This is a genomic window from Erwinia phyllosphaerae, from assembly GCF_019132875.1.
Taxonomy (GTDB): domain Bacteria; phylum Pseudomonadota; class Gammaproteobacteria; order Enterobacterales; family Enterobacteriaceae; genus Erwinia; species Erwinia phyllosphaerae.
This window is the reverse complement of the sequence record NZ_JAHSPF010000009.1, coordinates 1-115,343: the sequence shown is the minus strand read 5'-3', so window position 1 is coordinate 115,343 and position 115,343 is coordinate 1. Positions and strand designations below refer to the sequence as shown.

Sequence of the window (115,343 nt, the reverse complement as noted above, 5' to 3'; positions counted from 1 at the left end):
ACTATTCCGCTTTTACGCTCGGCATCGACAGTAGCTATGCGGTGGCGGACGAAGGCGGTGGTCCACGCGATCTGCCTCCCGTGCAGGGCCATGCGGAGCTGTCTCAGCATATCGGTTCCAGCCTGATGGCGGATGAATTTGATATGTCATTCTTTCAGGACAAGCCGCTGGACCACGGGCTATTTTCGCCGCTTTCGGCGCTGTTACCTTACGAAAACGGCTGGCCGATGCAGATTGTCCCATTACAGGTTGGCGTATTGCAGTTCCCTATTCCAAGCGCGGCGCGCTGCTACAAGCTGGGCCAGGCGCTACGTCGCGCTATCGAAAGCTATCCCGAAGATCTTAAGGTTGCGATTGTCGCGACGGGCGGCGTTTCACATCAGGTGCACGGCGAACGCTGCGGTTTTAATAATCCGGACTGGGACGCGCAGTTTGTCGATATGCTGGTTAACGACCCGCAGCGCCTGACCGAAATTACCCTGGCGGAATACGCCACGCTTGGCGGGCTGGAAGGCGCTGAAGTCATTATGTGGTTGATTATGCGCGGCGCGCTGTCGGCACAGGTTGAGAAGCTGCATCAGGCTTACTATCTGCCTTCAATGACCGGCATCGCCACGCTGATTCTGGAAAACCAGTCCAGAGAAGCGCCGGCGGAAGTCCATCAGCGCCAGCGCGACAAAATTAACCTACAGCTTAGCGGCGTTGAGAAACTGCCGGGAACCTGGCCTTTTACACAAGCGCGCAGCCTGAAGGCATTACGTATTAACCGCTTCCTGCACAAAATGATCCAGCCAGCCTGGCGCGAACGTTTTAAAGCTACGCCGCAGGCGCTGTATGACGAAGCGGGGCTGACTAAGGAAGAACAGCAGCTGCTGAACAAGCTCGACTGGCGCGGCATGATCCATTATGGCGTCAGCTTTTTCCTGCTGGAAAAGCTGGGCGCGGTAGTTGGCGTTTCCAATCTGCATATCTACTCGGCGATGCGCGGCCAGTCGCTGGAAGAATTCCAGAAAACGCGCAATCAGCAGGTGCTTTATTCCGTAGCAGGCAAACCAGCCTGATATAAGCGCTTTGCTCAGCAGCAGAAAAACCGGCCTGATGTAGATGCTTTGTTCCGTAGCAGAAAAACCGGCCTGATATAGGTGCTTTATTCCGTAGCAGGCAAACCGGCCTGATGTAGATGCATTGTTCCGCAGCAGGAAAACCAGCCTGATGTAAGCGCTTTGTTCCGCAGCAGGAAAACCGGCCTGATATAGATGCATTGCTCCGTAGCAGGTAAACCGGTCTGATGTAGGTGCTTTATTCCGTAGCAGGAAAACCGGCCTGATGTAGATGCTTTGCTCCGTAGCAGGAAAACCGGCCTGATATAGATGCTTTGTTCCGCAGCAGGAAAACCAGCCTGACAGATTTGCCTGCCGAGGCGATCATCCGATGCGCGTTCGCGACGTATCTTTTACCCAGGCTGGCAAACCTCGCGCAGAAAACCAATCAGCGCTTGTGCCGCAGGTGAATGCAGGCAGCCTGCACGATAGCTCAGGCCGATGGCCCGCCGGGTATCCAGCAGGGCTGTCGGCAGCGCTACCAGTTCTCCCGATGCCAGCTCCACTTCCAGCTGATGCGCCGAAACGGCGGTCAGCATATCGGAATCACGCAGCAGGCCGCGCACTAGCGCCAGATCGCCGCTTTCCACCACCGGATCGGGCGCGGGCATGCCCATCGCATTAAAACAGCTGTCGAGCAGGTGGCGGGCGGGCGTGGCGGAACGCGGCAGCACCCAACGCGCTTCGCGCAGCATCTGAAGGTCAAGCGGCTGCCGGGTTAAAGGATGGTCGCGTCGGGCCACCAGCACCATTTCTTCCGAAAAAAGCGTTTCGCTGCTGATGTCCTTAAGGGTGTTGCTGTCTCGCAACGCGCCAAAAATAAAATCGATATCGCCAGAGCGCATCTCCGCGCTCAGCATTTCCCACGCGCTTTCGCTGGTTACCACTCTGACACCGGGATAGCGGCTGGTCAGCTTTACGATGGCCTGCGGCAGCAGTCGCGTTCTGCCCAGCGGTAGCGCCCCAATCCTGACCGTTCCCTGCAAAATTCCTTTTCTTGCAGCAAGATCGGCAGGGATATGGCGTAGCTCGTTTAGCGCACGACGGATGGAAGGTTCAATTTCCTGTCCGGCCAGCGAAGGGGCCATGCCGCGCGGTGAACGTTCCAGCAGTGCCGTTTGCGCGCCGTTTTCCAATACTTTCAGCGCGGCGCTGACGGCAGGCTGGCTCAGCCCCAGCTTCATTGCCACCGTCTGCATGTGTCGCGTCTGGCAAAGGGTAACGAAAATTTGCAGGCGGCGGACGTTAAACAACCACAGCGGTTCAGATTCGCCTCGCCAGTTTTTTCCGGAAAGCCGGGCCAGCAGTTGCGGGATCAGGTGCAGCTCCGCCAGCGCCCTCTCCGCTCGCGGCAAAATACATTTCCCGGCATCGGTCAGCCGCATTCCGCCCGCATGACGTTCAAACAGCGGCGTGGACAACGTCTCTTCCAGATCGTGAATGGCCCGCGTAATAGCCGACTGGGTACGAAATAATTCATTTGCCGCCTTCGATACGCTGCCGTGCGTCACTACCTGACAAAAAGCTCTGACCTGCATCAGGTTTATCAGTTCCTGCCGGTCGACTTGCTGCACCATTTTTCGCCTCGTCTTTTGCGTGACCCAATCGGCAATATAAATAAAACGCATACCTGCTGCAATCAAATGAATTATCGTCAGCCGGAGCGAAGTGCCAGCATAAAGAAAACGCAAAGGAGCCTGGACATGACTGAAACTTCGATAAAAACCGCGCTGGTGGTCAGCGCCCATTCCGCTGATTTTGTCTGGCGAGCTGGCGGTGCCATTGCGCTGCACCAGCAGCAGGGTTATCAGGTACACGTTGTCTGCCTCTCTTTTGGCGAGCGCGGCGAATCGGCCAAACTCTGGCGCAAAGGCGAAATGACGGAAGAAAAAGTGAAGCAGGCGCGACGCTCAGAAGCCCAGGCTGCCGCTGATATTCTTGGTGCCAGCATCGAATTTTTTGATATGGGCGACTATCCGTTACGCGCCGATAAAGAGGCACTGTTTCGCCTGGCCGACGTCTATCGTCGCATCCAGCCGCATTTCGTGCTGACCCATTCTCTGCACGATCCTTATAACTACGATCACCCTATGGCGACAAACCTGGCGCAGGAAGCCCGTATCATTGCCCAGGCGGAAGGCTATCGCCCCGGCGAAAAAATTATCGCGGCGCCGCCCGTTTACTGCTTTGAACCGCATCAGCCGGAACAGTGCCACTGGAAGCCGGACGTTCTGCTGGATATCACCAGCGTCTGGGATAAAAAGTATGCTGCTATCCAGTGCATGGCCGGTCAGGAACATTTGTGGGAATACTATACCCGCGTGGCGCAGCAGCGAGGCGTGCAGGCTAAACGTAACGTTGGTATCACGGCGGCACGCGATATCATTTACGGCGAAGGCTACCAAAGCATCTTCCCACGCGTAACGGAGGATCTGTCATGAAAGGTCTTACGCAGAAAGGCGTAGTGGTACGTAATATCCAGCGGGCGGATGCGGCGGATATCGCCGCGCTGGCGGTTTCGGGCGTGGCGACGGTACATGAAGCCCAGGGCCGCAAAGGGCTGCTCGATCCCGCTATTCGGCCCATTCAGCAGAACAAAAGCCTGGCCGGTAGCGCGATAACGGTACTGCTGGCACCGGGCGATAACTGGATGTTTCACGTTGCGGTTGAACAGTGTCAGCCCGGCGATATCGTGGTGGCGGTGCCTGGTTCACCTTGTCTGGATGGCTTTTTTGGTGACCTGCTGGCGACCTCGCTACAGGCGCGCGGCGTGGTGGGTCTAATCGCCGACCACGGCGTACGCGATACGCGAACGCTGCGCGAGATGGATTTTGGCGTCTGGTCACGGGCCGTTTACGCTCAGGGCACGGTAAAAGAGACGCTGGGATCGGTTAACGTACCGCTGGTCTGTGCCGGACAGCTGATTATGCCAGGCGATGTCATCGTGGCCGACGACGATGGCGTAGTGGTGGTCGCACGCGCCGATGCCGCGCACGTGGCCGACAAAGCGCGTCAGCGTGAAGAGCTGGAAGAGAGCAAACGTGCCCGGATGGCAAATGGCGAGCTGGGCCTGGATATTTATCAGATGCGCGCGCGGCTGGCGGAAAAAGGGCTGCGCTACGTAGAAACGCTCGACGATCTGGAGGGGTAATCATGCGCCAGCGCCGAATTCCCTGTCTGCTGATGCGCGGCGGCACGTCAAAAGCCGCCTGCTTTCTGGCCGAAGATCTCCCGCAGGATAAAGATCTTCGCGATCGCGTGCTGCTGGCGGTGATGGGATCGCCAGACCGTCGCCAGATCGATGGCCTGGGCGGCGCCGATCCGCTCACCAGCAAGGTGGCGATTATCCGTCGGTCAACGCGCCCTGATGCCGATGTAGATTATCTTTTCGCTCAGGTTAACGTCGATCGGGCCAGCGTGGACTACGGACAAAACTGCGGCAATATCCTGGCTGCGGTTGGCCCGTTTGCCGTGGAGCGTGGGCTGGTGGCCGCCAGCAGGCCCGTTACCGAAGTGCGCATCTTTATGGAAAATACCGGGCAGTTGGCTACGGCGCAACTGGCCACGCCGCACGGCGAAATCGACTACGACGGCGATTTGCAAATTGACGGCGTGCCGGGCACCGCAGCGGAAGTGTTGCTGAATTTTAGCGATATCGCCGGATCGAGCTGCGGCTCGCTGCTGCCGACCGGCAATGTCCGCGACCTTTTTGACGGTGTACAGGTCACCTGTATCGACAACGGTATGCCGGTCGTGCTGCTTCGCGCGGCGGATCTTGGGCGCAGCGGCTACGAAACTCGCGAGCAGCTGGATAACGATGAGCAGCTAAAAGCGCACCTTGAAGCTATTCGCCTGCAGGCAGGCCCGCGCATGAATCTGGGCGACGTTAGCCAGCGCACCGTGCCGAAAATGACATTGCTGGCTGAACCGCGTGCGGGCGGCACAATCAGCAGCCGCACTTTTATTCCGCACCGCTGCCACGCTTCAATCGGGGTGCTGGGCGCGGTCAGCGTGGCCAGCGCCTGCCTGCTGCCGGGTAGCGTGGCGGATGGCCTGGCGAGAATCAGTAATGAACGCGATCAGCGGCTTAGCGTGGAGCATCCGGGCGGAGAATTTAGCGTTTTGCTTCAGCGTGACTCGCAACATCAGCTTACCGGTGCGGGCCTGCTGCGTACGGCAAGGCTAATTTTTTCTGGCGATGTGCAGATCCCAGGTTACATCTGGCCCGAGCAGTATGGAGAAGCGTGATGAACAAGATTACGATTATTGGCTTTGGCGAAGCGGGGGCTATTTTTGCCGCCGGGCTGGCAAAAAATGCGGCTGTCACCATCTGGGATCGCAAACTAACGCAGCCCGCAACCCGTCGGGAAATGGAGAGCAAAGCTGCCGCCTGCAACGTACGCGTCGCCAGTTCGTTAAGCGATGCGCTACGTGATGCCCGGCTGATCTTTTCTGCCGTCACCGCTGCCGAAGCACTAAACGTGGCGCAGGAAGCGGCGGCGGATCTGCGAAGCGGCCAGACTTTTTTCGATCTTAACTCTGTCGCACCGGCCACTAAAAAGGCTGCCGCAAGCGTTGTCGAAGCGGCTGGCGCTGCCTATATCGACGTCGCGGTAATGGCACCCGTGCCGCCAAAGGGTATGCAGACACCCTTGCTGATCGGCGGCCCAACGGCAGAAACAGCCAGTGCCGAATTAACTGCGCTGGGGCTTAACGGCCGCTACCGTAGCCGCGAAGTGGGCGAGGCATCGGCTATTAAAATGTGTCGTAGCATCATGATTAAGGGACTGGAAGCGCTGACTACCGAATGCCTGAGCGCCGCCCGGCAGTACGGCGTGGAGCAGGCGGTACTGGATTCACTGCACGCCAGTTTTCCTTCGCTGGGCTGGAACGACGCGCTGCCGGATTATCTGGTTAGTCGCGTTGCCGAGCATGGACAGCGCCGCGCGGAAGAGATGCGGGAAGTGGTGCAGACGCTGAAAGACGTCAATGTATCTCCGGCAATGAGCGAAGGGATTGCCTGCACCCAGCAAGGTTTGGTTGACGCGCTGGCCAGAAAAGGCGTGCGCTACCAGCAGTTAACGCCTTTCCGCTGGCAGCAGGCGCTGGATCGTATTCGAACCGATTAGCCGGACGCGCGTCACATTTCTGTTCGTGACGCTTTCGGAATTTTTGCGCCGCCGCTACAGTGAACTCATCCGACCACTTTAGCGGCCCCGCCTATGAGCCATTCTCTTTTTTCTCCTTTAAATCTGGGTTTCACGCAGTTGAAAAACCGCGTGCTGATGGGCTCGATGCATACCGGGCTGGAAGAGCATCCTGACGGGCCACGCCGTCTCGCCGCATTTTATGCGGAGCGTGCCGCCGCAGGCGTGGCGCTGATCGTCACCGGCGGCATTTCACCTTCGCCGGAGGGCGTGGTGATGGCCGGCGCTTCCGTACTCAATCATCCCCGGCAGCTGGCGCATCACCGTATCGTCACCGATGCCGTGCATCAGGCTGGCGGAAAAATAGCGCTGCAAATTTTGCACGCCGGCCGCTACAGCTATCAGCCCGCGCTGGTTGCGCCTTCTGCCCTTCAGGCTCCCATCAACCCTTTTATGCCGACAATGCTGACGCACCATGCCATCTTAACGCTTATTGACGATTTTGCCCGCTGCGCACGCCTGGCGCAGGAGGCGGGCTACGACGGCGTGGAAATCATGGGGTCGGAAGGGTATCTGATTAATCAGTTTCTGGTGACCAGAACCAACCAGCGCGACGATGAATGGGGCGGCGATGAGCAAAGGCGCAGCCGTTTTGCGCTGGAAATTGTTCGTGCGGTGCGCCAGGCGGTCGGTGAAAACTTTATTATTATCTATCGCCTGTCGATGCTTGATTTGGTGGAGCAAGGCAGCACGCTACCCCAGACGCTGCGGCTGGCGAAGGCCATTGAGCAGGCTGGCGCGACGCTTATCAATACCGGCATCGGCTGGCATGAAGCACGCGTTCCCACTATCGCGACGTCCGTGCCGCGCGGCGCTTTTGGCTGGGTAACCAGACAGCTGAAGCAGCATCTTACCCTGCCGGTGATTACCACTAACCGCATCAACCATCCTGCGGTGGCACAGGCGCTGCTGGATGAAGGCTGCGCCGATATGGTGTCGATGGCGCGCCCTTTTCTGGCCGATGCGGCGTTCGTCAGCAAAGCGCAGCAGGGGAAAAGCGATGAAATTAATACCTGCATTGGCTGTAACCAGGCCTGCCTCGATCAGATTTTTGCCGGAAAAGTGACTTCCTGCCTGGTTAACCCCCGCGCCTGTCACGAAACCGAGATGGTAAAAATAACGGCGCAGCAGCCGCAAAACCTGGCCGTCGTCGGGGCCGGGCCTGCCGGACTGGCCTTTGCCGTCAATGCCGCCGAGCGCGGCCATCGCGTCACCTTGTTTGATCGGTCGCCCACTATTGGCGGCCAGTTTAACATTGCCCGACAGATCCCCGGCAAAGAGGAGTTCAGCGAAACGCTGCGTTATTTTAACCGCCAGCTGACGCTGAACGGCGTGACCCTGAAGCTTGATCATACGGTCGAAGCCAGCGATCTGCTGACGTTCGATCGGGTTATTCTGGCAACCGGGGTTTCGCCGCGTATCCCGGAAATTGCGGGCATCGATCATCCCTGCGTGCTGAGCTATCTGGATGTGCTACGCGATAAAAAAGCCGTGGGCCGGCGCGTGGCGATTATTGGCGCAGGCGGGATTGGTTTCGATACGGCTGAATTTCTGAGCCAGCATGGCGAAGCCACCAGCCTGAACATTGCGGCTTTTTGCCGTGAATGGGGCATCGACCAGACGCTGCAACAGCCCGGTGGCCTGGTCGCGCCGCAACCGCCAGGCTCCGCGCGGGAAATCTGGCTGCTGCAGCGTAAACCCGGCAAGCCCGGCGCTGGCCTGGGCAAAACCACCGGCTGGATCCACCGCGCCAGCCTGCAAATGCGTGGCGTCGCTATGTGGGGCGACGTGCAGTATCTGAAAATTGACGATGAGGGCCTGCATATTCTGCATCAGGGCAAACCTGTGCTACTGGCGGTAGATAACGTGGTTATCTGTGCGGGCCAGCAGCCAAACCGCGAGCTGGCGGAAGCGCTTCAGGCCAGCGGTATAGCGGTGCATCTTATTGGCGGCGCGGATAAAGCGCTGGAGCTGGACGCGCGTCGCGCTATCGAACAGGGCACGCGGCTGGCTCTTTGTCTCTGACAAGACTATCCCTTCAGGCCGCCGCCAGGCTAAGCTGGCATCGTTTCTGCTCAATGTTGAAAAGGATGCCCGATGCCGCACGCTTACCGCTCCGCCCTGCTTTCTTCCTTCGACTGGCTGGATCACGCCTTTCAGCCTGCCGGTGAACCGCCGCCGCCGGAGAGCGTTCTGAACCAGCAGCGCCACAGCGCAACCGTGCTGCTGGACAGCGAAGCTCTGCCGGTAAAAAGCCATGAGGCGGACGGCCTGATCGGCACAGGATCGCGTCCCGTCGCCGTTTATACCGCTGACTGCCTGCCGGTGCTGATTGCCGACAGCAGGCAACGGCAGGTCGCCGCCGTGCATGCAGGCCTTAACGGCGCGCTGAAAGGCGTACTGATTAATGCGCTTCGTCTGCTTTGCGAACGCGGTGCCACGCCGGAAAGCTTATATATTGCTATCGGGCCAGCGATTGGGCCTTGCTGCTATGAGCTGGGCGAGGATCGTCTGACGGCGATCGGACAGGAAAATCCCAATAACCTGCGACCGCTGCTGGCCTTTTCCACCAGACAATATCTGAACCCGCACGCGGTAAGGGCGCAGGCCGTTGCCACGACGCAGGGCATCTGGTTCGATTTACCGCAGCTGGCTAAACGGATGGCAATGCGGGAAGGCGTGCCGGAAGCGCAGATTGAGCTAAGCCAAATCTGCACCTACTGTATGGCGGAAGAGCAGGCCAGCTATCGCCGCAACGGCCATTTTCAGCATGGCTATCAACAGCGATATTCCTGGATTAAACGGCTAAGCAACTAGCGCAGCTTGACCGAACGCAGGATCACAAACTTCTGGTTGGAAGCGACGGTGGTGCAGTTGCCGAACAGCTTTTTCATTTTGCGATAGTAATCAAGATGACGATTACCCACGATGCGCAGCTCGCCGCCATATTGCAGACAGCGACGCGCGTCGCGGAACATCTGCCAGGCGATATGATCGGTCAGCGTGTTTTGCTGATGGAACGGTGGATTGCACAGCACCGCATGCAGGCGATCGGAAGGAAAACCGGCCAGCGCGTTGTTCACCGCAAAGTGGCTGCGGGCTAAATCCTCTGGCCGGTTAACTTCCACATTCATGCGGCTGCTGGCTACCGCCATCCAGGATTCATCAACAAAATGCACCTCGGCCTGCGGATTCTGTTCCAGCGCAATCAGACCAATCACGCCGTTACCGCAGCCCAGATCGACAATTTCGCCATCGATGTTGTCCGGCAGATGCGCCATAAAGAAGCGCGCACCGACGTCCAGCCCGCTGCGGGCAAAGACGTTGGCATGGTTATGAATATGATAATCGGTGCCGTCCAGCGGCCAGGCGTAGGTTTCAGCCCCGTCGGCCAGCGCAGGCAGATCTGGCGTGCAGTAGATCAGGCGCGCTTTTTTTACCGCCAGCGAAGTGGTGGTTTTGCCCAGCACGCGTTCAAACAGCTGAAGCGTTGAGGTATGAATATCCTTTGCCTTGCCCGCAGCGATAACCTGCGTTTCCGGCGTTACGACCAGCCGCAGCGCGCGCAGCTGCTGCTCCAGCAAAGCCATAGTCTTAGGGATTTTAATCAGCACGCGAGCCGGATTTTCGGGCAGCTTTGCCAGACTGTCCAGAAAATGCACGTCGGCTTCATCCATGCCGTTTTCCATCAGGTTTTGCCTCGTCGCCTGCTGGCTAATCCACGAGTCGCTAATACTGAAAAGCTCTTCGCCCACCAGCGCGCAGGCCAGCGCGCCAAAGGTGTCGTTGAAGATTAACGTCGCGCCGTTAGCGGGCGTTTCGCTTACCTGCTTCAGCAGATATTCATCGGCGGCGTCCCACGCCTGCAGCGGGCTTTCGTCGCGCATCTGGGGGAAACGATGCAGCGTCAGCGTGCGGTGGCTCAGTTCGAGTTGGCTCATGGGATCTCCGGCAGGATAAAAATTCCCGCGAGTTATCCCCTAAAACGGGCCGACAGTAAACTTTTTTCTTAATCAGTGGCGCTTTGGGAGCCTTATCACGCTTTTTTCGCCAGGTACCGCCAGCCGTGATCGACTCTTTTTTTCATATCCTTATCGACTGAAATTTCTGCTTTTTTCCAATAGCGCCTGTAATCCATCGCGCCGCTTCGCTCGCGCCAGGCCTGATTGTTACCTATATATTTGATTATACGTAAATAGCCTGGAGCGCAGCACGGCTGTGTTAACTGTAGTGATTAAGCCGTATCGTTTTGAATCCACCACGCTGTTCGTCTGGCTCCTGGTTGCCGCCGCAGGCGTCACTGATGCGCTGCTCTACCTGCACAGCAAAGAGATGCTGGCGGTCTATATGACCGGCAATAGCTCCAAAATGGCGCGTTTTTTTCAACAGGGCGATCTGGCGAAAGCGCTGCCGCTGTTAACCATCGTACTGACTTTTATCGCCGGAACCACGCTGGCGGCCTGGCTGGGCAACAAAGCGGCCTCGTGGCGCGCGCCGCTGTTACTGCTGCTGGTCGCCGTACTGCTGGCGCTGGCCTGCCCTTTTACCAGCGAGAAGTTTTCTTTAGGCCCTGTGCTGTTAATTAGTGCGGCGATGGGCACGCTGAATCAGGTTCGCCGTAGCGAAGCGGGCGTCACCTTTATGACCGGCACGCTGGTCAGGCTGGGTCGGGCGCTGGCCGCCGGACAATTCCGCAGCGCCGGAAACTACGCGTTACGCTGGCTGATTTGGATTATCGCCGCTTTTTTCGGTGCGCTGCTTGATAGTCACTTCGCCGCATCCGCCCTGCTTGCCGTGCCGCTCTGGTGCCTTGCGCTGGCGGCTGTCGTTACCGCTAACCATTTTGTGTTGACGCATAAGCTGAAACAGCGTGCCGCGCAGCAGCATTCATCTTAATTTCAACGGAGATCCGCATGTCTAAAACTCAGCGTCATTACGCCCCTTCCGGGCCGGGCACGAAAACCGGGCCAGCGCTACCGGCCGCTGGCAAAGCGCTTTCACCCAACGCTATTGATGTCGGCCAGGTCGCCGACCATGCCGTCACCTTTGAGAACTGGAAAGGCGCAGCCGACAGGCCGGAGCCGCAGCCCGCCACGCCGCTGCCGCCGGATGAGCGTTTAGGTATTGCCATCGTTGGCCTCGGACGTCTCTCTTTAAACCAGATCCTGCCCGCGCTGAACGAGAGCCAGTTTGCCCGTCCCGTGGCGCTGGTTTCCGATCGGCCCGAAAAAGCGCAGGCGGTAGCCCGGCAATACGGTATCGATCCCAATGCTATCTACCGTTATGACGAAATGCACAAGATGGCCGATAATCAGAAGATTCAGGCGGTTTATGTCGTGACGCCAAACGGGCTGCACCGCGATCACGTTGTCGCGGCGGCTAAAGCGGGCAAGCACGTTCTTTGCGAAAAGCCGATGGCCAACACGCCGGACGAGGCGCGCGAAATGATTGCCGCCTGCCAGCAGGCGAAAGTGAAGCTGATGATTGCCTATCGCTGCCAGCACGAGCTGTTTAACGTTGAGGCGGCGCGCCTGACGCAAAGCGGCGAGCTGGGCCAGCCGCGCGTAATAGAAGCCATCACCAGTCAGGTTCAGGGGCCGGGCGATCAGTGGCGGATGCGCGCGGCGCTTTCCGGCGGCGGCGTATTGCCCGATATCGGCCTCTACTGCCTGAACGGCGTGCGCACCATGCTGGCGGAAGATCCGATCGAGGTTTACGCGCAGATTATTAATCCCACCGACGACGACCGCTTTAGCGAAGTGGAAGAAACGATAGCCTTTACGCTGCGTTTTCCATCGGGCGCTATCGCCAACTGTTTCAGCAGCTACGGTACGCACGAGGCGAAAGATATGCGTATTCGGCTGGAGAAAGGCTGGATCGCACTGGATAACGCTTTTGCCTATGAGGGCCAGCGTTTGCAGGTTGCGCAGCGCCATGAGCAGTCTGAACAGGTGAACGAGCTGCGGCTGTCGCCAAAGAATCAGTTTACGCTGGAGATTGACCATTTCGCGCATTGCGTGCTGCATGACGCCACGCCGTATTCGCCTGGCGAAGAAGGGCTACAGGATCATATTCTGATGGAGGCGATTTATCGCTCCGCACGCAAGGGCGTGCCGGTGAGGTTTACCCACGATTCGCCGCATCCGCCGCTGAAAATCGCCGAGCGCTCTGCAAGATAATCGGGAGCGGTGACCACTGGTACACAGAGATTAGAGCGCGAGAAGTTTCTGACTTTTATCGCTGAGACAAGGAGCTGCCTGCTGGCCGGGCGATTAGCCTGGGCAGGCAGCACCCGGCACGCATATAGCGCTATCTGCCGTAGTCGCGATAAACCAACAACGTCCCGGCAAAATACCCCGCATGTCTGACGCAACCCGCCATCGCCAGCTCTGGAATCAACACGCGCTTTTCCCGGGTAAACTGGCTGTCGTCATCCCTCTGATTCAGCGCGGTTTTTCTCAATAATTGCCAGAATATCTTCCACGGTTTCTTGCAGCAGCTCGCCTTCGCGATACGCCTGCAGTTCCGCCTCACCGCCATTAACGACTTTTTGCGGTCTTTCTACAAAGGTGCCGATCTGCTCGAACCTGCCGTTAAGCACGACGGTAAAGGGAATCCGCACTTTATCCAGCGCCAGCGCCGGCAGCAGGCTGCGTTCAGCACGGCTTTTACTGATGATTGCCTGCGAAACCGTCGGCTGCAGCTCGCTGATAAACTGCATGGCGGTCACGTTGCGCTGGCAGTCGGGACACCACAGTTCGGCAGCCGTCAGCAGGTAATATTCACCCTGTATCTGCTTCACTCGCTCTTTCAGCTCATCCGTAACCTCAGCCGCCAGCTTTGCCCGCGCGGCTTTGACAGCAGCCACTTCGCCCGCCAGCCCGGTTCTGGCAAACGCCTCGAAACCCGCACCCGCGCTAAATAGCTCTCGGTAATCAATCATGATAACTTCCCCATAATTTCCAGAAATGACAGTATGCGAAAAGCCGTCGATACTGGCAATTGCCGGTGGCGAAAATGGTATCATGGCACTTATTTACGAGTTTCCCGATTTTATGACGCAATTACGTTATCTTGATGGCTATCCCGCCACGATTATCACCCAGGTAGAAACGCTGTTTAAACAAGGCAAGCTGGGCCTGTGGCTGGAAAAGAAATACCCGGATGGCCATGCGATTCAAAGCGATAAGTCGCTGTACCAGTTTGTGGGCGAGCTGAAGCAGCGCTATCTGAAGAATGCGTCCGCCCTGTCAAAGGTGCAGTTCGATAATAAACAGAACCCGATTAAAGGCACGCTCGGCACCAATACGTTTATTTCACGCGTGCAGGGTGGCAAGCTGAAGGCCAACAACGAAATCCGCATTGCCACGCTGTTTCGCGACGGGCCGGAAGATTTCCTGCGGATGATCGTGGTTCACGAGTTGGCCCATCTGAAAGAGAAAGATCATAACAAAGCGTTCTACCAGCTGTGCTGCCATATGGAGCCGGACTATCACCAGCTGGAGTTTGATATGCGCGTCTGGCTGAACTGGCGAGACCAGCGCCAGCAGTAAGCCGTCAGAGAAAATCCTTCGCTTTCTGAATCAGGCTGGTTTTCGTCAATGCGCCGAGAAACCGGCGTTCAACAGGATTGTTCAGCACCGGCAAGCGCTCCAGCGTAATTCGGGCGAACGCTTCCCAGCCTTCAGTAATAGTTTGATTTTCAAAAACGTAAGGAAAGGAAGCGTCGGTGACGCAGCTTACCGGCGAGTTCAGCGTGATCTCTTTATCCAGCACTTTACGTGAGATGTCGTGGATGGAGACCGCGCCCAAAAACTGCCCGGTTTCGTTAATCACATAGACAAAGCGTTCGCGCTTTAATGAACTAACCGCCAGCGCTTTTCCCACCGAATCATCCGGCTGGAGCGCCGCGCCGGAAACGATAAACTGCGAAATAATGCCGTTATCAAAATCGAATTTGGCGTCTGAACGGCTGAAGTGGTTTTTAATAACCGGGTAAGTACTGTTGGATTGCAGCTGATAAACCACCATAAACGCCAGCGCGCAGGCGATCATTGTCGGAAAAAGCAGGCTGCTGTTCAGCGTCATTTCCAGCACCATCAGCATGGCCATTAACGGCGCCTGGCTGACCGAAGCCAGTACCGCGCCCATGCCGACGGCAGCAAAGATTATCGGGTTATCGACCGGAAATCCGGCCAGCGCGGCCAGGCTGGCGACTATCACGCCCAGTACCGCGCCAATCAGCAGGGAAGGCGTAAACAGACCGCCGACCGCATTCGACCCGACGGAAACAGCCGTCGCCAACATTTTTAGCACCAGCAGAATAACCAGCCCTGCCAGCAGGAAGCGGCCGGCCATGATTTCCACAATCACTTCATAACCGTTGCCCAGCACGTTAGTACTGCCGATAGCCAGAATACCAACCAGCAGGCCGCCGGTGCCCAGCCGCAACGGTAAACTTTTTATGCGGCTAAACCGCCTGCGGCTTTGGGCTATCAGCCAGATTAAGGCCCAGCCCGCCAGACCAGCCAGTAAACCGATGACCACCGCCAGCAGCATATTCTGCGGCGTCAGCGCAAACTGCGCATGGGAAAAAGGATAGATAGCGGAACGGTAGCCCAGCGTCGACATGGTTAACACGGCCATGCCTGCGGCGATAATCAGCGGGATCAGTCGCTGTAAGGCAGAGATGCCAAAAGCGATTTCGGCGACAAAAATCGCGGAGGCGAGCGGCGCATGGTAAACCGAAGAAAGCCCAGCGGCGGCGGCCATCGCGACTACGTCGGTATTTTTCAGCGGTAGCTTTTTAAACCAGAAGCGTCCCATCAGGCTGCCGACCAGCGCGGAAAGCTGCACCATCGGCCCCTCTTTACCAATAGAGGCCCCGCTGCTGATGCTGGCGATGGAAGAGAGAGCGCGAAACAGCGAGGTTTTGGTAGGTACCGCATCCAGCCGGGCGTTGATCACTTCCAGGTAGTCGGTGCGCACCGTCTCTTTCTGTTCAATTGCGGTGGCGTAACGCAGGAAAAAACCGGCCAGCAGGCCGCCAGCGCCGACGATCAGGGGCCAGCTGTACCACGGCCAGGCGTGAATAGCCTGCGTGACATCCTGGCGGCTGCCAAAAAACAATAAATTAAGATGTTCAATCAGCAATCGGAAAGCCAGCGTCACCAGCGAAGCCACCAGCCCGACAGGAATGGCGACCAGCAGGCTGGTCCAGTTAAGTGCGTGTTTACTGCCTGAGGACATAGTGTTGTTTTGCCTTTTTACGCTTCTTTATGTTTATCGTGAAAGAGGATACGTTAAAAATCAAACAGGCAGGCAGACGCCGTGTAAATATTTCTAAATATGTCTGAAAAGAATTGACCGCTGTCGTACTCCTCTCTATCTTCAGTACAGCAAAGGGGAGTAACTTCTTCGTCGGATAATCGTCATTACGATGCGCAAGCATCCGGTTACCGGGCAGTCAGCGTTCTGACTGTAAGTGAGACCTTGCCGGAAGGCGAGGTTTGCACACGATCAAAATAGTGTGGCTGGCGTCTTCTGACGTCAGCCATTTTATTTTGTACAGGACAACGTGATGAATACTGTAGGCACGCCGTTACTCTGGGGCAGCTTTGCTGTCATAGTGCTGATTATGCTGGCAGTCGACCTGCTGTTACAGGGACGACGCGGCGCACAAACCATGTCGCTTAAGCAGGCCGCCGTCTGGTCGCTGGTGTGGATTTCTCTTTCGCTGCTGTTTGCGGCCGGGCTGTGGTGGTACTTAAAAGGCGCTGTCGGCCCGCAAATCGCCCATAGCCAGACGCTCGCCTTCCTTACCGGCTACGTGCTGGAGAAAGCGCTGGCGGTAGATAACGTTTTCGTCTGGCTGATGCTGTTCAGCTACTTCTCTGTGCCAGCCGCGTTGCAGCGGCGCGTGCTTATTTACGGCGTGCTTGGCGCGATTGTACTGCGCACCCTGATGATTTTCGCGGGAAGCTGGCTGGTTACTGAATTCAGCTGGATCCTGTATCTGTTTGGTGCCTTTTTGCTGTTCACCGGCGTCAAAATGGCGATGGCGGGCAAAGACGATGAGGGCGCGGTCGGCGATAAACCAATCGTTCGCTGGCTGCGCGGCCATCTGCGCATGACCGACGATCTGCAAGGCGAAAAGTTTTTTGTCCGCCGTAGCGGTCTGCTTTACGCCACGCCGCTGCTGCTGGTGCTGATTATGGTCGAGCTGAGCGACGTTATTTTTGCCGTCGACAGTATTCCCGCGATTTTTGCCGTCACCACCGATCCTTTTATCGTGCTGACCTCTAACCTGTTCGCCATTCTTGGCCTGCGGGCCATGTATTTCCTGCTGGCCAACGTGGCGGAACGTTTCTCGATGCTGAAATATGGCCTGGCTATCGTACTGATCTTTATCGGCGTCAAAATGCTGATTGTCGATTTTTACCATATTCCGGTTGCCGTTTCGCTCGGCACGGTTGGTGGGATCCTGGCCGTCACGCTGTTGGTGAACGTCTGGGTCAATCGCCGTAACGATCGTAAGATGCTGCGAAAATAACGCAGTTACCTGCAGGCCTGGCGGCGATGCTCTGCCGCCAGGCCATTTTTCATTTCCCCTGTCAGCACATTTCCTTATACTGCCTGCGCAAACACAAAGATGCCGCCTTATTCAGCGCATACGACGCTGACGCGCATTCCATCACTTTAACAGCTGGTTTTTATATGAGTATTCAAAAGAATCGTCCCGGCCTGTGGCAACGTTTGATGCAGGCAGGTTTGGTCACCCAGATTATGATTGGTCTGGTGGCTGGCGTTGCGCTGGCCTGGTTTTCGAAAGAGAGCGCCCTGTCCGTTAGCCTGCTCGGCTCACTGTTTGTTAGCGCGCTGAAGGCCGTCGCGCCGCTGCTGGTTATGGTGCTGGTGATCTCTTCTATCGCTAACCACAAGCAAGGCCAGAAAACCAATATCCGTCCTATCGTTATTCTTTATTTGCTGAGCACCTTTTTTGCCGCCGTGGTTGCCGTGGTTTTCAGTCATCTGCTGCCGCAGACGCTGACGCTGACCGCAGCCAACAATGAGATTACGCCGCCTTCCGGTATTCTGGCCGTATTAAACGGTCTGCTGATGAGCATGGTTTCCAATCCCATCGATGCGCTGATCCACGCCAACTATATCGGTATTCTGGTATGGGCTATCGGGCTGGGTTTTGCCTTCCGTCACAGCAGCGACACCACGCGCGCTTTCCTGAACGATGCTTCCGACGCGGTCACGTATCTGGTACGCATTGTGATTCGTTTCGCGCCAGTGGGGATTTTTGGTCTGGTGGCCTCGATTCTGGCCTCAACGGGCTTTTCCGCGCTGTGGCAGTATGCGCATCTTCTGGGGCTGCTGCTGGGCTGCATGCTGCTGATGGCGCTGGTGGTTAACCCGATTCTGGTTTACTGGAAAATCCGTCGCAATCCTTATCCCCTGGTCTTTACCTGCCTGCGTGAGAGCGGCGTAACCGCCTTCTTTACCCGCAGTTCGGCGGCGAATATTCCGGTGAATATGGCGCTGGCGAAAAAACTGAATCTGGATGAAGACACCTACTCCGTCTCGATTCCCATTGGTGCCAATATCAGTATGGCCGGTGCCTCTATCACTATTACCGTATTGACGCTGGCGGCGGTTAACACCCTGGGCATTCATGTTGATACCGGTACGGCTATTCTGCTGAGCCTGGTCGCCTCTGTTTGCGCCTGTGGTGCTTCCGGCGTGGCGGGCGGCTCGCTGCTGTTGATCCCGGTGGCCTGTAACATGTTTGGCATTCCTAACGATGTGGCAATGCAGGTTGTAGCCGTTGGCTTTATTATTGGCGTACTGCAGGATTCTGCAGAAACGGCGCTGAACTCGTCTGCGGATATTCTGTTTACCGCCGCAGCCTGTATGGCCGAAGAACGTCGTATAGAGCAACAGGCTTAACGGGTTGGGCCGCCGCGCTTATGTGCGGCGGCTCGCTTTTACAGAACTTTTTCAAAACGATTTTTTTACTTAACCTCTGTTTTTTACCGCGCTATTTTGCGCGGCGTCAGTCACTTTCCTGTCAAAATACCCTCCAGACATTAAAACCCATGCCAGACGGCAATAAACTCGTTTCTTTATCATGGAAACTGCCCTTTATAGTGAAATAAATTGCAATTGTGTCAGCCTGTGTAAAACTTCTTTGCAGCGGTCTGCTGCGCCTGTACAACATCGCTAACGCTGGCTTTAGACTTTTTTCAGGTTAAACAGGTCGTTTATCCATTTTCAGCTTTAAGGCCGGGGGCGATTCTTTCTTAACGCCTTAAATTGCTCGTGTTAATAAACCGTTCAGCACGCATACTTACTGGCAGTGTGGCCGGGGCCGGGCTAAAAATACGATTCAGGGACACGTTATGGATATCTTAAAAGCGCTGGTCCATGCTCTCTGGCAGCAGGACTATGCAATGCTGGCCGACCCTTCTCTGGTCTGGGCAATCTATCTGGTGCTGTTTATGATCCTGTTTCTGGAAAACGGCCTGCTGCCCGCCGCTTTCCTGCCTGGCGACAGCCTGCTGATTCTGGTTGGCGTGCTGATTGCCAAAGGCACGATGAGTTTTCCGCTGACGCTGCTTATTCTCACTACCGCCGCCAGCCTGGGCTGCTGGCTGGGCTATATTCAGGGACGCTGGCTGGGCAATACGCCTACCGTCCAGCGATGGCTGGCCCACTTGCCGGCTCAGTATCATCAGCGCGCTCATGCCCTTTTTCACCGGCACGGCCTTTCAGCCCTTTTAATTGGCCGTTTTATTGCCTTTGTCAGAACGCTGCTGCCGACCATTGCCGGTATTTCCGGGCTGAGCAATACACGCTTTCAACTGTTTAACTGGCTAAGCGGCCTGCTGTGGGTGCTGATCCTTACCGTGCTTGGCTTCGCGCTGGGTAAAACGCCGGTCTTCCATAAATATGAAGATCAGCTGATGCTCTGCCTGACGCTGCTGCCGCTGGTGCTGCTGGTTATCGGCCTGTTTGGCTCACTCTATGTTTTATGGAAAAAGAAACGCACGATGAATGGGAAAGGAAACTCATGATAAAAAAAGTTTATACGCGTCGGCGTCTTTTCGGCTTGCTGGCGCTGATTTGTCTTACGCTGACCGTAGCCAGCTTTCTGCCAGCCCTGTTTCGCAGCGAAACGGCCATACAGATACGGGCTTTTCAACAGGGCAGCACGCTGCCAGACGGCTTCTACGTTTACCAACGTCTGAACGCTGAAGGCATTCATATCAAAAGCATCACGCCCGATCGCGACACGCTGGTGATCAAATTCGATTCTCAGGAGCAGAGTATTGCCGCAGAGAAGATGTTGCGCCGTCTGCTGCCGGAAGGCTTCTCTATCGCCCAACCGGAGCGGACAGACTCTTCGGCATGGCTAAGCCACCTTCACGCGCATAAGCAAAATATCGGCTAAATATCGCGCCCGAAAGCCCTTTTCGGGTCGCCTATCCCTAAGAATCTTCTCTCTTTTTGAGCTTTCCGTATTTTCTGACTATGCTTAACTGGCCAGAGGTAACCAGCAAGCTTTACAGGATTAACGGGGTTGTACCTGACCCAAACAACGGAAGGTCACTTTATGAGATACCGCACCATTCTTGGCATTAGTCTTTTATCCCTGACCACTTTCGCCCAGGCGGCCGAGTCGCTGTGTCTGCAAAAAGAGCAGGATATTCAGCATGAGATTGAGCTGGCTCGCCAGCACGACAATCAACGCCGCGTGACGGGCCTGGAGCGAGCATTGACGGAAGCTCGCGCCGGCTGCACGGACGACAAGCTGAAGACTCGCCATCAGGAAAAGATTAAAGAGCAACAGCAGAAGGTGGAAGAGCGGCAAAAGGAGCTAAGTCAGGAAAAGGCGGACGGCAATGATAAAGAGAAAATTGCTAAGCGCGAGCGAAAACTGGCAGAAGCACAACGTGAACTGAAGGAAGTCCAGGCGGCGCCCTATTAAGGCCGGGCCGGATTCTCATTACTGACTAAGAAAGGAGTTTATTATGTCAAAAGATATCACTTCCGATAATTTACGTGCGGATTTACGGACCCTGGCCGATACGCTGGAAGAAGTGCTGAGCAGCACTACCGACAAATCCAAAAACGAACTGGATAAGCTGCGCAGCAAAGCGCAGAGCGCGCTGAAAGACACGCGTGCGCGCCTGGGCGATTCCGGCGAACGTATTGCCAAAACGTCACGCGAAGTGGCCGACAATGCGGACGTTTACGTACGTGAAAATCCGTGGACCAGCGTGGGCATCGGTGCCGCCATCGGCGTGGTACTGGGCGTCCTGCTGACGCGTCGATAACGATGGCAGATTCCCGGCAAAGCCAGGGCCCAGGCAAAGGGGTCATCAACATCGGGCAGCGCATTGTCACCACTCTGGTCGGGATTGTCGAAACCCGCGTCAGGCTGGCGGTGGTAGAGCTGGAAGAAGAGAAGGCGAACCTGATTCAGCTGTTGATTATGGTTGGCCTGACCATGCTCTTTACCGCTTTTGGCCTGATGAGCCTGATGGTGCTCATTGTATGGGCTGTGGATGCGCAATATCGTTTAATGGCGATAGGCATTACCACAGCGGTGCTGTTTGCGCTGGCCATTATCTTTGGATTGTGGACGCTGGCGAAATCGCGCCGTTCTACGCTTCTGGGCGTTACCCGTAAAGAACTGAAATCCGACCGTAAACTTCTGGAGAATGATTAATGAGTCGCGAGCGTGACGAGCGAAAAGCCGAACTCCTGCGTCAGATTCAGCAGCAGCGGCTGGATCTTAGCCTTGAAAAGAAATTCTGGCTGGAGAGTACTGCCCGTTACGATCGCGGCTGGTTAACGCTGCTTAGCCTCAAGCGCTATATTGCGGTTGGCAGCGGTCTGGCCGCTATCTGGTCCGTACGCCATCCACGCCGCATTTCGCGCTGGGCTAAACGAGGCCTTGGCCTCTGGAGCACCGTGCGTATGGTGCGCAATTTTATGCCCGGCCGCTAAGCCTCTCTTTTCAGGTTCGGCTATGTCGAACCTGAATAATCAATTTTTCTGAAAGACTTTAACAGTTTATCTCGCTTACAATCTTTCCCCTCCGCGAATATTATCTTCCTCAACAACCGGGAGTTAGCGCTAATCGCCTGCTACAACCGGGTTTAATACGGCCAGGGCCTTTCCTGCTCGCATCAAATTCACTGGGGAATAACATGAAAAAATTAGAAGATATTGGCTTTCTGGCCGCGCGTATTTTAATGCCGATCCTGTTTATTGTGGCAGGCTGGGGAAAAATCACTGGCTATGCGGGTACGCAACAGTACATGGAAGCGATGGGCGTACCGGGCTTTCTGCTGCCGCTGACGATTTTACTGGAGTTTGGCGGCGGCTTAGCCATTCTGTTTGGCCTTCTGACGCGCTTTACGGCTATTTCGACCGCAATTTTTACGCTGATCACCGCGTTTGTGTTTCACAGCAACTTTAGCGTCGACGGTAACTCCATTAACTTTATGAAGAACCTGACTATCACAGGTGGTTATCTGCTGCTGTTTATTACCGGCCCGGGAAAATACAGCATCGACCGCGTACTGAAGAAAAGCTGGTAACGCAATCTAAAAAGCAGGGATTTCAACCCTGCTTTTATTATCTGTTTCCATAAAAATCAATAACAGCGGCCATATTAATTACGCATTTTAGAAAAGGTAATTGCATAGCCGCTTTATTAACAATGCCCTGCATCCGCTCAATCAGGAAGACGCGGGCGTTTTATTAAAAAGCTGCGAAACAGCGCTAATGCCAAAATTAACAATACCTACAATGCCGGTACCGATATTGGAAATAGCATTCACCACATCCAGTTCAAGGATGCTGCCAATACCTGACCCAAGCTTTCCTGCCGGCGTGGCGGCATCGGTAGTCAGGCCACCAGCAGCGGTACCGGCATCAACAATATTACCGATGGCCGTGCCGATACTTTTTCCCAGGTCGGCAAAAAAACCTGCACCTGAAACCGCTTCCACTTCCTGAATATTTAATTCACGCATAACTTACTCCTTGTTAAAAAAGAGGCCGCGTTGATAAAAACGCAAAGCGATTCTAATAACACAAGGCAAATAAAGTCAAATCTTAAATAACATGCCACGATAAAAGACAATAAGAAAATTTACCAGGTCAGGCGGAAGAGAATTTTAATAACAATTACAAACCTGTTTTAGATATTAATAACAGTTTTATTGGCCTGCACTGGAAAATATAAAATATTTACCGAACGGTTGGTTTACACAAATTAAGGCAAGAAAAATACCTGCAAATTAACGAGCTTTTTCCTGACAACAAGTTATATTTTAAACTGTTTTCTAAGATTATGGAGTGAATATGGGACAGCTAATTGATGGCGTATGGCACGATAACTGGTATGACACTAAGTCAACCGGCGGACGTTTCAAGCGTTCTGAATCCGCATGGCGTAACTGGGTTACCGTTGATGGCCAGGCTGGCCCAACGGGAGACGCGGGCTTTTGTGCCGAAGCAGATCGCTATCATCTTTACGTTTCCCTCGCCTGCCCCTGGGCGCACCGAACGCTGCTGATGCGCCAGCTAAAAGGGCTGGAAAAGCTGATCTCCGTTTCCGTTGTTCATCCGCTGATGCTGGAGAACGGCTGGACGTTTGATGAGGATTTTGAAGCCGCGACGGGCGACAGCCTTTATCAAAATGAGTATCTGTACCAGCTTTATCTCCATGCCGATAAGGACTATACGGGGCGCGTTACCGTACCGGTTTTATGGGATAAGCAGCAGCAGACTATTGTCAGCAATGAATCGGCCGATATTTTACGAATGTTCAACAGCGCATTTGACGCGGTTGGCGCGCGCGCGGGCGACTACTATCCGGCAGATCTGCGCAGCAAAATCGATGAAGTGAACGGCTGGGTTTACGATACGGTAAACAATGGCGTCTATAAGGCAGGTTTCGCCACGACGCAGGCGGCCTATGATGAAGCGGTCAACGCGCTGTTTCATTCACTGGCAAGGCTGGAACAGATGCTGGGACAGCACCGCTATCTTACCGGTGACCGCCTGACCGAAGCAGATTTACGCCTGTGGACGACGCTGGTGCGCTTCGATCCGGTTTACGTCACGCATTTTAAATGCGACAGGCACCGCATTAGTGATTATCTGAACCTGAGCGGCTTTTTGCGGGAAATTTACCAGCTGCCCGGCATCGCAGAAACGGTCGATTTGGCCCACATCCGCCATCACTACTATTGCAGTCATAAAACCATTAACCCTTACGGCATTATTTCTACCGGTCCGGCTTTTGACTGGAACGAGCCGCACGGGCGCGACGAGCGATTTCGCTAGCGGGGAAGCGGGCGTCTCGCTATTTCATTACCGCGTGACGCTTTGCCAGCAGCTTAGGAACTTCTCTTAAACACCAGGCTTTGGCCTCGCCCATACTGTCGCGACGCCAGGCCATGATAATATCCACTTCTTTGCTGTATTCGGGGCTGACCACGCGCAGTCGCCCCTCGGCTATATCCTTTTCCACCAAAGGATAAGGCATGGACGCCACGCCAAGGCCAGCCAACAGGGCACGGTGCTTGTCTTCTATAGAACTGACGGTCAGCCGCTGCTGCTTGTCCAGTAACTGTACGGTCAGCACTGGCCGCTCGCGGGCCGTATCGGCAACAGCTATACCACGGTATTTAACGCGGGATACTTCGGAAAGCGGTTCCGGTTCCTGATGGATAGGATGATCGGGACTGGCGACGATAACGCTTCTGATGCTGTAAAGCTTGCGGGTATTGATTTCCGAAGATGCCCGAAAATGCATATCCGGCGCAATAACAATATCAGCTCTTCCCTGCTCCAGCCGCTCCCATGCCCCTGCCAGCACTTCGGTTATCAGCGCGATTTGCGTATTGGCTTTTTCAGCAAGCTTATCGATTAATGGAAAAAGATATTCGCAGGGCACCAGCGCTTCGGTAACGATGGTCAAATGCGTTTCCCAACCTCGCGCCAGCGCTTCTGCATCCGTGGTCAGTTTGTCGGCCGCCTCCAGCAGAACGCGGCCCCGCTCCAGCAACATGCGCCCTACGTTGGTAAATTTTGTGCGGTGTCCGGAGCGGTCAAACAGGACGACGTCCAGCTCTTCTTCCAGTTTCTGCATCGTATAGCTGAGCGCAGAAGGCACGCGACCCAGCTCGTCTGCCGCCGCAGCAAAACTGCCGCGTCGATCGATAGCGTCCATCACTCGTAGCGCTTCCAGCGTAAGAGCGCGATCTTTAGCCATAGCGGGTCTCTGTCAGGAATTTTGAATATGGTAAGCAGATTAACTGGCTAACAATCTGCCGTCCAGCGCCTTACTATAGCGACATAAGAAACGGTCGGTGCGGTATGCCGATCGATAAGGGGGAAAGGTATGATTATTAGTCGTAGCGTGCAGCAGTGTGGTAAAGCTGATTACGGCTGGCTGCAAGCGCGTTATACCTTCTCCTTCGGCCACTATTTTGATCCAAAATTACTGGGCTACGCTTCTTTACGCGTGCTCAACCAGGAAGTGCTGACACCAGGGGCTTCCTTTCAACCCAGAACCTATCCTAAGGTTGACGTTCTTAACCTGATTTTGCAGGGTGAGGCGGAGTACCGCGATAGCGACGGTAACGACGTGGTGGCGCAGGCAGGTGAAGCTTTGCTGCTGGCTACGCAGCCGGGCAACAGCTATAGCGAACACAATATCAGCAAAGAGCAGTCGCTGACGCGTATGCAGCTGTGGCTGGACGCCTGCCCGCAGCGAGAAAATGCGGCGATACAACGCCTGTCCATTCCTCAAAATGCTCGCTGCACGCTGCTGGCTTCGCCAGACGGTGCGCAACAAAGCCTGCAGCTGCGTCAGCAGGCGTGGGTTTATCATTTGCAGCTCCAGCCGGGCGAAGCGCACACGCTACCGCTAAACGGCTCGCGAGCCTACCTTCAATCAATTCACGGTAGTTTGCAGGTGACGGCGCCCTCGCACGAAGAACAGGCACTTGCCTGCGGTGACGGCGCGTTTATCCAGGAGGAAAGCAACGTCACGGTTAAAGCTTTGACGCCTGCTCGCGTGCTGGTAATTGATTTATCAGAGTAGGCTGCCTGGCCTCTGTATAACGGACCTGACTGCTCGCCTTATTCTCCGTTCAGGTTAAAAAGATCGATCGGCACTTCTACCCTGTCGCCGATCGACCAGCCTTTTTTACCCAGAATATGCTGCGGCGTGTTATCAGGCACGTTGAAGTAAAAGGTCGTCTTTTCTTCGTCGACTTTCCCTTCATCCAAATCTTCCGCATCCAGATCCATTTCATCCAGCTCTTCTTCGGTCAGGCCTAACCTGACGGCCAGTATCGATCTTTTCATCGGCTATCTCCTGTTGTTTACGCCTTACAGTTAAGCAAAGATTTTTCCTTAGCGCAGTCTGACGCTACATTTTTCTTATAGCAGGAAACATATGGACGCTCGTTAACCCTGGATTGACGGTGATGGGCGTAGCGTGGTCGCAGGTATATAAGGAGTTTCATCAATGAAAAAGCTGTCTGTCGCGTTTTCCCTTCTTTTGCTGTGTGGGTGTGTTGATATGGGACGAGTGGGTATGCATCCTGAGCTGAAATCTTTTTACCTGGACGGCAGCCCGCATGAAGTTGCCGGTTGTCTTTATTCGGCCGCTTCGCATCAGCATCTTTTCCTGGAGCGGGACGATCCGCTGCCCGGCGGTACGCGCAGGTATAAGTTAAAAGATACCGATAATGAGGATGTGGCGTGGGTTGAGATTTCATCTGCGCCCCATAAGCAGTCTCACGTTAACGTTTATCAGGCCAGAGAGGCCGATGTTCGCACAGCCGTTTCCGCGATGGTGGCCCGGTGCCAGTAAATCCGCTGACGGTGAACAAGCATCTTCCCCCTGCGCCAGAAAGCAAAAAACCCGCCGAAGCGGGTTTTACGTAAGTTCATGAGAATAACTTTTTTGCCCGGGATTATTTTGCAATTATTTAGAAAACCAAAGATTCTGGAATATAAATTGTCTAATTGAATAACTGATATGCAAAGTACGAATTTTTTCAAACCTCGGCGATTGAACCACTTTTACTCTACCTTTCTGCTATTTATACGACCCAAAGTGAAAGCCCACTAGTCTTTCCTGCTGAATCAAACAATACTTTTATTGAATATTTATTATCATTAATTTAAATTTTCACGTAGGTCTTCAAGACTTTTGCTTTTCATAAATGTTTTTCAATTCATCAAGCGTTAACCATGGGCGTTTTCTATGCAGCATTCGATGACAATTTGAACAGACAATTGCAAGATCGCAAAGTGTAGTTTCTTCGCTTTTTTCTCGAAGAGAAAGAGGATTTTTGTGATGGCACTCGGCAAAACCACGGCCTAATTTTCCATATATTTTTTCAAAATCCATTAAGCAAATTTCACACTCAAGTTTGCCAGTTTTAGCGAATACCTGGTCTTTTTTTTGCTTAACAATTTTTGGATCCCGTTCTCGGGCTTGATGTAATTTCATAATAGGCTTGCCTTCATATCCCGATGCTTCAAAAGACAATTCTTCATTAGCTGGTTCATCGACATTATAGGTAATATCTGCCAGCAGCTCTATCGAATTAGCTCCGGTAATAGCACCTTGTGTACAGGCTGAGTAACGTACCGCTTCAACGAAAGCTTCATTGAAAAACTCTGTACCAAAAAAGATGTTCTCACCATAATCCTGTATAATTTCAAAGTCGAAGCGGTATGGATAATCATCATCAGGCCATACTTCGGTCGAAGAGCTATAAAAACCCTTTGTAACGTGGCCAATTATGATTTTTTGTACCAACCCCCGGAAATTATGGATTTGTTCTTTCCCTATCCGAGAAAAGCCTGGAGGTGGTGCCCCTTCAGCTTTTAACCAAGATATGGAATAAACAAAGGCAACCAGATCTCCATTTTTTATACTCTGAACCGTTCCCTTCTTTTTTTCCTTTACTCCCCAGACACCCTGATTCATTCCAATTTTGAAATTAACCTTCGAATGAGGTTTATCAGATATGTAAACAGCCCAAAACATGCTCTAGCCCCATGATGTATGATATTTTTATCATATAATTATAAGGCTTATTAATGCACTTAAAATTATTAGCTATAGTGGTAATTTTTCATGCTGTCGACGCTACATGTTAGGCAGGCGCTACTAAGACTGTCAGACCATCTCTTCACAATACCTGCCAATTTTTTCAGCCAGCACCAGTGAAAAGCATCGTGGACAGTCATCTTTCTCCTGTGCCAGAAAGCAAAAAACCCGCCGAAGCGGGTTTTCTACTGAAAATGTTGAAGCTGACCGGTAAGCCGGGTTCTGTCGTGGACAGTCATTCATCTAGGCCAGCAATCGCTCACTGGCTCAAGCAGCCTACCCGGGTTCAGTACGGGCCGTACCTTGTGAACCCCTATTTGGCCTTGCTCCGGGTGGAGTTTACCGTGCCGCGAACTGTTGCCAGCCGCGCGGTGCGCTCTTACCGCACCCTTTCACCCTTACCTGATCCCACAAGTGGGCCATCGGCGGTTTGCTCTCTGTTGCACTGGTCGTGGGCTTGCGCCCCCCAGGCGTTACCTGGCACCCTGCCCTATGGAGCCCGGACTTTCCTCCCCTCTGTCTGTCTCCCCCGAAGGAGGACGGCAACAAAGCGGCGACTGTCTGGTCAGCTTCGGCGCGGATAATAGGGCATTCCGCGCGGTTTGTCACCCCTCTTGCTGCTCCAGCGCATACTTATATAACGCATTTTTCTTTACGCCGTGGATTTCAGCAGTCAGGCCAGCCGCTTTTTTTAACGGCAGCTCTTTCTGTAACAGCGCCAGCGTGCGCAGTGCTTCCGGCGGTAAAGCGTCTTCCTGCGCATGATAGCCTTCTACAATCAGCACCATTTCGCCCTTGCGACGATTTTCATCCTCTTTTACCCAGGCAAGCAGTTCACCAACCGGTGCACCATAAATGGATTCCCATGTTTTGGTAATCTCACGCGCCAGCACAACGTAACGCTCTGTTCCCCAAACTGTCACCATATCCTGTAAACTCTCCAGCAGGCGATGGGTCGACTCATAAAAAATCATGGTGCGGGACTCCTGCTCAAGCGCACGCAGCGTATCGCAGCGGCCTTTGCTTTTAGCAGGCAGAAACCCTTCGTAACAGAATCGATCGGACGGCAAACCCGCGGCGCTTAATGCTGTAATGGCCGCGCAGGCACCGGGCAACGGCACGACGTTAACGCCTGCCTCGCGGCAAAGACGTACCAGATGGTAACCAGGATCGTTGATCAGCGGCGTGCCGGCATCGGAAACCAACGCTATGCTTTGCCCGTCCCGTAGCTTTGCCAGTAGCGTTTCCGCCTTCTGCTGCTCGTTGTGATCGTGTAATGCGAACAGGCGCGCATTGATGGCGAAATGTTGTAGCAACAGCCCGGTATGACGTGTATCTTCCGCTGCGATCAGGTCGACACCTGACAGCACCGCCAGCGCACGCTGGGTGATATCGCCCAGGTTGCCAATCGGTGTAGGAACGATGTAGAGCGTGCTGGCCGAAATCTCTTCGCGTTGTTTCATTGTTTGATCCGAATTGCCGATTTAATATTGAGCATCTTGAAAAAAACATAACTGGATACAGTATGCTTCCTTCGAAAGTCATTCATAACAAAGCAGGACGCTGCGTGCCTCTGCTGCTGGCGGCCCTGATTTTTGCCGGCTGTTCCGGCCAGGGACCGCAAACCTCCTCGGTCGACGTGCAGGGCGCGGCGACGGGCACTTCCGACTCTTATTTGCAGCAAATGCAGCAAAGTTCAAATGATAACAAGGTTGACTGGCAATTACTCGCAATCAGGGCGCTGTTGAAGGAAGGAAAAATTCCTCAGGCCAGCGATCAGCTTGCCAGCCTGCCGCAACAGCTAAGCGACACGCAGCATCAGGAGTCTCTGCTGCTACAGGCACAGCTAAAGGCGATGCAGCAGGATACAGGCGGTGCCGCCCAGCTTTTACAGCAGGTTAATACCGGCTCACTGTCAAAAGATCAGCTGGCTCGCTACTATCAGTTGCAGATAGCTGCGGGTCAGGGCCGTCCCTCTCTCGATCTGCTGCGTGCCTATATTGCTCAGGAACCTTTGCTAACGTCGCCAGCAGATAAGCAAAAGAATATTGATGCTACCTGGCTGGCGCTGACCCAGCTGACGCCAGCGCAAACCGGCAGTTTAGTGATCAACGCGGATGAGAACACGCTGCAGGGCTGGTTAGATCTGCTCAACGTCTATAAAGCCAACGTCAGCGACCCAACTATGCTGAAAGCGGGCATCAGCGACTGGCAAACCCGCTACCCTGAAAATCCTGCGGCCAAAATGCTGCCAACGGCGCTGAGCCAGGTACAAAATTTCCAGCAGTCCTCTACGGGTAAAATTGCGCTGCTGCTGCCGTTAAATGGCCAGGCGCAAATTTTTGCCAAAGCGATTCAGAAAGGCTTTGACGATGCCAGAAATGGTGCGCTGGCGCAGGCAGCCGTGCCGCCGCAGACTGACGGCAGTAATGCGACAGCTGCTGCCGGAGCCAATCCAGCAGCCAGCCCGGCTTCTGCCACCGGTCAAAACGCAGCAGCCAGCCCTTCTTCTGCCACTGGTCAAAACGCGGCAGCCAGCCCGGCTTCTGCCACCGGTCAAAACACAGCAGCCAGCCCTTCTTCTGCCACCGGTCAAAACGCAGCAGTCAGCCCTGCTTCTGCCGCCGGTCAAAACGCGGCGACTAACTCTTCCGCTGCGCAGCCTGCCGGGAACACGACACAGCCTGCCGCTACTGACGGCGCAGCGCAGCCTGCTGCGTCAGGCGGTAACGTAGCGCAAACCGCGCCGCCATCAAGCTCGGCACAGGTTCAGGTTTACGACACCAGCAGCCAGCCGATAGATCAGGTCCTGGCGCAGGCACAGAAAGACGGCGCCACGCTGGTAGTTGGCCCGCTGCTGAAAAGCAACGTCGATCGCTTAGCCTCTTTACCGACACCGTTAAATATCCTGGCGCTTAACGAGCCGGAAGCGGTGCAGAACCATCCGAATCTTTGCTACTTTGCGCTTTCTCCTGAAGACGAAGCACGTGATGCCGCGCATCATATGTGGGATCAGGGCAAGCGTTCGCCGCTTTTAATGGTACCGCGCAGCTCGCTGGGCGATCGCGTCAGCAAGGCATTTGCGGCTGAATGGCAAAAGCTGGGCGGCGGCACCGTACTGCAGCAGCAGTTTGGTTCTCAAAGCGAGCTGAAGCAGGGTATCAATAGCGGCGCAGGCCTGCGTCTGACCGGTACGCCAATCGTTTCCCAGCAGACACAGCAGCCGCAGGGCGTAACCGTGGCTGGCCTGACCATTCCGGCGCCACAGGCACCTGTATCGAGCGGTGACGGCAGTGTTGATTCGCTGTATATCGTGGCTACCCAGGACGAGATGGCATTGATTAAGCCGATGATCTCTATGCGCGTCAGCAGCCGCAGCATGGCGCAGATTTATGCCAGCTCGCGCAGCTACCAGGCCGGAAGCGGCCCAGACTATCGTCTGGAAATGGAAGGCGTGCAGTTCAGCGACATTCCACTGCTGTCGGGCAGTAATCCGGCGCTGATGCAGCAGGCAGCAAAAAGCTTTAACAATGATTATTCTCAGGTTCGCCTGTATGCGATGGGCGTGGATGCCTGGACGCTGGCCAACCATTTTAACGAGGTACGCCAGCTACCGGGCTTCCAGCTGAAGGGAGAAACCGGTAGCCTGAGCGCCACTCAGGACTGCGTCATCAACAGGAAGTTGGTATGGAGCCAGTATCGTCAGGGACAAATCGTTCCGGCATCCTGAATCGTCAGCAAACGGGGGCGGGCTATGAACAACAGGCCCGCCGCCTGCTGGAAAAAGCAGGATTAATTTTTGTCGCGGCTAACGTTCGCTTTCGCGCCGGTGAAATTGACCTGATTATGCGCGATGGTGCAACGTGGGTTTTCGTGGAAGTGCGCTACCGCCGTAACGATCTGTTTGGCGGTGCCGCAGCCAGCGTAACCCGCAGCAAGCAACGGAAGCTACTGAAAGCCGCAGCCTTATGGCTAAACGGACGCCAGAGCAGCCTTGAGTGCGCCAGCTGCCGTTTTGACGTGGTAGCGGTAACCGGCGTACGGATTAACTGGCTGCCCAATGCCTTTACGGCGGAGTAACTCTTCGCCACTATTTGCCAGGTGAAAAACGTGCTGGAAAGAATAAAAGTTTGTTTTACCGAAAGTATTCAGACGCAGATCGCGGCGGCAGAAGCACTGCCGGACGCCATTTCACGCGCGGCGATGAGCATCGTGCAATCGTTGTTAAACGGCAATAAAGTGCTGAGCTGTGGCAACGGCACGTCGAGCGCCAACGCCCAGCATTTTGCAGCCAACATGATCAACCGCTTTGAAAGCGAACGCCCCAGCCTGCCTGCGGTAGCGCTGAGCGCGGACAACGTGCTGTTGACGGCTATCGGTAACGATCGCCTGCACGACGAAATTTACGCCAAGCAGGTGCGGGCGCTGGGCCACGCTGGCGACATTCTGCTGGCCATTTCAACACGCGGCAACAGCCGCGATATTGTGAAGGCCGTTGAAGCAGCGGTGACGCGCGATATGACGATTATTGCGTTAACCGGTTATGACGGCGGCGAGCTCGCCGGTTTACTGGGTCCACAGGACGTGGAAATTCGTATTCCTTCGCACCGGAGCGCGAGGATTCAGGAAATGCATATGTTAACCGTAAATTGCCTGTGCGATTTAATCGATAACACCTTGTTTCCCCACCAGGACGTTTAAAGGAGTTTACATGAAGCTATTATCTGCAACCGCTGTAATGCTGGCAGCGCTGCTGCTACAGGGCTGCGTCGCTGCGGTCATCGGCAGCGCCGCCGTAGCAACCAAAACGGCAACCGATCCCCGTACCGTGGGAACGCAGGTTGATGACGGCACGCTGGAACTGCGCGTCAGCAATGCGCTGGCGAAAGATGACCAGATTAAAAAAGAAGCCCACATCGTGGCTACGGCCTATCAGGGCAAAGTTCTGTTAACCGGCGAGGCACCGAGCGCGGATGTTGCCAGCAGGGCTAAACAAATTGCCGTAGGCGTTGATGGCGCAACCGAGGTTTATAACGAAATTCGTACGGGCGCAAAAGCCAGTTTCGGTACGGCCTCTTCCGATACCTGGATCACCACCAAGGTTCGCTCAAACCTGCTGTCGAGCGACCAGGTTAAGTCCTCTAACGTAAAAGTAACGACCGAAAACGGCGAGGTCTTTTTGCTGGGTCTGGTGACAAGCGCAGAAGCCAAAGCGGCGGCCGACATTGCCAGCCGGGTCAGCGGCGTGAAGCATGTCACCACCGCGTTTACCATTCTGCAATAGCCGTTTTTTAAAACGCCACCCAGACTGTAAATCCGTATCAGGTACTGATACGGATTTATTTTATTGTTGTTTGAATCAGCTTAATTAATAATTCTTTGTCTCAACATCACGTTTCTTTTCTTCAATAAGGTGTTGTTATCAATAATGGCCTGAATCAATGATTCGCCCGGAAAGTCAGCCATAACAATGCCAATTGTCCTTTCACTTGTAGCCGCGTTTATCATTCCGATGATAGCCGCCGCCCCCGTTTCCGGTTTGTTAAGACGCTTTATATAATCCCGGGAAAGAATATTTGTGCCTTCAAAAGCTATTGAACAGATACCGATGAAACAGCTAACCCTGGGGAAATCAGGATAGGAATTTTTCCATCCCGGCGTAGTTAATCCCGTAAGTAATCGTGGTGCAGAAGTCTCGCTGGAAGAGTGCCCACTTGCTACAAAGTAGGGGAACGTCCCTCCCGAGCCTGAAAGATAATTAATGAAAAACGTGCCAAAGTAGCCTTTTACAGCTTTATCAAAATGCGCTTTGATTTCCAGCCATTTATTATGGAGATCCCAGTTGGTGCCGAGATAATAATCATCCTGCGCTCTGAAATAGCCATAATTTATTCCACCCAGATAATAGTTATCGCTTAATAAAATAAACTTTCCTCTGGCTGACCCAAGCTTAATATTTTCATTTGATGTCTCCAGGTAATGGGCAGATTTATTCAGATATTCTTTCAGCGTATATCTTATATCGCGAGTATTATTGCTGTCCTGCTTATGCTCTTCAGCGATTCTCACCAACACGGTTTCCGTAGGGTTTTCCTGTAAAAACTCATCAATTTGATTAATAACTTCGCCAAACATCAGATGGAGATAGACAGGGCCATGATGGACGGCAAGTTTATTACCAGTATGTCTGACTCTGATATCCAGGACCCTGATACCATATTCAAGCTGTTGTTTAATTGTTAATACCTGAGTGCGAACAATTGGCCGCCCGGACATTTTGTAGGTTCCGCTGTCGTGCGTTCCGGGTAAAGCCATTTCACTTAGCCAGGTTTCATCGCTGATTGAAGCCATCCAGTTCTTTTTATAAGTAAAAGCATTATCAGCACGATGAAAGTACGCATCGTCATAGTGAGAAAACGCAGGGAACGAAAGAAAAGCGAGCAGAAAAACCACCCTGACCTTTAAATAAATCATGTTATTCCTTTAAGATTTACTAAACCAATTGCCGGGCTACACCGAGGATCCTCCGGCTATTTTCAGAATGGGGTAAGCTAGCAATGAAGAATTCATTTAGAAAGGAAAGAGTCCGCAATTAAGGATTAAATAGGCAGAAACTATTTCAAATACGATCTTAAGGAAATAATTATTCTCTGATGGCAAAAACTTACATCCGGCTTAAACACTCTGCCGCCACCTGTTTAAAACTGGCAAAATCTTGACTGTCGCGCAGGCGCGGCATTGCTCTTTCCCGCAAAAAGGTGACGAACAGATCGTAAATCGCCATCGCTTCTTCATATTCGCTTTTACTGATAGCCAGCAGGAAGATCACCGAGGCCGTCTCATCTCCCCATGAAATACCCTGCGGTGCCAGCACGGTATAGACAACGCTTTTTTTTGCCAGCAGGCCCAGCGAGTGAGGCAGCGCGATGCCTTCACCCAGCATCGTGCTGACAATGGCTTCACGCTCTACGACCGAAGCATGAAACTCTTGATCTACGGCACCTTCTTTTTCCAGCTTATCGCACAGCGTTCTGAACAGCTCCGCCTGGGTCATTGGACGATCGATGATTAAGAAGTGATTGGCATCAAAAAATTTTTCCAGCATATAAGGCCGGGTGCGATCGACCAGCACCAGTTTCCCGATCTGCTCCAGCTGGTATTCGGTCGGAAACGGCGACATAACCACGACAGGTTTATTTTTTTCACCAAGCCTGGCTGTAGAAACCACAAAATCTTCTTCTATATTTTCTTGCTGCTCATATTCGCGTAGCGACAGGATGCTGGTGACCACAATTTGTGGGTACTTGCGCATCAGCATGGCCTGAATCATCCGCGCGGTTGAATTTCCGCTATCGCATACCAGCAGGATCTGCGGGTGACGCTGATAGCCGACGTTATAATGTCGCTCCAGGCCGACACCAATATGCAGGACCAGAAAACCAATCTCGTTTTCGCTGATGGCATAAGGCGTATATTTCCCCCAGCTGGAAACGGCAGCCAGCGTGACGTCCCATGCCATCGGATAGTGCTGTTTGATATTAGCCAGCAGTGGATTAGGGATATTAATCTGGTAGCGCACGCGAGTAATCATGGTTTTAATATGCGTTAACAGATCGGCGCGCAGCTGATTATCGTCCAGCAGATTAAAGTTATAATGCGTGTTGATGTAACTGAGGATGTAATTGACCAGCGACTCGCCGTCATCCGGACTGATAGCATCTGGCGAAATCTCTTCAATACGCCGCGCCGCAATATTAATGCGCAGGTAAGCTTCCTCAGAGGGTGATATCGCTTTTCCGGCAAGCGGCCGCAGCAGCGTAATCAAATGGCGAGCCGCATCGCGCACTTCCGTATCCACATCATCAGCGCTGAAATCGGAAAGCGGATAACCTTCGCTGATACGTCGAATGGCTACCGCGCAGTAAAGGCGCAGATAGAATTCGCCGTCGTCCGTCACTCTGATATTAAAATGGCTAAGGCAGTGGTTCAGCAGCGGCTGTAGCGTGACCAGTATGCCGCTGTTTAACGCTTCCTGGTTGAGCAGCGGATCGTCGACGTCCTGCTGGGCAATTTCATAGAGCAAATCAGTCAGGCAGGTTCGTATTGCCATTTCGCTGCCGAACAACTTCATGCCATAGCGCGGCCGGGTTTCAATCACCAGCTGATAGCGTGCCAGATGTTCTCTTACCTCAGCCATATCGCTCTGGAGCGTGGCGCGGCTGACGAACCACTCATCGGCCAGATCCTCCAGCTTGAGCGAAAAAGCTGAGGTGAGAAAACGAGTCAGAAGATAGCGTACCCGAGCGGTAGAACTTCGCGGAATACGTAAGGGAGATGGCGACTGATGCTGTAACCTGCCGTAGCGCTTCGCATCTTCTATTTTAAGCTGATAGCCTTCGCCGCGATTTAATACAAAACGGACGCCGTGATCGGCCAGCAGTTCATTCAGCGTGGTGATATCTGTACGTACGGTGCGCGTTGAAACCGCAAAGCGTCGCGCCAGTTCATCCTGAGGCAGCGTTTCGTTTTGCAGCGTGGCAAACAGCCGGGCAAGGCGTTGGTTGGGAAATCTCACCGTTTCTCCTGTCGTTAGCGTTTTTTTATATAGCCCGGCCGACGCGGGCCTGTAAAAAGGCAAAACGGGCCGACACGATCCGGCCCGCGCTTGTCCGTTTATCCAGCCAGTTTTTTAGTTATCTTCAGCAGCGTGCTGACATCTTCTGGTCGAGTATTACCCGTATCTTTATCAATAATCGAGCTGTAAATATGCGGAATGATCTTGCTGACGCCTGCCTCCAGCGCAATTTGCAGGATGGTCTCGTAATTTTCTAAATCGATACCGCCTGTCGGCTCCAGCCAGAAATCCTGTTCTGCACAGGCTTGCGCTACCGCTCTATATTCGGCTACCGCTTTCAGGCCGCCCATTGGAAAATATTTTACCGAGCTGCCGCCCATATCCTTCAGCAGCGCTATCGCCGTGGCTATCGGCACAATACCGTCCGCCGCCGCCGAGCTGAGCGGGCCGGTAGAAATTTTCACCATACCCGGCGTGCCCGTTGGGGAAATAAGGCCGTTAACCACCGTCTGGCTCTGGCCCAGCAGCGCGCGGCTGGTCGCTACGCCGGTAAAAACCTGGTTAACGTGCTGCGGCTGAATCTCTGCAGAAATGGCGCTGACCATCGCCGACTGGTTGGGATCGCCTGCGCCCAGCCCAACGGAAAGCGCGTTATCGATTAGCGCAGCATATTCGCGCATATCGGCCACCGCACTCGCCACGCTGTCGTAATTTTTTGACAGTACACCGACCAGCACATGCCCTTCTGCCGCCTGCCAGATTTCCCGTGCATTCTCTTTGCTACCGGCAAGGACGTTCAAACATACGCGGTCGCGATAAAAATCGGGCGTCAGCTTCATTTTTTCTCTCCTGATAACAAAGCTTTAATATTCAAATAAATGGTCTGGAGCTGTTCCGGCGTTACGCTGCGGACATCCGCTTCCACAATGCCTTCATTCGCTTTATAGCCACGGAAATAGATTGCCACCTCGCCGGTTTTCAACGCCTGCACAATTGCGCCGGCGGTTAATCCAGTCACCGCTTCATCAAAATGAATCTCCGCACGGGCAATATCGCGGCCTGCGGCATCCCATACTACCCGGGCACTGACGCCGTTAAGCGTATTGAGGCTATCGATAAATGGCGACATGTTTTCTACCATCTGCGCGCCGGAAACTTTGTTCTGCTGCAAATAGTTTTCTATCGCCTGCGTCAGCCCCAGAATGCCTTCTTTGCCGACTTTCATCGCCCGTCCAATGCCCAACGACTGGCGTTTTACCCACTCTACGTATTGCTTACGACCGATTACCAGCCCGCTGGTTGGCCCCTCAATGGCTTTCGCGCCGCTATAAATCACTAAATCCGCGCCGGAACGGTAATAGCACTGCAGATCTTCTTCAGCGGCGGCATCTACAATCAGCGGTAATCTGTGCTGGCGTGCCACGGCTACAGCCTGTTCGACGCTCAAATGGCTTTTCTGTACACAGTGGTGCGACTTGATATAGAGGATGGCGGCGGTCTGCGGCGTAACGGCAGCGGAAAGCTGCTCTGCCGAGCACTCGTTGGCATAGCCTGCCTCTACCAGGCGACCGCCGCCTAAGGCGACCATGGTGCCTACCGGCGCGCCATAATTTACGTTATGGCCTTTTGGCACCACGATGTCATGCGGCACATTGAGCGGCGCGGCGTGCAGGTTTTCCAGCAGCCAGTCGTTATCTTTTACTATCACTGCCGCTATGGATTGTGCTATCCCGGCAGAAGCGCAGGAAACTACCACCGCATCTTCCGCGCCAAGCAAGCCTGCAATATAAGCGCCGGTTTTGTTGACCAGGTCCTTTATTTCGAAGTAGTGCTCAAGACCATATTTTACCGTCTCAACCACGCTGGCCGCCGGGGTCGAGACGCCCAGAATAGTCATGCGTCCCGAGGCGTTAATGACCCGTTTTAAACCGTATTTCTCATAAATCGAAGACATGTTGCTTTTTCCCTTCTTCGGTAACAAACCAGCGACCGGCCACCACGGCGGCCAGCGGCAACAGCTGCTTCTCTCCCGACGCCGTAACGCCTTCGGAATCAATAAATGAACAGCTCTGATGTTGCAGGTCAAAAATCGTGAAGTCGGCGTCAAATCCCACCGCCAGCCGTCCTTTCTGCGCCAGCCGCAGTCCTTGCGCCGCGTTAACGGTTACGCAATCTATAATCTGCGGCAGCGTCATGCCCACGCTAAAAAATTTGGACATCACGTGCGCCAGCGAGCGTACCGGGCCGTTCAGACGGTTGCGGCAGTAGATATCAGAGCTGATGGTATGTGGCAGGATCCCCTGCGCAATGGCGGCTCGGGCAACTTCAAAGCTGAAGCTGGCCGTACCGTGGCCTACATCCAGCCGTACGTCACGCTGCAAAGCCCGATGGACAGAGGCGCGCAGCTCACCAGCGGGCGTCAGAATGCGGTTTGGCTTGCCGTTGTAGCAGTGGGTAATGATGTCGCCGCTGGTCAGCAAGTCGGCTATCTCGTCCAGATCGGGCGGGTTATTGCCAATATGCACCATCAGCGGCAGCCCGCCGTTTTCCTGCTGAATAGTTTTGGCCAGCGCCAGCGGCCGTATGCCGTTCGCGCCGACCACGCTGCTGCTGATGCGGGCCTTAATGCCGATAATAAAACCAGGCAGTCGCTGTACGGCATCGCGTATCCCAACGCGGTCGATCTGCGTCATATCCGCCAGCTCGTTCTGCGTAACAATGCCGGTACGGGCGATATTCAGCAGCGCGTAAACCCGGGTGCTGGCGCTGCGGGTCAGCTGGTAAAAATCGTCGATGTCGTCAGCGCCGGTGCTGCCTGCATCGACTACGGTGGTCACGCCGGTTGCCACACCAATGCAATCCGCCTCATCATGATAAATGGGCGATTTGGGATAGCAGTGAACGTGAGAATCTATCCAGCCTGCGCTCAGGTAAAAGCGCCCCGCCAGATCGTACTCATGCGCGGCCTGCTCTTTTATCTCACCAAGTGCGGCGATCTTGCCGTTCGCAACGGCAACATCGTTCAGGCTACCGTCGATAAAGCGCGCGCGACGGATAATCAGGTCAAACATAATTTGTTCCTCTGTCAGCGGAAGCTCCCGCCTTAACGGGCAGCTAGATCGCTACAGGGAAAAACGCGCCAAGCAGCATTGCGCCCAGGATGGCACCGCCGGTAATCGGCTTGTTCCAGAGATAAAACAGCAGCGCGCCAAGCAGCGATCCCAGACCAATCGGAATGGAAGCAGCCATGGCGGAAAGGATAATCAGCGGCCCCAGAAAACGTCCGGAGGCGTTACCCGCGCCCATCATCACATCAGCGCCGTAGGTGGAGTCGCTATTGCTGATGGTAAATTTGCGAGCCAGCACGATGACATAGCCAATAGCCACGCCAAGGATCAGGCCGCTCAGCAGCGAGGCGGCAAAATTAGCCACCGGAAAAACAATGCCCGCGCCCAGCAGCAAGGCAGGAACGCCAAGCCCTACGCCGGTCTGAATAGCGCCGCCGATATCCAGAATGCCGACCAGCGAACCTTCAATAATGCGCGCAAACAAAAAGCTGGCGCCAAAGGCCGCTACGGCACCATACACGCCGGTTTCCATGCCCGACCGCAGCATTGAGACGAAGGCGACCTCGTTAAACGCGCCAAGGCCATAGACGTAATACATATGCGTACCGGCAAAGACCCCGGCGGAGAGTAGCCCAACAAAAATCGGGAAAGACCAGTCGGCATACCAGAAACCGCTTTTTGACTCTTCCATTCTCTTTTCTCCTTATTTGCCGCTCAGGGTTTGGTGAATAATCGACAGCCAGTCCGGCACGCCAAGGCGGAAAGATTCCAGCATTTTCATGTCGAAGCCGCGGAAAAAGCCGCTCAGGACAAACAGCAGCACGATAGCAACCATCATTACTTTGGTAATGCGGTTCCAGCCGCTCTCCTCTACGCCTTTGCCAATCAGAATACCCAGCACCAGGCCCGGCACCGCGTTGCCCATGATCAGTTGGGCAAGGCCGCCAAAAATGGTTGCCCAGAAACCCGACTTTTTACCGGCCTCTATAGCCGCCAGCCAGAAAATGACCGGCATCACGGTATTCACCAGCAGATTTGCCGCAGGTACCAGTACCTTGACCGCGGTAACCTGCAGCGCCGCCGGGACAGCAGAAGCGGTAGAGTTAAGGAAGGCAACGACCACCATGCCGATCAGGCCGCAGGCTATCGCCATTTTTTTGGGATTGTGCAGCGTTTCCGCCAGGTCGCGGTTTTTGATCATCAGCGCCGCTGCGCCCCAGTGAGGAATAATGCGGTGGTCAACATCCTGAGTGAAGGAACCCGCCGCCACCGACGATGCCCAGGCGTTGAAAAAGAAACCCAGACCAAAAGAGAAGTGAGAGGCGGGATCGCCTTCACAGGAATTTAGTTCACCCAGCGTACGAAACGCTCCCATACCCTGCGTTGTCGGCGCGTGGAACATTCGTGCGGCACCTGCGCCAACACCCACGCCGACGAGGCCGCCGATAATAAGAGATTTAAAAAGAATAATTAAAAACATCACACTGTCCTTCCAGGCTGTACTAACGTTTTTAGATTACTGGCTCGTGATGAAATCGACTTTGCTGACGTCAATCGCGCTCACGCTGACGGTAATTTCCAGTTCGACGCTGTAACTCCGCCGTTCCCTTGCCAGAAAGAAAAAGAGAAACCGCTCTTTTCTGACGCTTTCCCGCGCCAGCACCACCCTGACGTCCTGCGGTTCAATACGCAGCAGGACTTTACCGCTCGACTTTAAGAGCGTGCTCTGTACCCGGCTTAGCGCATCGGCAAACGCTTTTTCCTTGCTGTCGCCTTTGCCGCTGACGTTTACCGTTGAGGTAAATTGCTCCTTCATGGGTCAGGCGCCGTACTTCTTGTTCCAGGCTTCGACCAGACGCTCGCCCAGCTCTTCTTTATCCATAAAGCCGAATCCCAGCACCGTCGCGCCTTCGTTGATAGCGGTGACGCCTTCTTCAACCGAGCGCATGCCGTACTTCGCTTTATAGCCATGCTTTGTCTGGGCGGTAATAGCGCCTGCGCCGCCGCTGCCGCAAAAAGAGATACCGAAGGTGGCGTTTTCCGCTTTCATCGCATCTCCCAGCTTCATATCCGCCGCTACGCCAGGCACCACCACGGCTTTGCCGCCCGCCTTTTCCACGCCAGCCGCAACCTTCTGCCCTTTACCTAAACGATCGCCGATAACCACTACAACCTGTGACATATTCCATTTCTCCAGTGAGGATTAATTTTCTTTTGCTACTTCAAAATGAACGGAGAGCAGCCAGGCTTCTTCTTTTGGTAAGTTGCCAAAGAGATCGACCACCTGCTGCGCCAGTGACATAGAGTCTGGCGAGATATCTTCAAACAGGTCCGCCTCCACTTCCGGCAGCGGTTCTCCGGTCAGCGAACGTAGCGCCATCGCCCGCACGTGCGACACCAGCATTTGCTGCTGTACGGCGTTGGGATAAATTTTTCTGACGGCAAAAAGCTCCGTGATTTGCGCCATTACTTTATCCGCCAGTGCCTGAATGGCCTGTTTCTCGTCGGCTGTTTTCTCTGCCACTGCTCCATCTTTCACGCAACGCCCCTTTATTTTCCATTTCATCCCAGACCAGGCGCCTGGGTTAATTACGAGAAAATAAAGTAGTCTCCTCAGGAAGTTGTGTGTAGGCCGTATTTTTCCGTTTCAAAGTGGAAATAATGACAGCGGCAGCGTAACCGTTCACAGAATGGGAGTTTGTCAGGTAAGAATGTTGAAAATGGAAGATAAATCACAGAACACCAGTAAAAAATGCTGACGAATGATTTCGTAGCGGGTTGAGCGGCTCTCTTTATTGCTGGCTATTCGCCAGAGCATAGGAATAGCTTATGAATACTTCCAAAAATAGAGAAAAGCAATAGCCACCCCCAAAAGTCATAAAACATTCGCATTAATGAAATATATATTAACAGACAAATATAATTTTATTTTTAAATTTATAACATACCTTGCCTTCAATAATTCAGGCTAAAATTTCAGGCCGTGGGGAATTTATCTTTGCATGTGATGTAAGGCGAGAAGTTTCACATTAGCGTATCAAACTACTATCGCCATTTTCTTTACCAGAGTCCGCCCCAACCCATCAAATAATACTTAACATTTCATTGCAATAAGAAAAACGCCAGGGTAGCGATCATTTTAGGTAGCACCCAACCATTTAAATAAAACAAATGAAAACAAATATTTAAGAAGACACCCTCTACGTACCCTCCCATGAACCTTTCATTAGAAACACATTGAAACATAATTAAAGCTTATGTATATCTTGAGTTTGTTAACAAGATGTTTAAGATATGTGCCGCTTAATATACTGTATGGATGAGAAATTTTTAATGAGCGAAAGAGTAAAAGATATTTTTGTAAAGGGTAATGAATACATAGCGGCGGAAAATAGCGGCCAGTATCAGGATATTTTCCGAAAAGAATATGACAGGCTAAAGCCTGATACTTACGCAAAGGGAGAAATAAGAAAACGCGCTTATCAGCGGTATACTTACAGCGTTGAAAAAGGCCTTTCCCCTGCCGATAGCTCTGACTATTTTCAAACATACGATTCAAATAACGTTGATGGCGGAGTAGATAGAAAGTTTGGACCAATGCCTGAGAACTTGCTTTCAAACGACCTTTTCAACGATATTCTGGCGAAAGACGTTAACTATATTGTTACCAGTTTCCCTCACCTCCGCAAAATGAATATCGGCGTCCATCCAATACGCTATTGTGCAAAATTTAATGCGCCATCCTATAGCTCTCCTCTGTGGCTACATAAAGATGATGAAGAGTTAGTTTTTTTGCATTTCCTGTCTAAATCAGATAACGCCGTTGGCGGCGATTCCATCATTTCGGAAAACGGAAAATCTATTGAAGGCGTTCTAAACTTATCAAACTTTATGGATACGCTGATTTTGACAAGGGATTTTTTGCATGCGGTAACGCCGTTGGGCTGTAAAAATGAGGATGAATTAAGCTACAGAGATATCCTGCTTGTCACCCTGGAAAGTAAGGTTCAGGAGAAATGAGTCATTATTTAATTTTTGGGGGAGCCAGCGGGATTGGAGCAGAAGTAGCGTCAAAATTACTTGATGAAAACCATCAGCTGACGATCTTTGACATCAAAAAACCCGATGCCAAACATGCTGGAAACGACTACTTTTTTGTTGACCTGTCAAAACCGGAAGAGGTGGAAAAAACATTAAAAGCGTTGCCGGATGACTTAGCACTGGATGGCATTATTTACAGTGCCGGAATCAGAGAAATTTGTTCACTTTCCGACCTTACCTACAAAGAATGGAAAAAGGTGTTTAGCGTTAACGTAGACTCCTTTTTCATCGCTGTGCAGTCGTTACAAGGCAGGTTAAAGTCTGGCGCTTCCGTCGTAAATATCTCATCGGTTTCAGGTGTTTTAGGCGAGCCTGACAGAAGCGCCTACGTTTCCAGCAAGCACGCCCTTATCGGCCTGACAAAATGCCTGGCCGTTGAACTGGCGCATAAAAACATCAGGGTAAATTCGGTAGCGCCGGGCGTAATCAGAACATCGTTGACTGAGCAATATTACAATGATGATGCGTTAATGCGGAAGATAAATAACAATCATATTTTAAAAAGAACCGGCACAGTAGCAGAGGTAGCCGAAGCCGTTCTTTTTTTACTGTCGTCAAAATCCTCTTTTACCACCGGAAGCACTCTGTTTGTCGATGGCGGCTGGTCTGCATTTAAGGATATCTAATGGATACAAAATTTATACTTAGTGCCCTTTTGGTTAATTTACCTTTGGCTCTCTCTCCGGGTCCAACCAATATATTGTGTTTAAGCCTTGCATCATCAGCCGGTTTTAAGAAGACATTAAAGTTTATCGGAGGCCTACAGGTTCTTCCGTTCATTTATTCTTTAATTGTGGCGTTTGGCGCAGAGGAAATATTAAGCAGATTTACGATGCTTTCGCTCGTAGCTAAAGTCCTGGGCAGCGGCTACATGCTCTATATTGCTTACCTGATGCTGACTTCTAAATCTGACGTTAATAAAAAGAAAGAGGTTCGCGGCGGCTTCTTTCATGGTGTTTTAGCCCAGGCGCTTAATCCTAAAAACATCACTATTATCATCACGATTTTTTCTTTGTTTTCACAGCAGGCTACCAACCACGTCTACGGAATTGCCTTAGCCGTCATCATTACGCTCTGTAACTTGCTGTCTCATCTGGTCTGGAGTTATTCAGCGGATGTCATTCTCAAAAACAAAGAGAGCGCGTTCAGTAAAAATCAGGATAAGATCTTTGGCCTGCTGCTGTTAGTCGCCGTAGCTTTTTTATGGATTTAATTTCAGCGGCGTGAAGCCCGCAATGAAGACTTAAACAGATTTAGAGAAAAGCTTTGATAAGATCGCGCTGTAAAAAAGAAGAGGCCCGGGCGGCCTCTTCTTTATTGCGTTACTGACCGGCGATTTTCATTTCCGGGATCAGAACGGAACCACACTGAATATTACTGCAGGTTTCGATATCGCTGCCGATGGTGACCATGTTGCGCCACATATCTTTCAGGTTGCCTGCGATAGTAATTTCACTGACCGGATACTGGATCACGCCGTTTTCAACCCAGAAACCCGCCGCGCCGCGTGAATAGTCACCGGTGATGCCGCTGACGCCCTGCCCCATCAGTTCAGTCACCACCAGGCCCGTGCCCATCTTTTTCAGCAGCTGCTCAAAGCTGTCGCCCTGGCCGTTAATACGCCAGTTATGGATGCCGCCCGCGTGGCCGGTGCTTTTCAAGCCCAGCTTGCGCGCTGAGTAGCTGGTCAGCAGCCAGGTTTGCAGCACGCCGTCCTTAATGATGTCGCGTTTCTCGGTCCGTACGCCTTCACTGTCAAACGGCGTCGACGCCAGCCCTTTAAGCAGATGCGGCTGTTCCTGAATCGTCAGCCATTCAGGCAGGATCTGCTGGCCCATCGCATCAAGCAGGAAGGTAGATTTACGGTAAACGCTGCCGCCGCTGATGGCACCGACCAGATGGCCAAACAGTCCGGTCGCCACTTCAGCAGCGAAAATAACCGGTGCCTTCATCGTGGAAAGCTTGCGTGGCGAAAGGCGCGACAGCGTGCGGCGTGCACACTCTTCACCTACCCATTCCGGCGACTTTAAATCTTCCATCGCGCGGCCAATGGTGTAGGCATAGTCGCGCTCCATGTCGCCGCCGGCTTCGGCAATCACGCTGGCCGAAACAGAGTGGCGGCTGGAAGAGTAGCCCTGGATCATACCGTGGCTGTTGCCAAATACCTTCATGCCGATATGGCTGTTAAAGCTGCCGCCTTCGGTATTGGTAATGCGCTCGTCGGCTGCCAGCGCGGCCTGTTCGGCGCGGGCCGCTATTTCAATCGCTTTATCCGGATCGAGATCGGAAGGATGGAAAAGATCCAGATCCGGTGCGTCAAACGCCAGCAGCTCACGATCCGCTACGCCAGCGAAAGGATCGGCTGAGGTATAGCGAGCAATGTCGACAGCGGCCTGCACGGTGCGCGCAATCGCATCCGGACTGAGATCGGTGGACGAGGCGCTACCTTTACGGTTCTGATGATAAACGGTGATGCCCAGCGCGCCATCGCTGTTAAATTCAACGTTCTCTACCTCGCCGTAGCGGGTGCTTACGCTGATACCTGTGGTTCTGGTCACGGCAACTTCCGCCCCATCGGTGCTGGCTTTGGCCAGTTCGAGTGCTGTCGCTACCGCCTGTTCGAGGGTTTTACGCTGTTCTGCAACTTGGGAGAGTAATTTCATTGACCTACCATATAATTAACAGAGGGTTTTTCTGGGTGTAAATCACCAGATTTCCGGACTCTTCAGGGGTTGAGGTTTACCTGAGTCTAACAGACTCAGAGAACAATTTCGCAGTAGCCTGAGTTTCCTGATAGCATTAGCCTCTTTTTTAGGGAGCCTCCCATGACCAAGCAGCCTGACGACTGGCTCGATGAAGTACCAGATAGCAACGAAGAAGATGACGATGAGATTATCTGGGTCAGTAAAAGTGAAATCAAACGTGACGCCGAGGAGCTAAAGCGCCTGGGTGCCGAGCTGGTGGATCTGAGCAGCAATTCGCTGGATAAAATCCCGCTGGACGAGGATCTTCGTGCCGCCATTGAGCTGGCGCAGAAAATTAAAAAGGAAGGACGCCGCCGTCAGCTGCAGCTGATTGGTAAAATGCTGCGTTCGCGTGATGAAGACCCGATCCGCCAGGCGCTGGACAAGCTGAAGAACCGTCACAACCAGCAGGTTGCGCTGTTCCACAAGCTGGAAATGCTGCGCGATCGTCTGATTGCCGAAGGCGATGACGCGATGGCCGACGTGCTACAGCTTTATCCGGATGCCGACCGCCAGCAGCTGCGTTCGATGATCCGCAATGCGCAAAAAGAAAAAGCGGCCAATAAGCCGCCGAAATCTGCCCGCCAGATTTTCCAGTATCTGCGCGAACTGGCCGAAGCCTCCTGACAACGCTGCGGGTTGATATGCCCGCAGCGCCCCGCAGAGTTACTTAGCCAGCCTGTCCAACAGTTTCTGGTGAATGCCGCCAAAGCCGCCGTTGCTCATTACCAGAATGTAGTCGCCCGGCTGCGCGGTTTTCGCAATCATCTCTACCAGCGTATCCACATCTGCGCTCCAGTGTGCTGGCTGCACGCAGGCTTCCGCAACTTCCGCTACCTGCCAGGGAATATGGTGCGGCTGTAGCAAAAAGACTTCGTCCGCTCTTCCCAGCGCCGGGGCCAGATCGTCCTTGCTCACGCCCATTTTCATGGTGTTGGAACGCGGCTCCAGTACCGCCAGGATACGCGCTCTGCCCCCCACTTTGCTGCGCAGCGCCGTCATGGTTGCCAGAATAGCGGTAGGATGATGGGCGAAATCGTCGTAAACCTTGATGCCGTTGGCCTCGCCACGCAGTTCCAGACGACGACGCGCGTTAATAAAGTCATCCAGCGCTCGTCCTGCATCTTCTGGCCTGACGCCAACATGGCGCGCGGCGGCGATAGCCATCATGCCGTTATGCATGTTGTGTTCGCCCACCAGCGACCAGTTCACTTCCGCTACGCGCTCGCCGTCCAGCCAGACTTCCCAGTGCGATGCGTCCGGCGTGAGCTTTTTCGCCTGCCAGCGTCCGGCTTCCCCGGTACTTTCCTGCTCGCTCCAGCAGCCCATCGCGATAACCTGTTTCAGATTGCTGTCATGTTCCGGCAGGATAATGCGGCCCTGGCCCGGTACGATACGTACCAGATGGTGGAACTGACGCTGAATGGCGCGCAGATCGTCAAAAATATCCGCGTGATCGAATTCCAGGTTATTGAGGATCAGCGTACGCGGGCAGTAGTGCACAAATTTGGAACGTTTATCGAAGAAGGCGCAGTCATATTCGTCCGCTTCAATTACGAAGAATGGGCTTTTTCCTAAAGTTGCCGATACGTCGAAGTTCCCCGGCACGCCGCCGATAACAAAGCCCGGTTCCAGCCCGCAGGCCTGCAGGATCCATGCTGTCATGCCTGCCGTCGTGGTTTTTCCGTGCGTTCCGGCAACCGCAATTACCCAGCGGTCACGCAGCACAAAATCGTGCAGCCACTGCGGCCCGGAAAGGTAAGGAATATTACGTTCCAGCACCGCTTCGACACAGGCGTTACCGCGGGTCATCGCGTTGCCGATAATCACTAAATCGGGCGCCGGATCGAGCTGGGATGCATCGTATCCCTGAATTAAATCAATACCTTGCTTTTCTAAAAGCGTGCTCATCGGCGGATAAACGTTGGCATCAGAACCGGTCACTTCATGGCCCAGCGATCGGGCCAGCATTGCCAGACCGCCCATGAAAGTGCCGCAGATACCGAGGATGTGAATACGCATAAAAGGTCCGTTTACTGAAAGGGTCGGTGCACAGTGTAGCGTCCTCATCGTGCGGAAGAAACGGAATTTGCCCTATGTTCTTTACCCCTCATTCAGCTAAACTGCCTCGACATACGTTGGCAGTTTGTTTCACAGGCTGCTGTTCAACCGCAGATTCAGGGATTGTGTTATGAAAACGTTAGGCGAATTTATCGTCGAGAAGCAACACGACTTTCCTCACGCCACAGGTGAGCTGACGGCGCTGATTTCAGCTATCAAGCTGGGCGCAAAAATCATTCACCGCGACATTAACAAAGCGGGCCTGGTCGATATTCTGGGCGCCAGCGGCGTAGAAAACGTTCAGGGCGAACAGCAGATGAAACTCGATCTGTTTGCCAACGAGAAACTGAAGGCCGCACTGAAGGCGCGCGGCATCGTTGCCGGTATCGCCTCTGAAGAAGAAGACGAAATCGTCATTTTCGAAGGCGTGGAAAACGGCAAGTACGTGGTGCTGATGGATCCGCTGGACGGCTCTTCAAACATTGACGTAAACGTTTCCGTAGGCACCATCTTCTCTATCTACCGTCGCATCACGCCGCCGGGCACGCGCGTAACGGAAGAAGATTTCCTGCAGCCGGGCAGCCAGCAGGTCGCTGCGGGCTACGTGGTTTACGGCTCTTCCACCATGCTGGTTTACACTACCGGCTGTGGCGTCCACGCCTTTACCTACGATCCTTCGCTGGGCGTGTTCTGCCTCAGCGCAGAAAAAATGGCGTTCCCGGAAAAGGGTTATACCTATTCCATTAACGAAGGAAACTACATCCGTTTCCCTCAGGGCGTGAAGAAGTACCTGAAATTCTGCCAGGAAGAAGACAAGCTTACCCGTCGTCCTTATACCTCGCGCTATATCGGCTCTCTGGTGGCGGATTTCCATCGCAACCTGTTGAAGGGCGGTATCTATCTCTACCCAAGCACCGCCAGCCATCCACAAGGCAAGCTGCGCCTGCTGTATGAGTGCAACCCGATGGCGTTCCTGGCCGAGCAGGCCGGCGGTAAAGCCAGCGACGGTAAAAACCGTATTCTGGACCTGGTGCCGGAAACGCTGCACCAGCGCTCGCCGTTCTTTGTCGGCAACACCGATATGGTCGACGACACCGAACGTTTCCTGCGCGAATACCCGGACGCTTAAGACAAAATTTCGGTTAAGGGCGATCTCAGCATCGCCCTTTTTTATGGCTTAAAACCCGCTTTTTCTACCGGGTTTTATCGCCATAAGCAGCGCATACGCACGCCATACTGGAGCATTCCGAAAGCCCAAAAAGGGGGAATACTTTTATATCCAGTTGGCTATAATGAGCGTCACTTGATTTAAGACGATTAAAGGAATTCACCATGAGTTTAAACCAGGTTCCAGCGGGTAAAGATCTGCCAGAAGATATCTACGTTGTGATCGAAATTCCGGCCAATGCCGATCCGATCAAATATGAAGTAGATAAAGACTCCGGCACGCTGTTTGTAGACCGTTTCATGTCTACCGCCATGTTTTACCCGTGCAACTACGGCTACATCAACCACACCCTGTCTCTGGATGGAGATCCGGTAGACGTGCTGGTGCCGACGCCATACCCACTGCAGCCGGGTTCGGTTATTCGCTGCCGTCCGGTTGGCGTGCTGAAAATGACCGATGAGTCTGGTGAAGATGCCAAGCTGGTGGCGGTTCCGCACACCAAGCTGACTAAAGAGTACGATCACATTAAAGATGTGAACGACCTGCCAGAACTGCTGCGCGCGCAGATCACCCACTTCTTCGAGCAGTATAAAGCGCTGGAAAAAGGCAAATGGGTTAAAGTGGAAGGCTGGGACAACGCTGAAGCGGCGAAAGCTGAAATCGTTGCCTCTTTCGAACGCGCTAAGAAGTAAGCTTCCGCGCTTTCGGACAGATAAAAAAACACCGCTCGATGAGCGGTGTTTTTATTTATGACTATCTGGAAAAAAAGCATTGTCCATAAGCTGTTCCCAGCTCCACGGCAGCTTCTGTGGAAAATCGCTGGCTTCTGCCCCCGTTTCCCTTGCGGCAGAAAGTAGCGCATCCCCCCAAACATCCGCCGTCAAATCTGCTAATTCACTTTTCAGACTGGGATTGCGCGCCAGCCGACGGACTATTTTTCTGCGCTGTTCCGCGATTGCCAGCTGCCAGCTGCGTCCCCGATAAGCAGGCTGATATTGCCATTTCAGCAGATGCATAAATAACACCTCAAGGCGCGATTCCAGTTCGCGGCGTTCACTGTTGCCCATGCTTCTGATTTCCTCAAGCAGGTTCCTTGTGTCCAGCTGATCCAGGTTACCCGTTTGCAGTAACCCCGCCTGTTCCAGCGTCCAGCCATAAAAATCACTTTCATATTGAGAAGCCATGGTTTTCTCTGCTAAAGAATCAATATTGATGACAAGAAGTCTGTCAGAGTTTGAAAATGCCGTCAAAATAACGCTTCATTTTTGCGCAGCACGCCGCAGCGGACAGATAAAAAAACACCGCTCAGTGAGCGGTGTTTTTATTTATGGGTTAAGCCGGATCCTGGTCGTCCCGCCGTAGCCAGTCTCCGCTGGTTATACGTTGCTTTCCTTTTACCGAACGTTGATAAACGTAGAGCCAGGCGCTGCCGTAAGGCGTTGGCATCAGCTCACGTTTATACTCGCCGCCTTTGGTTCTGAGCGCATCAAGCTCGCCCAGCGTAGAGGCGTCCACCCGGTAAACTTCACAGTAAACCTGGCCGCTACCCGCAATGACGCCGGGATAGAGGCCCAGATTGTATAGCTCATAGCCGTCGATTTGGTGATCGCCCAGCCACTGCCCGTTGGTCATCCAGTGACTGTTGCCTTGCTTTCGTCTCAGGCTGCCGTAGACAATTATTCGCATTGCTAGAACTCAAACTGATAAAGCACATCGAGGGCCTGGTCAACACCAGACACCGCTTCCAAATAGAGTTTGGGCATCAGGCGATAACGTAGAGTTAACGTCGCCAGTGAATCAAATATGCCGACACCGTATTTTACCTGTAGACCCGGCAGCACGTAGCCGCTGACCTGAACCTGCTGGCTGTCGCCAACGCCTGCCGTATCCAGCGCGAGATTACTTACGCCGAAAGTCTCCCCGATTTTACCCACAACCTGCCCACTTTGTGCAAGCCCTAATCCCACAAGTGCCGAGGTTAATGCGCTACTGTCGCTGCCGGTGGCATCTAAACCCTGCCCGCGCAGCAGATAAGAGAGCGCTTCCTGCTGCGACATGGCCGGATCGGAGAAGACCTCTGCCTTAGGCTCATCCGCCAGACCGGTCACGCGCACACCAACAGTGACGTCATCTTCCGTCGCTTCCGGATTACGGATCGCCTCGATATTAAGATAAGGCTGGTCCGCCGGGCCGGAGAACTGCAGCTCGCCTTTGCGCACAATCAGGTCCTGACCATAGGCGTGGAAGCGGCCTGAAGGGATATTGATCTGTCCATTCAGTCCCAGCCCGCGCTTATCCTGCGCCAGCTTAAGATCGCCATTCAGTTTGGCTTTCAGACCAAAGGCGCTGAGCCGTACGTCGTCGCCAACGTGGATCACCAGATTACTGTTAATTGGGATCGACGTGCTTTTCGGCGCAATCGGCTTCAGGTTTTCATCCAGCATGACTTCGTCAGAAGAGACGCCCACCGCGCTTTCCGGAACTTCCTGCACGATAACGCGCGCCCATGGAATATCAACGCGACCATTGAGGTTAAACGCCTCCGGCGTGGCCTCGAACTCCAGATCTGGCGAAACATCCATACGCACCATCGGCGGTACGGTGACGCGGATCTTGCTACCCTTCGCGGCGATACGCGCTCGCCAGGCGTTCAGCTGCGCCCAGTCGGCGTTGCCGTTTAGCGCCAGCTGCCCGTGAGAAGTCTGAATCAGCCCTTCCAGCGTAGAACTCATGCCGTTAAAGACCATATTGACGTTCGCGCCCGTCAGGTCAACCGGCATAAAGCTGCCGTTAATATCGACGTTTCTCAGGCCGAGCTGGCCGAAAATCTGCGGTTTTTGCAGGCTACCGCCCAGGCGTAGCGCGCTGTTTAACATGCCAGCGGCCTTTTCACCCTTCATCAGCGCCGGATTGATCAGCGCCAGATCGATATTTTTGATATTAACGTTGCCGGAAAGACCGCGTTTAACCTGCGGATCGGTAATCTGCACGTTGCCATCCAGCTGGCCGTTTTTCGCAATGCGGATTAACCAGTCGAGCTGCGCGCGGCCGTTACGCAGCGCGGCATTCAGGTTTAGCGTGTCGAAAGCTATCGGCAGCGTATTGCCATCGACATTCTGCGCCACCTTCACGCCGTTGCCTTTCAGCGAGACGCGACCCTGCGGTAAGCCGCCATCCGCCGTCCAGCTGACATCGGCATCGCCGCTGAATACGCCACTGAGCTGCGTATCATCGCCCAGGAAAGGTTTAATCATCGCCAGATCGAAACGGTTCAGCGTGACCTTCGCATGGCCAGCCGGGCCAGCTTCGATAGTTTGCGGTACGCACAGCTCGGCATTGGGGTTTTGCCAACAGTGTGGCCCCACTGAAACCGTCTGGCTGCTGTTAAGGTAGTCGAGCGCGATAGCGCGCGTTAAGCGCCATTCTCCTACCGGCGTGTCAAAGTGCGTGTTATTGAGCGTGCCGCGCCAGCGCTGCTGGCTACGATCGAAGCTGCCGTTCAGCTGTAGCTGACCGGAAACCGGTTTGCCGTTAACCGTCAGCTTCAGCTGATGCGCTTTTTCATCACCGCTGGCGTCCAGATCCAGACGGTTAATTGTCAGTGCATCCTGCTTCACGCCATCAACACGTAGCGACACCTTACCCTGAACCTGTTCGGCTGATTTGACGTCGCCCTGCAACGCCACGCGAGCGATACTCATCGCCTGCCAGCGCAGACCAGTCGCGGTTAAGTCGGCCAGCAGCTGAGGCGCTTTCAAATCTCCACGCGCTTTAACTGTGCCTTTGGCTACGCCGCCGAGGCCCGGCAGCGCGTTATCCAGATGCTGCGCATCGATATTGGCATCCAGCGCCAGCTTGTCGCCCAGCGAGCCTTTCAGGTCAATATTATTACGGCCCAGTACCAGCCTGATGCCGGGAATATCCCACTGGTTATAGCTATTGCCGTAAAGCGAGCCGTCGGCGCTGACCGCATTCTGTTTTACGTTGCCGCGCAGCTTCAGCTCCGGCACGCGCATTTGCCAGCTACCGCCATACAGGCTGCCGCGCGTGGTGATTTTACCGTCCAGCTTCGCTGGCCAGTCCGGATATTGCCGCGCGGTATTGATGCCGGTGAGCTGAAGCTCGCTGCGCCAGCTGATTGCTTTGCTCCAGTCCACCAGCGCGGTGAGCTCGGTGGTGCCTTCCAGCGCCGCCAGCCGTAGCTTATCCAGCGAGAACTGCTCCACGTTGCCTTTGCCGTCCAGCGTCAGCGTGGCTGGCGGAATCGACTGGCCGCGCAGCGCGGTTTTCAGCGACATCACATAGTCCGTCGCCTTGCCTTTAAAGCTGAAGTTCAGATTATCCGCCTGATACTGCGTTTCGCCGCTTAGCGGCCAGCGCAGCTGCGAGCTTTGCAGCGTCATTGCCAGAGGCAGGCCAGCTTCCGCCAGCTTTGTGTGGGCATCAAGCTGCATGCGTACCGGACCGGAAAGATTCAGCGCCAGATCCAGCTGCTCACGCAGGCCGCCGCCGACGGTCATTTTGATCTTTTCGCCCTTCAGCGGATCGATATTCAGCGAGCTGGTGAGGTTAAAATTAACCGGCCAGTTATCGGCGAGCTGCGCCTGCCCGCTGGCATTGAGCTGTCCCTGTGGCGAATCCACATCCAGCGTCTCAAGATGCAGCAGCCGCGCCTGAGTTTGCGCTTTAACCAGCAGCCGCGTGATGGCGATATCGGTATCGCCAGTAATGCGCAGCTGTTCGCCAAGGATCTGCTGGATATTCACATCCAGCGGCATTTTAAAGTCGGGCAGAGCCGGTAACAGCGGTTTAGCAAACATCGCTTTCAGCGTTTCGCCCAGCGGCGGCTCCTGCGTTTTTGGCTGCTGCACCTTTGGCTGGACGATTTGTTCATCAGCGACTTTAGCCGCCTTCGGTAGCGCAATCAGCAATCCCTGAATGTGGGTCGGCGTTAAGGTTAACGCACGCTGCTGCCAGCCCAGACCAGAAGTGAAATCCGCCAGCGAGATCGCTGTGTCATCTACTTTGACCGTAACGTTATGCAGCGTCAGATGACGCAAACTAATGGGATAAGGCGTGCTGAGATCGCCAGAAGAAGCATCGTCTTCTTTGGTATCCGGTGCCGCGGGCGCCATCTTTTTACTGTCCACCACCACGCTAACGTCCCGCAGTGCCAGATCGTTAACGCAGAAGGCGCTGTGCTTCAGGCAGCCCAGATTGAGCGCCAGATGAAATTCACCGGCGTTGACCGTCACGCCCGGCATCTCATACTGCACGCCCGTCAGCCGCAGATCTCGCCAGCCGCCGTTGACCTGTTTGATAGCCAGCCCCGGCACCCAGCGCGTCGCGCCTTTCAGTACCAGATGCAGGCCGGTCGTCGTACCAATTAAAAATGCCACGCTGCCGAGCAGCACGGCCAGGAAAATCAGGATGCCAATAAGGACCTTTTTCCAGAGCTTCATAGTTCAGGCCCCAAACCGATATAGAACTGTAGATTTCGATTTTCGCTATCGCCAATGGGCCGGGCGATATCCAGCTTGATCGGCCCAACCGGCGACTGCCAGCGCACGCCAAAACCCGCACCGGTTTTAAAATTGCTTTGGGCGATGTCGTTGACCGCTTCCCCGGAATCGATAAAGACCGCGCCCCACCATTTGCCGGTGACGTTGTACTGGTATTCCACCGAGCCCGTAGCCAGTTTAGAAGCACCGGTCAGCTTGCCATCGTCATCGCGCGGCGAAATGCCTTTATATTTGTAGCCGCGAATGCTGCGATCGCCCCCCGCGAAGAAGCGTAAATCAGGCGGCACGCGGTCGAAATCGCTGGTTTCTATCCAGCCAAGGTTGCCGCGAAAAACAAAGCGATGCTTGTCCGCCAGCGTGCGTATCCAGACGTTCTGCGCCTGGACAACAGCAAAGTCGATGTCCGAGCCCCAGGTGGTATCGGAAACGTCCAGCGAGTAGCGCTGAGAATCGCCCCATGTCGGCATCAGGCCGCCGCGCGAACGCGTACGATTGACGCTGACGCCGGGGTAAATCAGCATGGTGGTATTGGTCACGTTGCCCTGGGTAAAGTGATCCAGGCTCCAGTGCAGGTTAACGGCGCGCTGCCAGCCCGTAGACGATTCCCAGTAGCGCGAGGCGGCCAGCGTAGTCGAATCAGATTTGGTATCGTTCAGATCCGTTCTCTTCAGGCCGCCCTGCAGCAGGTAATACTGCTCTACCGGATTTTTTAGTAGCGGAATTTTATAGCTGAAATCAAGCTGCTGCTCCGGCGCGGAAATATTCGCGCTGGTAGTAAAGCTATGGCCGTAAGAGTTAACCCACGGCCTTTTCCAGGTGGCTTTGACTCTTGGCCCGACGTCTGTGGAATAACCCACACCGGTTTCAATGGTGTTTTCAGTGCGCGGACTGACTACGCCGTGCAGCGGTAAAATTTTGTCTTTACGGCCCTTATCAAACTGCGGAGCAACGACTACGGAGTTAAACCAGCCGGTAGCGGAAAGGCGACGGTTCAGCTCGGCCAGATCGCGCGAGTTGTAGTAATCACCTTTTTTAAACGGCACCAGGTTTTGCAGATACTCTTCGCGGATTTGCGATCCTTCAAAGCTTACATCGCCAAAGCGATAGCGCTGGCCGCTGTCATAATCGATGTCCCAAAAGGCTTGGTGCCGCGCGACGGAGACGCCCAGCTGGCTTTTGCGGTAGTCGCCGTCGAAGTAGCCTTTACGCAACGCCAGGTTGCCTAACGAGCTTTTAAAGCTGTCATAGTCGCTGTGGTTAAGCACGCCGCCAATTTTGCCTTTCCCTTTGCTGAGCAACTGCTGGTAATCTTCGTCAGTGCGGGCTTCGCCACGAATAATGACCGTTTCGCCCGCGAGCTTGACCGGCTGGCCCGGCGTGACTTTAGTCAGCAGGACCGGACGTTTTCCGCCCGCAGGCGGCGGCTGCAGCTCAAACTCAATCTCCGGCTCGTAGTAGCCCAGCGCCTTGAGTCCCTCTTTTATCGCTTCGCTTACGCGCGCGCGAAAGCGGCCATCGGCAGAGATCTCCTCGCTGGAGATAGTCGACAGCCTGGCACGCACGTTTTTTTGTAATTCCCCGGATAAGCCAGTGACCTGCAAGCGCACCGTAGCCGCCTGAGCGACGGGTGCGGCAGCGATCAGACATAACATGCAATAGACATGAATTCGTGGCACGCTAACTCCTGATTTTGTTGCCAGCCCAGATTCCAGATGGGCACAACCGCTAAATAAAGGGTGAAATGGCCCGCTTAAGCATGGCAATATTTTGCGGGCTCAGAGGCTCTTTTTCTTCGAAAAGCCAAATTTTGCGTTATTGTGTGCAAAGAATCGCCAGGTTACAACCGGGGATCGTGAAGGAATGGCCTGTCGCGAGCGGGATTGGCCGTATACTCGGATAAATCTTACCCCCCTTAACCTGCGGTACCTCTTACAGCGCCGCAATTGTAAGCAATCCTCACCACGGTTATAATCCACTGCGAAGGCCGCGCTGCGGCCCGATAACGTAATTCTGCCCTTCCAGTGGTGCAGACATTTTTGGCACGGATAGCGTTATTCAATAGTACAGGATGTGCGCTACGCGCTGCCCAGGCCAAAAATGACAGGTATTCAACTCAAGGCCTGCTTCAGCGCCTTTTTAGCAAAAGCGACTGACCCGGCCACTTAACGGATGTTCTATGTTAGACAGCTTGCTTGTCATCTTAATGCTGATTGCGATCAGCTCGTTTTTTTCTCTTTCAGAAATCTCTCTGGCGGCTTCACGCAAAATTAAACTCAAGCTGCTGGCGGACGACGGCAATATCAACGCCCAACGGGTATTGAAGATGCAGGAAACGCCCGGCATGTTTTTTACCGTGGTGCAGATTGGCCTTAACGCCGTGGCTATCCTTGGCGGTATTGTGGGCGACTCTGCCTTTTCACCGGTTTTCCGTACGCTTTTCGATCGCGTTGCCAGCCCGGAGCTGGCAGAACAGCTCAGCTTTATCGCTTCCTTTACGCTGGTAACCAGCCTGTTTATCCTTTTCGCCGACCTTTTTCCCAAGCGGCTGGGGATGATTGCGCCGGAAGTTATTGCGCTAAAAATTATTAATCCAATGCGGCTGTGCCTGTTTATCTTTCGCCCGCTGGTCTGGTTCTTTAACGGTGGCGCCAATATCATTTTCCGCCTGTTTAAAATTCCGCTGGTGCGCAAAGACGATATTACCTCCGATGACATTTATGCAGTCGTAGAAGCGGGCGCGCTGGCTGGCGTACTGCGCAAGCAGGAACATGAGCTGATCGAAAACGTGTTTGAGCTGGAATCGCGCACCGTGCCCTCCTCCATGACCTCGCGTGAAAACGTGGTGTGGTTTAACCTGCACGAAGAAGAAGCCAGCCTGAAGGAAAAAATCGCTAACCATCCTCATTCCAAGTTTCTGGTCTGTAATGATGATATCGATCACATTGTCGGCTACGTGGATTCCAAAGAGCTGCTGCTGCGCGTGCTGGGCAACCAAAGTATGGCGCTCAACAGCGGCGTGCAGATCCGTTCAGCGCTTATCGTGCCGGATACGCTGACGCTTTCGGAAGCGCTGGAAAGCTTTAAAACCGCCGGGGAAGACTTTGCGGTGATCATGAACGAATATGCGCTGGTAGTAGGGATTATCACGCTGAACGACGTGATGACCACGCTGATGGGCGATCTGGTCGGTCAGGGCATGGAAGAGCAGATTGTCGCGCGCGACGAAAACTCCTGGCTGGTCGAAGGCGGTACGCCAATTGATGACGTGATGCGCGTGCTGGATATTGATGAATTCCCGCAGTCCGGCAACTACGAAACCATCGGCGGCTTTATGATGTATATGCTGAGAAAAATCCCTAAGCGCACCGACTTCGTGAAGTTTCACGGCTACAAGTTTGAGGTGGTGGATATCGACAGCTACCGTATCGATCAGCTACTGGTGACGCGAATTGATGAGGCCCGCACCAGCGCGACGGCGGTGCTGAGCAAAATAGTCGAAGAATAAAAACAGAAAAGGCGCGAATATCGCGCCTTCTTCTTATGCCTTCCAGCCTTGCGGCTGTCTCACTGGCGTTAGTTGAACTCGGTCTGCAGCCGCAGAACCTGACGGTTCACTTCTGACATCACGCTGTAGTGCTGCTTATCTTTAATGCGTGGGATCAGGATTTTGCCCTTATCAAATTCAAATGCGCCTACGTCTTTAATATAAATTCTGCCTCGAAACAGGGTTTTGACGTATTTAGCTACCTGCAGCGGATTATATCGCTGGAAAATCTTCATGTTACTACTCCTGAAAGATAATACGTGCTGTGTCGTGTCCAGGCTCGGTACGAATCTTTGCAGCACAAAGTGGGTACACTATAGACCAGGTTTCACTTCCAATATTCCGAAAGCTGACTTTTTTTACTGTTTTTACACATCATGACAGTAGGCTCTGTCAGCTTGTGGCGTTGAGGCAGTATAAACCTTCAAGCATGTCGGAATTGTGCGTTGTGTTGCAAAGATGTTGTATCCCGGCGACAGACGCATCATCCACGTTTATTATTGCAGGAACATGACTACTCATTCCGGCATTAAAATTATGTTTGTTCGTCTTCTGCTAACGCTGTTTATCCTCTTCCCGCTGCTCGCCAGCGCCCATAATCTGGTTACCGGACAGCGCGTGCCGCCCGTAGGTATAGCCGACAGGGGCGAACTGCGCTATCAGCAGGATGAATTTAGTTACCAGAACTGGAACAGCGCGGCGCTGCCCGGGAAGGTCAGGATTGTTCAACACATCGCTGGCCGCGCCTCGGCTAAAGAAAAGAACGCGGCGCTGATCGAGGCGATTACCGCCGCCCACTTTCCTCGCGACCGTTATCAAACCACCACGCTGATTAATACCGATGATGCGATTCCCGGCACCAGCATGTTTGTACGCAACAGTATCCGTACCGGCAAAAAACAGTATCCGTGGTCGCAATTTATTATCGACAGCAACGGCATCGCTAAAAAAGCGTGGCAGTTAGAGGATGAAGGGTCGGCTATTATCGTGCTGGATAAAACGGGGCGAGTGCGTTTTGTCAAAGATGGGGCGCTGACGCAGCAGGAAATACCGCAGGTTATTGAGCTGGTACGTACGCTGCTGCGTTAGTTTTTTGCCGTGGAGGCAAACTCGCCTCCACTAAAAGCGGCTAGAAGATCGACACGCGAAAGCCAGGATTCAGAAAAGCTTCGCGCGGGGCATAGTCGAGCGTTTTACCCTGCCAGTCGTGTACGTGTGCGCCAGCCGCAATCGCCACCGCATGGCCTGCGCCAGTATCCCAGATGTTAGTTGGCCCAAAACGCGGATAGAGCTGCGCTTTGCCTTCGGCCACCAGGCAAAACTTCAGCGAAGAGCCAATAGCAATGGTCTGGTGCTCGCCCAGCTGGTTCAGATAGTCTTCCAGCTCGGTATCGCTGTGAGAACGGCTTACTACGACCAGCGGCGGACGAGCTTCGCGCACGTGGATCTGATTTTTCACCCCGCCCTCTTCTTTCCACGCCTTACCTTCAGCGGCAGAGTACATCACGTCCATCACCGGCGCATAAACCACGCCCAGCACCGGCTTGCCGTTTTCAATGAGCGCGATGTTAACGGTAAACTCACCGTTACGCTTGATGAACTCTTTGGTGCCGTCCAGCGGATCAACCAGCCAGTAGCGCTGCCAGTGCTGGCGAATTTCCCAGCCTGGCGGATCCTCTTCCGACAGAACCGGAATGTCCGGCGTCAGTTCACCAAGCCCCTGCAGAATAATTTTGTGTGCGGCAATATCCGCAGCGGTTACCGGAGAGTCATCCGATTTCTTTTCGATGTCCAGCGGCGTCTGGCTATTGTAGATCTGCATAATAGCGGCACCCGCATCGCGTGCCAGCTGACATATAGGGTTTAACATTTTTCACCTCTTTATTAGCGTTGGCCGTCGGCGGTCGATCGCTGCACGTCTTTACGCCAGTACTCAGTATGATCTTAGCCTGGTGCCGCAGGCTGACCTAACCGCAATCCGTCAGGGCTTAATTATCAATAGCATAATTTATTTTATGCCGCAGGAGCTGCTGTTTTTCCACTAAATCTGGCCGCTCGTCGTCCTGAAGGCTTCGCCATCAGCGGCATATCGTCACTATAAGAGAAAAATATTTGTCGCTGGTCACATATCTGTGAGACAGAAGGTATTAGTTTTATGAAACTTTGCGACGTTATGGACTGAATACACCCAATCAAGGAGAAGAGATGAGCAAACACATTGTGACGCTGGGCGCTCTGCTGGTAAGCAGCGTTCTGCATGCCGCCACGCTGGATTTCCGTCTGTTGGAAACGACCGATCTACACAGCAATATGATGGACTATGACTATTACAAAGACAGCGCCACCGAAAAATTTGGCCTGGTGCGCACGGCGACGCTGATTAAAGCGGCTCGCGGTGAGGTGGCCAACAGCGTGCTGGTTGATAATGGCGACATCATTCAGGGCAGCCCGCTTGGCGATTACGCCGCCGCTAAAGGATTGCAGCAGGGTGAGGTTCATCCGGTTTACAAGGCGATGAATACGCTGGATTACACCGTGGGTAACCTGGGCAACCACGAATTCAACTACGGCCTGGACTATCTGCATAAAGCCATTAGCGGCGCCAGGTTTCCCTATATCAACGCGAATATCATTGATACCCATACGGGAAAACCGATGTTTACACCTTTCCTGATAAAGGCCGTGGAAGTAACCGACCGGGAAGGAAAAACGCACCAGCTCAAGGTTGGCTATATCGGTTTTGTGCCACCGCAGATCCTGACGTGGGATAAAAAAAATCTTAGCGGCAAGGTTACCGTGGAAGATATTACCGAAACCGCACGCAAATGGGTGCCGGAAATGCGTAAACAGGGTGCCGATCTGATTGTGGCCATCCCGCATTCTGGCCTTTCCAGCGAACCCTGGCACGCCATGGCGGAAAACTCCGTTTACTACCTGAGCCAGGTGGCGGGGATAGACGCTATCCTGTTTGGTCACGCTCACGCAGTTTTCCCAGGCAAGGATTTTGCCGCCATCAAAGGCGCTGATATTGCCAAAGGAACGCTGAACGGCATTCCTGCGGTGATGCCGGGTATGTGGGGCGACCATCTTGGCGTAGTCGATCTGGTGTTAAATAATGATTCAGGGCGCTGGCAGGTTGTCGACGCCACGGCGCAGGCGCGTCCGATTTACGATACGGCCGCCAAAAAATCACTGGCGGCCGAAGACAGCGCGATACTGAAGGTCATGGAGCCGGACCACAAAGCCACGCGCGATTTTGTCAGTAAACCCATCGGCAAATCGGCTGACGTGATGTACAGCTATTTATCACTGGTTCAGGACGACCCGACGGTGCAGATAGTCAATAACGCCCAGCGGGATTACGTGGAGCGCTTTATTCAGGGCGATCCGGATCTGGCGCGGCTGCCCGTGCTGTCCGCTGCCGCGCCTTTTAAAGCGGGCGGCCGTAAGAACGATCCTGCCAGCTATGTGGAAGTTGAAAAAGGCCAGCTGACGTTCCGTAACGCAGCGGATCTCTACCTTTATCCTAATACGCTGGTGGCCATGAAGGTTAGCGGTAAAGAAGTTAAAGAGTGGCTGGAGTGCTCGGCCGGGCAGTACAACCAGATAGATCCGGCCAGCGCTAAGCCGCAGTCGCTGATTAACTGGGATTTCCGCACTTATAATTTTGACGTGATTGATGGCGTTAACTATCAGATTGACGTTACACAGCCTGCGCGCTACGACGCTGAATGCCAGCTGATTAACGCCAACGCTTCGCGTATCCGCGATCTGACGTGGCAAGCAAAGCCGATTGCTGAAGACGCTGTTTTTCTGGTAGCAACCAATAACTATCGGGCCTACAGCGGTAAATTCGCCGGGACGGGAGAAAAGCATGTGGCTTTTGCTGCCCCGGATGAAAACCGCGCTATTGTCGCCGCCTATATCGAATCCCAAACGAAAAAGTTTGGCGAAGTTAATCCGCAGGCTGATAAAAACTGGCGGCTGGCAAAAATTCACGGCCAGACTCCTCTGGATATCAGGTTTGAAACGTCGCCTTCGGAAAAAGCAGAAAACTTTATAAAAGAACGAGCGGATTATCCGCTGAAAAAAACCGGAAGTGACGATATTGGTTTCGCTATTTACCAGATTAACCTGCATCAATAAGCAGTAAAAAAAGCCAGCATTTAACATGCTGGCTTACCTACATAGTTTAAAGGCGCTGGAATATAGTTCTCATACGGCACAAGCCGCATTGCTATCTTTGTTTATATCGTTTAAAGCGCCTGATAAGCTTATTTTTACGTTTTATCTGCATTGTTCAATAAAGAAGCCATGCAAAACGTCAGCTTAAATATTTTTACTGTGATTTATAAATTAGAGCTTAGTGTCAGAGCTGGAAAAAAACGAGGTAATCGCGCCAACCATATCAGAAACACTGGTATGGAGATTGTCCATCGCATCGCTGAAGTTCAACTCAAAAAATTGCCCGATACCTTTGCCCATTTGCGCAGAGATGCTGGCAAAAGTCGTTGTTTTACCGAATAAAGCTGCGGCTGAATCAACAACATTACCAATGGCATTGCCAATGCCAGCGGACATATCGGCAATAATACCTGCACCTGAAACGGCTTCTACTTCTGAGGTTTTTAATTCACGCATGATAAACTCCTTGTAATTGATAAAAGATCTAATTAAACGCTATATCATTCATAGGATTTAATTGACTTATATAACTCTTCATTAGTCCATAAAGAGCGTGACTTAAGCCACGGAAGGGAGGTTAGGGCATATTTTAAAATAAGTCAACCATGAAAATTAAACAGGTGAATTAATTACAGAAAGGAATGAATATAAATTTCTCGCTTTAAAGATAATTATTAAATTAATCTATTTTGATATTTCTATTTAAGTACGGCCATTATAAATAGCGGTGACAACACAGTGTTAGTGCGTTGCCACTACTTTTAACCAATCAATTGAGATTAGTTAACCCTATAATACAAAATTATAAAATTTCTAACAGCTCTACTTCAAATACCAGCGTGCTGAATGGCGGAATAGAAGCGCCCGCACCGCGCTCGCCGTAGGCCAGGTTTTGTGGGATCACCAGCTGCCATTTGGAGCCTACCGGCATCAGCGTCAGCGCTTCAATCCAGCCAGGGATCACGCCGCTTACCGGGAATTCTGCCGGTTCGCCGCGCGCAACGGAGCTGTCGAAAACGCTGCCGTCAATCAGTTTGCCAGTATAGTGAACGCGTACGCGGTCCTGACGAGACGGGATAGCGCCATCGCCCTGCTTGATAACGCTGAACTGCAGGCCAGATTCGGTGCTGTTCACGCCTTCGCGCTGGCCGTTCTCTTCCAGAAATTTCTGGCCTTCCGCAGCCATCGCCTGCTGACGCTCGCGACGAACGCCGTCAGCACGCTCATGCACTTCACGCAGCGCGCGGTGTACCACGTCTACAGGCACGGCCGGGGAATTCCCTTCCAGCGCATCACGCAGGCCCGCCAGCAATGCTTCTGGCTGCAAACCTTGCAGACCAGACTCCAGCAGCTGCTGGCCAACCTGTAAACCGATACCGTAACTTGCTTGCGCTTCTACGCTGTCTAAAGAAGGGGTAGTCATGGATTTTCCTTTACGAGTAATAAAACTGAGGACGAAGCATAACAGCGCAGGCTACGAGGGTAAAACACCATCTTCTTCAGGTGACATTTCGGCGTGAAAAGGAAACAATATCGCTGTTCCATTAATGGCATACAGGCCGGACGGAACGCGCGCTATCAGCTATATTTCAGTAGAGGTCAACATGGGCCATATTGCCCGCAGACGAAGGAAACGCCGGCCGCTTTCGGCTTTTTTTAAGCGGTATTTTTCATTCGCGCGAGGATCGCGCAAGGAGGACGATGCCATGTCCAAATCCAAAGCGACTTCACCATCGCGCTGGCACCAGCTCTGGCAGCTGGCTGACTCAGCACGCTGGATGGATCCGCTACCGCCCTTCCATCGTCGTGGCATTATCATTGCCGGGGCGCTGGTTTTACTGGCCTTTCTCTGGCCGTCGCCTTCACCACAGCAGTCGCCGCAGCCGGCCAACGTGGAGCGAACGACGACGGATGTGCCGCTGCAGGCCGAACTTGAGCCTGCCAACAAGGCAGCGCCGGTAAAAGGAGATTCGCAGGGCGCGTGGCTTAACTACCAGATTGCAGCCGGGCAAACGCTGGCGCAGCTGTTCCGCGACCAAAATCTGCCGGTGAATGATGTGTTCGCGATGGCACGCGTGGAAGGAAACGATAAGCCACTGAGTAACTTACAGGCTGGTCAGGCGGTACGTATCCGCCAGAACTCGCACGGTGTTGTCACCGGTCTGGCCGTTACGACAGAGGGAGGGGAAATTCTGTTTACTCGTCAGCCGGATGGCTCTTTTCTGCGGGTCCAGTAATCTGCAAAAACAAAAACGCCGGCACAGGGCCGGCGTTTTCAGGCAGTCGCGAAGCGATTAAGCTTCAGCTACCACGTTTACAGTTACTTTAGCGAATACTTCGCTGTGAACCTGGAAGTCCACTTCGTGCTCACCGGTGGTGCGCAGAACGCCGTTCGGCAGGCGAACTTCGCTCTTGGCCACTTCAACGCCAGCTGCAGTTACAGCGTCAGCGATGTCGCGAGTACCGATGGAACCGAACAGTTTACCTTCGTCGCCTGCTTTAGACGCGATGGTAACGGTGCCCAGTGCGTTGATTTTCTCAGCGCGAGCGTTAGCAGCGGACAGAACGTCAGCCAGTTTGGCTTCCAGCTCTGCACGACGCGTTTCGAAGAACTCAACGTTTTTCTTGGTAGCAGGAACAGCTTTGCCCTGTGGTACCAGGAAGTTACGAGCGTAGCCCGCTTTAACGTTTACCTGATCGCCCAGGCTGCCCAGGTTTGCTACTTTATCAAGCAGAATAACTTGCATTACCTTATCCTCTTAAAGTCGTTAATTGACAACAGCCGTTACTGATGACGATCGGTATACGGCAGCAGAGACAGGTAACGCGCGCGCTTGATAGCACGAGCCAGCTGACGCTGGTATTTAGCGCGAGTACCAGTGATACGGCTTGGTACAATCTTACCGCTTTCAGTAATGTAGTTTTTCAGCGTTGCGATATCTTTATAATCGATCTCTTGAACGCCTTCCGCGGTGAAACGGCAGAACTTGCGACGACGGAAATAACGTGCCATTTGGCTAGTCTCCAGAATCTATCAATTCAATCTGCTCGGCATGCAGTACCGTTTTGTTCAGTCCATTGCGCCCTTGATGGCTGCTAATGAAGCCTGAAACGGTAACCGGCGTGCCGACCGTTATACTTTGAGTAATGGCCTGATGGGCTTTGCCGCTGATAATCACCGGCATCCGACACCAGGCCTGCCGGGTAAAACCGGCCTCCACCTGCATCGATCGGTGCTCAAGCACGAACTGGCAGTGTGGAATACCTGAGGGGCTTACCTTACGCATCGGCGTCTTGCACACGGTGCCAGACAGCGTCAGTCGATTAGCCTCCACGGTCAATTACTCTTCAGAATCCCCAGCATCTGCTTCATCAGAGGTTTCGTTAGCAAAATCTTCACGACGCTCACGGCGCTCGTCTTTCGCTTTAACCATCGGAGAAGCTTCAGTTACCGCGTGCTTAACGCGCATAACCATGCTGCGGATAACGGCGTCGTTGAAGCGGAAGTTAGTTTCCAGCTCATCGATCGCTTCCTGCGGTGCTTCAACGTTCAGCAGAACGTAGTGAGCTTTGTGCAGTTTGTTGATCGGATAAGCCAGCTGACGACGGCCCCAGTCTTCCAGGCGGTGGATCGTACCTTCTGCACCAGTGATGGTGGCAGAGTAACGTTCGATCATGCCAGGAACCTGTTCGCTTTGGTCAGGATGAACCATAAAAACGATTTCGTAATGACGCATCGAATTTGCTCCTTACGGATTATTCAGCCTCCTGTCAGGGTCAACCGCGGCCCATGGAAGCAAGGAACGTGTTTGTGTGCGGCTGAAAAATTGACGCGTAATCATACTGACGGCGGGGGGGAAACTCAAGGTAAAGTCGCGCGTGGAGGTAAATTATTTGTCAGCCTGGCTGACCTCAGGCATCGGCAGTGAAAAAAACCCTCACGTTAGTACAACATTTACGCAAACAAGCGTGACGGTAAAAAGCAAGAATTACTAATACACTTTATGCCGAATGGCGCTACAATTGAAAAGTTGTGACAAGACCCTGACGCCCGGCGTCAGATTGATGACCTGATTGTGGAGTTGAACCATGAAAACCATCGCAATCGCTACCTTACTCGGACTCGTACTTTCCACTCCCGCCCTTGCCAGCAACCCTGGCTGCGTGCAGCAGATGAAAAGCCATACCAGCAAAGCGGCGAACAGCTACGTTTATATTAATCGTATCGAATCACCCACCGGCCAGTCGGTTGAGAAGCCTTCTGTAGCCACCACTGCCGCCCAGAGACTGGCGCAGCAGCTGTAAAGCAGATAAACCGTAATCGAAAGACTAGAGATGATGTTGAAAAAACGCCGCGACCGCCTCAAGTGCCGGTGGCGTAATGCGATGCCCGATGCCTTTCTCCGTTAAAAACGTCAGTCTGGCGTCGAGCTTCGCTTCTCTCAGCGCTTTTTCCAGCCGGACACTTTCTGCCGCAGGCACGACCTCGTCCGCTTCGCCATGCCAGACCAATAAAGGCCTGTCGGCCAGCTTTTCCAGCTGCTGACTGACGTCATATTCCGCCAGCGCGGCCATTCTGGCTGCAAACGTTTTTTTCTGTTCGGGCGTGGTAACGACCAGCGGTGGAAAAAGCGTATGGGAAAGCGACATAAAGTAGCCGGACCCCATCAGGCAGGCGACGCTGGCTAAATGCGAATAGCGAGCCATTGCGCCCAGCGCCGTCATGCCGCCCATCGACGCGCCCGCCACGGCAAGACGGCCGGATGCCACTAAATTCTGCTGGCGCAGCGCGGCCTCCAGCAGCGGCAATTCATCAATATTGCTTTTCAAAATGTCCCAGAAAGCGCTCAGCCGGGTTTCCGTATCGCCGTTATAACGCGAACCGTGCAGAGCGGCATCGGGTAAAATCACCCGAAAGCCTGCCTGCGCCAGCGCCACGCCAAAATAGCTATAAACCTCTTTTGAGGAGGTAAAGCCGTGATAAAAAAGAATGGTCGGTAAAGGCTCATCCCTTTTTCCGGCTGGCGTCGCGTGCAGGCACTCAATATTGGCAAAAATTTCTGTACTGACTTCAATCATCATTCCTCCTTAAGGCGTTGCGCTACAGGTTATAAAAACAAATAGCCAGCCAATAATGCTGTTATTTGAGTTTATGGCTCATCTCTTTGACCTGCGTGCGGAATTCGTCACTAAATATTTTCTTATGCTGGCCGTTAACCGTTATAAGCCCTCCCCTTATCTAACAGGTTATCTTATGAAAAACTTCGCTTTTGGCCGCTGGAGCCTTGGCGTTAAGCTGTCGGTGATCACTTCTCTCAGCGTCGCCGCGCTTTTCTTAGTCTTAACGCTGGCGCTCACCCACAGCGCGTCAAATCAAATGCAGGCGCTAACCCTGGAGAATATGGAGAACCAGGTCGACGGCATTGGCGATATGGCCACCATGTTTAACAGCACGCTGCGCGAAGAAGTCGCCAACTATACCGAGCTGTTTCAAAGCTTTTTACCCAAGCAGTTTTCTATCGAGCAAGGTCAATTTATTACCGTTGGCACAGAGCAGGCTCCGGTGCTGCGTGCGGGACTGAAAACGCTGAACCTGGACGCCACGCTGGTTGACGATTTCCTGGCGCGTACCGGCGCGATTTCTACCATTTTCGTGCGTACGGGCGATGACTTTCTGCGCGTCTCTACCTCGCTGCGCAAAGAAAATGGCGACCGTGCTATCGGTACGCGCCTGGATCGCAGCAGCCCGGCCTGGAAGCTGGCACAGCAAGGCCAGATTTTCCAGGGCGTAGCGATGCTGTTCGGCAAGCGCTATATCACGCAGTATCAGCCGATGAAAGATGCCAGCGGTCAGGTCGTCGCGATTCTGTTTGTCGGCGTCGACATTACAAAACAGTACGCGCTAATCCGTGAAAAAGTGCTGTCGAAAACGCTGGGTGCCAGCGGGCATTTCTCCGTGCTGAACGATACCGAAGGCAAAAACCGTGGCCAGTATGTGTTCCACACGGAACGCGAAGGCCAGCTGCCACTGTGGCCTGAAGCCACCCGCCAGCAGCTGTTGAATCAGGCTTCCGGCACTATCCAGGTTCAGGACGCCAGCGGCGAAACGCAGTTTATGACCTGGCATCATCTGCCGGACTGGCACTGGGTGATTCTGGGCGAGGTGAACAAATCCAGCCTGCTGGCGCCGATTGAGCATACCCGTAACCTGTTTCTGACTTTAGGCGCTGCGTTAGTAACGCTGTTTGCGCTGGGCTTTGTAACCACGACTCATCGCTGGGTCAGCGTGCCGCTACAGCAGGTCATCGATCTGGCTCGCCACTATGCGGCCGGTAACCTGCAGTCGACGCTGGAGACTAAACGCCATGACGAGGTAGGCCAGCTTATCGTGGCCATTAACGGTATCGGCGATGGCCTCAACCGCATCGTTTCCCAGGTGCGTGAAGCGGCTCAGGAGATCAGCAGCGGCACCGACGCTATCGCCTCCAGCAGTGAAAATATTAGCGAGCAGATTACTCGCCAGGCGGCCAGCGTGGAAGAAACCTCCGCCAGCATGGAGCAGCTGAGCGCCACCGTATCGCAAAACGCCGCGAACGTTTCTCAGGCGCTGACGCTGGTAGGCGAAGCCGCCACGGCGGTGGGCAAAGGCGGCGAAACGGTATCGCGTTCGGTGCTGACCATGACCGATATCAAGAGTGCCTCACAAAGCATTGCCGATATCACCCACGTGATTGAATCCATTGCTTTCCAGACCAATATCCTGGCGCTTAACGCGGCGGTTGAAGCCGCACGCGCGGGCGAACATGGTAAAGGTTTTGCCGTCGTCGCTGCAGAAGTTCGCGCGCTGGCGCAGCGTAGCGCTACGGCGGCCAAAGAGATTGATGGGCTGATTGAAAACTCGCTGAGCAAAGTTGTTCAGGGGCATGACCTCTCTGAACAGACGCGTCAGTCGATGGAAGATATCGTTGGCCGGATTGAGCAGGTGAAAGTGCTGATGAGCGAAATCAACGTCGCCTCAAAAGAGCAGTCCGCCGGGATCGGCCAGGTTAACATTGCCATGAACCAGATTGGCCAGGCGACGCATGAAAGCACGGAGCTGGTCGCCACGTCGGAACTGACCGCCCACGAGCTGAGCCGCAAAGGGCACCATCTGACGGATCTGGTGCAGGTTTTCCAGGTAAGATCATAAAACAGCGGGATAGCTTACACTTGAGGTTATCTGTGAGGAGGAACCTTTATGCGTTGGCTATCTCTGCTTGTTGTTCTGCTGCTGTCTGGCTGTAGCCTGTTTGCAACCCGGCCCGAGCCGCCGCCACCGGTGCAGGCTCAGGCGCAGGAAATTACCCGGGCGCAAAGTATGACGTTAACGCGGCTGGGCACGGTCAGCGTGTCCGTTCGCGGTTCGCCGGACGATGCTGAACGCGCTATTGCCGCTAAAGCTAATGCGGCCGGCGCGAAGTTTTACGTTGTGCAGATGGTTAGCGAAACCGTCATGCCGGGACGCTGGTACTCTACGGCTATCCTGTATGGCCCTTCAGCTTCCGCCGCTGGCACGCAGTAGCAGACGCTGGCAAACTTTTTCCGGCAGTGAAACAAACCCGCGTGGATCGAGCATTTGCCGACACCAGGCATCGGCCACGCAGGGTTCCAGATGCGTCATTACCTGCACGCCGCACGCGAGGTTAAACAGCCTGTCGCACAAGTCGTGCGCCCGCGCTTCCTGTGGTTGCCGCAACAGCAGCCGTAACTGCCGCCAGCTACTGTCAAAGTACCGGTTTTGCCCTTTTACCGCCTCAAACTCGCCAGCCAGCAGCTCCAGCGCCGCAGGTTGCCTCGTCAGCACGCGCAGCACGTCCAGGCACATTACGTTTCCCGCTCCTTCCCAGATACTGTTCACCGGCATTTCCCGGTAAAGCCTTGGCAGCTCGCTCTCTTCGCAGTAGCCAATGCCGCCCAGGATCTCCATTGCCTCCGCCACGAAGCCGATACCTCGTTTGCAAACGCTATATTTTGCCGCAGGCGTAAACAGCCTGCTGAAGATTTTTTCCGCCGTGTTGCCTGTTGTCGACCAGGCTCTGGCAAGCCGTAGCAGCATTGCCGTTTGCCCTTCCAGCACCAGAGCCTGCGTACAAAGCTGCTGACGCATCAGCGGTTGCTCTAGCAGGCTTTTGCCCTGCACCTGACGCTGATGCGCATGGTAAAGCGCAACGGAGAAGGCGCGCCGCATCATCGCATGGCTGGCCAGCGCGCAGTCAAAACGCGTATAGCCGCCCATTTGCAAAATCTGTTTTACGCCCTGGCCTTCTTCACCAATCAGCCAGGCGCTGGCGGCAGAAAATTCCGCTTCGCTGCTGGCGTTCGAGCGGTTGCCCAGCTTCTCTTTCAGGCGTTCGAGGCTGACCGCGTTTCGGCTGCCGTCCGGTAGCAGACGCGGCAGAAAAAAGCAGGAAAGTCCGCCTTTGGCCTGCGCCAGCACCAGATGCGCATCGCTCTGCGGCACCGAGAAAAACCACTTATGCCCGGTCAGGCGATAATCGCCGTTGCCCATGGCTTCGGCGCGCGTGGTGTTGCTCAGCACATCGGTGCCGCCCTGTTTTTCGGTCATGCCCATGCCGATAAGCAACCCACGTTTTTGCGCGCCCGGCTGTAAGTGCGCATCGTAGCGATCGGAAAGTAAAGGCGTTAGCCAGTCACGAAACATCGCGGGCAGCTGCGCTTTCAGCAACGGCACGGCGCCAAAGGTCATGGTTATCGGGCAAAGCGTGCCGGCTTCTACCTGCGCATGCAGCATAAAACGCGCCGCGCGTGCGACGAAAGCAGCCGGAGGCGCATCGTCCTGCCACGCAAGGTTATGGACACGGTTGCTGCACAATCCCTGCATCAGCAAATGCCAGGCCGGATGGAAGCGCAGATCGTCCAGCCGCTCGCCGCAGGGATCGTAACGCAGCAGCTCGGGCGGAAAACTGTTGGCAAGGCGGCCCAACTCCAGCGATTCGGCGCTGCCCAGCTGTTGTCCCACCGAGGCCAGCAGATCGTGGTCCCATCCGGCCCCTTCGCGCATCACGGCTTCGCGCAGCGGCGTATCGGAAAGAAAAAGATTGCTGTTGGTCAGCGGACGAGGCTGATTAAAAACGGTGTGGGTTTTGTTCATTCCGGCGTCCTTCTCGTTAACACACCCATTGAGTATGCAAAAGAGAACGCGGCAGGCGAGCGGCAGAGGAAAATTTCGGGGCGCAGCTCACGCCCCGGAAAGATTATTTACCGCGCTGGCGCACGGCTTCAAACAGGCAGATACCGGTAGCGACCGAGACGTTCAGCGAAGAAACGCTGCCCGCCATCGGAATGCTGATCAGTTCATCGCAGTGTTCGCGCGTCAGACGGCGCATGCCCTCACCTTCAGCACCCATTACCAGCGCCATCGGGCCGGTCATTTTGCTCTGATAGAGATGGTGATCCGCTTCGCCCGCCGTGCCGACAATCCACACGTTCGCTTCCTGCAGCATACGCATGGTGCGCGCCAGGTTGGTGACGCGAATTAGCGGCACGTTTTCCGCTGCGCCGCTGGCAACTTTTTTCGCCGTGGCGTTAAGCTGTGCCGAGCGATCTTTCGGCACGATTACCGCATGCACGCCAGCCGCATCGGCGCTGCGCAGGCAGGCACCCAGGTTATGCGGATCGGTGACGCCGTCCAGAATCAGCAGGAAAGGCGTTTCCAGCTTTTCCAGCAGGTCGGGCAGATCGTTTTCCTGATACTGGCGGCCCGCCTTAACGCGCGCCACGATGCCCTGATGGACGCCGCCTTCTACCTGGCTATCGAGCCACTGACGGCTGGCCATCTGGATCACGATGCCCTGGGCTTCCAGCGCTTTCACTACCGGCTGCAGGCGACGACCGTCACGGCCTTTAAGGATAAAAACTTCCTGAAAGCGTTGCGGATCGCTGTCGAGCAGCGCCTGTACGGCGTGGAGTCCAAAAACTATTTCACTCATTCACTGTTACTCAATTGGTCGTTGCGTGCCGCATCCGGGATGCGGCGAGGTTGTGCTTCTGGCCGCCTTCAGGATGCGGCGGTATCGTTTTTCTTCGACGCGCGTTTGGAACGGGCTGCGGCGGCGATTTTACGGGTTTTATCCGACTGCTTGCGCGGTTTTTTCTCGCTTTTCGCGCCTGCTTCGGCAGGAGCCGTTTTGCCTTTACCGCTACGGAAGGCACTGTCCGGCTCAAAATTTACCTTTTTGCCCTGGTCACGACGACGCTTGCCGCTGTGCTGGGCAGCCGGTTTTTTAGCCCGGTCGCGTTCGGTTTTACCTTCGCCACGCGGTTTACGCGCGCTGGAGATCAGGGCGAAGTCGATTTTGCGCTCGTCCATGTGTACCGCGTCCACGCGTACTTCGACCGTGTCGCCAAGGCGATAGGTTTTTCCACCCGATTCGCCAATCAGGCGCTGGCCGATGGCATCAAAGCGGTAGTAGTCGTTATCCAGCGTGGAGACGTGTACCAGGCCATCAATAAACAGATCGTTGAGACGAACAAAGAAACCGAAGCCGGTAACGCTGGAAATAACGCCGGTAAAGGTTTCGCCCACCTGATCCTGCATAAAGTCGCACTTCAGCCAGTCGGCAACGTCACGCGTCGCTTCGTCCGCACGACGTTCGGTCATGGAACAGTGCTGGCCAAACTGCAGCATCTGCTGCATTTCATAGTGGTAGCCGCCGGTTGGCGTGGTGTTGCCTTGCAGCGTGTTATTTTCTTTCGCCAGCAGATATTTGATGGCGCGATGCAGCAGCAGATCGGGATAGCGGCGGATCGGCGAGGTAAAGTGCGCATAGGAAGCCAGCGCCAGGCCGAAGTGACCACGGTTTTCCGGATCGTAAACCGCCTGCTTCATTGAGCGCAGCAGCATGGTTTGCAGCATTTCGGCATCCGGACGCGACGAGATCTGCGTCAGCAGCTCGGCATAGTCCAGCGGATGCGGTTTCGCGCCGCCGCCCAGCGTCAGGCCCAGCTCGTTGAGCACCGAGCGGAAGCTCTTGATGCTCTCTTCCGTCGGACGATCGTGGTCGCGGAACAGTGCCGGCTCATGGTTTTTCTCTACAAAGCGCGCGGAAGCGATGTTCGCCAGGATCATGCACTCTTCGATAAGTTTATGCGCATCGTTACGCGTGACCTGCTCTACCCGTTCAATGCGGCGGTCGGCATTAAAGACAAACTTTGCCTCGTCCGTTTCGAAAGAGATGCCGCCGCGCTGCTCGCGAGATTTTTCCAGCACCAGATACATGCGATGCAGCTCTTCCAGATCTTTTACCAGCGGCTGGTACTGCTCGCGCAGTTCCTGATTACCCTGCAGGATGCTCCAGACCTTGTTATAGGTCAGGCGCGCCCAGGAGTTCATCACCGCTTCATAGTGTTTATAGCCGGTGAGCTTGCCCGTTGCGGAGATGGTCATCTCGCATACCATACACAGGCGATCCACCTGAGGGTTCAGCGAGCAAAGGCCGTTCGACAGAACTTCCGGCAGCATAGGGACAACCTGCGACGGGAAGTAAACGGACGTCCCGCGATTGACGGCTTCGTCATCCAGCGGCGTGCCCGGACGCACGTAGTAGCTCACGTCAGCAATCGCTACCCATAAACGCCAGCCGCCGCCGCGCTTTCTTTCACAGAAAACGGCATCGTCAAAGTCGCGGGCGTCTTCACCGTCAATCGTTACCAGCGGCAGATCGCGCAGATCGACACGGCCCACTTTGGCCTCTTCAGGCACTTCTTCTTTCAGTTTGGCAATCTGGCGTTCCAGCGCTTCCGGCCAGACGTGTGGAATATCGTGCGTGCGCAGAGCCATTTCTACGGCCATGCCGGTGCCCATGTTGTCGCCCAGCACTTCTACAACCTTACCGACCGCTTTGCTGCGGCGTGTCGGACGCTGCGTCAGCTCCACCACCACCACGAAGCCCATGCGGGCGTTCATTAATTCTTCTGGTGGGATCAGGATATCAAAGCTCAGGCGGCTATCGTCCGGCACCACGAAGCCAACGCCAGCCTCGGTGAAGTAACGGCCAACAATCTGATTATTACGTGGCTCAAGCACGCGAACTACTCGCGCTTCACGACGGCCTTTGCGGTCCGCGCCCATCGCCTGGGCCAGGATCACGTCGCCATGCATGCACATTTTCATCTGCTCGGCGGAGAGATAAAGATCGTCTTTGCTGCCTTCGGCGCGCAGAAAGCCAAAGCCATCGCGATGGCCGATAACTTTGCCGCGCAGCAGGTCCAGACGTTCCGGCAGCGCATAGCACTGGCGGCGAGTAAAGACTAACTGACCGTCGCGCTCCATGGCGCGCAGGCGACGACGCAGCGCCTCGGTCTGCTCTTCGCCAGAGATAGACAGCTCGGCTGCCAGCTCTTCGCGGCTGGCCGGTTTTTCGCGCTTATCTAAGTGCGCCAGGATAAATTCGCGGCTGGGAATAGGATTCTCATATTTCTCAGCTTCCCGTTCCTTAAAAGGATCTTTTGACATAGCGGTTCCTCCGTTGTCATCAGCTGCGGACTGAAGGGTGTTCAATCTGCAGCAATTGGTAGAGCGGATGGTTGTCGGCAACCAAATCAGCCAGCGTGTAGCCGTCCAGCACGGCCAGAAAACTTTGCACGGCCTCGTGCAGCGCGGTTTTCAGGCGGCAGGCTGGCGTTATGTGGCAAAAATCACTGTGACAGTTCACCAGCTGCAGCGGTTCCATATCGCGAACAACCTGGCCAATGACGATCTCGCGGGCCGGTTTACCGAGACGGATACCGCCGTTTTTTCCGCGTACCGCGGCAATATAGCCTGCCCGGCTAAGCTGATTGATAATTTTAACCATATGGTTACGCGATACGCCGTAAGCCTCGGTGACTTCCGTAATGCTGGTCATTCTGCCCGCGGGCAGAGCGGCCATAAAAATTAGCGCGCGTAAACCATAATCAGTAAAACTCGTTAGCTGCACGGTTACCTCAACGGCATGGCGCTAAAAACGCCAGCAATCCGCTCAAAATGAGTGTGTTGTAAATGATGATAAACCAGCCTTCGCGTTCGAGGCCATTTTATTTCAGTAAGCGCTGATAAAGAGAAGACGGGACGAGAAAGCGGGAGAAAGGATCAGGCCGGGCAGATGCCCGGCCTTACTATCTTATGCGTCAAATGGGTCACGCAGGATCATCGTTTCGCTACGGTCAGGTCCGGTAGAGATAATATCCACCGGCACGCCCGTTACTTCTTCTACGCGCTTGATGTAGTCGCGCGCCGCCTGCGGCAGTCCGTCCAGCGTTTTCACGCCAAAAGTAGTCTCGGGCCAGCCCGGCAGGGTCTCATAAATTGGCTCGATGCCTTCCCAGCCTTCAGCGGCCAGCGGCGTCGTGGTCATTTCGCGGCCATCCGGCATGCGATAAGCCACGCAGATTTTAACCTCTTTCAGGCCATCCAGCACGTCCAGCTTGGTCATGCAGAAGCCGGAGAGCGAGTTAATCTGCACCGCGCGGCGTACGGCAACCGCATCCAGCCAGCCGGTACGACGACGACGGCCGGTGGTTGCGCCAAACTCGTTACCTTGTTTGCACAGGAACTCGCCGGTTTCGTCAAACAGCTCGGTCGGGAATGGGCCTGCGCCAACGCGGGTTGAGTAGGCTTTAACAATGCCCAGCACGTAATCAACATAGCGAGGACCGATACCGGAACCTGTCGCCACGCCGCCTGCGGTGGTGTTAGAAGAGGTTACGTACGGATAGGTACCGTGATCGATATCCAGCAGCGTGCCCTGCGCGCCTTCGAACATGATCAGCTCGCCTTTCTTACGCGCGCCGTCCAGCAGTTCAGAAACGTCTACTACCATGCCGGTCAGGATATCGGCAACGGCCATGATATCGCTCAGCACTTTGTCGTAGTCGACCGCTTCTTCTTTATAGAAGTTCACCAGCTGGAAGTTATGGTATTCCATGACTTCTTTCAGCTTGGTAGCAAAGGTTTCTTTATTGAACAGGTCGCCAACGCGCAAGCCGCGACGGGCAACTTTGTCTTCGTAAGCCGGGCCGATACCGCGACCGGTGGTCCCGATAGCTTTGGCGCCACGCGCTTTTTCGCGCGCCACGTCCAGCGCTACGTGATACTCCAGGATCAGCGGGCAGGCTTCGGAGATAAACAGGCGGTCGCGTACCGGAAAGCCGCGATCTTCCAGACCTTTCATCTCTTTCATCAGCGCAGCAGGAGAAAGCACCACACCGTTGCCGATGATGCTGGTCACATTTTCACGCAGGATGCCAGAGGGAATTAAGTGGAGGACGGTTTTTTCACCGTTGATGACCAGCGTGTGGCCGGCGTTGTGACCGCCCTGATAGCGAACCACGTATTTCGCACGTTCGGTCAGCAGATCAACAATCTTTCCTTTACCTTCGTCACCCCATTGGGTGCCCAGTACGACGACGTTCTTACCCATTTTCAAAATCACCGATTGCTTAAAAATGGATTCTACCATCGTAAAACACGTCTTTCAGCTCTTTTAGCACACGTTTGCGTACTTTTTTGCCCGACGCGCCCTCTGGCCGCGACGGGCACATTTGCACCGCGTTACCCGCCGCCGTGGACGCTGACCATGTACCAGATTACCACGCCAGCTACCACCAGCCCGCCGCCAAAACGGCGCAGCAGCCTGTCGGGCACCTGGGCCATCGTGAGGATCATCCGCCGCCAGATACGCGGCAGCAGCATCGGGCCAATCCCTTCTAAAATAAGCACCAGCGCCAGCGCCAGCCAAATAGTTGCGTTCATAAAGACCGTCCGGAAAAAAGAGCCGTAGTATGCCACGGCTTTTTATCGGTTTGGTTCGGAAAATGAAAGAATTCATGTTCAGAGCCTGTCAGGCAGATAATCACCTTAAAACGCCATTAATATGCATCGCTGGGCACGCCAGCGGCATGGCCACCCTCGCCTAGAAACGGACCTCCGCCTTCAGCCACCACGAGCTGGCGCTGCCGGCACGAGGGCTATGGCGTTTAGAACCGTTATAAAAACGAGAAGAAGGCGTAAACCAGGCGGCGCTGGCTTCCAGCTTCAGGTTTTGAGCAGGCCGCCAGCCCGCAACCACATCCAGCGCCGAACCGAGCTTTTTCGTCGTCATACGATCGTATTTAGCATCTAAGCCAGTACTGTTTTTTATCAGCGCGGCCAGCCGATCCTGACGGTAAAAGTGATAAACAACGTCCAGCGAGACGTTGCTGGCCAGCTGGATGCCCGTTCCGGCAGTAAAAATATGGATATTGCTTAACTCAGGATCGAGCGTTTCGCCATAAATTTTATATCTGGTGTCGCCGCCGAACAGGGCTTCATTCCCTTGTAGCCCCGTCTGGCGATAGCGTCTGGAGATATGTTCACTGCCGTCATCCCCGCTTCCCCAGGCATAGCCCAGCGTCAGCCGTGGCTGTAGCGGTAGCGCCGTAAAGGTCAGGGTAGCGCCGCCGTCCAGTGCATACCCTCGCAGGGACTGCTTCTCGCTTTGCCCACGTACCGCGCTGATATCCAGCCAGTGGCTCAGCCACTGTCGGGGCGGCGAGTAGGAACGCAGCCCCATATTCAGCTGCCTGTCACTTGCCGCTGCCCGGTTGCGCTGCCAGAACGCATAGCCGCCCACGCGCCAGTGCTGCTGTATTTTATAGCGTGAAAACAGCAGCAGAAAATTGGTTTTATCCCCGCGCGTGCCGCTGTCCAGCAGGTCACGCTGCCAGTAATTGACGCGCCCTGCGCCTGCTTCGGTTTTCAGCCTGTCGCCAAAGCGCGCGTATACCCCGTCCACGTTTTCATCAATCAGCCATTCCCGCTCGTCGCGCAGCAGCCAGCGCCCCAGGCGAAGGTCGACGTCAGGAATAAGCGACTCATCAAAGCGCAGCCAGGCCTGGTTAAAGTTAAGCGTATTGGCGGTAGTGGCCTGGCTGGCCGTTTGCCGCTTTCTTTTCTGAATAAACTCCAGCTCGCTAAAAAAGGAAACCGGTGCGCCCTGAAAACCGCGCACGTTGAGCCGCAGCGTGGGTTCCAGCTCAATTTTATTGTTGCGGTCATCGCCATACCTGAGCCTGTTGTTTTTTACCTCCTTCGCCTCATAGATAGCGCGCCAGTGGAATTTTATCGGCGCGTCTTTATCCGCAGCCAGTACGGATGAAAAGCAGAGCAGCAAAAAAGGCAAAAGAGAAAAGCGACGCCAGCTCATCAACGCGCTCCTCTTGCCAATAACGCTAACCGCGCTTCGCATAGGGTAATCAACGCTTCCGTCGTGTGGTGTCGCTCAGGGAAAAGCAGGCTGATAGCAATATGGCGTGCCAGCGCCAGCGTGGTAAACAGGCTGATATTGGCAATGTCACCACCTTCTGCATCCGCCAGCCAGACCGTAAGGAAGGCATCTTCATGTAGGATCAGGGCTTTGTCATCGCCGTAGCTGCGTAGCGCCTGCTCGCGAACGTGCGCCACGTAGTTTCCGGCATCCAGCGCAGCCGGCCCTGCGGCGGCCAGGTCGAAATCCAGTACCGCCAGCCGGGCTGGATTTCCCTCGACGAGCAGCAGCTGGGCCGGATAAAAATCCCGATGAAGAAACAGGCTGGTCGCTTCGCTGAACGAGCCTGCCAGCCGTTCACAACCTTTACTGACATTGTTGATCCTTGTGGCCCAGGCCGGACGCGCCGCCGCTGCCTGCGCCAGCCGCTGCCGCAGCATTGCCAGCTCGTCGGCTATCGTCCATGTTTTGCCTGCTACGGCCTGCCGGGCGCTCAGGCTATGCTGTAGCTTTACTAACGCTCTGCCAGCCAGGTAACCCGTTTCTGCCAGCCTGCCGCCGTCAGCTGTCAGGCAATCCGTCACGCGCTTGCCTGCCACCCTTTGCTGTAGCCAGAGTTTTTCTTCGGCCAGCGCCGCCAGCGGCTGCGGCACGATAAGCTCGCCGGTGCCGTTAAAGCCGTCACGCCAGAGCGCCTGCTGAACGGTAAAGCTGTGAGGGTTAAATCCTTTATGCCGATATTTACCAATGGTGGTTAGCTCGCCCTGCGCGGTATCCCAACGGTATTCGAGCATGGCACGACGGCCTGGCTTGCAGGCTAAAATCGTTGCCGACGCCAGCACAGCGGAGGGCGGCAGCCCTAACACCTGCCTCAGCGGCTCCGCTATCCGCGTTTTATCCAGCAGGGGTAACAGCGCAACGTCTGGCCGTGCCGCTTGCCTGGCCTCTTCCGTTAACAGCTGTTCAACGCGCCAGAGCAGCGCCGCAAGCTGTTGCGCCCAGTTTCCGGCACGCTTGCGGAATGGCTCAACGGCAAGCTGCATAAGCGCCAGCGCGACCTGTGCAGCAAGGCAGGGCGGTAAATCCCCACGCTGCTGGCGATAACCCGCATGCAGTGCGGCAACGGCGGCGCTGGCCTGAGGCTGGCTCAGGGTCTTTTCTATAGCCTGCAGCTCCAGCCTGGCCTGAAAGGTAGCCAGGTCGATAGCAGGATTACCTGTCCTGGCCCTGTCCCAGTCAATAAGTCGGAGCTGTCCGTCTACTGTCCGCCTGACGACCTGGTCGAGCGTAAAATCACCGTGGATCGGCGTAGCGGTGAAAACGTTATTTGCCAGCCTGTTTTCCAGCGTCTTCAGCAGCGAAATAAACAGCGCTTCCTGCTGCGGCGCTACGGCGCGCAGCGTATTGAAAACTCGCCGGGCTTCTGCAATGCCGCTGCTGGCCGTGGCAGGAATCAACGCTGGTCGGGAATGTACGCTTGCCAGCCTGCGTCCCATTTGCAAAACGTCTCGCTCAGATAGCTCACCGCCCTGCTCGGGACAAAGCGTCTTACCCTCAATCCAGCGGGTGATAAGCAGCCGGTAGTCCGGCAACGCTGCCAGCAGGCTGATTTCCCCAAGCGCCTGCCCCAGCTGGTTTCCGGCCAGCATCGCCTCATAGCGCCCGGCGCTGGCAAACCGCAGCGTGGCAAAGGACTGGCCGTTGCGGCTCAGCAGCGCCAGCAGGCGACGCTCGGGCTTGTAGCGCAGTATTTTAATGTCGAGCGCCGCTTCGCCTGTTTCAGGCAGCCAGCGTCGCAACAGCGCATCGCGTTCCGGCGTAGCGTTCAGCAACCAGAGATGAGGAAGCTCCCGGTCATGCTGCGGGTAGCTAAGGATTATCGCCAGCTCGTGCAGCGCTACCGGCGCGAACGGATCTTGCCGTATGACCAGCCGCTGTCGTTTGGGATGCTGCCATGAAAGAGGAAAGCGCTCGGTGCTCAATGCCTTGGCGCAAAGGTAGCACCTGTTGCCATCAGCCATCTGCAACACCAGCGTGGCGACACAGCTGGTCGCAGGCTTATAGCGCAAATAATCAATGGTTAATGTCCGCAGCCCGGCAAACTGCGGCAAATTGCGCAGGCGAGCGAGTAAGAGTTTGCTATCGAGCAGCGCGGCAAGCCCCGGTAAAACGCTATCCTTGCAGGCAAGCTCTCTGTCCAGATCCTGTAACATTGCTTTCTTCCTTGTTGTGGCTCGCCTGCTGTATTGCCCACAGCCCGGCATAGCGTCCTTTTTTTGCCAGCAGCACGTCGTGCGTTCCCTGTTCCACAATTTCCCCCTTTTCCATAAAGAGGATCCGCTGCGCCCGCGCGGCAAAAGAGAGATTGTGGGTAACGATAAGCGTGGTGCGCTGGCGCATCAGCTGCGTCAGCGCAGCCATCAGCAGATGCTCGCTTTCGCTGTCCAGCCCGGTGCCCGGCTCGTCCAGCAGCAGCAGTGGGCTTTGCCTGATAGCGGCGCGGGCGACGGCAATACGCTGACGCTGCCCGCCGGAAAGCGAATGGCCCCTTTCGCTCAGAACCGTGTCGTAGCCCTGCGGCAGCTGCATAATAAAGTCATGCGCCAGCGCCTGCTTTGCGGCCTTATAAACCTGCTCGTCGGTAACCTCTTCCAGCGCCGCCAGCGCAATGTTTTCGCGTACGCTCAGGCCAAACAGGAGATTGTCCTGGGGGACATAGCTGATATTTTGCCGCACGCTTTTAATCTTACAGCGGCGCAGATCGTGGCCGTCCAGCATGATGCGTCCCGCAAGCGGATCGTACAGGCGCAGCAGCAGGCTAAGCAGCGTCGATTTACCTGTACCGGAAGGCCCCACAATCGCCAGCGACTCGCCAGCGGCCAGGCGAAAGCTGACGTGATGCAGCGTCTGCCTCTCCGCCCCCTGCCGCTGCGGATAGTCAAAACAAACGTTGTCAAAGCAGACTTCGCCACGGAGATGGCTTAGCGTCAGCGCATCAGGGCCATCGGTAATCTCCGGCCTGACGTCCATCAGCACGGTGACGCGCTCCCCCGCCGCCAGCGCTTTGGAAAGCCGCCCGGCGTATTTGGCGTATTCGCGCACGGGCCGAAAAGAATTTTTCAGGTAGGAAACAAAGATCAGCAGATCGCCTGGCGACATCCGGTTTTTCAATACCTCGCTCGCGCCGTAGTAAAGTACGAAAGCGGTGGCGGTCGCGATAATCAGATCGACCTTGCACTCCAGCGCGGCCAGCAGACGGCGAGATTTGACGTTCTGCTGCAGGCTTTGCCCATCGTCGCTGGCGAAGCTTTTGATCGCCACCGGCTCCAGCGACAGCGCCTGTACCACGCCTATCGCCCCCAGGAACTCTGACGCGCTGGCCGCCAGCGCGCCTTCCCGCTTGCGCTGATCGCGGCTGACCGTATGCACTCTGCTGCTGGTGCGGCCCGTGCTCAGCAGCAGTAGCGGCATTAACATCAGCGACAGCAGCGTCATTCTCCAGTTGATATAGAGCATCATGCTAAACATGCCGGTCAAAATCAGGATGTTAGCCAGCATGGGCACCATCGCCGTGATAATCGCTTCGCGCAGCATGCCGATATCGTTAATCAGCCTGGTGGTCAGGTCGCCCGTTTTCGCCCGCTGGTGAAAAGCTGGCGACAGCGTTTGCAGATGGCGAAACAGCGCCTGACGCAGCTCACTGATGATGCGGCTACCGGCAATAGCCAGGCCGACTGTACTGCAATAGCTGAGTCCGGCTTTGGCTGCCGCAATGAGGATAACGCTGACGGCACACAGCAGCAGGAGATTCGCCACCCCAGCAGACGCCACCAGGTCATTGAGCCTGCCTTCGACCGGAATATTATGCTGCGTCAGCAGATCGTCGATGATAAACGCCAGCGGCCACGGCTCAAGCAGGCGCGTGCCGGTTGCCATCAGCAGGCAGAGCAGCGAGCGAATAATCAGGCCACGCTGCTGGCGGATCCACGGAGCGAAACGGGAAGCGACCCGCAGCCACGACAAGCGCATTACGGCATGCTCCCGTTCGACAGATCGACGATGCGCAGGATCTCTTCCGCCACGCTGTCCCAGCTGTGGTTGTGCATAACGTAGCGACGGGCATTTTTGCCCAGCCGCTGGCGCATAACCGGATCGTCTACCAGCGTGAGTAAGGCTTCGCACAAAGCTTCAGGATCGTCCGGCGCTGCCAGCATACCGGTGTGTCCCTCCGCTACAACGTCGGCAAGATGGCCCACGCGCGTGGTGACGACCGGCAGTGCTGCGGCCATATACTCATAAATTTTTAACGGCGAGAAATAAAACTGCTCCAGCCGGGGATAAGGCGCGACGGCAATATCCGTTCTGGCCAGCCACTCAGCAACCCTTGTCGGACTCACGGCTCCGGTAAACACCACGTTGTTCAGACCCAGCCGCATAGCCTCATCCTGCAACAGCTTGCGTTCCGGGCCGTCACCAATAATCAGCAGGCTGGTTTGCGGGCGCTGCGCCTGTAGTAGCGCGAAAGCGGTTAATAAATGCTCCAGACCGTGCCAGGGTTTTAACGTGCCGAGAAAGCCAATCACGGTGGTATCTGCATGAACCTGCGGATGCGCGGATGCGCTGGCGAAACGCCGTGGATCGACGCCGTTTGCAATGATATGGATCCGTTCGGGTGAGGAAGTAAAACCGCCAAGATAGCGTTTGACGCCCGGGGAAACGGCGATGACCGCCGCCGCGCTGGCAAGCAGGTTTTGCAGCACTTTTACCGCCGCCTCTTCTGCCACCAGCTTGCGATATTTGCGCTGCTCCTCAATCAGCGGCGCGTTGACCTCCAGCACGGTACGCCAGCCCCGCTGACAAGCGTACGTTATGCCTGCAAAACTCCACAGCGAATAGCGTTCGTACACCAGATCGAACGGGCCTTCTGCCTTTAAGGCGTTCTCCAGCTGTGGGTTAGCGGCCAGCGCGGCTGCCGACCTGACCTGCGCATCACCCGCCGGTAGCGGATCGAGCTGCACTACAGGGATCGCCCGCAGATCCGCTGGCGGTGTGCCGATCCTCCTGGCAAACAAAACGATCTCCGCGCCCTTCCTCAGGAAGGCGCGCAAGATTTCCTGAACATGCACCGATGCCCCTTTACAGCCAAAAACAGGAATGCCAGCGTCGGCACAGATATAGGCAATTCGCATGGGTAAAATCCTTTTTTACAGCAGCAGAATTCATTTCTGCGCCAGACTGAAAATCTCTCTCATTGTTAGCGTATTCCGATCGACATCGTAATCGCGTACGATCGTTTTACGCGCCTGCCTCGCCAGTTTTTCCCGCATATCCTGCCCGTTCAGCAACAGCGTTATCGCCTCGGCCAGTTCTGGCGCGTTGTCTGGCGCCACGCACAGACCAGTTTGCCCATTGATAACCAGCTCCGGAATACCCGCAACCGTTGTTGAGACGACTGGCGTACCCAGCGCCATCGCCTCGACCAGAATGGTGGGCAATCCGTCACGGTCGCCGTCGTCGCTGATAACGCAGGGTGCAACCACCATCGCGCTACTCTGGATGGCTGCCGCGACTTCGTGCCGAGGCAGCATACCGGTAAAGGTGACGCGATCCTGTAGTTCGCCGGCACGAACGGCTTCCTGCAAAACCTGTCGCTCTGGCCCATCGCCAATCAAAGTGCAGTGAAAGGCGATACCATGAGCCTGCAACAGCCCAAGCGCGGTAATTAATAACCGAAAGCCCTTTTTCGCTACCAGGCGGCCTACCGCTACGATTTCTGCCGGCCGTTTTAGCGGCGACAGCCAGGGAAACTGGCGCAGATCCAGACCGTTATAGAGGCGGCTGACTTTCTGCCTGTTACCCCCATAGCGCTCGCAAAGCCAGCCAAGATTGTAATCGGAGACGGTAATTACATGGCTGGCGTCGTCGATCTTACGGGCCAGCTGAATATCGGTCTCGTAGCGGTAATAGATATCTTTCGCATGGGCAGTGAAAGACCAGCTGATGCCGCTAAACCTGGCCGCAAGACGGGCAACTGTTGCCGCCTGGGTAGCAAAATGCGCGTGCAGATGCTGTAAACTATCTGCCTGAACGGCCAGCGCAATCATAATGCCCTGCGCCAGCTCGTGTACATCGTGCTCGCGCTCTTCTTCGAGCCGTGCCGCAAAATCGGGTAGCTTCTCCAGGCCCTCTTTTACCAGGGTCCAAAAGTGCTCCGCGTTGCGCTGCTTGTCCAGCCGCGTCACCGGCGCTTTCACCAGGCCGATATCGGGCTGAAAACGCGCTTCCATGACCGGCCCCAGCGCAAAAATGCTGACCATCAGGCCTGCCCGTTCATGCGCCAGGATCTCATTGACGATAAACGTCTCTGAAAAGCGCGGGTAGCGTTTCAGAACGTAGCCTACACGCAACGGTTGTAGCGACATCACGCGTTCTCCCTGATGCTCAGTATCTGGCGCACGCGGCAGGCAACCTGCTCAAGGCCGTCAAAACGCAATTTATTGCGGGGGTTGCTAAACTGATGGGGTTGGGCAAACCAGGCGCTAAGATGCTGTGGCGACAGGTTAGCGGGATGAAGGCAGTCAAGCAGCCCCAGCCCGGCGAGGCGGCTTGCCCTAATCCATTGTTCCTCGCGCGGCGCAACGCGCGGCACTATCAGCGCAGCTTTATGAAAAGCCAGGATTTCCGTTAGCGTGTTATAGCCGCCCATCGCCACCACGCAGGCGGCGTTGCGCAGCAGCCTGGTGGGCTCCGCGACAAATTCCACGACTCTTTTTTCCGGACTGGCAAGCTGCTTCAGAGCAAGGCGCTGCGCTTCCGGCATCATTGAACCCGTTACCAGAATGCCCTGCATGCCTTTGGGCAGTTCCGCTCTGGCAAAGGCCTCTGCCAGTTGAAAGCCGTCCTGGCCGCCGCCGACAACACAAAGCGCATAAGGCGAGGCTACCGGGGCGATGACATCATAGTCATTTCGGCTACGAACCCGCTGCCTGGCGTCCAGATAGCCGGTAAAAGTAATTTTATTATTGATTGCGGCATCGAAATTATATTCTTTGCGTAAGTCATAGAGACGATTATCGCCATACACCCAGATAGCGGAATAGAAGTCGCGTAGCGCCGCGCTGTTTTCCTGCTTATCCCATTGCGCTTTGACCGACAGAGGATTATCGAGAATATCCCGCAGGCCGGAGACCATGTACGTTTTCTTTCTGGCTAGAAGCGGCAGGCTAAGATCGAGTTCGCGCATTGCCCCGCGCGGTACGTTATCCACGATCATAATATCTGGTGAAAAGGCATTGAGCGCCGCATAAATAATTTGCGCGCGTAAATGAACCAGCGGCTTTATCTTTTCTCCCAGCGCACGCGGGCAATATTTTCCCTCCGGGGTTTTCTGGTAAGACGGCAGGATGAGGCTGTCTGCGCCTTTCGGCAACGTAAAGGTTCCGGCTTCGCGAACGCCTGATATTAATAATATTTCGGCATCGGGGCAGGCTTGCAGCACCGACTGGCTAAGCAGCATGTTGCGACGAATATGCCCGAACCCCATCGTATCGTGCGAATAAAATACGCACCGGGGCTTTCTGGAAGAGTCCATTTCCAATTATCCTGTTATTAATGCTGCTTTCTTTGCAATTTTTCCAGCCATTATCCTTCAGGCCGAAAGAATATGATGTTTTATAAAAGAAGATCGATATTGATAGCCACTAAAATATGACAAAGACCTGAGGAGAAAAAAGGCTACACAAACCTAAACCAAAGGTCAACGGAGGGAGTAAAAATACGGAAGAATCACATTTCAGGCAGGCAATTAATTAAAAACCCCGCAACATATAATTTACTCAACGCGGGCTTAATAATAAAAAAGCCGGAAGAAAACTTCCGGCTGCAGGATGTTACCGTTAACGCGTCGTTTTGGAAGGCGACTGCATAAAGCGGAAGAAGTCGCTATCCGGACTGAGCACCATGACGTCCTGATTGTTGTTAAAGCTGTTGTCATAGGCACGCAGGCTGCGGATAAAGGCGTAAAAATCCGGATCCTGACTGAACGCATCGGCAAACAGCTTCGCCGCTTCAGCATCGCCATCACCACGCGTCATCAGGGCGGTACGCTGCGCTTCCGCCAGCGTGCGGGTTACTTCATAGTCCGCCGCCGCGCGCAGTTTTTCCGCCTCTTCCTGACCTTGTGAACGCTGGCTGCGGGCTACAGCCTCACGCTCGGCGCGCATACGGTTGTAGATAGCATCGGAAACTTCCGTCGGCAGGTTGATCTGCTTGATGCGCACGTCAACAACCTGGATGCCCAGCGCCGCCATACTGTTTGGATTCACCGCAGGCTCTTTGCTGCTGGTTTCACGCTCTACGCGCGCTGCCGCAGAGGCAATGGCATCGTCTGCCGCTGGCGTAGCGATTTCATCATCCTGTCCTGCACTACCGGTGTTCAGCGCATCACGCACGTCGGTGGTCAGGCGTCCACGGGAATCGGTAACGATATCCTTAACGTCCAGACGACCAATTTCAGAACGCAGACGGTCACTGAACTTGCGTTTCAGCAGCACTTCCGCCTGGGAAACGTCGCCGCCGCCGGTGGCCAGATAGTAGCGACTGAAGTCGCTGATACGCCACTTGATATAGGAATCCACGATCAGATCTTTCTTCTCTTTGGTGACGAAGCGATCGGCCTGGTTATCCATGGTTTGCAGACGCGCATCCAGCGACTTTACCGACTCCAGGAAAGGAATTTTAAAGTGCAGGCCTGGCGCATAAACCAGCGGTTTATTTTCATCATCGCGCAGCACTTTACCAAAGCGCATAACGATGCCGCGCTGGCCTTCCTGTACCACAAACAGTGACGCGTAAAGCACCACCAGCACAACAATCAATACGACGATTAATGGCTTACGCATCCTTAATTTCTCCCTTCGCGCTGGGTATCGTTACGCTGAGCGTTGACCCGACGCTGGTCCATAATGCTTTCCGGGCTATAAGACGAGCTGCTGCTGGCCCGCTCGTTGCCGCCTGATGCTGGCGGTAAGCGAAGCAGGTTGCTGCTGCTGTCCTGGCTCGTTGACGAGGTGCCGCTCTGGCCCCGCATCAGCTGGTCAAGCGGCAGCACCATCAGGTTATTGCCCTTGTCGTTAACCAGTACTTTACGGGTGTGGCTAAGCACGCGTTCCATCGTTTCAATGTATAAGCGCTCACGCGTAATTTCCGGCGCGGCTTTGTACTCAGGCAGAATTTTGGCAAAGCGAGCCACCTCGCCCTGCGCTTCCAGCACGGTGCGGGTTTTATAAGCGCGCGCTTCTTCCAGGATACGCTGCGCCTGGCCGTTAGCACGAGGCTGGACCTCGTTAGCATAGGCTTCCGCTTCACGTACGTACTGCTCGCGATTTTCACGTGCCGCGATAGCATCATCAAACGCAGCTTTTACTTCTTCTGGCGGACGAGCAGCCTGGAAGTTAACGTCCAGCAGCGTGATACCCATGTCGTAAGGGCGAATTGTCTCTTCCAGTTCGCGCTGGGTGTCGCTACGCACTACGGTACGCCCTTCGGTAAGGATACGGTCCATAGTAGAACGGCCAATCACGCCGCGCAGCGCGCTGTCGGTGGCCTGACGCAGGCTGTCGTCCGCGCTGGTTACCGCAAACAGATAGCGCTCTGGATTAGTGACGCGATACTGTACGTTCATTTCCACGCGCACGACGTTTTCGTCCGAGGTCAGCATGGTGCCGGAAGCAGCCAGCTCGCGCACGGCTTCAACGTTAACCGCGCGAACCTGATCGATAAAGGTCGGCTTCCAGTTCAGACCGGGTTCCACCAGATGGCTGAATTTGCCAAAGCGCGTTACCACGCCGCGCTCCGCCTCTTTGATGGTATAGAAACCACTGCCGGCCCAGATAACCACGGCCACCACGGCCACGATGCCGAGCAGGCGTCCACCGCGTCCTGGCGTTTGCTGTCCGCCCTCGTTTTTACCGCCGCCAAAGCCGCCGAGCTTTTTGCTCAGCTTGCGGAAAATATCATCCAAATCAGGTGGCCCTTTATCGCGACCTCCTTTGTTTCCCCCGGAGTTGCCGCCTTGATTATTGCTGCTCCCCCACGGGTCGCGGTCCTGTCCGTTATTCCCGGGCTGATTCCACGCCATGTTTCTGCTCCATTTATTGTGTATGCGGTGTTATCCCAGGGCCGGGATACGCGTGTCGGGCGTCAAACAATGTAGTCCACCAGCTCCGGCTGCTGCTTGCACAGGCGGCGCCAGTCGACAATGGGCATGCGTACTTGCAACCCTACGCTGCCGTCATCTTCATTCCACTCTTTTTCTATCGCCTGCAGCTGGTAAAAGCGGCTGCGTAGTCGCCCCGCTTCCGGCGGCAAACGCAGGTTATATTCGGCAATTTCACCCGCCAGGCGTTCGCTCAGCGCCTGAAATAGCAGCGGAATGCCTTCACCGGTCTGTGCAGAAAGCCAGACGCGCACGGGCAGATTTTCTTCGTCACGATCGATTCTGGGGACGAAATCTTCCAGCGCGTCTATCTTATTCATTATTTTTAATGTGGGAATGTCGTTTGCTTCGATCTCTTCCAACACTTCTTCAACGGCTTCGATATTTTCTTCGACGCGCAGATCGGCGGCGTCAATCACGTGCAGCAGCAGCGTCGCCTGTCGGGTTTCCTGCAGCGTTGCTTTAAAAGCGGCCACCAGATCGTGCGGCAGATGACGGATAAAACCAACCGTATCCGCCAGTACCACTTCGCCGACATCCGCCACGTCCAGGCGACGCAGCGTGGGATCGAGCGTGGCGAACAGCTGGTCTGCGACGTAGACTTCCGCCGCGGTAATACGGTTAAAGAGCGTTGATTTACCGGCGTTGGTATAACCCACCAGCGACAGCGTCGGCACATCGGCCTTGTTACGCGCCTGACGTCCCTGGTCACGCTGCTTCTCTACTCTTTCAAGACGGGAAAGGATTAACGTAATGCGATTACGCAACAGGCGACGGTCGGTTTCCAGCTGGGTTTCACCAGGGCCGCGCAGGCCGATACCGCCTTTCTGGCGCTCAAGGTGCGTCCAGCCGCGTACCAGACGCGTGGCGAGATGACGCAGCTGCGCCAGTTCGACCTGAAGCTTCCCTTCATGGGTACGCGCACGTTGGGCAAAGATATCCAGGATCAGGCCCGTGCGATCGATCACCCGGCACTGGCACAGCGCTTCGAGATTGCGTTCCTGTGCCGGACTCAGGGCGTGATCGAACAGCACCACGGAAGCGCCGCTGGCTTTAACCGCCTCGGCAATCTCCACGGCCTTACCTTCGCCGACGAAATATTTTGGGTGTGGCGCCTTGCGGCTGCCGGTAACTACACGTAGTGCTTCGACACCAGCGGAAGAAACAAGAGTTTCAAACTCCTGCAGATCTTCCATATCTCTGTCCTGGGAGAAATAGATGTGTACCAGTACGGCCTGCTCACCGGCATCATAACGGTCAAACAAACTTAAAACCTCTCAGTACCTTGTTGAACCTGCTTTACGATGGCCATACTGCTTTATCAGATGCTAATGCACATTCACGCCAGAGCGGCGTATGGTCTTTTCGCCCGGCGTTATTAACATAACGGGCGTGAACGTCATTGCCAGGACGGGCGCTGGAAAACCGGTCAGCCCGCCCTGAAAGAACAGTGATTACTCTGCGTCGTCACTCTCTTGCTGAGGCTGAGAAGAAGCCCCCTGATTGCTGCCACCATGATGATAGTTGCTGCTTCCGCCACCCGCATTGTTGCTGTGATGGGATACCGGACGGGACGGAACCACGGTAGAGATAGCGTGCTTGTAAACCATCTGGCTGACCGTGTTTTTCAGTAAAATTACAAATTGGTCAAATGATTCAATCTGACCCTGCAGTTTAATACCATTCACCAAATAAATCGAAACCGGAACACGTTCGCGACGCAGTGCGTTCAAGAACGGATCTTGCAATGATTGCCCCTTAGCCATTCTATCTTTTCCTTATATGCTTGTTGTTTACTACTTAAGAGCCTGCGCTCTGAAATACTGCGTAAAAATTTGCGCACGATAACGCACCAATTGTACACAATCACCCGGCCTTCGCACTAAGAACCTGTAATACGTTTGCCAGCGCGGCCTGCGGCTGTTCGCTATCCAGCCAGTGAACATCCTTCCAGCCACGTAGCCAGGTTATCTGACGCTTGGCCAACTGTCGCGTTGCGCAAATTCCTCGATAAACCATTTCATCGTAATCGATTTCACCCTGTAAAAATGACCACATCTGGCGATAACCGACACAACGAATGGAAGGCATGTCCGTATGCAAATCACCTCGTGCAAAAAGCGCCCGAGCCTCCGCTTCAAATCCTGACGCCATCATCTGTTCAAAACGCAGTGCAATACGCTGATGAATCAATTCGCGGTTTTGCGGTGCAATAGCGAATTGCGTCACATCGTACGGCAGGGTTTCTCCGGCTGTTTTAGTCAGTTCTGTTAAAGTTTTACCTGAAATAAAAAAAACTTCCAGTGCTCGCGAGAGTCTCTGGGGATCATTCGGATGAATACGACTCCCCGCAATGGGATCTATTTCACATAACTGGCGATGAAGCGCTTCCCAGCCCTCTTCTCTCGCGCGTTGCTCAATACGCTGGCGCACGTCAGGATCGGCCGGGGGCAACGGCGATAATCCTTCCAGCAGCGCCTTGTAATAGAGCATAGTGCCACCAACAAGCAACGGGATACGCCCGCTTTGGGTAATCTCTGCCATTTCCGCCAGCGCATCGCGACGAAACTCCGCCGCTGAATAAGACTCGGCCGGATCGCGAATATCCAGCAGGCGATGCGGTGCCAGCTGCCGTTCTTCAGCGGTTGGCTTGGCGGTACCGATATCCATACCGCGATAGATCAGTGCGGAATCAACGCTTATCAGCTCAACCGGCAGCTGCTGGCGCAGGGCTATTGCCAGCGCCGTTTTACCGGAAGCCGTTGGTCCCATTAAAAAAATTGCCTTTGGCCGGCCAGCCCTGGATAATTCACTCATGTTTCAGCGTATTCATCGCTATTTCAATATCAACATACTGCAATAAGTCCGAAGGTGACGACTTCAGCAGCTGCGGGCAGAGCCTTTCGACCTCGGCCAGCAGCGCAATCGCCTGCGAGTGATTCCAGAGCGGACGATCGGCCGCCGCGTGACGCGCTAACCAGTGCGCCACCTGAGCGACAGATAAGTCCGGCTGTTCGGCCAAATAGCCTAACAGTTCTGGAATCAAGTTTTGTAAATTTTGTTGGCGCAATGGTAAAGGTACGGCGCGTAGCGTGACGTGCTGCCCTTCCGCTTCCAGCTCAATGCCCATCTGCTTTAGCAGCGCGGAAAAGTGTCCGATGGCATCCCTTTCCGGCTTTGCCATTTTCATTCTGACCGGGATTAGCAGCGGCTGAGGTTTCAGGCCCTCTTCGCCGGGCACAAGCTGCGCCTGCTTTAGCCAGCGCTCCGCCACCGGCAGCGAAATCAGGGCCAGCCGCTGGTTCGATTCCACCAGCGCAACATCATTTTGCAACACGGTTAACACACGGCCAAAGCTTTGGCTGTGGCCGTTAAGCGGTGCCTCCTGCTGCTGCTCACGCGGGTCTGGCCGTGGCGGCGTGGCTTCCCGCGCGGCAGGGAGATCGGGCGTTTGCAGAAGCTTTTGATACAGCGCGCCTTCTTTTTTCTGATAGCCGGGCTCCTGGCGCTGCCAGCTGGCTACCGGTTTCCCTGAGCCTGCTCCAGCGCCCGATCCTGAACCTGCGCCTGGACCTGTCTGCCCTCTGGAACCTGAACCCATACCGGTGCCGGAATCCCTGCTCGAGCCTGCTCCTGGCTCCGCACCTTTAGCTGATGCTGGGGAAGAGAAGTGATTGCCGCCCGCCGCCTGACGGTTTTCCGGTTGCCAGCGTTCACCAGGCTCCTCGCTCTCTATACCCGGTAGCGTTGCCGCACCGGTTTCCTGAAGCACGCTGATGACGCCCTGATAAATAAAGTCATGCACCAGCCGCGACTGATGAAAACGCACCTCGTGCTTGGCAGGATGCACATTAACGTCAACCTGATGGGGATCGATTGTTAAGTAGAGTACGTAAGCCGGTTGGTGGTCGTCGCCCAGCTTATCCTGATAGGCCTGGCGGATGGCGTGGTTAATCAGGCGGTCACGCATCATACGGCCGTTCACGTAGCAGTATTGCAGGTCGGTAACGGTACGGGAACCAGCCGGATCGGCTACCCAGCCCTGTAAACTCAGATCGCCATGCTGCCACTCAATCGCCAGCGCGTGAGTAAGAAAAGTCGTACCGCAGATGGCCCCCAGCCGACGTTCACGCTGTTTTACCTCGCTGACGCCGCGATACTGTCTGATTAGCTTGCCGTTATGCGTCAGCGAAAACGCCACATCGAACCTTGCCAGCGCGATACGGCGGATAATTTCATCAATATGGGTAAATTCCGTCTTTTCCGTGCGCATAAACTTGCGGCGGGCTGGCGTATTGTAAAACAGGTCCAGAACTTCCAGCGTGGTGCCAACCGGATGCGCAGCGGGTTTGACGGTAACCGCCATATCGCGCCCCTCCGCGTAGGCCTGCCAGGCTTCAGTCTGGTCTGCCGTACGGGAAGTTAACGTCAGGCGGGAAACGGAGCTGATACTGGCCAGCGCCTCGCCGCGAAAGCCCAGGCTCATAATCGCTTCGAGATCGTCAAGCGAGGTGATTTTACTGGTGGCGTGACGAGCCAGCGCCATCGCCAGCTCCTCTTTATTGATCCCGCAGCCGTTGTCACGAATACGGATCAGCTTTGCGCCGCCTTTATCAATTTCAATGTCGATTCTGGTCGCACCGGCATCAAGGCTGTTTTCCACCAGCTCCTTCACCACCGACGCCGGACGCTCTACAACTTCACCGGCTGCGATTTGGTTAGCAAGCTGTGGCGGCAGTACCTGAATCGGCATAGGGGATCCTTGTTAAGAAGTTGGAATCGTTAACGTCTGCCCCAGCATAACATTTTGCGATTTCATATTGTTGGCCTGCTGTATCGCTTTAGGGCTGACGCCGTAGCGGGCAGCAATCCCGGTCAGCGAGTCGCCGCGGACAACTTTATGCCGCTTCGGCCTGCTGGCGCTGACAGTAGCGCTGGCGCTGCTGGCCGGTACTTTTAAGCGCTGCCCAACCCAGACTACATCCCGTTTCAGCGAATTCATTGAGCGCAGCATCGCCATGCTCACGCCATAGTGGGCGGCGATGCCGGAGAGCGTTTCGCCCCTTTTGACCACATGACGCGTAACCGCACCGGAGTAACTGGTATTAGCCGGTGCGGGGTTAGGCTGCACATCAACCGCCGTTGCGGACTGCAACGGTCGGTTTTCCTCCTTTGGGACGGATTGCAGCGGATGCGCCAGGAAGTAGTTGCGCAGGCCTTTATATATCGACTCCGCAATCTTCTGCTGGTAAGCGCTACTGCCAAGCAGTCGCTCCTCCGAAGGGTTACTGATAAAGCCGGTTTCCACCAGCAGCGAAGGAATATCCGGCGAACGCAAGACGCCAAGGCTGGCATGTTCGGGACGCCGTTTGTGCAGTGAACCCACGCGCTGTAGCTGGGCGATAACCTTAACCGCGACGTCGTAACCTACCCGCTGCGAATGACCGAATTGCAGATCCAGCACTGCCTGGCTGAGATATGGATCGGCCTGGCTGTTTGCCAACAGATCGCCAGCACCGCCCAGTAATTCAGATTGCTTTTCGTGCTGCTCCAGCCAGCCCGCCATTTCGCTGTTAGCGCGACGGTTAGAAAGCACCCACACTGAAGCACCGGATGCGCTACGGTTCGGCGCGGCGTCGGCATGGATAGAAACCAGCAGGTTAGCGTTTTGCTTACGCGCCACGTCCGAGCGCCCCATGACGGAAATAAAATAGTCGCCGTCGCGCGTCATTACGCCTTTAAACATCGGGTCGTCGTTTAACAACGCCTTCAGTTTGCGGGCGATGGCGATAGTAACGTTTTTCTCTTTCAGTCCGTTGGCACCGATAGCGCCGGGATCCTGACCGCCGTGTCCGGCATCAATCGCGACGATAACGGCTTCATCAGCTGCGCTAACCTTTCTGCCTGGCGCAGCCACTTCGTCACCGCTACTGACAGCCGTAACCGGATTGCCTTTAAAAGGGTTTTCTTTCGGCGAACGCGATACCGTGCTGACGTTAGCTGTCGCGCGCGGTGCGGGACGGGAGCCGGTAACGGTAAAAACGACGTTATAGCTGTTGCCGTTACGCTGCGTGACGGCGCGCGTTTTACCACGCTGCGTCAGCTCAAACACCAGCCGGATACTCTGGCTGTCTTTCGGCGTGCTTGCCCGAATACGTTTTAACAGATTATCGCCGCTGAACGTCAGAGGTAGCCCTTTAATCACGCCGCTCTGGCGGATATCCAATACCACGCGATCCGGATTATGTAGCGGAAAGAAACTGTAGACTGGCTGACCGTTAAAGCTCAGCGTCACCGTCGCTTTGTCGCTGCCGTTGGCCACCTGGATATCGGATAAGCTGGCGGCAAGCGTGGAAAAAGTGCTCAGCAAAACGGCCAGCAATACGCCCAGTTTCATACGCAACATCATTGTTCGCCCTTTTCCAGCATGGCTAACATCTCTTCGCCCAGGGTCGAACAAGCTTTCAGTTCCGCCTGACGCGCCGCGCCCTGATAGCTAAGAAAGAGTTCAACATCCGGCTCAGGCAGGAAACCCGCGCCCTGCTGCGGCCATTCGACCAGGCAAAGGCTGTCGCCGCTGAAATAGTCGCGGATGCCCATAAACTCCAGCTCTTCAGGATCGGCCAGGCGATAAAGGTCGAAGTGGTAAACGCGGCGATCCGGCAGTACGTAAGGCTCCACCAGCGTATAGGTAGGACTTTTTACGTTGCCCTGGTGTCCCAGCGCCTGCAAAAAGCCCCGGCTGAAGGTGGTTTTCCCCGCGCCCAAATCTCCATATAAGTAAAGTGTTGCCGCGCATGGACAGGCGCGGGCCAGGCTGGCTCCCAGTGCGAGGGTTGCCGCCTCGTCGGACAATGCTATTACACGGCTCTTCATTCTTTTCTGTTCAGGATCTCTGGGTTAACAAACAGGTACAGCTCGGAAAACAGATCGGTCGCCAGCATGCCGCGCGTGCCAAGGCGTTGCGATACCGCCTGGGCGGCAGCGCCATGCGCTACGCAGCCAGCGCAGGCTGCATCATACAGCGAGAGCTTTTGCCCTGACAAACTGCCAATGATGCCGGAAAGCACATCGCCCATACCGCCGGTCGCCATGCCCGCGTTGCCAACATCCGCAATCGCCATTTCGCCCGTTTCGCTGGCGATAATCGTGCCCGCGCCTTTCAGTACCACGACGCCACCATAGCGTTTCACTAGATTTTGCGCTGCAAGTAAGCGGTCACTCTCTATTTCGCTGGTCTTTACGTTCAGCAGCCGCGCCGCTTCGCCCGGATGCGGAGTAATAACGCGATTTTGACGTTTATCGCCGTTGATTGCCAGCAGGTTAAGCGCGTCCGCGTCCCAAAGCATCGGTTTAGCGCTATTTTTTACTTTTTTCAGCGCTTCTTTACCCCAGTTCCGCTGCCCCAGCCCTGGCCCGATAACAATGACGTCGGCCCATTCCAGCGCTTCATCAATCGCCTGCGCGCTTAGCTCCTGTACCATTAATTCAGGCCGCGCCGTCAGTAACGCCGTCAGATTGTCTTTGTGAGTAAGTACTCGCACTAGGCCAGCACCAGCGCGTAACGCAGCTTCGCCCGTCATGCGGATAGCGCCAGCCGTGCCGTGATCGCCGCCGATAATTACCAGCTTGCCATGATCGCCTTTATGCGAGGTTGGCTTACGAGGCGGCAGCCAGCGCGCCAGCGCTGAAGCGTCGTAACGCGCAACAGGAGCAGTTTGCCCGGTCAGCCAGCCATCGAGGCTCAGCGCGTGAAAGTGCAGCTGCCCCACAACATCACGAGCTTTGCCCGTCAGCAGGCCAGGCTTAAGCGCAATAAACGTCAGCGTATGGGCAGCATTTATTACGGAGCCGGGCGTTGTACCGTTAGCGGCCACTAACCCGGAAGGAATATCTATGGCAAAAACCGGCGCGCTGGCGGCGTTTGCTTTGTCGATAAGCTGCGCGTATTGCTCGCCCGGCGCGCGGTTAAGCCCTGTTCCCAGCAGCGCATCGACAATCAGGTCGGTTTGCTCAGGCCATGCCGTTTCCGGCGCATGAATTTCCCCGCCTGCGTTCAGCCAGGCTTCCCGCGCCTGGTTTGCCTCATCAGGCAGCGATTTTGATCCTTCACAGGCAATTAACGTGACCTCAAGGCCGGCCGACTTTGCCAGACGAGCCACGATAAACCCGTCTCCACCGTTATTACCGTGACCGCAAAGGATTAACCAACGCTGCTTATCAGGCCAGAGCGTACGGATCCTGGTGAAAGCCGCCTCGCCCGCACGCTGCATTAGCTCAAACAGCGTGATGCCCATCGCGTCAGCGCCCTCACGCTCAAGTTGCGCTATCGCCTCTACAGGCCACACGGAATAGGGTAAACTGGTCGGGTTATTTAGCTGGTTCAGGTTAGTCATGTCGCATCCTCTCGATCTTTTTCAATTCGCCCTGGATATTAAACAATGGGGGCTGGAGCTTGGCTTTCAGCAGGTTGGTATCTGTGATACCGATCTTAGTCTGGAAGAGCCGCGTCTGCAGGCGTGGCTGGACAAGCAGTATCATGGCGAAATGGAATGGATGGCCCGTCACGGTATGATGCGCGCCCGTCCCCATGAGCTACAGCCCGGCACGTTACGCGTGATTAGCGTGCGCATGAATTACCTTCCCGCCAAAGCGGCTTTCGCCAGCACCCTGAAAAACCCTCAGCTAGGTTATGTTAGTCGTTATGCGCTGGGGCGTGATTATCACAAAGTATTACGCAATCGCCTGAAAAAGCTTGGCGATCGCATTCGCGAGCGTTGTGAAGAGGCTGAATTCCGCCCCTTTGTTGATTCCGCCCCGGTGATGGAAAGGCCGCTGGCCGTCAAGGCTGGTCTGGGCTGGACCGGTAAACACTCGCTGGTGTTGAACCGTGAATCCGGCTCGTGGTTCTTTCTTGGCGAGTTGCTGATCAATCTGCCTCTGCCAGTTGACCAGCCGCAGCAGGAGCAGTGTGGTCGCTGCGTCGCCTGCATTACCACCTGCCCGACCGGCGCCATCGTTGAGCCTTACGTGGTTGACGCCAGACGCTGTATTTCCTATCTGACCATCGAACTGGAAGGCGCGATCCCTGAAGAGTTCAGGCCGCTTATTGGCAACCGGATTTATGGCTGTGATGACTGCCAGCTGATCTGTCCGTGGAATCGTTACGGACAGTTAACTGATGAGGATGATTTCAGCCCTCGCGCGGTACTGCATGCGCCACCTCTGACCGAGCTTTTTGCCTGGGATGAGGAGACATTTTTGCGTGTCACGGAAGGTTCGGCGATTAGACGTATCGGCCACCTGCGCTGGTTACGTAACGTTGCCGTTGCGCTGGGCAATGCACCATGGTCACCGGAGAATGTTGCTGCATTAGAGCGCCGTCATGGCGAAAATGCCATGCTGGATGAACATATTGAATGGGCGCTTGCTTGCCAGCTGGCAAGACGTGCTGAGAATGCGATTGAGGTGCAGAGTTCTCAGCAAAAACGGCTGGTGCGTGTCATTGAAAAGGGTTTACCGCGCGATGCATAAATGAGCACGCAGGCTTTTCCCTGCGGAAAAAGGGTTTTCCACATGTTGTGCATAAAAATAAAAAGTTGTTGTCATTCAACTGACACAGAAACCGCAAGCGATCTGAATAACAATTTGAAATATTAATTTTTTAAAAAAAAACAGCCAGTTAAACGCAAGGCGTAACGCTTTTTATTTACCGGCGATAAACGAAGCGCAGCGGCATCCTGTGGATAACTCTGTTGAAGAAGATTTTTTACGGCGGCAAAAAGCCTGCCCCAACCCTTTCCGGGCTGTGGATAACTTAAAAAGAAATTATTTGTCTGGAGCGGGAAACGAGACTCGAACTCGCGACCCCGACCTTGGCAAGGTCGTGCTCTACCAACTGAGCTATTCCCGCAAAGAGGTGACGTTCACTGCCTGACCGCAAAACAACTAACCTGTTGTTTTAAAAGAAATTCTTTTTCTTAAACGGTAGAGCGGGTGCGATTATGACCGTATCCAGAGGCAAAAACAAGCTTTTTTCTGCCTCTGGCGTGGTGTGAAAGCGAAATTGTTTGGGCCACGACGGCTTTGCAAATATAAAAAAATACGCCCTGAAAATCAGGGCGTACACTACAGGCCGCTAACAAAACTAAAGCGATGAAAGCTGCTTGTTAACATCCTCGCATCGATAAGCATGGGCAGCGTTACCCGCTGCCCGCTACAAGGTTAATTATTTTATTGGCTTCTCGATGGTTTGGTTATCCATCAGCACTTTCCACTTTCCTGCGTCAGCGCCATCATGTGCTGGCGAACCGTTAGCGGGTTTTACGGAGTTGGCAAAATTGCCGCCATCCGGACGAGAAGAACTGCCCGGGCCGCCTACGATAGGTTTCGCAGGCTGTACCGTCGGCCATTTTTTGGCTGGCGTTGTGCTGTCCGCAGTACCGGCATTTGCGGAAGGACGTCCTGGTTTTACATTGGCCGAATTATTGTCCGGCCTCTGATAGGCTGGAGAATTATTGGCGGGTTTGACGGAGTTGGAAAAATTCCCGCCCTCGGGACGAGAGGAGCTGCCCGGACCGCCTACGATAGGTTTCGCAGGCTCAACCGTTGGCCATTTTTTGGCAGGCTTAGACGAGTTCGGGCCGGCAGGATCCGTAGAAGGGCGTCCGGGTTCAACGCTGGCGGAGTTATTGCTTCCCGGCTTCTGCTTAACGACGTTACCGCTGTTGCCAGAATCAATCGTATGCGAAGGCTTGCTGGCTGGCCTGCTGATGTCCGGCTGCTGCGTAGATAAGCCGCCGCTGCCCGGCCTCTGCTTAGCTGAGTTATTACTATTGCCAGAATCTATCGTATGCGAAGGCTTATTAGCAGGCGTGCTGTTGCCTGGCTTCTGCGGAGTTGATCCATTGCCGCTGCCCGGTCTTACTGTAGCATTACCGCCGTTGCCCGGTCTTACGAAAGCCGAGTTATTGCCGCTGCCAGGCGTTACAGTATGTGAGGGGTTAGTGGCATTATTGTCAGTTGGTTTTTTTATATCTGCGCCATTGTCCGCTTTTTTACTTTTCTTCTTCGAAGGCACGCCAATAGTATAAGAAATATTATTTCCTGCTTTCTTATCATCCTGGGTTACCGTTGACTTTTTATCAATATCTGCGTTGATGTCGCCTTTTACATTGTTACCGGAAAGATCCAGGTTAATGGTATTGTGCTGCTGCTCTTTTTTATGAACCTCATCAAGCGTGTCGACATAAAAGTTCCCGGTTGGCGTCCCTTTATAACTCATGCCGAAACCGCCACCACCATAGGTGCCTGAAGAATCGATGTTGTCTACCAGTTCCTGTGAATTTATCACCCCGCCCACGTCAATTGAGCCCGTCTGATTTTCAGAAATAACATGCGCGCCAGTCATATTAAGATCGCCGCCTGCTTTGATAATGACTTTTCCAGTCGCGGTAATTCCGGATTGTTTATTTGTGACATTGCTACTGTGCTCTTCACTTCCTCCCCCCCCGCTTACTGCTGCGGTAGGCAAAATACCTTTGGAGGTTATAGCCACACCCACCGAGCCACCCCACTCTCCACTGCTGGCTGTTTCGCGATACGTGTCCTGCATGGAGGCAATCTTGAGATCGCCGTCAACGTTAACATCAGCAGTTTCCGCTTTGATGTTCGCGCCCTTCATTTCCATATTGCCTTTGACTTTTACGTGAACACTATTAGCGTCAATGCTTGAATTGCTATATAACGTGGCATCAATATCGCGCTGGCTGGTGGAACCGCTATAATCTACTGAAACACCCGCACCCGCACCGGTAGGCCCGCCGCCGCCGCTGCCCGCTAAGCTGACATTATGTGATGATGTGCTGGTTGATTCAGTGGTGCGGCTCTTCGCTGCCGCCATGCTAAAATCTCCACCTACGTCTATATCTACTTGATCAGCTTTGATATCGACGCCGGTCAGCGTAGTATCTTTTTTAGAATTGAAAATGAATTGTCCGCCATAAAACTTATTGACATTTTCTGTTCTGGTTTCAGTTTCCGTTTTCTCCGTTTTTTGCGACCAGCCAGCAGAAACCGAGCCTCCGGCCAAATCATTTAGCATTACGTTAGAAACATTGCCGCCCATCTCAACTGCCGTCATAAGAGCATCAACTTCCATGTCCTGATTGAGTGATTTATCTATAAGATTGTCTGTTTTATTATAGGCATCTATTAAGGAACTATGAACCTCTCCTTTAATCCCGCTAAACGTTTCCTTAACTTCAGTGGAGGACTTATTCACATCCTCATATTTTGTGGAAATAATATTTTCAGCACTAAGACTAGCCGTTGCGCTATCGCCCACGGTTAAATCCATCCCCCCGATATCCAGCGTATTCCCGGCCTCAATATCAACGCCGTTAGTAAAATTAAAGTTAGCGTTTTTATTCGTAATTTTAGAATCCCTGGTCACCGTTTCCTTTGTTTTTAAGCCGGCTTTAAAAGAAGCCGTGTCCGCTGTTGCAGCCGCGCCGGGGCGTTTGGTATTAGAGTTACTCATATTACCTTCAGGCCCCTGGGAATTATATTCCGCCTCTTTTGTATCTACACCATCCAGTGAACTATGAGTAGTTTCAGAGGCCCCGAGACCCGGTACATCAGTTTTGTAGCCAAACTCCAGGCTGCTTTCCGTAACCTTACGTTCTTTATACGAATGATCCTGAGAGGTTTTAGTAATGACATCATTACCGGCCATAATAGCTCCGCTGGAAGCATTGTATTCACCCCCAGCGAAAACGGCATCCTGAGCAGCATCAACAATAAAGGCGCCACCGGTCTTAACCGTATTAGCTTTAGCTTTTGCTGAGGATTCGGTGACTTCTTCCGTACGGGTAGTCAAAATACCATTAGTTTGATAGTCGTAGCTATAAGAAGAATTTACTTCATGAACATCATTAAAGTTCACGTTACCTTCTGTGGCCGTGACGCGTATGACATTGTCTTCCTTTTCTCCGCCCGTAATTTCAATACCGGTAATATCCACCTGTTTGGCTTTGATATTAATATTGCCTTTCGCGTTAAGACCATCGTTATAGGCACCAATTTTTTGATTGCCGTCTTCGTCTCGTCCTACGCTGGCGATAATTTTGACATCACCCTCTTCGGCATACATATTAATATCTTTACCCGCTTTGAGTCCGCTACCGCTATTGGTGATATCACCAGATTTGCTGACCATAGTGGCGGAACCGCCTGCCGTTATACCGGCATTCATCCCGCTGCTGATATTATTTATATCGCCTTCCGCCATCAGCCAGGTATCGTTGCCAGAGCTGATAGATCCATTAATATTATTAATATTCTCAGCATCTACAACAACATTATTACCAGCATGGATAGCCGCCGACCCGGTTTCATTATAGGTTTTAACCTCTTCAATGGTGTTACTGGCAAGATAGATGCGCGGTACCATCACATCCACACCGTCAATAGACTCCGTGACAAACCAAACGATGTCCTGTTTCAGGTTAGCAATCTGATCCTGAGTTAACGGCTGGCCGGTGACAAAATCGGCTCCCGCCTCGCTGCTTACCAGCTCGATGGTATTATCCAACATCATTTTTACAAGGTCAGCGCCTTCCACGTTGTATTTTACCGCGAAAAAGCTTCCAGTAGATTCGTTGAGCTGGCGACGAATAAGTTCGGAGACAAAATAGTTGTCGCCAATAACTATCGTGGGCTGCGAGCTGTTATAACCTATGGAGTTGAAAAAATAATCAGATCCATAATATTTTGACTGGTCGATCATAGGCAAACGCGTTTCATACATAGGTATAACAGTATGGGTTGCGCCCGTGTCCGAGTTTACCGATGAAGTACTTGCAATGGAGGCCAGGTGGTCAATAAAAGCCTGTGATTTTTCAAATAATCCCTTAATTTCCGTTAGCGTGGCGATCGTGGGCAGCGTACTGATGCCCATACTGATTTCGGAAATGTTCTTTTTGTTGACCTTAACTTCATAACCCTGCTCAAGAGTGGAGACTTGTTCCTCCCCTATTTCAACATTAACAACTTTGTTTTCCATCGCGCCATCTGCCATTTCTGGTGCGATGCCATTGTTAAAACTTCCGCCAGTATGAACGAAATTTTTTCCTGCCACGATGGAGGCTTTTTCAGCAGGCAGGAAATAAATTTTCATTTTTTCTAAAAGCGATATTTCTCGCGATGCTCCCCCCTCTCCTGCACCTGAAGAACCCACGGACTCCCCGGAACCTTTAACCAATTCCCCCCAGCGCTGGATCATATAAGAATGATCGGTGGCTTTCCATTGCTCGCCAAACATCTTATTCATCATTTCATTTAAAAGGGCGTGGCTTGACGCTAAATCTTTAATGGTTAAATCATACTTCATCCGACTACTGGAGTCGACTTGTTCATAATTTCCATCCCTGTCAGCTCCGTTGCCGTAGAGGTAATTTAACATGTCATAGAATGTATCAAATACTAAATTTACCTCTTTTTCCCAGCTAGCCTGCCAGTGGTAGAAGTACAATGCTATTTTATCTTGCAGCGGATTCTTTAAATACTCCAGCATGTTAATACTAGAGGATTTTGACGAGTTATACAGATCGCCTCTGACCATAACATTATCTTTAGCCTGGATTAAACCCCCTTCGTTTTTAACAATCGCTGGCGTCTCACTATCTTGATTAATATATAAATTAGCGCCAGATGAAATTTCCGCCTGCACATCGAGTGCAATATCAGAAGAAAGCCCCGGCAGACTTATATAAACGGAGTGCGTTTTTCCCCATGTAAGATTATTACCTTCTTCTCGTGTCTTTTTGCCAGTTTGATAGCTACTGTAATCCCAACTCTCACCCTTATAGGTGCTTTCATTGTAAATGTTGGCCGCGTCCAGGAACATATTTCCTTCCGAGCGGATAACACCAGCCTGATTGTGGATGGTTCCGGCCTCCATTACCATTTGCTGCTGGCTAAGAATGTTGCCTCTCAGCATATTAATAATAGCATCGCTGGCTTTGAGGATAGTATTACCCATAGAGTAAATAAGAGAGTTAATATTATTTACAATTTTAACTCCAGTTATAACAATATTATTCGCACTAACAATAGATTCATTATTGTAAATATTTTTACCACTGATATTAACTGTACCAAAAGATTCCATTGCCTTATCAATACTAACATTACCAGTAGCGTTAATGTTGAGATTATTAGACGAAATCATAGTACCTTCAGCGTTACTAAAATCACCCTCTTTATTTAGGATTAATGACCACCCGCCAAAAACATAGCCATCTTCATTCTTAATATCTGTAGCGGAAATTTCCAGGCTACCCATATTACTTATTGCGCCAGACTTATTATCTAAAGAAGTTACTTTAATTACGCTATCGCCATAGACATCTTCAGAAACAATAACGCCTGAATTTTTTAAAGAACTTGCCTCCAGGTTATAATTAACCGCGCTGATTTGTGCTTCAGTACCGTTATCAATGACATCAGCAGTAATAGAGAGATTATTATCGGATACTATAACCGCCTGATCGCTGTTATTAACTTTATCTGCTTTAACAGAAAGTTCATCAATCCCGAAAATCGTACTTTCGTAACCGGTATTGGTGATTTCTTTGGCAGAAATGGATAAATTATCCGCCTGGATAAGGGAAGCAGCTTCGTTCAGCAGAGAATTAATCTCGGTTAGCTTTAAAATATTCTCCGCAAGAATATATGCGTTATTCTGGTTAACGACGCTGGCCACTTTGCTAATAATTATATCCAGAGCCTGTAAATTCGCCAGCTCACCTTTGTTTACAAGGCTGTTAATGTTATTCATTATCAGGCTGAGGCTGGTCAGAATACCACCTGCGTTTTCAACGGTCTGGATATTTTCCAGGCTAACCCCCCCCATTGACTGGAGAGTCGCATCACTACTGTTCTGCAGAAGACCAATATCACTGGCAACAATCATACCAGCAGCTTCTAATACCGAACCTGAAATATTTTTCAAATTTTCCAGCGTGGAGAAATAGAGCGATCCGTTGAGAGAAGAAATAACGCTCTTATTGCTGTTGGTTAACAGATCCACACCGGTGAATTTAATATCACCATAAGCATAAATGGCGCCCAACTCGTTTAATACTTTTTTTATGTTATTGATGGAAATTTCTTTATTAGCCGCTATTTTACCCTCTTTATTTTCAAGGGTGTTGACATTTTCAATAGAAATATTTTCACCAGCGAGCTTGCCGTTATCATTAATAACTTTATCGGCGTTGCTCACCTTCAGCGCGCCTTTTGCAATAATAGTTGCGTTACGGTTGTTAAGGGAATCGATATGGCTGAGCGTAAGGTCGCCCTCGGTGCTTTGTATCGTAGCTCCATCGCTATTGCTAACCACAAGCTTACCGGCAGTGGTGCCGTCCAGCGTCATTTGATCCGCAGAAATGAGCGCCGTTTCGCCGGTATTAGTCAGTTCATCTGTAGTAATTGTTACCCGCTCTGCGTACATTGAACCCGTGTTCTCTACCGTGCCCAGCGTCAGTTTCAGATCGTCAGTCGTGGCAAATATGCCACCATTTTTCAAACGGCGGCCTTTTAGTTCAATTGATCCATTGGCCTGTACCGTACCGTTGTTGACCAAACTATCGGTCAGATTAAAAATCAGGCTACCTTTTTGCGCTGCCAGTACAGCCTGGTTATTTTCCAGCATCCCGGCCGTGATAGTGATATCCCCGTTAAGACTGGTCAGGCGGGCATCAGACATCACAATGGCGTTGTCGATGGTCTGAGCACCGACTTTTACAACATATTTGCCTTTGCTGAGGACCACCTGAGCACCCTCAATTCTATTACCGTGACTATCGACGGCATAGAGAGTGCCGCTAATGACATAGCGGTCTGCAACGTTTATCTGAATAGAAGGAATCGCACTACTGGTTCTGGCACCGCTTTTCGCCACCAGGCTCGCAGCACTTTGTAGTAGTGAACCCGCATTGATACGGATAATACCCGTTTCAGCTATGACGTTACTTTTCAGGTCAAGTTGGGCTAACGCCTGTAGAATGACGTCGCCCTGCGCACTGAGACCGCCCACGCCCGTGCTGGCATTGTTTTGCAAGGTAATGCTCTTGCCTGCAATTTCGATATTGCCATTTTTGCTGACGGTAGCAGCCAGGTTGATCTCCCCATCTGCCGTAATCTCAATGCCCTGACTTCCAACGATGCTGCCTTCATGCGTTACGCCAGCGCCGCTTTCAGTACTGATGAGTTGAATTCTGTTACCGTACATCGAGCCTAAATTGGTGCCGCTTATGGCGACTTTAGGCGTATCGTTGCCCGTCAGGCTGCGTACGGAATGGGTTCGCGAAGCCGTATCATAGTCATTAAGCCCGGTAACTATTTTGACATCGGCAGTACCTGCAATCTCTCCGGATAATGTTGCGCTACGGCTAACGATATCAAAATAGCTCAACCCATCCGTGTTGATTCCCGTACCTTCAACAGCGACATTGCCGCGTTCAACAGCCAGCTGGATATTCCCCGCCTGATCGAAATTCACTCTTCCGGTGCTTAGCGTAAGATTATTAGCATTAACGGTAGAAACGCCGTTTACCGTAATACCGTTCTCATTGGCTACGATTAGATCTGCCCTACGACCAAAAACCTCCATCGAACCTGCAAGATGGCTGCCTTTTGCGCCGGTAACTTCGTTAAGGATCACCTGGGCCTCAGAAGAGAGCTGGTTATTCTTAATGACAAAACCACCTGTAGCAGACACGCCGTCCTGCATACTGTTGTTAAAAATTATCCCCTGTTGGCCAACATTGAAATCCGCGTATTTGTTATGAGAAATGCCTTTATTATTGGGATCGTTAATGTTGATAAGCGGAGTACCATTGGCAGCAGCACCCACGTTTAGCTTTCTTTCTTCATTGGTGTCAACCACGATACTGGCCATTACCTGGCATGGAAAAATTGCCGCCATGGCCAGCATGACAGGCTTCAGGCGTAAATTGGCTTTATTTCTTGCAACGAATTTCAACTTTCTATTTTTCATTATCATTCCCTAATTAAAAAAAATTAAAAACCAACATTCAAATTCATATACATCGCGTAATTATCTACCTCTGAATTACTTAGCGAGGCAGGTTTTTTAACAGGCCAGCCTGCTGCGACAGAGCCTGAAAAATCTTTTCCGCTTAATTTAACGCCTGCAACTGCCCCACTCATATAATCTCTTTCACAGTATGAAACTGTCGATACACAGTTTTTCCTGGCCATGCCTATATCAAAGCCGGTAAAGGGTGAAACTGCATAAATTCGGGCATAGTTGATTTGCACGGGTAATTTTAGCGTGTTCGAAATCCAGATGGCTCTTTCGGCCGAAACAATCTGTTCTTTATAACCACGAACGCTATATTCATCGCCTAAGCTATATTTAGCATCGCTAACCAGCCTGTCATTGGTGAACTGCCATCCGCTGCTTAACTCATAATCTAACGCGACCCGGCCACTATCGTTAGCGGCAAGCCGTGTTCCCCAGTTGAGCGTGCCGTTAAACTTTTTATAATTCAGGTCAAAACCTGTTAAGTCGCTGTCCCCTTTCCAGGCAGCGCCAAACCACGGCATGCCGGCAGTCATGTTTAAATCAGCGTAGCCCCATCCCCCGGCCAGACTGCCTACCCATGTTAAGCCCGTACTTAAACTGCTGTATTTCTTGCTGGATACAGCGATGGGAAAGCCCATAATGTTATTTTCATTATCTTTCTTTTCAAATTTTAACCAGCCTGAATATTTCCCGGAAGCGTTACGAAAAAGCGTTCTGGTCGCTTTTAAGGAAAAGCGTTCTGACTGGCCATCGCTGACATAACCACCATACATACCACCGATAATCTTCTTATAGGCTGACTTGTAATAGCTGCTGTCAAACAGCCAGTAACCTAGCGGAACGTTAAAAGAGAAACTCTTTGCGGACTGGCTATCTGTGTCAGCGTAAAGATCGTTGTAAGAATAGTAGTATGTGAAAGTATCATTCAAACCCAATACATTTTTTAATGAAGTGTTCAGAGAATATTGATACCAACCGCTATCTCGATAGCCAGAATTATTCATACCCAGATAAACAGAAAGAGGAAAAACGTTTTCCCCGGTATGGTTTATCAGCGAGTAGCCACTTTTTTCACTGGCTTCTATAACAAGCTTATCCGACTGGGAAACACGCAGCAGGTTGTCCAACCCCTGATCGATATCGCTCATACTTAATAAGCTTTCTTTGGCGAAAGGCATGGCGCTGAACATACGCGTTTTTTCTCGCCAGCCGGCAGCTTCCCCATTGTGCAGAAAGCCTGCAATTTTCCCCCACAATATTCTCAATACCAGCTTCCCGCTGCGCAATGAGCCAGGGGCAATAGTAACCTGCGTCGTGGCATAACCCTGGCCGATATAAAAATCAGTCAACTCTTTGACCAGCGCCAGGACTTCTTGCTCCCCCATATTAGTATTGAGATAACGCTTAATAATCGTATTTCTTTGTGCAGAAAACTCGAACTTACTGTCGTTTTCGATAAGTATCTCTTTAATATCGAACTTATAACGGCTTTCAGATTTTAATGCTTCGTCGTTTGCATCCTGTTTTTGATTTTCCCTTTGTATCTCTCTTCCCCTCTGTTTTTCCGTAGTGATCTGTTGCTGTAGCCTTTCTCGTTCTAAGCGATCGATATTACGTTGTGCATCATTAACAGAAGGAACGGTTTCCGCCAGGCTGGAGTAAGCTATGCCGCTAAACATAAAAAATAAAAAGGCTTTTTTCCCTGAGGTTAATTTCATACTATTTCTCATCCCTGTTAATCCAGCGTTAAGGTATAAACGATATTCGCAACTACACTGCCTGCCGTAGCATTAGGCCTGGTGGAATTACTGAAATACATCTCTCCGGCGTAGGTAACCGTTCTCTTTCCTGTAAAGGAAGCTGAACTACCAAAACTTGCAGACGTATTTAGTGCTTTAGCGGTGTATCGCGTACCGCTTTTTTGATAAAGCTTTATATAAGCATTTTGGGCGCTGCCCGCATTTTCTATCACGCCGGTTTCCATCCCCCATGCTGTTTTACCTTCAAACGTAATTTTTGCCGACGTTTTCTCAGGGCAATCAACCGTTATTGAAAAATCTTTTTTATCGCCGGTAAAACCTGATTTGATAACGTCAGCCAGGCTATATTTGCCAAGATCGATACTATTAGTACTTGAGTAAATAGAACAGCTACGTACGTTTACCGTGATACCGTGAGTGTTTATATTTAACAGGGGTAAGGTGTTTTGTGGCGCGTCATCAGAAGAAACAACTACGGTGGCTATCCGCCCGGCATATACTTCCCCGCAGTTAGTAACATTCCCCGTCTGTACCACTTCCAGCAAAACTTTATCGGCAGCTTCATTACAGCTGCCTCGACAGCTATAATTTCCTGGGATCCAGCTATTATCGCCCCTGCTCTGCGGCCATCTGATGCGTACGCCTATTCCACTGATATTAGTTGAATATACGTTAGTAACGCTGGTCTTCGTCATTTCTGGTCGGCTATAGGAAGAGTACCAGGTAGACGCAACATTTTGCCCACAAGAGTAGTTTATTTTCCCTATCGGCATGGTTACTGAAGCTAATACAGTACCCACGCTTCCTTTTTCAGAAGGTGTTACGGTAATCGCAGGAAAAGTAATGGTCTGAAGCTGGGAACCCAGACTACAGGAGGCGCGGGCACCAAAGGAAATACCTGCTGAAGCCAGAACCACCAAGAGCAAGACCCTCGACCATATTGATAGCTTCTCCATTTTATTTACTCTCCTTACAAATAAGCGTTATTGATCTGTTTTCTGTCTGCCTCTGTTTTTCTATCTCTCCTTCCCACGGTTCGATATAACAACTTTTTGTTTTGTTATCTTTTTTCCATTTAGCCACGACTGGTTGCCATTTATCCGGCAATGAAATAATGACTATTCCGGCTTGTCCGACCGTTCCTATATCTCTGCCCTGCTCATCCTGAACACGCGTACCGAAGGGTAAGCTTTTACCATTAACATCTTTTATCCTGGCCAAAAAATTATTTTTATATTGGGCATTACTTTTGTACTCCAGCTTTATTACTGCGCCAGCGGTTGGAACAATAATATATTCATCATCACCTGTATCGAACCCTAACGGTGAACCTTTAGTATCAAGGAAAATTTTGTTTTCTTCATAAGGCGAAAGATTAGCCAGCAGCCCATAACCGTTTTTCTTTATTTTTGAATAAATATTCCCTGAAACTGTGGCACCCTCGCCACCGTGAGCTTTCAGTAAAGCAACGGTATCGCCCAGGTAAGGTGAAAATTGCATTCCTTCGGCATGAATCAGTACTGCTCCTGCAAGCGTGCCTGAAAAACCGTAGCCATCCTTTCTCTGATTAAAGCCAACTCCTTTTTGTAAAACTGTATCGGTATGGCTAACATTAATGCCGAAGTCGGACTGCTTCGTGCTTGTCTGGCTAAAATAGCTGCTAAATCCTGAACTATAATCTTTACCCTGATGGCTACCATTCACTGATGTTGTCAGTTTTGCCTGTTCATTGTTATAACTTACGGCAGCGCGTAGTACAGGCGGCGATTTTTTTGTATATCCTAACGGCATGGAAACGTTAGCAAAAAAAGCAGTATCGCTGTTTCCGGATGCAGTATATGTTTTATTTATACTCAGACTGTAATTAACAAAATCATAATTATTTCTATAGCCTAACAGATAAGAAGAACGGCCCCCCCAGGCATCGCTATACCTGCTTTTTTCCCACAAACCAATAAGTGATAATTCGCCCCACCCCGGTGTAAGTTGCTGAGAAAGTGTGACCTCCAGGCTGTTATTACTGCGGCTATTCCGGCCATTTTTTGTTTCTCTGGCCCCTAAATAATCATTCAGGGAATAGAAGCTATCGCCCAGGTGATGATAACCAGATACGTTAATAAAAGTGTCGGTTTCGCTGAGCTTTTTCGCCAGCCCAATTTTAACCCTGCTGTTATCACGTAGGTTATTTTTGGTTTTTAGCGCTCCATCCATAATAGTTGACTGAGTTAGCTCAATACTTATTGCGCCGGGTACAGCATTAAACACCACACCACCGCTCATAGAAAAATAAGATTTATCGGTGGTTAATCGATTGCCGCCATATATTGTCAAGTTGTGCATCAGGCCATACCTCAAACCAGACTCCAGTAAACCGGGGGTATTAATGCTGGTATAATGGCGTATTTTCCCGGCGGCCAGTGAATAGTTAAAATGGCCTTTACGCACAAGTTGCGGCAAACTGTTATACGGCACTTTAAATTTTTTTATGGCACCATTACTTTCTCTAATCGTTACTTCCAAATCACCACCCAAGCCTGGGGCAATCAGATCTGTTATTTTAAACTCGCCTGGTGGGATATTTTTTTCATAAATAATGTTATTATTTTGTGTAATAGTAATCGTTGCATTGCTGTAAGCTATGCCGCTTATCTGCGGCGCATAGCCTTTTATCGACCACGGCAGCATTCTTTCATCACTTTTTAACATTGCCCCCCGTAAAGGGATAGTTTCAAAGAAATTGCCGCTGGTACTAAAGTCGCCCAGCGATAGTTCAGCCAGACCGGTAGCAATCGCTCGTTGCGCATAAGCCTGCAAATGCTGCAATTTATTTTTATCAGTGCTACCACCGGTAAGCGCATCCAGCGTAGTAAAGCGCCATGCCCCTGCACGCATTTGCGTTTGCAAATTACCGTAATACGCCGAGTAATTAGAATATCTCCCTGAACTGGTGGTACCGCTTAAAGAATAGTTCAGGCTTAACGCATTAATCCCCTCGTCCCAGCGGGAAGGATCGATAAACCCCTCAATATCGCTTGCTAAATAAATTTGCGGGACTGTAATCCTTAAGGTTTCGCTATCATAATCGTACTTTGCCGTCGCGCCTTTAAACACATTGGAAAGATTAATGCAGCCTGTCTCCCGCCAGTTGTTTGGTAAATCACTTTCATTTAACGTAACATATTTAAACACATCGGCAGGAATGCAAGGGGAAACACTTTCTTTTACCTTAACAAAACGTATCGTATAGGTTTTCGTCTTCTTTCCATTAATAAACACCTTAACACGATAAGTACCCGGCGTGATTTTCGCTCCCTCCTCTAGCCAGCTTATATCTATATCTTTATTAAATTCAGTTATGAATGCCGTATTGAACTTAACTTTTCTGCTTTCGGTTACAGATGCCTGATCACCTGTTATCTCTTCAAGTGCAATACAGCTTTCACATACCACGAACATAGCCGAGCCTAAAAAGATACTTTTTATCTTATCTTTTATTTTCATTATGTCATGCCATTGTTAATTCAAGTAATTACAAGACAATTCTTTTTGGTATATAGGCGCCGAGATCAGAAATATACTGGTAATTTAATGATGCACTGGAATCAGTTACGTTTTTAAATTTGTATTTTTTTATTTCCCATGGAGCAATCACATCGCCAGGCAATGAGGATATGGTTTCCTCCCCTTTTTTCAGTGAAAAATCAACTACGGAAATATGATAAGGAGAGTTATTATTCACGGTATAAACTAAATTGTTTGCTTCTTTACTCATTGACCATTGCAAATTCTCTCCTGCTTCTATTAGGGTTCCTTTAATACCACTGGGGCGGTAAAATGCCTTTATCCTCGTCCGAAAGGCAATATTTAACTTATTTTCAGCCACGTTTTCATCATCAACAGCAGGGACATCCAGCGCATTTATCCAGAACATACTTTCCCGATCTGCTGGCAAAGCGGCCGATGCTTTCTCTGTGGGAAAGAATCTGAACACCTTAGAACTGCCTGCATTAATGCGCGCGATTGGCGGCATAATCGCCAGGGGAATATCATCCGTAATATTCATGCTGCTGTTATCTTTTTTGGATAACCAAATCTGGACTAACGATGGTGCATCGCCCGTATTTCTTATGGTAAATGACTGTTCTTTTTCCGCTTCGTATAAAATAACCCTGGTTGCAAGAATTTGTATGGCCGCACATGAACAGGCCGACCAGCATAGCGCTGACAATAATAAAATTGGTTTTAACATTACAACTTCCTGGTTAAACGGGTACGGTCCAGAAAGGGGATTAAATCCCCTTTTTATTATTGATAAGTGATAGAGTAGATCACATCACTTTTAACCGTACCGGCTGTTGCAGCATTACCAACGGCAGCATATTGTCCCCAGTACTTAAAACTGGCTTTTTTACTATCGATAGTAACAGGTTGATGCTGCGCATTAGCCTGCGTCAGGTTCAACCCCTCTTTATTGTGGTTCAAGATACGCACAAAGACGTTTCTGGCCCCTCCGGTTGTTTCCGTATTCTTAAGGTAACCCGTAGCACTATCAATATTTGTGCTCTGCGCGCGTTCAAAAATTACATTAGCAACTTTACCATTCGGGCAATTTTCGCCGCTTAAATTGATATAAAAGGGTGTATCCCCGGCAAATTGCCCCGGTTTTGCTAAGGCGCTAACGCTTACTTTGGGCAAAGTCACTGTAAAATTAGCCCCCTGATCGGGATCAATATCGTCCCCACCGCTGATTTCACAGGTTGCATCTTCAATTTTGCCTTCAAAAGTAATTGTGCCATCATTTGCTGTGGCGGCTGTTGATGAAAAACCTACACAAGCAGCAAGCAATAAATACTTTCCATTTATAGCCTTCATTCTATCTCCTTAAATATAAAAACCAAAATGCAATATCCTTAACATTTTAATTACCAACTATCTTCCTGCTCAGCTATCGCAATGAGAAGTGGTGAAACTATCTTAAATCCCTCTATAAGATAAATCTAATTTTTACTTATTAATTATTTATTAACCTGATAAAAACCCATGAGAATCATATACATGAATCGAATTATGATAAATTTTGCACTTTTTAAATCTTTTCTGGAAATTACCTCCCGATAATGACTTAAGACTAAAACCGCTTTGATTAATCTTTTCAGATTTTCATTACAATAAAACAAAACTCATTAATACGCTGCCAACATGACCTTCTGCCCATTTGTAATAAAGTTCCAACGACGATCGCCCTGGCTCCTGATTACCCTATTTATTAAATATCTACTATTACAAAATATTACCTTATCAATCCTGCAACAATACATCATAATCCGGTAAGTCATCGGATCAGCAAAAAAATCGTTGAATGTAAAAAAGAATGCATTCACACTTACGTTAAGGTTTACTGTTCTCTCGCTTAACATAACTAAGATTAAGTAAGTAGTTTCTTTACCGGTTAAATATTAGCTTCTAAACTATATTTTAAAAAATAAAAGTTTATAATCGCTCCTGCATGAATTACATAAACTGACATCAAAATAGTTATCAGTTTGGCTTGCTTCTGGCATAATGCATTTAGTATGATTTCCGGCCAAGCGGCTTTTTTTAATAATAATTATAATTCTTTAAACATGTTCGATATTAAGGATGATTAACACCATGGATAATAAAGATTATATTGTTTATTGCATCAATGATCAGGTCTATTTTATTCCACAGCAAAACAAAATTATTTCCTGTAAGACAGGAGAAGAGTTTACCACCTATGTTACTGCTGCCCGCTGTTTACATTTGCTGATCTATCAAAGTGGGAAAATAGTAACGCATAACGATTTATATAAGGTCGGCTGGGAAGATCATGGAAAGATTGTTACGCCTAATACGCTATACCAGACCATATCTAAACTAAGGAAACAGCTACAGGATGCGGGGATTAGTGAAGATATTATTCAAACTCACCCGCGTCGCGGATGGCGTATTTGCGATAGCCTGCCTCTGGAAGAAAAAACCCTGAGTGCGATACCGCGTAAAACGGTAAACCAGACGGAAACACAACATGGCCTGAAGAATTTTTGCCGGAAGATCTTTAATTCTTACCCTAAAAAAATGCTGATATCTATCGCGCGTTTCCGCTGATTTTGACGGGTAACTATTGCCGTAAAAACATGTGATCAAACAGGGCCTGACTTAGCAAAGAGTCAGGCCTTTTTTGTATACGTCTGCATATCATATTTATTGTGCAGCGTAGCTTTACGGAGAATACGCGACAGGTTTAAGAGAATGAAGGTTAACGGGCAGGAAGCAGGAAAGGCTGAGTGTTTGGGTGGTAAAGCGATCGGGTGGCAGGGCAACAGCCTGACGGAGAGACGGCGTAACCGAACGGTTGCACGGTCGGAATACTATGGCACTGCAAGGCAGCCAGGCAGTCAGGCAGTCAGGCAATCAGGCAATCAGGCAGTCAGGCAGTCAGGCAGTCAGGCAGTCAGGCAGTCAGGCAGTCAGGCAGTCAGGCAGTCAGGCAGTCAGGCAGTCAGG

102 protein-coding genes, 1 tRNA gene and 1 other RNA gene (1 of these 104 running past the window's edge) are annotated in these 115,343 nt (G+C 53.0%); 41 read left to right on the top strand and 63 right to left on the bottom strand.

Annotated elements, in window-relative coordinates; all coding sequences use genetic code 11:
- Positions 1–1,061: the 3' portion of a gallate dioxygenase gene (locus KUE00_RS16010; protein ID WP_246760895.1), read on the top strand. It extends 199 nt beyond the left edge of the window; 1,061 of the gene's 1,260 nt are visible here — the last part of the coding sequence; its start codon lies off the left edge, out of view; it ends in the stop codon at positions 1,059–1,061.
- A 392-nt stretch (positions 1,062–1,453) separates the two neighbouring features.
- On the opposite strand, the gene KUE00_RS16005 is transcribed toward KUE00_RS16010, so the two are convergent.
- Entirely contained in the window at positions 1,454–2,677 is a 1,224-nt protein-coding gene (locus KUE00_RS16005; protein WP_246760893.1) for a LysR family transcriptional regulator, read from the bottom strand.
- 126 nt (positions 2,678–2,803) lie between these two features.
- On the opposite strand from KUE00_RS16005, the gene galB reads away from it, so the two are divergent.
- The 6 genes from galB (at position 2,804) to KUE00_RS15975 (ending at position 9,124) form a co-directional block, all read left to right on the top strand.
- Positions 2,804–3,541 carry a 4-oxalmesaconate hydratase gene (gene galB, locus KUE00_RS16000; RefSeq protein WP_246760891.1) on the top strand — a complete coding sequence of 246 codons (738 nt, stop codon included), beginning with the start codon at positions 2,804–2,806 and terminating at the stop codon, positions 3,539–3,541.
- On the top strand, positions 3,538–4,251 hold the full coding sequence (locus KUE00_RS15995; protein ID WP_246760889.1) for a 4-carboxy-4-hydroxy-2-oxoadipate aldolase/oxaloacetate decarboxylase: 714 nt from the start codon (positions 3,538–3,540) through the stop codon (positions 4,249–4,251). The genes galB and KUE00_RS15995 overlap by 4 nt, the downstream gene beginning before the upstream one ends.
- A 2-nt stretch (positions 4,252–4,253) precedes the next feature.
- On the top strand, positions 4,254–5,348 hold the full coding sequence (locus tag KUE00_RS15990; protein ID WP_246760887.1) for a 4-oxalomesaconate tautomerase: 1,095 nt from the start codon (positions 4,254–4,256) through the stop codon (positions 5,346–5,348).
- Positions 5,348–6,229 (top strand): NAD(P)-dependent oxidoreductase, encoded by an 882-nt coding sequence (locus KUE00_RS15985; RefSeq protein WP_246760886.1) that lies wholly within the window; start codon positions 5,348–5,350, stop codon positions 6,227–6,229. Before KUE00_RS15990 ends, KUE00_RS15985 begins: the two co-directional genes overlap by 1 nt.
- A 93-nt stretch (positions 6,230–6,322) precedes the next feature.
- A complete protein-coding gene (locus KUE00_RS15980; RefSeq protein WP_246760885.1) occupies positions 6,323–8,332 on the top strand; it encodes an oxidoreductase in 2,010 nt (669 codons plus the stop codon).
- Between the two features lie 72 nt (positions 8,333–8,404).
- Complete coding sequence (locus tag KUE00_RS15975) at positions 8,405–9,124, top strand: purine nucleoside phosphorylase YfiH/LACC1 family protein (RefSeq protein WP_246760884.1); 720 nt, start codon at positions 8,405–8,407, stop codon at positions 9,122–9,124.
- Here KUE00_RS15975 and rlmG read toward each other — a convergent pair.
- Positions 9,121–10,248, bottom strand: a complete 1,128-nt coding sequence (gene rlmG / locus KUE00_RS15970) for a 23S rRNA (guanine(1835)-N(2))-methyltransferase RlmG (protein ID WP_246760883.1) — start codon at positions 10,246–10,248, stop codon at positions 9,121–9,123. The genes KUE00_RS15975 and rlmG overlap by 4 nt on opposite strands.
- A gap of 277 nt (positions 10,249–10,525) precedes the next feature.
- Here rlmG and KUE00_RS15965 point away from each other — a divergent pair, with 277 nt between their 5' ends.
- Both KUE00_RS15965 and KUE00_RS15960 read left to right on the top strand, forming a co-directional pair.
- The gene (locus tag KUE00_RS15965; RefSeq protein WP_246760882.1) at positions 10,526–11,203 is read left to right on the top strand and encodes a YoaK family protein; all 678 of its coding nucleotides are present in this window, start codon (positions 10,526–10,528) and stop codon (positions 11,201–11,203) included.
- A gap of 17 nt (positions 11,204–11,220) precedes the next feature.
- Positions 11,221–12,486: a Gfo/Idh/MocA family protein gene (locus KUE00_RS15960; RefSeq protein WP_246760881.1), complete on the top strand. Its 1,266-nt coding sequence runs from the start codon at positions 11,221–11,223 to the stop codon at positions 12,484–12,486.
- Positions 12,487–12,737: 251 nt separating this feature from the next.
- Here the strand turns inward: KUE00_RS15960 and KUE00_RS15955 are convergent, their stop codons facing one another.
- Positions 12,738–13,250: a thioredoxin family protein gene (locus KUE00_RS15955; protein WP_246760880.1), complete on the bottom strand. Its 513-nt coding sequence runs from the start codon at positions 13,248–13,250 to the stop codon at positions 12,738–12,740.
- Between the two features lie 112 nt (positions 13,251–13,362).
- On the opposite strand from KUE00_RS15955, the gene KUE00_RS15950 reads away from it, so the two are divergent.
- Positions 13,363–13,860, top strand: a complete 498-nt coding sequence (locus KUE00_RS15950) for a M48 metallopeptidase family protein (RefSeq protein ID WP_246761021.1) — start codon at positions 13,363–13,365, stop codon at positions 13,858–13,860.
- Between the two features lie 4 nt (positions 13,861–13,864).
- On the opposite strand, the gene KUE00_RS15945 is transcribed toward KUE00_RS15950, so the two are convergent.
- Positions 13,865–15,556, bottom strand: coding sequence for a chloride channel protein (locus tag KUE00_RS15945; RefSeq protein ID WP_246760879.1), 1,692 nt, complete (start codon positions 15,554–15,556; stop codon positions 13,865–13,867).
- Positions 15,557–15,887: 331 nt separating this feature from the next.
- On the opposite strand from KUE00_RS15945, the gene KUE00_RS15940 reads away from it, so the two are divergent.
- From KUE00_RS15940 to KUE00_RS15900, 9 genes are all read left to right on the top strand, one after another.
- The gene (locus KUE00_RS15940; protein WP_246760878.1) at positions 15,888–16,859 is read left to right on the top strand and encodes a TerC family protein; all 972 of its coding nucleotides are present in this window, start codon (positions 15,888–15,890) and stop codon (positions 16,857–16,859) included.
- A 164-nt stretch (positions 16,860–17,023) separates the two neighbouring features.
- Positions 17,024–18,262, top strand: a complete 1,239-nt coding sequence (sstT, locus tag KUE00_RS15935) for a serine/threonine transporter SstT (RefSeq protein ID WP_246760877.1) — start codon at positions 17,024–17,026, stop codon at positions 18,260–18,262.
- Between the two features lie 452 nt (positions 18,263–18,714).
- On the top strand, positions 18,715–19,389 hold the full coding sequence (locus KUE00_RS15930; RefSeq protein ID WP_246760876.1) for a DedA family protein: 675 nt from the start codon (positions 18,715–18,717) through the stop codon (positions 19,387–19,389).
- Positions 19,386–19,766 carry an EnvZ/OmpR regulon moderator MzrA gene (mzrA, locus tag KUE00_RS15925; RefSeq protein ID WP_246760875.1) on the top strand — a complete coding sequence of 127 codons (381 nt, stop codon included), beginning with the start codon at positions 19,386–19,388 and terminating at the stop codon, positions 19,764–19,766. The genes KUE00_RS15930 and mzrA overlap by 4 nt, the downstream gene beginning before the upstream one ends.
- Before the next feature lie 162 nt (positions 19,767–19,928).
- Entirely contained in the window at positions 19,929–20,303 is a 375-nt protein-coding gene (locus KUE00_RS15920; protein ID WP_246760874.1) for a DUF1090 domain-containing protein, read from the top strand.
- Between the two features lie 43 nt (positions 20,304–20,346).
- Positions 20,347–20,652, top strand: a complete 306-nt coding sequence (locus KUE00_RS15915) for an ElaB/YgaM/YqjD family protein (protein ID WP_246760873.1) — start codon at positions 20,347–20,349, stop codon at positions 20,650–20,652.
- 2 nt (positions 20,653–20,654) lie between these two features.
- Positions 20,655–21,047 carry a phage holin family protein gene (locus KUE00_RS15910; RefSeq protein WP_246760872.1) on the top strand — a complete coding sequence of 131 codons (393 nt, stop codon included), beginning with the start codon at positions 20,655–20,657 and terminating at the stop codon, positions 21,045–21,047.
- The gene (locus KUE00_RS15905) at positions 21,047–21,328 is read left to right on the top strand and encodes a YqjK-like family protein (protein ID WP_246760871.1); all 282 of its coding nucleotides are present in this window, start codon (positions 21,047–21,049) and stop codon (positions 21,326–21,328) included. Before KUE00_RS15910 ends, KUE00_RS15905 begins: the two co-directional genes overlap by 1 nt.
- A gap of 203 nt (positions 21,329–21,531) precedes the next feature.
- The gene (locus KUE00_RS15900; protein ID WP_246760870.1) at positions 21,532–21,924 is read left to right on the top strand and encodes a DoxX family protein; all 393 of its coding nucleotides are present in this window, start codon (positions 21,532–21,534) and stop codon (positions 21,922–21,924) included.
- A 141-nt stretch (positions 21,925–22,065) separates the two neighbouring features.
- On the opposite strand, the gene KUE00_RS15895 is transcribed toward KUE00_RS15900, so the two are convergent.
- The gene (locus KUE00_RS15895; RefSeq protein ID WP_246760869.1) at positions 22,066–22,362 is read right to left on the bottom strand and encodes a hypothetical protein; all 297 of its coding nucleotides are present in this window, start codon (positions 22,360–22,362) and stop codon (positions 22,066–22,068) included.
- A 331-nt stretch (positions 22,363–22,693) separates the two neighbouring features.
- Here KUE00_RS15895 and KUE00_RS15890 point away from each other — a divergent pair, with 331 nt between their 5' ends.
- The gene (locus tag KUE00_RS15890) at positions 22,694–23,680 is read left to right on the top strand and encodes a glutathione S-transferase family protein (RefSeq protein ID WP_246760868.1); all 987 of its coding nucleotides are present in this window, start codon (positions 22,694–22,696) and stop codon (positions 23,678–23,680) included.
- A gap of 19 nt (positions 23,681–23,699) precedes the next feature.
- On the opposite strand, the gene KUE00_RS15885 is transcribed toward KUE00_RS15890, so the two are convergent.
- Positions 23,700–24,611 carry a LysR family transcriptional regulator gene (locus KUE00_RS15885; RefSeq protein WP_246760867.1) on the bottom strand — a complete coding sequence of 304 codons (912 nt, stop codon included), beginning with the start codon at positions 24,609–24,611 and terminating at the stop codon, positions 23,700–23,702.
- A gap of 129 nt (positions 24,612–24,740) precedes the next feature.
- Between KUE00_RS15885 and KUE00_RS15880 the strand changes: the two genes are divergently transcribed.
- Positions 24,741–25,445, top strand: a complete 705-nt coding sequence (locus KUE00_RS15880; protein WP_246760866.1) for a pirin family protein — start codon at positions 24,741–24,743, stop codon at positions 25,443–25,445.
- A gap of 38 nt (positions 25,446–25,483) precedes the next feature.
- Here the strand turns inward: KUE00_RS15880 and KUE00_RS15875 are convergent, their stop codons facing one another.
- The gene (locus tag KUE00_RS15875) at positions 25,484–25,711 is read right to left on the bottom strand and encodes a hypothetical protein (protein ID WP_246760865.1); all 228 of its coding nucleotides are present in this window, start codon (positions 25,709–25,711) and stop codon (positions 25,484–25,486) included.
- Between the two features lie 163 nt (positions 25,712–25,874).
- On the opposite strand from KUE00_RS15875, the gene KUE00_RS15870 reads away from it, so the two are divergent.
- The gene (locus KUE00_RS15870) at positions 25,875–26,222 is read left to right on the top strand and encodes a hypothetical protein (protein WP_246760864.1); all 348 of its coding nucleotides are present in this window, start codon (positions 25,875–25,877) and stop codon (positions 26,220–26,222) included.
- A 333-nt stretch (positions 26,223–26,555) separates the two neighbouring features.
- On the opposite strand, the gene KUE00_RS15865 is transcribed toward KUE00_RS15870, so the two are convergent.
- From KUE00_RS15865 to rsmI, 3 genes are all read right to left on the bottom strand, one after another.
- On the bottom strand, positions 26,556–27,410 hold the full coding sequence (locus KUE00_RS15865; protein ID WP_246760863.1) for an HNH endonuclease: 855 nt from the start codon (positions 27,408–27,410) through the stop codon (positions 26,556–26,558).
- A 258-nt stretch (positions 27,411–27,668) separates the two neighbouring features.
- An RNA gene (rnpB, locus tag KUE00_RS15860) (RNase P RNA component class A) lies at positions 27,669–28,046 on the bottom strand.
- Between the two features lie 32 nt (positions 28,047–28,078).
- Positions 28,079–28,936, bottom strand: coding sequence for a 16S rRNA (cytidine(1402)-2'-O)-methyltransferase (gene rsmI, locus KUE00_RS15855; RefSeq protein WP_246760862.1), 858 nt, complete (start codon positions 28,934–28,936; stop codon positions 28,079–28,081).
- Positions 28,937–28,998: 62 nt separating this feature from the next.
- Here rsmI and KUE00_RS15850 point away from each other — a divergent pair, with 62 nt between their 5' ends.
- Genes KUE00_RS15850 through dolP form a run of 4 tightly spaced genes read left to right on the top strand, consistent with a single transcriptional unit; the run spans position 28,999 to position 32,757 of the window.
- Positions 28,999–31,203, top strand: coding sequence for a penicillin-binding protein activator (locus KUE00_RS15850; protein ID WP_246760861.1), 2,205 nt, complete (start codon positions 28,999–29,001; stop codon positions 31,201–31,203).
- Positions 31,161–31,553, top strand: a complete 393-nt coding sequence (locus KUE00_RS15845) for a YraN family protein (protein WP_246760860.1) — start codon at positions 31,161–31,163, stop codon at positions 31,551–31,553. Before KUE00_RS15850 ends, KUE00_RS15845 begins: the two co-directional genes overlap by 43 nt.
- A gap of 30 nt (positions 31,554–31,583) precedes the next feature.
- The gene (gene diaA / locus KUE00_RS15840; RefSeq protein WP_246760859.1) at positions 31,584–32,174 is read left to right on the top strand and encodes a DnaA initiator-associating protein DiaA; all 591 of its coding nucleotides are present in this window, start codon (positions 31,584–31,586) and stop codon (positions 32,172–32,174) included.
- Between the two features lie 10 nt (positions 32,175–32,184).
- The gene (gene dolP / locus KUE00_RS15835; RefSeq protein ID WP_246760858.1) at positions 32,185–32,757 is read left to right on the top strand and encodes a division/outer membrane stress-associated lipid-binding lipoprotein; all 573 of its coding nucleotides are present in this window, start codon (positions 32,185–32,187) and stop codon (positions 32,755–32,757) included.
- An 80-nt stretch (positions 32,758–32,837) separates the two neighbouring features.
- Here dolP and KUE00_RS15830 read toward each other — a convergent pair whose 3' ends face one another.
- The 10 genes from KUE00_RS15830 to KUE00_RS15785 all read right to left on the bottom strand — a co-directional run bounded on the left by KUE00_RS15830 (position 32,838) and on the right by KUE00_RS15785 (position 41,655).
- Positions 32,838–33,947, bottom strand: coding sequence for a phosphatidylinositol-specific phospholipase C (locus KUE00_RS15830; protein ID WP_246760857.1), 1,110 nt, complete (start codon positions 33,945–33,947; stop codon positions 32,838–32,840).
- Positions 33,948–34,137: 190 nt separating this feature from the next.
- Complete coding sequence (locus KUE00_RS15825; protein WP_246760856.1) at positions 34,138–36,048, bottom strand: BglG family transcription antiterminator; 1,911 nt, start codon at positions 36,046–36,048, stop codon at positions 34,138–34,140.
- A gap of 98 nt (positions 36,049–36,146) precedes the next feature.
- Complete coding sequence (gene dagF / locus KUE00_RS15820; protein WP_246760855.1) at positions 36,147–36,887, bottom strand: 2-dehydro-3-deoxy-phosphogluconate aldolase; 741 nt, start codon at positions 36,885–36,887, stop codon at positions 36,147–36,149.
- Positions 36,884–38,002, bottom strand: coding sequence for a DgaE family pyridoxal phosphate-dependent ammonia lyase (locus KUE00_RS15815; RefSeq protein WP_246760854.1), 1,119 nt, complete (start codon positions 38,000–38,002; stop codon positions 36,884–36,886). Before KUE00_RS15815 ends, dagF begins: the two co-directional genes overlap by 4 nt.
- Positions 37,986–39,119 (bottom strand): amidohydrolase/deacetylase family metallohydrolase, encoded by a 1,134-nt coding sequence (locus tag KUE00_RS15810; protein WP_246760853.1) that lies wholly within the window; start codon positions 39,117–39,119, stop codon positions 37,986–37,988. Before KUE00_RS15810 ends, KUE00_RS15815 begins: the two co-directional genes overlap by 17 nt.
- Positions 39,120–39,162: 43 nt before the next feature.
- Positions 39,163–39,807, bottom strand: coding sequence for a DUF4310 family protein (locus KUE00_RS15805; RefSeq protein ID WP_246760852.1), 645 nt, complete (start codon positions 39,805–39,807; stop codon positions 39,163–39,165).
- 12 nt (positions 39,808–39,819) lie between these two features.
- Positions 39,820–40,596 carry a DUF4311 domain-containing protein gene (locus KUE00_RS15800; RefSeq protein WP_246760851.1) on the bottom strand — a complete coding sequence of 259 codons (777 nt, stop codon included), beginning with the start codon at positions 40,594–40,596 and terminating at the stop codon, positions 39,820–39,822.
- A gap of 36 nt (positions 40,597–40,632) precedes the next feature.
- Entirely contained in the window at positions 40,633–40,932 is a 300-nt protein-coding gene (locus KUE00_RS15795; protein ID WP_246760850.1) for a DUF4312 family protein, read from the bottom strand.
- A 3-nt stretch (positions 40,933–40,935) separates the two neighbouring features.
- A complete protein-coding gene (locus KUE00_RS15790) occupies positions 40,936–41,298 on the bottom strand; it encodes a glycine-rich SFCGS family protein (RefSeq protein ID WP_246760849.1) in 363 nt (120 codons plus the stop codon).
- A gap of 21 nt (positions 41,299–41,319) precedes the next feature.
- Complete coding sequence (locus tag KUE00_RS15785; RefSeq protein ID WP_343215891.1) at positions 41,320–41,655, bottom strand: glycine dehydrogenase; 336 nt, start codon at positions 41,653–41,655, stop codon at positions 41,320–41,322.
- A gap of 794 nt (positions 41,656–42,449) precedes the next feature.
- Between KUE00_RS15785 and KUE00_RS15780 the strand changes: the two genes are divergently transcribed.
- The 3 genes from KUE00_RS15780 to KUE00_RS15770 are packed head-to-tail and all read left to right on the top strand — an operon-like array spanning position 42,450 to position 44,430.
- Positions 42,450–43,136 carry a 2OG-Fe dioxygenase family protein gene (locus tag KUE00_RS15780; protein WP_246760848.1) on the top strand — a complete coding sequence of 229 codons (687 nt, stop codon included), beginning with the start codon at positions 42,450–42,452 and terminating at the stop codon, positions 43,134–43,136.
- Entirely contained in the window at positions 43,133–43,843 is a 711-nt protein-coding gene (locus tag KUE00_RS15775) for an SDR family NAD(P)-dependent oxidoreductase (protein WP_246760847.1), read from the top strand. Before KUE00_RS15780 ends, KUE00_RS15775 begins: the two co-directional genes overlap by 4 nt.
- Positions 43,843–44,430: a LysE family translocator gene (locus tag KUE00_RS15770; RefSeq protein WP_246760846.1), complete on the top strand. Its 588-nt coding sequence runs from the start codon at positions 43,843–43,845 to the stop codon at positions 44,428–44,430. The genes KUE00_RS15775 and KUE00_RS15770 overlap by 1 nt, the downstream gene beginning before the upstream one ends.
- A 109-nt stretch (positions 44,431–44,539) precedes the next feature.
- On the opposite strand, the gene pmbA is transcribed toward KUE00_RS15770, so the two are convergent.
- The gene (gene pmbA, locus KUE00_RS15765; protein ID WP_246760845.1) at positions 44,540–45,880 is read right to left on the bottom strand and encodes a metalloprotease PmbA; all 1,341 of its coding nucleotides are present in this window, start codon (positions 45,878–45,880) and stop codon (positions 44,540–44,542) included.
- A 162-nt stretch (positions 45,881–46,042) separates the two neighbouring features.
- On the opposite strand from pmbA, the gene yjgA reads away from it, so the two are divergent.
- The gene (gene yjgA / locus KUE00_RS15760; protein ID WP_246760844.1) at positions 46,043–46,588 is read left to right on the top strand and encodes a ribosome biogenesis factor YjgA; all 546 of its coding nucleotides are present in this window, start codon (positions 46,043–46,045) and stop codon (positions 46,586–46,588) included.
- Between the two features lie 39 nt (positions 46,589–46,627).
- On the opposite strand, the gene mpl is transcribed toward yjgA, so the two are convergent.
- Entirely contained in the window at positions 46,628–47,983 is a 1,356-nt protein-coding gene (gene mpl, locus KUE00_RS15755; protein WP_246760843.1) for a UDP-N-acetylmuramate:L-alanyl-gamma-D-glutamyl-meso-diaminopimelate ligase, read from the bottom strand.
- Positions 47,984–48,152: 169 nt separating this feature from the next.
- Here mpl and fbp point away from each other — a divergent pair, with 169 nt between their 5' ends.
- Positions 48,153–49,151: a class 1 fructose-bisphosphatase gene (gene fbp / locus KUE00_RS15750; RefSeq protein ID WP_246760842.1), complete on the top strand. Its 999-nt coding sequence runs from the start codon at positions 48,153–48,155 to the stop codon at positions 49,149–49,151.
- Between the two features lie 203 nt (positions 49,152–49,354).
- The gene (gene ppa, locus KUE00_RS15745) at positions 49,355–49,882 is read left to right on the top strand and encodes an inorganic diphosphatase (RefSeq protein WP_147194572.1); all 528 of its coding nucleotides are present in this window, start codon (positions 49,355–49,357) and stop codon (positions 49,880–49,882) included.
- A 51-nt stretch (positions 49,883–49,933) separates the two neighbouring features.
- Here ppa and KUE00_RS15740 read toward each other — a convergent pair whose 3' ends face one another.
- The 4 genes from KUE00_RS15740 to tamA all read right to left on the bottom strand — a co-directional run bounded on the left by KUE00_RS15740 (position 49,934) and on the right by tamA (position 56,388).
- A complete protein-coding gene (locus KUE00_RS15740; RefSeq protein ID WP_246760841.1) occupies positions 49,934–50,374 on the bottom strand; it encodes a DUF29 domain-containing protein in 441 nt (146 codons plus the stop codon).
- A 148-nt stretch (positions 50,375–50,522) separates the two neighbouring features.
- Entirely contained in the window at positions 50,523–50,876 is a 354-nt protein-coding gene (locus tag KUE00_RS15735) for a gamma-glutamylcyclotransferase family protein (RefSeq protein WP_246760840.1), read from the bottom strand.
- Between the two features lie 2 nt (positions 50,877–50,878).
- Complete coding sequence (tamB, locus tag KUE00_RS15730) at positions 50,879–54,652, bottom strand: autotransporter assembly complex protein TamB (protein WP_246760839.1); 3,774 nt, start codon at positions 54,650–54,652, stop codon at positions 50,879–50,881.
- The gene (gene tamA / locus KUE00_RS15725; protein ID WP_414147612.1) at positions 54,649–56,388 is read right to left on the bottom strand and encodes an autotransporter assembly complex protein TamA; all 1,740 of its coding nucleotides are present in this window, start codon (positions 56,386–56,388) and stop codon (positions 54,649–54,651) included. Before tamA ends, tamB begins: the two co-directional genes overlap by 4 nt.
- A gap of 500 nt (positions 56,389–56,888) precedes the next feature.
- Between tamA and paeA the strand changes: the two genes are divergently transcribed.
- On the top strand, positions 56,889–58,217 hold the full coding sequence (paeA, locus tag KUE00_RS15720; RefSeq protein ID WP_246760838.1) for a polyamine export protein PaeA: 1,329 nt from the start codon (positions 56,889–56,891) through the stop codon (positions 58,215–58,217).
- A 68-nt stretch (positions 58,218–58,285) separates the two neighbouring features.
- On the opposite strand, the gene KUE00_RS15715 is transcribed toward paeA, so the two are convergent.
- Positions 58,286–58,492: a DUF1107 domain-containing protein gene (locus tag KUE00_RS15715; RefSeq protein WP_246760837.1), complete on the bottom strand. Its 207-nt coding sequence runs from the start codon at positions 58,490–58,492 to the stop codon at positions 58,286–58,288.
- Positions 58,493–58,793: 301 nt separating this feature from the next.
- On the opposite strand from KUE00_RS15715, the gene KUE00_RS15710 reads away from it, so the two are divergent.
- Positions 58,794–59,345 (top strand): YtfJ family protein, encoded by a 552-nt coding sequence (locus tag KUE00_RS15710; protein ID WP_246761018.1) that lies wholly within the window; start codon positions 58,794–58,796, stop codon positions 59,343–59,345.
- A gap of 40 nt (positions 59,346–59,385) precedes the next feature.
- Here the strand turns inward: KUE00_RS15710 and cysQ are convergent, their stop codons facing one another.
- On the bottom strand, positions 59,386–60,126 hold the full coding sequence (cysQ, locus tag KUE00_RS15705) for a 3'(2'),5'-bisphosphate nucleotidase CysQ (protein WP_246760836.1): 741 nt from the start codon (positions 60,124–60,126) through the stop codon (positions 59,386–59,388).
- 335 nt (positions 60,127–60,461) lie between these two features.
- Here cysQ and KUE00_RS15700 point away from each other — a divergent pair, with 335 nt between their 5' ends.
- The gene (locus KUE00_RS15700) at positions 60,462–62,402 is read left to right on the top strand and encodes a bifunctional 2',3'-cyclic-nucleotide 2'-phosphodiesterase/3'-nucleotidase (RefSeq protein ID WP_246760835.1); all 1,941 of its coding nucleotides are present in this window, start codon (positions 60,462–60,464) and stop codon (positions 62,400–62,402) included.
- Positions 62,403–62,612: 210 nt separating this feature from the next.
- Here the strand turns inward: KUE00_RS15700 and KUE00_RS15695 are convergent, their stop codons facing one another.
- Both KUE00_RS15695 and bamJ read right to left on the bottom strand, forming a co-directional pair.
- On the bottom strand, positions 62,613–62,897 hold the full coding sequence (locus tag KUE00_RS15695) for a hypothetical protein (protein WP_246760834.1): 285 nt from the start codon (positions 62,895–62,897) through the stop codon (positions 62,613–62,615).
- Between the two features lie 346 nt (positions 62,898–63,243).
- Positions 63,244–63,864, bottom strand: coding sequence for a BamJ family beta-barrel-assembly machinery protein (bamJ, locus tag KUE00_RS15690; RefSeq protein ID WP_246760833.1), 621 nt, complete (start codon positions 63,862–63,864; stop codon positions 63,244–63,246).
- Between the two features lie 283 nt (positions 63,865–64,147).
- On the opposite strand from bamJ, the gene KUE00_RS15685 reads away from it, so the two are divergent.
- On the top strand, positions 64,148–64,678 hold the full coding sequence (locus KUE00_RS15685; protein WP_246760832.1) for a LysM-like peptidoglycan-binding domain-containing protein: 531 nt from the start codon (positions 64,148–64,150) through the stop codon (positions 64,676–64,678).
- Positions 64,679–64,735: 57 nt separating this feature from the next.
- On the opposite strand, the gene rplI is transcribed toward KUE00_RS15685, so the two are convergent.
- From rplI to rpsF, 4 genes are read right to left on the bottom strand one after another with little or no spacing between them, the layout of a single operon-like run.
- A complete protein-coding gene (gene rplI / locus KUE00_RS15680; RefSeq protein ID WP_246760831.1) occupies positions 64,736–65,188 on the bottom strand; it encodes a 50S ribosomal protein L9 in 453 nt (150 codons plus the stop codon).
- A 38-nt stretch (positions 65,189–65,226) separates the two neighbouring features.
- On the bottom strand, positions 65,227–65,454 hold the full coding sequence (gene rpsR / locus KUE00_RS15675) for a 30S ribosomal protein S18 (protein ID WP_000135199.1): 228 nt from the start codon (positions 65,452–65,454) through the stop codon (positions 65,227–65,229).
- Positions 65,455–65,458: 4 nt separating this feature from the next.
- Positions 65,459–65,776, bottom strand: coding sequence for a primosomal replication protein N (gene priB, locus KUE00_RS15670; protein ID WP_125290423.1), 318 nt, complete (start codon positions 65,774–65,776; stop codon positions 65,459–65,461).
- Between the two features lie 6 nt (positions 65,777–65,782).
- Complete coding sequence (rpsF, locus tag KUE00_RS15665; RefSeq protein WP_125290324.1) at positions 65,783–66,178, bottom strand: 30S ribosomal protein S6; 396 nt, start codon at positions 66,176–66,178, stop codon at positions 65,783–65,785.
- Between the two features lie 352 nt (positions 66,179–66,530).
- Here rpsF and KUE00_RS15660 point away from each other — a divergent pair, with 352 nt between their 5' ends.
- Positions 66,531–66,746, top strand: coding sequence for a hypothetical protein (locus KUE00_RS15660; RefSeq protein WP_246760830.1), 216 nt, complete (start codon positions 66,531–66,533; stop codon positions 66,744–66,746).
- A 24-nt stretch (positions 66,747–66,770) separates the two neighbouring features.
- Here KUE00_RS15660 and yjfP read toward each other — a convergent pair whose 3' ends face one another.
- A complete protein-coding gene (gene yjfP, locus KUE00_RS15655; RefSeq protein WP_246760829.1) occupies positions 66,771–67,520 on the bottom strand; it encodes an esterase in 750 nt (249 codons plus the stop codon).
- Between the two features lie 175 nt (positions 67,521–67,695).
- On the opposite strand from yjfP, the gene KUE00_RS15650 reads away from it, so the two are divergent.
- Both KUE00_RS15650 and bsmA read left to right on the top strand, forming a co-directional pair.
- Positions 67,696–69,630 (top strand): methyl-accepting chemotaxis protein, encoded by a 1,935-nt coding sequence (locus tag KUE00_RS15650; protein WP_246760828.1) that lies wholly within the window; start codon positions 67,696–67,698, stop codon positions 69,628–69,630.
- 48 nt (positions 69,631–69,678) lie between these two features.
- Positions 69,679–70,002 (top strand): biofilm peroxide resistance protein BsmA, encoded by a 324-nt coding sequence (bsmA, locus tag KUE00_RS15645; RefSeq protein ID WP_246760827.1) that lies wholly within the window; start codon positions 69,679–69,681, stop codon positions 70,000–70,002.
- Here the strand turns inward: bsmA and KUE00_RS15640 are convergent.
- The 21 genes from KUE00_RS15640 to nnr form a co-directional block, all read right to left on the bottom strand.
- A complete protein-coding gene (locus KUE00_RS15640) occupies positions 69,976–71,592 on the bottom strand; it encodes an isovaleryl-CoA dehydrogenase (RefSeq protein ID WP_246760826.1) in 1,617 nt (538 codons plus the stop codon). The two genes, bsmA and KUE00_RS15640, sit on opposite strands and share 27 nt — an antisense overlap.
- Before the next feature lie 103 nt (positions 71,593–71,695).
- Positions 71,696–72,430: a 23S rRNA (guanosine(2251)-2'-O)-methyltransferase RlmB gene (gene rlmB / locus KUE00_RS15635; protein WP_246760825.1), complete on the bottom strand. Its 735-nt coding sequence runs from the start codon at positions 72,428–72,430 to the stop codon at positions 71,696–71,698.
- Positions 72,431–72,498: 68 nt separating this feature from the next.
- Positions 72,499–74,955, bottom strand: a complete 2,457-nt coding sequence (gene rnr / locus KUE00_RS15630) for a ribonuclease R (protein ID WP_246760824.1) — start codon at positions 74,953–74,955, stop codon at positions 72,499–72,501.
- Positions 74,956–74,974: 19 nt separating this feature from the next.
- A complete protein-coding gene (gene nsrR, locus KUE00_RS15625; protein ID WP_246760823.1) occupies positions 74,975–75,418 on the bottom strand; it encodes a nitric oxide-sensing transcriptional repressor NsrR in 444 nt (147 codons plus the stop codon).
- 183 nt (positions 75,419–75,601) lie between these two features.
- The gene (locus tag KUE00_RS15620) at positions 75,602–76,900 is read right to left on the bottom strand and encodes an adenylosuccinate synthase (protein ID WP_246761017.1); all 1,299 of its coding nucleotides are present in this window, start codon (positions 76,898–76,900) and stop codon (positions 75,602–75,604) included.
- A gap of 131 nt (positions 76,901–77,031) precedes the next feature.
- On the bottom strand, positions 77,032–77,232 hold the full coding sequence (locus tag KUE00_RS15615) for a DUF2065 domain-containing protein (protein WP_246760822.1): 201 nt from the start codon (positions 77,230–77,232) through the stop codon (positions 77,032–77,034).
- 160 nt (positions 77,233–77,392) lie between these two features.
- Positions 77,393–78,664, bottom strand: a complete 1,272-nt coding sequence (locus KUE00_RS15610; protein WP_246760821.1) for an alginate export family protein — start codon at positions 78,662–78,664, stop codon at positions 77,393–77,395.
- A complete protein-coding gene (locus tag KUE00_RS15605) occupies positions 78,664–80,937 on the bottom strand; it encodes a phosphotransferase (protein WP_246760820.1) in 2,274 nt (757 codons plus the stop codon). The genes KUE00_RS15610 and KUE00_RS15605 overlap by 1 nt, the downstream gene beginning before the upstream one ends.
- Complete coding sequence (locus KUE00_RS15600; protein WP_246760819.1) at positions 80,897–82,753, bottom strand: ABC transporter ATP-binding protein; 1,857 nt, start codon at positions 82,751–82,753, stop codon at positions 80,897–80,899. The genes KUE00_RS15605 and KUE00_RS15600 overlap by 41 nt, the downstream gene beginning before the upstream one ends.
- A complete protein-coding gene (locus KUE00_RS15595; protein ID WP_246760818.1) occupies positions 82,753–83,913 on the bottom strand; it encodes a glycosyltransferase family 4 protein in 1,161 nt (386 codons plus the stop codon). Before KUE00_RS15595 ends, KUE00_RS15600 begins: the two co-directional genes overlap by 1 nt.
- Before the next feature lie 30 nt (positions 83,914–83,943).
- Complete coding sequence (locus tag KUE00_RS15590; protein WP_246760817.1) at positions 83,944–85,146, bottom strand: glycosyltransferase family 4 protein; 1,203 nt, start codon at positions 85,144–85,146, stop codon at positions 83,944–83,946.
- Positions 85,146–86,315: a glycosyltransferase family protein gene (locus KUE00_RS15585; protein WP_246760816.1), complete on the bottom strand. Its 1,170-nt coding sequence runs from the start codon at positions 86,313–86,315 to the stop codon at positions 85,146–85,148. The genes KUE00_RS15590 and KUE00_RS15585 overlap by 1 nt, the downstream gene beginning before the upstream one ends.
- 304 nt (positions 86,316–86,619) lie before the next feature.
- The gene (gene hflC / locus KUE00_RS15580) at positions 86,620–87,624 is read right to left on the bottom strand and encodes a protease modulator HflC (protein WP_246760815.1); all 1,005 of its coding nucleotides are present in this window, start codon (positions 87,622–87,624) and stop codon (positions 86,620–86,622) included.
- Between the two features lie 2 nt (positions 87,625–87,626).
- A complete protein-coding gene (gene hflK, locus KUE00_RS15575; protein ID WP_246760814.1) occupies positions 87,627–88,862 on the bottom strand; it encodes an FtsH protease activity modulator HflK in 1,236 nt (411 codons plus the stop codon).
- A gap of 62 nt (positions 88,863–88,924) precedes the next feature.
- Positions 88,925–90,205 (bottom strand): ribosome rescue GTPase HflX, encoded by a 1,281-nt coding sequence (gene hflX, locus KUE00_RS15570; RefSeq protein ID WP_246760813.1) that lies wholly within the window; start codon positions 90,203–90,205, stop codon positions 88,925–88,927.
- A gap of 189 nt (positions 90,206–90,394) precedes the next feature.
- The gene (gene hfq, locus KUE00_RS15565) at positions 90,395–90,706 is read right to left on the bottom strand and encodes an RNA chaperone Hfq (RefSeq protein WP_246760812.1); all 312 of its coding nucleotides are present in this window, start codon (positions 90,704–90,706) and stop codon (positions 90,395–90,397) included.
- 100 nt (positions 90,707–90,806) lie between these two features.
- Complete coding sequence (gene miaA, locus KUE00_RS15560; RefSeq protein ID WP_246760811.1) at positions 90,807–91,757, bottom strand: tRNA (adenosine(37)-N6)-dimethylallyltransferase MiaA; 951 nt, start codon at positions 91,755–91,757, stop codon at positions 90,807–90,809.
- Positions 91,750–93,693: a DNA mismatch repair endonuclease MutL gene (gene mutL, locus KUE00_RS15555; RefSeq protein ID WP_246760810.1), complete on the bottom strand. Its 1,944-nt coding sequence runs from the start codon at positions 93,691–93,693 to the stop codon at positions 91,750–91,752. The genes miaA and mutL overlap by 8 nt, the downstream gene beginning before the upstream one ends.
- Before the next feature lie 12 nt (positions 93,694–93,705).
- Complete coding sequence (amiB, locus tag KUE00_RS15550; protein WP_246760809.1) at positions 93,706–95,349, bottom strand: N-acetylmuramoyl-L-alanine amidase AmiB; 1,644 nt, start codon at positions 95,347–95,349, stop codon at positions 93,706–93,708.
- A complete protein-coding gene (gene tsaE, locus KUE00_RS15545) occupies positions 95,346–95,816 on the bottom strand; it encodes a tRNA (adenosine(37)-N6)-threonylcarbamoyltransferase complex ATPase subunit type 1 TsaE (protein WP_246760808.1) in 471 nt (156 codons plus the stop codon). The genes amiB and tsaE overlap by 4 nt, the downstream gene beginning before the upstream one ends.
- Complete coding sequence (gene nnr, locus KUE00_RS15540) at positions 95,813–97,336, bottom strand: bifunctional ADP-dependent NAD(P)H-hydrate dehydratase/NAD(P)H-hydrate epimerase (protein WP_246760807.1); 1,524 nt, start codon at positions 97,334–97,336, stop codon at positions 95,813–95,815. The genes tsaE and nnr overlap by 4 nt, the downstream gene beginning before the upstream one ends.
- Here nnr and queG point away from each other — a divergent pair.
- A complete protein-coding gene (gene queG, locus KUE00_RS15535) occupies positions 97,335–98,474 on the top strand; it encodes a tRNA epoxyqueuosine(34) reductase QueG (protein ID WP_246760806.1) in 1,140 nt (379 codons plus the stop codon). The two genes, nnr and queG, sit on opposite strands and share 2 nt — an antisense overlap.
- 303 nt (positions 98,475–98,777) lie before the next feature.
- On the opposite strand, the gene KUE00_RS15530 is transcribed toward queG, so the two are convergent.
- The 7 genes from KUE00_RS15530 to KUE00_RS15500 all read right to left on the bottom strand — a co-directional run bounded on the left by KUE00_RS15530 (position 98,778) and on the right by KUE00_RS15500 (position 113,687).
- Positions 98,778–98,853 (bottom strand) — tRNA-Gly (locus KUE00_RS15530).
- A gap of 315 nt (positions 98,854–99,168) precedes the next feature.
- Positions 99,169–107,004: a two-partner secretion domain-containing protein gene (locus tag KUE00_RS15525; protein ID WP_246760805.1), complete on the bottom strand. Its 7,836-nt coding sequence runs from the start codon at positions 107,002–107,004 to the stop codon at positions 99,169–99,171.
- A gap of 23 nt (positions 107,005–107,027) precedes the next feature.
- Positions 107,028–108,773 (bottom strand): ShlB/FhaC/HecB family hemolysin secretion/activation protein, encoded by a 1,746-nt coding sequence (locus tag KUE00_RS15520; RefSeq protein WP_246760804.1) that lies wholly within the window; start codon positions 108,771–108,773, stop codon positions 107,028–107,030.
- 17 nt (positions 108,774–108,790) lie between these two features.
- Positions 108,791–109,771 (bottom strand): fimbrial protein, encoded by a 981-nt coding sequence (locus tag KUE00_RS15515; protein ID WP_246760803.1) that lies wholly within the window; start codon positions 109,769–109,771, stop codon positions 108,791–108,793.
- A gap of 1 nt (position 109,772) precedes the next feature.
- Positions 109,773–112,316 carry a fimbria/pilus outer membrane usher protein gene (locus KUE00_RS15510; RefSeq protein WP_246760802.1) on the bottom strand — a complete coding sequence of 848 codons (2,544 nt, stop codon included), beginning with the start codon at positions 112,314–112,316 and terminating at the stop codon, positions 109,773–109,775.
- 28 nt (positions 112,317–112,344) lie between these two features.
- Positions 112,345–113,064, bottom strand: a complete 720-nt coding sequence (locus tag KUE00_RS15505; RefSeq protein ID WP_246760801.1) for a fimbrial biogenesis chaperone — start codon at positions 113,062–113,064, stop codon at positions 112,345–112,347.
- A 56-nt stretch (positions 113,065–113,120) separates the two neighbouring features.
- The gene (locus KUE00_RS15500) at positions 113,121–113,687 is read right to left on the bottom strand and encodes a fimbrial protein (RefSeq protein ID WP_246760800.1); all 567 of its coding nucleotides are present in this window, start codon (positions 113,685–113,687) and stop codon (positions 113,121–113,123) included.
- A 780-nt stretch (positions 113,688–114,467) separates the two neighbouring features.
- Between KUE00_RS15500 and KUE00_RS15495 the strand changes: the two genes are divergently transcribed.
- On the top strand, positions 114,468–114,944 hold the full coding sequence (locus KUE00_RS15495) for a winged helix-turn-helix domain-containing protein (RefSeq protein ID WP_246760799.1): 477 nt from the start codon (positions 114,468–114,470) through the stop codon (positions 114,942–114,944).
- The last annotated feature ends 399 nt before the right edge of the window (positions 114,945–115,343 follow it).

Bases quoted from the DNA above. Each gene is read 5' to 3' on its own strand.
- KUE00_RS16005 (WP_246760893.1), bottom strand. From the start codon at position 2,677: ATGGTGCAGCAAGTCGACCGGCAGGAACTGATAAACCTGATGCAGGTC.
- galB (WP_246760891.1), top strand. From the start codon at position 2,804: ATGACTGAAACTTCGATAAAAACCGCGCTGGTGGTCAGCGCCCATTCC.
- KUE00_RS15995 (WP_246760889.1), top strand. From the start codon at position 3,538: ATGAAAGGTCTTACGCAGAAAGGCGTAGTGGTACGTAATATCCAGCGG.
- KUE00_RS15990 (WP_246760887.1), top strand. From the start codon at position 4,254: ATGCGCCAGCGCCGAATTCCCTGTCTGCTGATGCGCGGCGGCACGTCA.
- KUE00_RS15985 (WP_246760886.1), top strand. From the start codon at position 5,348: ATGAACAAGATTACGATTATTGGCTTTGGCGAAGCGGGGGCTATTTTT.
- KUE00_RS15980 (WP_246760885.1), top strand. From the start codon at position 6,323: ATGAGCCATTCTCTTTTTTCTCCTTTAAATCTGGGTTTCACGCAGTTG.
- KUE00_RS15975 (WP_246760884.1), top strand. From the start codon at position 8,405: ATGCCGCACGCTTACCGCTCCGCCCTGCTTTCTTCCTTCGACTGGCTG.
- rlmG (WP_246760883.1), bottom strand. From the start codon at position 10,248: ATGAGCCAACTCGAACTGAGCCACCGCACGCTGACGCTGCATCGTTTC.
- KUE00_RS15960 (WP_246760881.1), top strand. From the start codon at position 11,221: ATGTCTAAAACTCAGCGTCATTACGCCCCTTCCGGGCCGGGCACGAAA.
- KUE00_RS15955 (WP_246760880.1), bottom strand. From the start codon at position 13,250: ATGATTGATTACCGAGAGCTATTTAGCGCGGGTGCGGGTTTCGAGGCG.
- KUE00_RS15950 (WP_246761021.1), top strand. From the start codon at position 13,363: ATGACGCAATTACGTTATCTTGATGGCTATCCCGCCACGATTATCACC.
- KUE00_RS15945 (WP_246760879.1), bottom strand. From the start codon at position 15,556: ATGTCCTCAGGCAGTAAACACGCACTTAACTGGACCAGCCTGCTGGTC.
- KUE00_RS15940 (WP_246760878.1), top strand. From the start codon at position 15,888: ATGAATACTGTAGGCACGCCGTTACTCTGGGGCAGCTTTGCTGTCATA.
- sstT (WP_246760877.1), top strand. From the start codon at position 17,024: ATGAGTATTCAAAAGAATCGTCCCGGCCTGTGGCAACGTTTGATGCAG.
- KUE00_RS15930 (WP_246760876.1), top strand. From the start codon at position 18,715: ATGGATATCTTAAAAGCGCTGGTCCATGCTCTCTGGCAGCAGGACTAT.
- mzrA (WP_246760875.1), top strand. From the start codon at position 19,386: ATGATAAAAAAAGTTTATACGCGTCGGCGTCTTTTCGGCTTGCTGGCG.
- KUE00_RS15920 (WP_246760874.1), top strand. From the start codon at position 19,929: ATGAGATACCGCACCATTCTTGGCATTAGTCTTTTATCCCTGACCACT.
- KUE00_RS15915 (WP_246760873.1), top strand. From the start codon at position 20,347: ATGTCAAAAGATATCACTTCCGATAATTTACGTGCGGATTTACGGACC.
- KUE00_RS15910 (WP_246760872.1), top strand. From the start codon at position 20,655: ATGGCAGATTCCCGGCAAAGCCAGGGCCCAGGCAAAGGGGTCATCAAC.
- KUE00_RS15905 (WP_246760871.1), top strand. From the start codon at position 21,047: ATGAGTCGCGAGCGTGACGAGCGAAAAGCCGAACTCCTGCGTCAGATT.
- KUE00_RS15900 (WP_246760870.1), top strand. From the start codon at position 21,532: ATGAAAAAATTAGAAGATATTGGCTTTCTGGCCGCGCGTATTTTAATG.
- KUE00_RS15895 (WP_246760869.1), bottom strand. From the start codon at position 22,362: ATGCGTGAATTAAATATTCAGGAAGTGGAAGCGGTTTCAGGTGCAGGT.
- KUE00_RS15890 (WP_246760868.1), top strand. From the start codon at position 22,694: ATGGGACAGCTAATTGATGGCGTATGGCACGATAACTGGTATGACACT.
- KUE00_RS15885 (WP_246760867.1), bottom strand. From the start codon at position 24,611: ATGGCTAAAGATCGCGCTCTTACGCTGGAAGCGCTACGAGTGATGGAC.
- KUE00_RS15880 (WP_246760866.1), top strand. From the start codon at position 24,741: ATGATTATTAGTCGTAGCGTGCAGCAGTGTGGTAAAGCTGATTACGGC.
- KUE00_RS15875 (WP_246760865.1), bottom strand. From the start codon at position 25,711: ATGAAAAGATCGATACTGGCCGTCAGGTTAGGCCTGACCGAAGAAGAG.
- KUE00_RS15870 (WP_246760864.1), top strand. From the start codon at position 25,875: ATGAAAAAGCTGTCTGTCGCGTTTTCCCTTCTTTTGCTGTGTGGGTGT.
- KUE00_RS15865 (WP_246760863.1), bottom strand. From the start codon at position 27,410: ATGTTTTGGGCTGTTTACATATCTGATAAACCTCATTCGAAGGTTAAT.
- rsmI (WP_246760862.1), bottom strand. From the start codon at position 28,936: ATGAAACAACGCGAAGAGATTTCGGCCAGCACGCTCTACATCGTTCCT.
- KUE00_RS15850 (WP_246760861.1), top strand. From the start codon at position 28,999: ATGCTTCCTTCGAAAGTCATTCATAACAAAGCAGGACGCTGCGTGCCT.
- KUE00_RS15845 (WP_246760860.1), top strand. From the start codon at position 31,161: ATGGAGCCAGTATCGTCAGGGACAAATCGTTCCGGCATCCTGAATCGT.
- dolP (WP_246760858.1), top strand. From the start codon at position 32,185: ATGAAGCTATTATCTGCAACCGCTGTAATGCTGGCAGCGCTGCTGCTA.
- KUE00_RS15830 (WP_246760857.1), bottom strand. From the start codon at position 33,947: ATGATTTATTTAAAGGTCAGGGTGGTTTTTCTGCTCGCTTTTCTTTCG.
- dagF (WP_246760855.1), bottom strand. From the start codon at position 36,887: ATGAAGCTGACGCCCGATTTTTATCGCGACCGCGTATGTTTGAACGTC.
- KUE00_RS15815 (WP_246760854.1), bottom strand. From the start codon at position 38,002: ATGTCTTCGATTTATGAGAAATACGGTTTAAAACGGGTCATTAACGCC.
- KUE00_RS15810 (WP_246760853.1), bottom strand. From the start codon at position 39,119: ATGTTTGACCTGATTATCCGTCGCGCGCGCTTTATCGACGGTAGCCTG.
- KUE00_RS15805 (WP_246760852.1), bottom strand. From the start codon at position 39,807: ATGGAAGAGTCAAAAAGCGGTTTCTGGTATGCCGACTGGTCTTTCCCG.
- KUE00_RS15800 (WP_246760851.1), bottom strand. From the start codon at position 40,596: ATGTTTTTAATTATTCTTTTTAAATCTCTTATTATCGGCGGCCTCGTC.
- KUE00_RS15795 (WP_246760850.1), bottom strand. From the start codon at position 40,932: ATGAAGGAGCAATTTACCTCAACGGTAAACGTCAGCGGCAAAGGCGAC.
- KUE00_RS15790 (WP_246760849.1), bottom strand. From the start codon at position 41,298: ATGTCACAGGTTGTAGTGGTTATCGGCGATCGTTTAGGTAAAGGGCAG.
- KUE00_RS15780 (WP_246760848.1), top strand. From the start codon at position 42,450: ATGAGCGAAAGAGTAAAAGATATTTTTGTAAAGGGTAATGAATACATA.
- KUE00_RS15775 (WP_246760847.1), top strand. From the start codon at position 43,133: ATGAGTCATTATTTAATTTTTGGGGGAGCCAGCGGGATTGGAGCAGAA.
- KUE00_RS15770 (WP_246760846.1), top strand. From the start codon at position 43,843: ATGGATACAAAATTTATACTTAGTGCCCTTTTGGTTAATTTACCTTTG.
- pmbA (WP_246760845.1), bottom strand. From the start codon at position 45,880: ATGAAATTACTCTCCCAAGTTGCAGAACAGCGTAAAACCCTCGAACAG.
- yjgA (WP_246760844.1), top strand. From the start codon at position 46,043: ATGACCAAGCAGCCTGACGACTGGCTCGATGAAGTACCAGATAGCAAC.
- mpl (WP_246760843.1), bottom strand. From the start codon at position 47,983: ATGCGTATTCACATCCTCGGTATCTGCGGCACTTTCATGGGCGGTCTG.
- fbp (WP_246760842.1), top strand. From the start codon at position 48,153: ATGAAAACGTTAGGCGAATTTATCGTCGAGAAGCAACACGACTTTCCT.
- ppa (WP_147194572.1), top strand. From the start codon at position 49,355: ATGAGTTTAAACCAGGTTCCAGCGGGTAAAGATCTGCCAGAAGATATC.
- KUE00_RS15740 (WP_246760841.1), bottom strand. From the start codon at position 50,374: ATGGCTTCTCAATATGAAAGTGATTTTTATGGCTGGACGCTGGAACAG.
- KUE00_RS15735 (WP_246760840.1), bottom strand. From the start codon at position 50,876: ATGCGAATAATTGTCTACGGCAGCCTGAGACGAAAGCAAGGCAACAGT.
- tamB (WP_246760839.1), bottom strand. From the start codon at position 54,652: ATGAAGCTCTGGAAAAAGGTCCTTATTGGCATCCTGATTTTCCTGGCC.
- paeA (WP_246760838.1), top strand. From the start codon at position 56,889: ATGTTAGACAGCTTGCTTGTCATCTTAATGCTGATTGCGATCAGCTCG.
- KUE00_RS15715 (WP_246760837.1), bottom strand. From the start codon at position 58,492: ATGAAGATTTTCCAGCGATATAATCCGCTGCAGGTAGCTAAATACGTC.
- KUE00_RS15710 (WP_246761018.1), top strand. From the start codon at position 58,794: ATGTTTGTTCGTCTTCTGCTAACGCTGTTTATCCTCTTCCCGCTGCTC.
- cysQ (WP_246760836.1), bottom strand. From the start codon at position 60,126: ATGTTAAACCCTATATGTCAGCTGGCACGCGATGCGGGTGCCGCTATT.
- KUE00_RS15700 (WP_246760835.1), top strand. From the start codon at position 60,462: ATGAGCAAACACATTGTGACGCTGGGCGCTCTGCTGGTAAGCAGCGTT.
- KUE00_RS15695 (WP_246760834.1), bottom strand. From the start codon at position 62,897: ATGCGTGAATTAAAAACCTCAGAAGTAGAAGCCGTTTCAGGTGCAGGT.
- bamJ (WP_246760833.1), bottom strand. From the start codon at position 63,864: ATGACTACCCCTTCTTTAGACAGCGTAGAAGCGCAAGCAAGTTACGGT.
- KUE00_RS15685 (WP_246760832.1), top strand. From the start codon at position 64,148: ATGTCCAAATCCAAAGCGACTTCACCATCGCGCTGGCACCAGCTCTGG.
- rplI (WP_246760831.1), bottom strand. From the start codon at position 65,188: ATGCAAGTTATTCTGCTTGATAAAGTAGCAAACCTGGGCAGCCTGGGC.
- rpsR (WP_000135199.1), bottom strand. From the start codon at position 65,454: ATGGCACGTTATTTCCGTCGTCGCAAGTTCTGCCGTTTCACCGCGGAA.
- rpsF (WP_125290324.1), bottom strand. From the start codon at position 66,178: ATGCGTCATTACGAAATCGTTTTTATGGTTCATCCTGACCAAAGCGAA.
- KUE00_RS15660 (WP_246760830.1), top strand. From the start codon at position 66,531: ATGAAAACCATCGCAATCGCTACCTTACTCGGACTCGTACTTTCCACT.
- yjfP (WP_246760829.1), bottom strand. From the start codon at position 67,520: ATGATTGAAGTCAGTACAGAAATTTTTGCCAATATTGAGTGCCTGCAC.
- KUE00_RS15650 (WP_246760828.1), top strand. From the start codon at position 67,696: ATGAAAAACTTCGCTTTTGGCCGCTGGAGCCTTGGCGTTAAGCTGTCG.
- bsmA (WP_246760827.1), top strand. From the start codon at position 69,679: ATGCGTTGGCTATCTCTGCTTGTTGTTCTGCTGCTGTCTGGCTGTAGC.
- KUE00_RS15640 (WP_246760826.1), bottom strand. From the start codon at position 71,592: ATGAACAAAACCCACACCGTTTTTAATCAGCCTCGTCCGCTGACCAAC.
- rlmB (WP_246760825.1), bottom strand. From the start codon at position 72,430: ATGAGTGAAATAGTTTTTGGACTCCACGCCGTACAGGCGCTGCTCGAC.
- rnr (WP_246760824.1), bottom strand. From the start codon at position 74,955: ATGTCAAAAGATCCTTTTAAGGAACGGGAAGCTGAGAAATATGAGAAT.
- KUE00_RS15620 (WP_246761017.1), bottom strand. From the start codon at position 76,900: ATGGGTAAGAACGTCGTCGTACTGGGCACCCAATGGGGTGACGAAGGT.
- KUE00_RS15615 (WP_246760822.1), bottom strand. From the start codon at position 77,232: ATGAACGCAACTATTTGGCTGGCGCTGGCGCTGGTGCTTATTTTAGAA.
- KUE00_RS15610 (WP_246760821.1), bottom strand. From the start codon at position 78,664: ATGAGCTGGCGTCGCTTTTCTCTTTTGCCTTTTTTGCTGCTCTGCTTT.
- KUE00_RS15605 (WP_246760820.1), bottom strand. From the start codon at position 80,937: ATGTTACAGGATCTGGACAGAGAGCTTGCCTGCAAGGATAGCGTTTTA.
- KUE00_RS15600 (WP_246760819.1), bottom strand. From the start codon at position 82,753: ATGCGCTTGTCGTGGCTGCGGGTCGCTTCCCGTTTCGCTCCGTGGATC.
- KUE00_RS15595 (WP_246760818.1), bottom strand. From the start codon at position 83,913: ATGCGAATTGCCTATATCTGTGCCGACGCTGGCATTCCTGTTTTTGGC.
- KUE00_RS15590 (WP_246760817.1), bottom strand. From the start codon at position 85,146: ATGTCGCTACAACCGTTGCGTGTAGGCTACGTTCTGAAACGCTACCCG.
- KUE00_RS15585 (WP_246760816.1), bottom strand. From the start codon at position 86,315: ATGGACTCTTCCAGAAAGCCCCGGTGCGTATTTTATTCGCACGATACG.
- hflC (WP_246760815.1), bottom strand. From the start codon at position 87,624: ATGCGTAAGCCATTAATCGTCGTATTGATTGTTGTGCTGGTGGTGCTT.
- hflK (WP_246760814.1), bottom strand. From the start codon at position 88,862: ATGGCGTGGAATCAGCCCGGGAATAACGGACAGGACCGCGACCCGTGG.
- hfq (WP_246760812.1), bottom strand. From the start codon at position 90,706: ATGGCTAAGGGGCAATCATTGCAAGATCCGTTCTTGAACGCACTGCGT.
- miaA (WP_246760811.1), bottom strand. From the start codon at position 91,757: ATGAGTGAATTATCCAGGGCTGGCCGGCCAAAGGCAATTTTTTTAATG.
- mutL (WP_246760810.1), bottom strand. From the start codon at position 93,693: ATGCCGATTCAGGTACTGCCGCCACAGCTTGCTAACCAAATCGCAGCC.
- amiB (WP_246760809.1), bottom strand. From the start codon at position 95,349: ATGATGTTGCGTATGAAACTGGGCGTATTGCTGGCCGTTTTGCTGAGC.
- tsaE (WP_246760808.1), bottom strand. From the start codon at position 95,816: ATGAAGAGCCGTGTAATAGCATTGTCCGACGAGGCGGCAACCCTCGCA.
- queG (WP_246760806.1), top strand. From the start codon at position 97,335: ATGTCGCATCCTCTCGATCTTTTTCAATTCGCCCTGGATATTAAACAA.
- nnr (WP_246760807.1), bottom strand. From the start codon at position 97,336: ATGACTAACCTGAACCAGCTAAATAACCCGACCAGTTTACCCTATTCC.
- KUE00_RS15525 (WP_246760805.1), bottom strand. From the start codon at position 107,004: ATGAAAAATAGAAAGTTGAAATTCGTTGCAAGAAATAAAGCCAATTTA.
- KUE00_RS15520 (WP_246760804.1), bottom strand. From the start codon at position 108,773: ATGAAATTAACCTCAGGGAAAAAAGCCTTTTTATTTTTTATGTTTAGC.
- KUE00_RS15515 (WP_246760803.1), bottom strand. From the start codon at position 109,771: ATGGAGAAGCTATCAATATGGTCGAGGGTCTTGCTCTTGGTGGTTCTG.
- KUE00_RS15510 (WP_246760802.1), bottom strand. From the start codon at position 112,316: ATGAAAATAAAAGATAAGATAAAAAGTATCTTTTTAGGCTCGGCTATG.
- KUE00_RS15505 (WP_246760801.1), bottom strand. From the start codon at position 113,064: ATGTTAAAACCAATTTTATTATTGTCAGCGCTATGCTGGTCGGCCTGT.
- KUE00_RS15500 (WP_246760800.1), bottom strand. From the start codon at position 113,687: ATGAAGGCTATAAATGGAAAGTATTTATTGCTTGCTGCTTGTGTAGGT.
- KUE00_RS15495 (WP_246760799.1), top strand. From the start codon at position 114,468: ATGGATAATAAAGATTATATTGTTTATTGCATCAATGATCAGGTCTAT.